At 66.4% G+C, this 108,876-nt stretch carries 94 protein-coding genes and 4 pseudogenes; 43 read left to right on the top strand and 55 right to left on the bottom strand.

The window, feature by feature from the left end; genetic code table 11:
* Positions 1–577: 577 nt before the first annotated feature.
* Complete coding sequence (locus ABZ444_RS28920; RefSeq protein WP_358003290.1) at positions 578–1,009, bottom strand: hypothetical protein; 432 nt, start codon at positions 1,007–1,009, stop codon at positions 578–580.
* A complete protein-coding gene (locus ABZ444_RS28915; protein ID WP_358003287.1) occupies positions 1,006–1,836 on the bottom strand; it encodes an IS5 family transposase in 831 nt (276 codons plus the stop codon). Before ABZ444_RS28915 ends, ABZ444_RS28920 begins: the two co-directional genes overlap by 4 nt.
* Before the next feature lie 425 nt (positions 1,837–2,261).
* Between ABZ444_RS28915 and ABZ444_RS28910 the strand changes: the two genes are divergently transcribed.
* A complete protein-coding gene (locus ABZ444_RS28910) occupies positions 2,262–2,798 on the top strand; it encodes an AAA family ATPase (protein WP_357988889.1) in 537 nt (178 codons plus the stop codon).
* Between the two features lie 186 nt (positions 2,799–2,984).
* Here ABZ444_RS28910 and ABZ444_RS28905 read toward each other — a convergent pair.
* The 3 genes from ABZ444_RS28905 to ABZ444_RS28895 all read right to left on the bottom strand — a co-directional run bounded on the left by ABZ444_RS28905 (position 2,985) and on the right by ABZ444_RS28895 (position 5,591).
* Positions 2,985–3,871, bottom strand: a protein-coding gene (locus ABZ444_RS28905) for an IS5 family transposase (RefSeq protein ID WP_358003299.1) whose coding sequence is annotated in 2 segments (ribosomal slippage) — positions 2,985–3,193 and positions 3,193–3,871 — 888 coding nt in all. Because the reading frame shifts where the segments join, the coding sequence is not laid out codon by codon here.
* Positions 3,872–3,971: 100 nt separating this feature from the next.
* A complete protein-coding gene (locus ABZ444_RS28900; protein ID WP_357988886.1) occupies positions 3,972–4,355 on the bottom strand; it encodes a CBS domain-containing protein in 384 nt (127 codons plus the stop codon).
* A gap of 804 nt (positions 4,356–5,159) precedes the next feature.
* Positions 5,160–5,591, bottom strand: a complete 432-nt coding sequence (locus tag ABZ444_RS28895; RefSeq protein ID WP_358003285.1) for a hypothetical protein — start codon at positions 5,589–5,591, stop codon at positions 5,160–5,162.
* A 909-nt stretch (positions 5,592–6,500) separates the two neighbouring features.
* Here ABZ444_RS28895 and ABZ444_RS28890 point away from each other — a divergent pair.
* From ABZ444_RS28890 to ABZ444_RS28870, 5 genes are all read left to right on the top strand, one after another.
* Positions 6,501–7,046, top strand: coding sequence for an EF-hand domain-containing protein (locus ABZ444_RS28890; protein WP_358003282.1), 546 nt, complete (start codon positions 6,501–6,503; stop codon positions 7,044–7,046).
* 39 nt (positions 7,047–7,085) lie between these two features.
* The gene (locus ABZ444_RS28885) at positions 7,086–7,988 is read left to right on the top strand and encodes a UbiA family prenyltransferase (RefSeq protein ID WP_358003279.1); all 903 of its coding nucleotides are present in this window, start codon (positions 7,086–7,088) and stop codon (positions 7,986–7,988) included.
* A 72-nt stretch (positions 7,989–8,060) separates the two neighbouring features.
* Complete coding sequence (locus ABZ444_RS28880) at positions 8,061–8,930, top strand: SDR family oxidoreductase (RefSeq protein ID WP_358003276.1); 870 nt, start codon at positions 8,061–8,063, stop codon at positions 8,928–8,930.
* 31 nt (positions 8,931–8,961) lie between these two features.
* A complete protein-coding gene (locus ABZ444_RS28875; protein ID WP_358003273.1) occupies positions 8,962–10,335 on the top strand; it encodes an NAD(P)-binding protein in 1,374 nt (457 codons plus the stop codon).
* A complete protein-coding gene (locus tag ABZ444_RS28870) occupies positions 10,332–11,288 on the top strand; it encodes a spirocyclase AveC family protein (protein ID WP_358003270.1) in 957 nt (318 codons plus the stop codon). The genes ABZ444_RS28875 and ABZ444_RS28870 overlap by 4 nt, the downstream gene beginning before the upstream one ends.
* On the opposite strand, the gene ABZ444_RS28865 is transcribed toward ABZ444_RS28870, so the two are convergent.
* Positions 11,258–11,950, bottom strand: a complete 693-nt coding sequence (locus ABZ444_RS28865) for a transposase (RefSeq protein WP_358003267.1) — start codon at positions 11,948–11,950, stop codon at positions 11,258–11,260. The genes ABZ444_RS28870 and ABZ444_RS28865 overlap by 31 nt on opposite strands.
* Positions 11,951–12,119: 169 nt before the next feature.
* Between ABZ444_RS28865 and ABZ444_RS28860 the strand changes: the two are divergent.
* From ABZ444_RS28860 to ABZ444_RS28850, 3 genes and pseudogenes are all read left to right on the top strand, one after another.
* A pseudogene (locus ABZ444_RS28860) lies at positions 12,120–13,346 on the top strand (IS3 family transposase).
* Between the two features lie 40 nt (positions 13,347–13,386).
* Positions 13,387–13,728 carry a hypothetical protein gene (locus ABZ444_RS28855; protein WP_358003265.1) on the top strand — a complete coding sequence of 114 codons (342 nt, stop codon included), beginning with the start codon at positions 13,387–13,389 and terminating at the stop codon, positions 13,726–13,728.
* A 197-nt stretch (positions 13,729–13,925) separates the two neighbouring features.
* Entirely contained in the window at positions 13,926–14,057 is a 132-nt protein-coding gene (locus ABZ444_RS28850) for a hypothetical protein (protein WP_358003262.1), read from the top strand.
* Positions 14,058–14,154: 97 nt separating this feature from the next.
* Here ABZ444_RS28850 and ABZ444_RS28845 read toward each other — a convergent pair whose 3' ends face one another.
* Positions 14,155–14,976: a hypothetical protein gene (locus tag ABZ444_RS28845; RefSeq protein WP_358003259.1), complete on the bottom strand. Its 822-nt coding sequence runs from the start codon at positions 14,974–14,976 to the stop codon at positions 14,155–14,157.
* A 7-nt stretch (positions 14,977–14,983) separates the two neighbouring features.
* Here ABZ444_RS28845 and ABZ444_RS28840 point away from each other — a divergent pair, with 7 nt between their 5' ends.
* Positions 14,984–15,595, top strand: a complete 612-nt coding sequence (locus tag ABZ444_RS28840) for a hypothetical protein (protein ID WP_358003256.1) — start codon at positions 14,984–14,986, stop codon at positions 15,593–15,595.
* Between the two features lie 102 nt (positions 15,596–15,697).
* On the opposite strand, the gene ABZ444_RS28835 is transcribed toward ABZ444_RS28840, so the two are convergent.
* The 3 genes from ABZ444_RS28835 to ABZ444_RS28825 are packed head-to-tail and all read right to left on the bottom strand — an operon-like array spanning position 15,698 to position 17,599.
* On the bottom strand, positions 15,698–16,117 hold the full coding sequence (locus ABZ444_RS28835; RefSeq protein WP_358003253.1) for a DUF6527 family protein: 420 nt from the start codon (positions 16,115–16,117) through the stop codon (positions 15,698–15,700).
* Positions 16,114–17,340: a ThiF family adenylyltransferase gene (locus tag ABZ444_RS28830; RefSeq protein WP_358003250.1), complete on the bottom strand. Its 1,227-nt coding sequence runs from the start codon at positions 17,338–17,340 to the stop codon at positions 16,114–16,116. The genes ABZ444_RS28835 and ABZ444_RS28830 overlap by 4 nt, the downstream gene beginning before the upstream one ends.
* Positions 17,315–17,599, bottom strand: a complete 285-nt coding sequence (locus ABZ444_RS28825; RefSeq protein ID WP_358003247.1) for a multiubiquitin domain-containing protein — start codon at positions 17,597–17,599, stop codon at positions 17,315–17,317. Before ABZ444_RS28825 ends, ABZ444_RS28830 begins: the two co-directional genes overlap by 26 nt.
* A 613-nt stretch (positions 17,600–18,212) precedes the next feature.
* Here ABZ444_RS28825 and ABZ444_RS28820 point away from each other — a divergent pair.
* From ABZ444_RS28820 to ABZ444_RS28800, 5 genes are all read left to right on the top strand, one after another.
* A complete protein-coding gene (locus tag ABZ444_RS28820; RefSeq protein WP_358003244.1) occupies positions 18,213–19,349 on the top strand; it encodes a helix-turn-helix domain-containing protein in 1,137 nt (378 codons plus the stop codon).
* Positions 19,350–19,611: 262 nt separating this feature from the next.
* The gene (locus ABZ444_RS28815) at positions 19,612–20,655 is read left to right on the top strand and encodes a transposase (RefSeq protein WP_358003241.1); all 1,044 of its coding nucleotides are present in this window, start codon (positions 19,612–19,614) and stop codon (positions 20,653–20,655) included.
* Positions 20,656–20,848: 193 nt separating this feature from the next.
* A complete protein-coding gene (locus ABZ444_RS28810) occupies positions 20,849–22,342 on the top strand; it encodes a pyridoxal-dependent decarboxylase (RefSeq protein WP_358003238.1) in 1,494 nt (497 codons plus the stop codon).
* A 40-nt stretch (positions 22,343–22,382) separates the two neighbouring features.
* Positions 22,383–23,468 carry a M24 family metallopeptidase gene (locus tag ABZ444_RS28805; RefSeq protein WP_358003296.1) on the top strand — a complete coding sequence of 362 codons (1,086 nt, stop codon included), beginning with the start codon at positions 22,383–22,385 and terminating at the stop codon, positions 23,466–23,468.
* A gap of 3 nt (positions 23,469–23,471) precedes the next feature.
* Entirely contained in the window at positions 23,472–24,353 is an 882-nt protein-coding gene (locus ABZ444_RS28800; protein ID WP_358003235.1) for an EamA family transporter, read from the top strand.
* Here ABZ444_RS28800 and ABZ444_RS28795 read toward each other — a convergent pair.
* The 11 genes from ABZ444_RS28795 to ABZ444_RS28745 form a co-directional block, all read right to left on the bottom strand.
* Entirely contained in the window at positions 24,346–24,873 is a 528-nt protein-coding gene (locus tag ABZ444_RS28795; protein ID WP_357986349.1) for a hypothetical protein, read from the bottom strand. The genes ABZ444_RS28800 and ABZ444_RS28795 overlap by 8 nt on opposite strands.
* A 94-nt stretch (positions 24,874–24,967) precedes the next feature.
* Complete coding sequence (locus ABZ444_RS28790) at positions 24,968–25,534, bottom strand: hypothetical protein (RefSeq protein WP_357986346.1); 567 nt, start codon at positions 25,532–25,534, stop codon at positions 24,968–24,970.
* Positions 25,535–25,804: 270 nt separating this feature from the next.
* Complete coding sequence (locus ABZ444_RS28785) at positions 25,805–26,305, bottom strand: hypothetical protein (protein WP_357986343.1); 501 nt, start codon at positions 26,303–26,305, stop codon at positions 25,805–25,807.
* Positions 26,306–26,607: 302 nt separating this feature from the next.
* Entirely contained in the window at positions 26,608–27,144 is a 537-nt protein-coding gene (locus ABZ444_RS28780) for a hypothetical protein (protein WP_357986340.1), read from the bottom strand.
* Positions 27,145–27,303: 159 nt separating this feature from the next.
* A complete protein-coding gene (locus tag ABZ444_RS28775) occupies positions 27,304–27,720 on the bottom strand; it encodes a nuclear transport factor 2 family protein (RefSeq protein WP_357986337.1) in 417 nt (138 codons plus the stop codon).
* 84 nt (positions 27,721–27,804) lie between these two features.
* The gene (locus tag ABZ444_RS28770; protein WP_357986334.1) at positions 27,805–28,473 is read right to left on the bottom strand and encodes a hypothetical protein; all 669 of its coding nucleotides are present in this window, start codon (positions 28,471–28,473) and stop codon (positions 27,805–27,807) included.
* Positions 28,474–28,602: 129 nt separating this feature from the next.
* Positions 28,603–29,355, bottom strand: a complete 753-nt coding sequence (locus tag ABZ444_RS28765) for an alpha/beta fold hydrolase (RefSeq protein WP_358003232.1) — start codon at positions 29,353–29,355, stop codon at positions 28,603–28,605.
* The gene (locus tag ABZ444_RS28760; RefSeq protein ID WP_358003229.1) at positions 29,355–32,456 is read right to left on the bottom strand and encodes an amino acid adenylation domain-containing protein; all 3,102 of its coding nucleotides are present in this window, start codon (positions 32,454–32,456) and stop codon (positions 29,355–29,357) included. The genes ABZ444_RS28765 and ABZ444_RS28760 overlap by 1 nt, the downstream gene beginning before the upstream one ends.
* A 31-nt stretch (positions 32,457–32,487) precedes the next feature.
* Positions 32,488–33,795 (bottom strand): aspartate aminotransferase family protein, encoded by a 1,308-nt coding sequence (locus ABZ444_RS28755; RefSeq protein WP_357986325.1) that lies wholly within the window; start codon positions 33,793–33,795, stop codon positions 32,488–32,490.
* Position 33,796: 1 nt separating this feature from the next.
* Positions 33,797–34,384, bottom strand: coding sequence for a hypothetical protein (locus ABZ444_RS28750; protein ID WP_357986322.1), 588 nt, complete (start codon positions 34,382–34,384; stop codon positions 33,797–33,799).
* Positions 34,381–35,139: a BTAD domain-containing putative transcriptional regulator gene (locus tag ABZ444_RS28745; RefSeq protein WP_357986319.1), complete on the bottom strand. Its 759-nt coding sequence runs from the start codon at positions 35,137–35,139 to the stop codon at positions 34,381–34,383. The genes ABZ444_RS28750 and ABZ444_RS28745 overlap by 4 nt, the downstream gene beginning before the upstream one ends.
* Before the next feature lie 1,483 nt (positions 35,140–36,622).
* Between ABZ444_RS28745 and ABZ444_RS28740 the strand changes: the two genes are divergently transcribed.
* The 3 genes from ABZ444_RS28740 (at position 36,623) to ABZ444_RS28730 (ending at position 38,704) form a co-directional block, all read left to right on the top strand.
* Positions 36,623–37,150: a hypothetical protein gene (locus ABZ444_RS28740; RefSeq protein WP_358003227.1), complete on the top strand. Its 528-nt coding sequence runs from the start codon at positions 36,623–36,625 to the stop codon at positions 37,148–37,150.
* A 126-nt stretch (positions 37,151–37,276) separates the two neighbouring features.
* Complete coding sequence (gene hxlB / locus ABZ444_RS28735; RefSeq protein WP_357986313.1) at positions 37,277–37,852, top strand: 6-phospho-3-hexuloisomerase; 576 nt, start codon at positions 37,277–37,279, stop codon at positions 37,850–37,852.
* Between the two features lie 57 nt (positions 37,853–37,909).
* Positions 37,910–38,704, top strand: a complete 795-nt coding sequence (locus ABZ444_RS28730; protein WP_357986310.1) for a triose-phosphate isomerase family protein — start codon at positions 37,910–37,912, stop codon at positions 38,702–38,704.
* A 365-nt stretch (positions 38,705–39,069) separates the two neighbouring features.
* Here ABZ444_RS28730 and ABZ444_RS28725 read toward each other — a convergent pair whose 3' ends face one another.
* Genes ABZ444_RS28725 through ABZ444_RS28695 form a run of 7 tightly spaced genes read right to left on the bottom strand, consistent with a single transcriptional unit; the run spans position 39,070 to position 48,304 of the window.
* Positions 39,070–39,969: an alpha/beta hydrolase fold domain-containing protein gene (locus ABZ444_RS28725; protein ID WP_357986307.1), complete on the bottom strand. Its 900-nt coding sequence runs from the start codon at positions 39,967–39,969 to the stop codon at positions 39,070–39,072.
* Entirely contained in the window at positions 39,966–41,294 is a 1,329-nt protein-coding gene (locus tag ABZ444_RS28720) for a wax ester/triacylglycerol synthase domain-containing protein (protein ID WP_357986304.1), read from the bottom strand. The genes ABZ444_RS28725 and ABZ444_RS28720 overlap by 4 nt, the downstream gene beginning before the upstream one ends.
* Before the next feature lie 22 nt (positions 41,295–41,316).
* Positions 41,317–43,683, bottom strand: a complete 2,367-nt coding sequence (locus ABZ444_RS28715; RefSeq protein ID WP_358003224.1) for an SDR family NAD(P)-dependent oxidoreductase — start codon at positions 43,681–43,683, stop codon at positions 41,317–41,319.
* A complete protein-coding gene (locus ABZ444_RS28710; protein WP_358003221.1) occupies positions 43,677–45,983 on the bottom strand; it encodes a beta-ketoacyl synthase N-terminal-like domain-containing protein in 2,307 nt (768 codons plus the stop codon). Before ABZ444_RS28710 ends, ABZ444_RS28715 begins: the two co-directional genes overlap by 7 nt.
* Positions 45,980–46,225 carry an acyl carrier protein gene (locus tag ABZ444_RS28705; protein ID WP_357986296.1) on the bottom strand — a complete coding sequence of 82 codons (246 nt, stop codon included), beginning with the start codon at positions 46,223–46,225 and terminating at the stop codon, positions 45,980–45,982. The genes ABZ444_RS28710 and ABZ444_RS28705 overlap by 4 nt, the downstream gene beginning before the upstream one ends.
* 10 nt (positions 46,226–46,235) lie before the next feature.
* A complete protein-coding gene (locus ABZ444_RS28700) occupies positions 46,236–47,195 on the bottom strand; it encodes an acyltransferase domain-containing protein (protein WP_358003218.1) in 960 nt (319 codons plus the stop codon).
* Complete coding sequence (locus ABZ444_RS28695) at positions 47,192–48,304, bottom strand: NAD(P)-dependent alcohol dehydrogenase (protein ID WP_358003215.1); 1,113 nt, start codon at positions 48,302–48,304, stop codon at positions 47,192–47,194. Before ABZ444_RS28695 ends, ABZ444_RS28700 begins: the two co-directional genes overlap by 4 nt.
* 227 nt (positions 48,305–48,531) lie before the next feature.
* On the opposite strand from ABZ444_RS28695, the gene ABZ444_RS28690 reads away from it, so the two are divergent.
* Positions 48,532–50,133 carry a GMC family oxidoreductase N-terminal domain-containing protein gene (locus tag ABZ444_RS28690; protein ID WP_358003212.1) on the top strand — a complete coding sequence of 534 codons (1,602 nt, stop codon included), beginning with the start codon at positions 48,532–48,534 and terminating at the stop codon, positions 50,131–50,133.
* 17 nt (positions 50,134–50,150) lie between these two features.
* On the opposite strand, the gene ABZ444_RS28685 is transcribed toward ABZ444_RS28690, so the two are convergent.
* The 5 genes from ABZ444_RS28685 to ABZ444_RS28665 all read right to left on the bottom strand — a co-directional run bounded on the left by ABZ444_RS28685 (position 50,151) and on the right by ABZ444_RS28665 (position 56,603).
* Positions 50,151–51,626 carry an AarF/UbiB family protein gene (locus ABZ444_RS28685; RefSeq protein ID WP_358003209.1) on the bottom strand — a complete coding sequence of 492 codons (1,476 nt, stop codon included), beginning with the start codon at positions 51,624–51,626 and terminating at the stop codon, positions 50,151–50,153.
* A 607-nt stretch (positions 51,627–52,233) separates the two neighbouring features.
* Positions 52,234–52,401, bottom strand: coding sequence for a hypothetical protein (locus ABZ444_RS28680; protein ID WP_358003206.1), 168 nt, complete (start codon positions 52,399–52,401; stop codon positions 52,234–52,236).
* 418 nt (positions 52,402–52,819) lie between these two features.
* Positions 52,820–53,605, bottom strand: coding sequence for a hypothetical protein (locus ABZ444_RS28675; RefSeq protein ID WP_357986279.1), 786 nt, complete (start codon positions 53,603–53,605; stop codon positions 52,820–52,822).
* A gap of 747 nt (positions 53,606–54,352) precedes the next feature.
* Entirely contained in the window at positions 54,353–54,946 is a 594-nt protein-coding gene (locus ABZ444_RS28670; protein WP_358003203.1) for a DUF2637 domain-containing protein, read from the bottom strand.
* 619 nt (positions 54,947–55,565) lie between these two features.
* Positions 55,566–56,603, bottom strand: a complete 1,038-nt coding sequence (locus ABZ444_RS28665) for a site-specific DNA-methyltransferase (RefSeq protein WP_358003200.1) — start codon at positions 56,601–56,603, stop codon at positions 55,566–55,568.
* Positions 56,604–57,004: 401 nt separating this feature from the next.
* Between ABZ444_RS28665 and ABZ444_RS28660 the strand changes: the two genes are divergently transcribed.
* Genes ABZ444_RS28660 through ABZ444_RS28630 form a run of 7 tightly spaced genes read left to right on the top strand, consistent with a single transcriptional unit; the run spans position 57,005 to position 66,943 of the window.
* The gene (locus ABZ444_RS28660; RefSeq protein WP_358003197.1) at positions 57,005–58,117 is read left to right on the top strand and encodes a pilin; all 1,113 of its coding nucleotides are present in this window, start codon (positions 57,005–57,007) and stop codon (positions 58,115–58,117) included.
* A gap of 4 nt (positions 58,118–58,121) precedes the next feature.
* Positions 58,122–59,720 (top strand): conjugal transfer protein TrbL family protein, encoded by a 1,599-nt coding sequence (locus ABZ444_RS28655; protein WP_358003195.1) that lies wholly within the window; start codon positions 58,122–58,124, stop codon positions 59,718–59,720.
* Positions 59,717–60,658 carry a PrgI family protein gene (locus tag ABZ444_RS28650; protein ID WP_358003192.1) on the top strand — a complete coding sequence of 314 codons (942 nt, stop codon included), beginning with the start codon at positions 59,717–59,719 and terminating at the stop codon, positions 60,656–60,658. The genes ABZ444_RS28655 and ABZ444_RS28650 overlap by 4 nt, the downstream gene beginning before the upstream one ends.
* Positions 60,655–62,406, top strand: coding sequence for an ATP-binding protein (locus tag ABZ444_RS28645; protein WP_358003189.1), 1,752 nt, complete (start codon positions 60,655–60,657; stop codon positions 62,404–62,406). The genes ABZ444_RS28650 and ABZ444_RS28645 overlap by 4 nt, the downstream gene beginning before the upstream one ends.
* Positions 62,403–64,754 (top strand): ATP-binding protein, encoded by a 2,352-nt coding sequence (locus ABZ444_RS28640; protein WP_358003186.1) that lies wholly within the window; start codon positions 62,403–62,405, stop codon positions 64,752–64,754. The genes ABZ444_RS28645 and ABZ444_RS28640 overlap by 4 nt, the downstream gene beginning before the upstream one ends.
* Positions 64,755–64,766: 12 nt before the next feature.
* Complete coding sequence (locus ABZ444_RS28635; RefSeq protein ID WP_358003183.1) at positions 64,767–65,657, top strand: replication-relaxation family protein; 891 nt, start codon at positions 64,767–64,769, stop codon at positions 65,655–65,657.
* On the top strand, positions 65,654–66,943 hold the full coding sequence (locus ABZ444_RS28630; protein ID WP_358003180.1) for a C40 family peptidase: 1,290 nt from the start codon (positions 65,654–65,656) through the stop codon (positions 66,941–66,943). The genes ABZ444_RS28635 and ABZ444_RS28630 overlap by 4 nt, the downstream gene beginning before the upstream one ends.
* A gap of 78 nt (positions 66,944–67,021) precedes the next feature.
* Here ABZ444_RS28630 and ABZ444_RS28625 read toward each other — a convergent pair whose 3' ends face one another.
* The 6 genes from ABZ444_RS28625 to ABZ444_RS28600 form a co-directional block, all read right to left on the bottom strand.
* The gene (locus ABZ444_RS28625; RefSeq protein WP_358003177.1) at positions 67,022–67,522 is read right to left on the bottom strand and encodes a hypothetical protein; all 501 of its coding nucleotides are present in this window, start codon (positions 67,520–67,522) and stop codon (positions 67,022–67,024) included.
* An 85-nt stretch (positions 67,523–67,607) separates the two neighbouring features.
* Positions 67,608–68,645 (bottom strand): DUF932 domain-containing protein, encoded by a 1,038-nt coding sequence (locus ABZ444_RS28620; RefSeq protein ID WP_358003174.1) that lies wholly within the window; start codon positions 68,643–68,645, stop codon positions 67,608–67,610.
* A 63-nt stretch (positions 68,646–68,708) separates the two neighbouring features.
* Positions 68,709–69,788 carry a DUF4192 domain-containing protein gene (locus tag ABZ444_RS28615; RefSeq protein WP_358003171.1) on the bottom strand — a complete coding sequence of 360 codons (1,080 nt, stop codon included), beginning with the start codon at positions 69,786–69,788 and terminating at the stop codon, positions 68,709–68,711.
* 203 nt (positions 69,789–69,991) lie between these two features.
* On the bottom strand, positions 69,992–70,447 hold the full coding sequence (locus ABZ444_RS28610) for a hypothetical protein (RefSeq protein ID WP_358003168.1): 456 nt from the start codon (positions 70,445–70,447) through the stop codon (positions 69,992–69,994).
* A gap of 399 nt (positions 70,448–70,846) precedes the next feature.
* Positions 70,847–71,188: a hypothetical protein gene (locus tag ABZ444_RS28605; RefSeq protein ID WP_357986236.1), complete on the bottom strand. Its 342-nt coding sequence runs from the start codon at positions 71,186–71,188 to the stop codon at positions 70,847–70,849.
* Positions 71,189–71,531: 343 nt separating this feature from the next.
* Positions 71,532–72,353, bottom strand: a complete 822-nt coding sequence (locus ABZ444_RS28600; protein WP_358003165.1) for a hypothetical protein — start codon at positions 72,351–72,353, stop codon at positions 71,532–71,534.
* Between the two features lie 684 nt (positions 72,354–73,037).
* Here ABZ444_RS28600 and ABZ444_RS28595 point away from each other — a divergent pair.
* Together ABZ444_RS28595 and ABZ444_RS28590 are read left to right on the top strand one after the other, a co-directional pair.
* Complete coding sequence (locus ABZ444_RS28595; protein ID WP_358003162.1) at positions 73,038–74,096, top strand: cobalamin-independent methionine synthase II family protein; 1,059 nt, start codon at positions 73,038–73,040, stop codon at positions 74,094–74,096.
* Between the two features lie 138 nt (positions 74,097–74,234).
* Complete coding sequence (locus tag ABZ444_RS28590; protein WP_357986226.1) at positions 74,235–74,417, top strand: hypothetical protein; 183 nt, start codon at positions 74,235–74,237, stop codon at positions 74,415–74,417.
* Between the two features lie 209 nt (positions 74,418–74,626).
* Here ABZ444_RS28590 and ABZ444_RS28585 read toward each other — a convergent pair whose 3' ends face one another.
* Positions 74,627–75,442 carry a class I SAM-dependent methyltransferase gene (locus ABZ444_RS28585; protein ID WP_358003159.1) on the bottom strand — a complete coding sequence of 272 codons (816 nt, stop codon included), beginning with the start codon at positions 75,440–75,442 and terminating at the stop codon, positions 74,627–74,629.
* A gap of 351 nt (positions 75,443–75,793) precedes the next feature.
* Between ABZ444_RS28585 and ABZ444_RS28580 the strand changes: the two genes are divergently transcribed.
* From ABZ444_RS28580 to ABZ444_RS28550, 7 genes and pseudogenes are all read left to right on the top strand, one after another.
* Positions 75,794–77,110, top strand: a complete 1,317-nt coding sequence (locus ABZ444_RS28580; RefSeq protein ID WP_358003156.1) for a hypothetical protein — start codon at positions 75,794–75,796, stop codon at positions 77,108–77,110.
* A pseudogene (locus ABZ444_RS28575) lies at positions 77,107–77,628 on the top strand (metallophosphoesterase); the annotation flags it as partial. The gene ABZ444_RS28580 and the pseudogene ABZ444_RS28575, both read left to right, overlap by 4 nt.
* Before the next feature lie 97 nt (positions 77,629–77,725).
* Positions 77,726–78,322 (top strand): hypothetical protein, encoded by a 597-nt coding sequence (locus tag ABZ444_RS28570; protein WP_358003302.1) that lies wholly within the window; start codon positions 77,726–77,728, stop codon positions 78,320–78,322.
* Positions 78,319–78,852, top strand: a complete 534-nt coding sequence (gene dcd, locus ABZ444_RS28565; RefSeq protein WP_358003153.1) for a dCTP deaminase — start codon at positions 78,319–78,321, stop codon at positions 78,850–78,852. The genes ABZ444_RS28570 and dcd overlap by 4 nt, the downstream gene beginning before the upstream one ends.
* Positions 78,849–79,391 carry a hypothetical protein gene (locus ABZ444_RS28560; RefSeq protein ID WP_358003150.1) on the top strand — a complete coding sequence of 181 codons (543 nt, stop codon included), beginning with the start codon at positions 78,849–78,851 and terminating at the stop codon, positions 79,389–79,391. Before dcd ends, ABZ444_RS28560 begins: the two co-directional genes overlap by 4 nt.
* A complete protein-coding gene (locus ABZ444_RS28555; protein ID WP_358003147.1) occupies positions 79,388–80,467 on the top strand; it encodes a glycosyltransferase family 4 protein in 1,080 nt (359 codons plus the stop codon). The genes ABZ444_RS28560 and ABZ444_RS28555 overlap by 4 nt, the downstream gene beginning before the upstream one ends.
* Positions 80,468–80,549: 82 nt before the next feature.
* Positions 80,550–81,584, top strand: a complete 1,035-nt coding sequence (locus ABZ444_RS28550; RefSeq protein ID WP_358003144.1) for a serine hydrolase domain-containing protein — start codon at positions 80,550–80,552, stop codon at positions 81,582–81,584.
* 6 nt (positions 81,585–81,590) lie between these two features.
* Here ABZ444_RS28550 and ABZ444_RS28545 read toward each other — a convergent pair whose 3' ends face one another.
* The 12 genes from ABZ444_RS28545 to ABZ444_RS28490 all read right to left on the bottom strand — a co-directional run bounded on the left by ABZ444_RS28545 (position 81,591) and on the right by ABZ444_RS28490 (position 92,054).
* A complete protein-coding gene (locus tag ABZ444_RS28545) occupies positions 81,591–84,029 on the bottom strand; it encodes a LysM peptidoglycan-binding domain-containing protein (protein WP_358003141.1) in 2,439 nt (812 codons plus the stop codon).
* Positions 84,026–84,457 (bottom strand): pilus assembly protein TadG-related protein, encoded by a 432-nt coding sequence (locus ABZ444_RS28540; RefSeq protein WP_358003138.1) that lies wholly within the window; start codon positions 84,455–84,457, stop codon positions 84,026–84,028. The genes ABZ444_RS28545 and ABZ444_RS28540 overlap by 4 nt, the downstream gene beginning before the upstream one ends.
* Before the next feature lie 3 nt (positions 84,458–84,460).
* On the bottom strand, positions 84,461–84,880 hold the full coding sequence (locus tag ABZ444_RS28535; protein WP_358003135.1) for a TadE/TadG family type IV pilus assembly protein: 420 nt from the start codon (positions 84,878–84,880) through the stop codon (positions 84,461–84,463).
* Entirely contained in the window at positions 84,877–85,242 is a 366-nt protein-coding gene (locus tag ABZ444_RS28530; RefSeq protein WP_358003132.1) for a TadE family protein, read from the bottom strand. Before ABZ444_RS28530 ends, ABZ444_RS28535 begins: the two co-directional genes overlap by 4 nt.
* Before the next feature lie 35 nt (positions 85,243–85,277).
* On the bottom strand, positions 85,278–85,490 hold the full coding sequence (locus tag ABZ444_RS28525; RefSeq protein ID WP_358003130.1) for a hypothetical protein: 213 nt from the start codon (positions 85,488–85,490) through the stop codon (positions 85,278–85,280).
* Positions 85,491–85,502: 12 nt separating this feature from the next.
* Positions 85,503–86,342, bottom strand: a complete 840-nt coding sequence (locus ABZ444_RS28520) for a hypothetical protein (RefSeq protein ID WP_358003127.1) — start codon at positions 86,340–86,342, stop codon at positions 85,503–85,505.
* Positions 86,339–87,202 carry a type II secretion system F family protein gene (locus ABZ444_RS28515; protein WP_358003124.1) on the bottom strand — a complete coding sequence of 288 codons (864 nt, stop codon included), beginning with the start codon at positions 87,200–87,202 and terminating at the stop codon, positions 86,339–86,341. The genes ABZ444_RS28520 and ABZ444_RS28515 overlap by 4 nt, the downstream gene beginning before the upstream one ends.
* On the bottom strand, positions 87,199–88,569 hold the full coding sequence (locus ABZ444_RS28510; RefSeq protein ID WP_358003121.1) for an ATPase, T2SS/T4P/T4SS family: 1,371 nt from the start codon (positions 88,567–88,569) through the stop codon (positions 87,199–87,201). The genes ABZ444_RS28515 and ABZ444_RS28510 overlap by 4 nt, the downstream gene beginning before the upstream one ends.
* Positions 88,566–89,324 carry a hypothetical protein gene (locus ABZ444_RS28505; protein ID WP_357968459.1) on the bottom strand — a complete coding sequence of 253 codons (759 nt, stop codon included), beginning with the start codon at positions 89,322–89,324 and terminating at the stop codon, positions 88,566–88,568. The genes ABZ444_RS28510 and ABZ444_RS28505 overlap by 4 nt, the downstream gene beginning before the upstream one ends.
* Entirely contained in the window at positions 89,324–90,010 is a 687-nt protein-coding gene (locus ABZ444_RS28500) for an SAF domain-containing protein (RefSeq protein ID WP_357968456.1), read from the bottom strand. The genes ABZ444_RS28505 and ABZ444_RS28500 overlap by 1 nt, the downstream gene beginning before the upstream one ends.
* On the bottom strand, positions 90,011–90,487 hold the full coding sequence (locus ABZ444_RS28495) for a hypothetical protein (RefSeq protein WP_357968453.1): 477 nt from the start codon (positions 90,485–90,487) through the stop codon (positions 90,011–90,013). It abuts the gene before it with no gap.
* A gap of 1,105 nt (positions 90,488–91,592) precedes the next feature.
* On the bottom strand, positions 91,593–92,054 hold the full coding sequence (locus tag ABZ444_RS28490; RefSeq protein WP_358003118.1) for a hypothetical protein: 462 nt from the start codon (positions 92,052–92,054) through the stop codon (positions 91,593–91,595).
* 13 nt (positions 92,055–92,067) lie between these two features.
* On the opposite strand from ABZ444_RS28490, the gene ABZ444_RS28485 reads away from it, so the two are divergent.
* From ABZ444_RS28485 to ABZ444_RS28455, 7 genes and pseudogenes are all read left to right on the top strand, one after another.
* Positions 92,068–92,277: a hypothetical protein gene (locus tag ABZ444_RS28485; protein WP_357968447.1), complete on the top strand. Its 210-nt coding sequence runs from the start codon at positions 92,068–92,070 to the stop codon at positions 92,275–92,277.
* Between the two features lie 1,184 nt (positions 92,278–93,461).
* Positions 93,462–94,691 (top strand): hypothetical protein, encoded by a 1,230-nt coding sequence (locus ABZ444_RS28480; RefSeq protein WP_358003115.1) that lies wholly within the window; start codon positions 93,462–93,464, stop codon positions 94,689–94,691.
* Positions 94,660–95,196: an NUDIX hydrolase gene (locus tag ABZ444_RS28475; protein WP_358003112.1), complete on the top strand. Its 537-nt coding sequence runs from the start codon at positions 94,660–94,662 to the stop codon at positions 95,194–95,196. The genes ABZ444_RS28480 and ABZ444_RS28475 overlap by 32 nt, the downstream gene beginning before the upstream one ends.
* 692 nt (positions 95,197–95,888) lie before the next feature.
* Positions 95,889–96,146: a helix-turn-helix domain-containing protein gene (locus ABZ444_RS28470; protein WP_358003109.1), complete on the top strand. Its 258-nt coding sequence runs from the start codon at positions 95,889–95,891 to the stop codon at positions 96,144–96,146.
* Entirely contained in the window at positions 96,146–97,354 is a 1,209-nt protein-coding gene (locus ABZ444_RS28465) for a site-specific integrase (RefSeq protein WP_358003106.1), read from the top strand. Before ABZ444_RS28470 ends, ABZ444_RS28465 begins: the two co-directional genes overlap by 1 nt.
* Before the next feature lie 745 nt (positions 97,355–98,099).
* Positions 98,100–98,396, top strand: a pseudogene (locus ABZ444_RS28460) (transposase); the annotation flags it as partial.
* A 17-nt stretch (positions 98,397–98,413) separates the two neighbouring features.
* The gene (locus ABZ444_RS28455) at positions 98,414–99,286 is read left to right on the top strand and encodes an IS3 family transposase (RefSeq protein ID WP_358003103.1); all 873 of its coding nucleotides are present in this window, start codon (positions 98,414–98,416) and stop codon (positions 99,284–99,286) included.
* A 68-nt stretch (positions 99,287–99,354) separates the two neighbouring features.
* Here ABZ444_RS28455 and ABZ444_RS28450 read toward each other — a convergent pair whose 3' ends face one another.
* Positions 99,355–99,636, bottom strand: coding sequence for a helix-turn-helix transcriptional regulator (locus ABZ444_RS28450; RefSeq protein ID WP_358003100.1), 282 nt, complete (start codon positions 99,634–99,636; stop codon positions 99,355–99,357).
* Between the two features lie 201 nt (positions 99,637–99,837).
* Here ABZ444_RS28450 and ABZ444_RS28445 point away from each other — a divergent pair.
* Positions 99,838–100,762: pseudogene (locus ABZ444_RS28445) on the top strand (IS1380 family transposase); the annotation flags it as partial.
* A 289-nt stretch (positions 100,763–101,051) separates the two neighbouring features.
* On the opposite strand, the gene ABZ444_RS28440 reads toward ABZ444_RS28445, so the two are convergent.
* Both ABZ444_RS28440 and ABZ444_RS28435 read right to left on the bottom strand, forming a co-directional pair.
* Positions 101,052–107,849, bottom strand: coding sequence for a LamG-like jellyroll fold domain-containing protein (locus tag ABZ444_RS28440; RefSeq protein ID WP_358003293.1), 6,798 nt, complete (start codon positions 107,847–107,849; stop codon positions 101,052–101,054).
* Positions 107,850–108,515: 666 nt separating this feature from the next.
* Positions 108,516–108,785: a GntR family transcriptional regulator gene (locus tag ABZ444_RS28435; protein WP_358003097.1), complete on the bottom strand. Its 270-nt coding sequence runs from the start codon at positions 108,783–108,785 to the stop codon at positions 108,516–108,518.
* Positions 108,786–108,876: the final 91 nt, after the last annotated feature.

Raw genomic sequence — 108,876 nt, 5'->3', positions numbered from 1 at the left:
CGCAACACCAAGCTCTACTGGTCCAGCTTCGACGGCACCAGCTGGAGCACCGACACCGCCTTCAGCCCCGCTGCAACCTCCGTCGAACGCCCTGCCGTCGCGGCGTACGACGGCAAACTCCACGTCGTCCACCGCGGCGGCGGCCTGCTGTAACCATCACCGCCGCAGCCCCGCCGAGCGCGCGGCCCCGCCCCTTGGGCGCCGCCTGGGGGCCCTTGTCCGGCCACATGGCGGCGCATTGGCCGGACAAAGGCTTTCCCCCCACCCTCTACCGCTCAATTCTGTACTCAGTCTCGAAGGCCCTCCTGGCCGGGGAACCCGCCAGCAGCGCATCGGGCAGGCCGTCGCCGCGTTGCGGGGCTGAACGCCGGGTCCAAGGGAGCCAGCACCACCTCCCGCCTGGCCCACCGGCGCGGTGACAACCCGGCCTGTCGGTAAGGTCGGGCCCACCAGCCGCCATCTGTGACGTTCCCGCACGACCATCTGTCCGCGCTTCTGAGAGTGCGTTACGCGAGCTGATGTCCCTTTCGTCGTTGCGGTTGGATGAGGCCTGCTGGTCGGCGAGTCACCGTTCGGCCTACGGGAGTGGCTGGGTGAACAAGTCGGGCTCGGTTTCGACGAGGATGCCGCGGCTGGCCAGGCGTTTGAGCTTGGCTCGAACGTTCTGGATACCGTTCGAGATCAGGGGCAGATCCAGGTCACGAGCACGCAGACAGCCGCCGGTCTCGCCGAAGACGGTGAGGATCTGCCGGTAGGCGGGATGATCGAAGCCTGTGGGCGGCGCGTCCTGATCGACCGGGGTGGGATCTTCTTCGGCGAGGGAGATGAGGGTCTTGCGGCTGATCCGCAGGTGCTCGACCGTTTGGGTGAGTTCGCCCAGACGCGCGGTCAGAGTGTCGATCTCGGCCTGGGTCTGCTCGATCTGGCAGGTCAAAGCCTGCTCGCGGGCATCCAGTCGGTCCAGGAGCCAGGTTCCGGGATCGGGCGGGTGGGTGTCGGGCCTGGTCATGTCCACCGCCTGGACGGGGCTGCGCGGGTCAGGCGTCGGGACATCACGTCCGTCATCGCCCAGTACACCCGTGATTCGGAACTGGAGGGAAGGTGCTCATAGTCGCGGACCAGACGCCGATGGAACATCAAGATTCCGTACGTCTGCTCGACGACCCATCGCCTCTGCTGGGGGACGAACCCTTTGTCGGTGGGGTTGCGTTCGACGATGTCCACGTCGATCCCCAGACCGGCGCCATGGGCGACGACCGCGGTCTTGAATCCCTGATCGACCAGCGCCTTGGTCACGGTGCTCTCGGTGGCGGCGGCGACCCGGTCGAGCAGGGCGATCCCGGCGGCTTTCTCGTGGGCTGAGGCCGCGAGCACGACCACGGCGATGACCAGTCCCAACACGTCGACGGCCAGGCCCCGTTTGCGGCCCGGCACCTTCTTGGCCACGTCCTTTCCGGTCGTTTCCGCGGGGACTCCTGCCGCGACGTGGACGCTCTGGGTGTCCAGCACGACCAGGCTCGGGTCGGCTAATCGCTTCTTCTGCTCGCGCAGATGCCAGCGCAGCAGGTCGTGGATGGTCTTGTCGGTGCCGTCGTCGCGCCATTTGGCGAAGTAGTAGTACGTCGCGCCCTTGGGCGGCAGATCGTGGGAGAGATAGTCCCATTGGACGCTAGTTCGTCCCTGGTAGCGGATCGCGTTGACGATCTCACGCAGCTCGTAGTTGCCCTGGTGGCCGCTGACCGATGGGTGCGCGGCCTTCCAGGCCGTGAGCACGGGTTCGATCAACGCCCACTGCGCGTCGGTTAAGTCGCTCGGGTACGGCTTGCGCTCATTCATCGCGCCATCCCAGCACATCGGGATCCGCCGATCGGCGGTAACGCTACAAATCCATACGATCACACTGCGACATCATGGACAGAGGCTCGCATAACATACTCTGAGAGAGATCGGCATCCGCGGCGGCCGCCCGCGGCGCCGCTATACGACAGCAACTCCTGGAGATGCCTGCCCCGGTTGTCGCTGACGCTCTCGGCTACCACGACAAAACCACCGCTCGACTCCTCAACGAGGCCGGCGGCGCATGGAGCCGCTACGCCGCCGGGGAGCACGGACGGTCACCGTCGAGCTCCGCACTGCCGACAACTCGCGACAGGGGATGAAAGCGTCTGCTGGTCGCGCGGATCCTCTCACTCACGCATTCAGCATCGCAGCCGTCCTTTAAGCAGGTGGCAGTCAACGTCCAGCTGGCTACCATCGGCTGCATGGGAGATCACCTCAAGGGCATGCACACACCCTTGTACCTGCTCGCGGGTGCGCCCGGAGCGGGCAAGACGACACTGCTACCGCACCTCCTCCAGGCGGCGGACGGGTTGGTCGTCATGGACATGGACGAGTTGCTCGAGGACGGCGAGCTGATCGGCGTGCCGATTGCTGAGCCAGAGGCGGCGCCGATCTGGCCGGCCTACGACCGGATGTGGCGACGCATCGTGACCATGGTGCGCCGGGCGGGCCATCCCGTACTGCTGATGTGTCCGATCCCCGACGCCAGCGAGGTGCCCGCGTTCGTGCGATGGGACGGGCCGGTCCACTGGGCCCTGCTGGACTGCCCCGATGACGAGCGGGAACGTCGACTGCGGGAGCGCAACGCACCGCGGGATTGGATCGACGACGCGCTAGCAGACGCGGCGCAGGGCCGAGAACTGATCACGACCGTGTTCCAAGCCGTCGGCGCAGATCATGCCGGCCTGGCGACACAGGTGCTCGCGTGGGCCCACGACCTCGCTATCAGGTCCAATTAGACCGCGTATCGCAACAGCCTGCGGCTCTGAGCACTTCGGCTGCGCACGAAGCCGGTCTGCCGCTGGAAATCACCGTCAGTCACTACCGTGCCCTCAGCATCGAGAACCCGCGACGGTTGAATACGCGACGTCACCAGTATGGTACCCCTTCTCCAGCCGCGGCGAGCCCGGCCGCCAGGCCGTGTCTCAAAGGATCGTGAGCCAGTCGTTGATCGCAGCAATGTGGACGGCGGCCTCGTAACGAACGGCGAGTTTGTCGTACCGGGTGGCGATGCTGCGGTGGCGTTTGAGCCGGTTGATGCCGCACTCGACGGCTGAGCGGGCGCGGTAGTCAGCCGCGTCGAAGGACGGCGGGCGGCCACCGCGGCTGCCGCGCCGCTGTCGGGCGGCGATGCGTCGGCCGGCTCGGGGATGGTGCACCGGATCTTGCCAGAGCGTAGGTGCTGCCGGACTGCGCGGGAGGAATACGCCTTGTCGGCGCGGACGATCTCGGGTCGGGTGCGCGGGCGGCCGGGCCCGAGCCGGGGCACCTTGATCGCGGCCATGACTGTGGGGAACTGTGGCGCGTCGCCGCGCTGCCCAGCTGTCACCACCAGGGCGAGAAGGCGCTGGCCCTGCTCGCAGGCCAGGTGCAGTTTGGTCGACAGGCCGCCCCGGGAGCGCCCGAGGGCGTGATCGGCGGGCTCAGACTGCAGTCCGCCGGGCGGCTCAGCCTGCTGGTGGCCGTACGGGGCTGCGCCGGCCGCATGCTGATGGGCCCGGCAGACGGTGGAATCCACCCCGACCTGCCAGCCGATCAAGCCCGCCGCATCGGCCAGAGCCTGCAGGTGGGTGAGGATCTGCTGCCAGACGCCGGCACGCTGCCAGCGGCGGAACAGGCTGTAGACCGCCTGCCAGGAGCCGTAGTACTCCGGCACGTCCCGCCACGGCGCGCCCACTCGTACCCGCCAGCGGATGCCGTGGATCAGTTGGCGCTTGCTCCACCGCGACGGTCGACCTGGCTTCTTGCCGGCAGGCAGCAGCGGTTCCAGCCGCGCCCACTGCGCATCGGTGAGGTCGAACCGCCGCGTCACCGCTAAGGTGTCCACGAGGTCTCCGGAGTTCAGGTTCTTCTTGGTCGTTGAACCCTTTACCGGAGACCTCTCTGCATGTCCCGCTTCGACACGCCGTTGATCAAGACTTCGAAACAGGCCCTAGCTCGCTGACTCTGTCCTCGGGCAGCTTCGCCGCGAGATCGGCCTGACTGATGACGCCGACCAGTTCCTCGTTCTCCGACACCGGTAGACGACGGATCTTGTGCTCGACCATCTGATGCAGGACCTCCTCGACGCCCGCGTTCGCGTCGATGAACCACACATGCTCTGCTTCGACAAGCTCACCCGCAGCAATCGTGGCCGGGTTCTTCCCCTTCACGACGCATTTCACGACGATGTCCCGGTCGGTGATGATCCCTTTGAGCTGCCCCTCATTGCCGCAGACGGGCATTGCACCGACGTTCAGCTCCGCCATCCGGCGCGGCGGCGCTTCGACTGCAATCTCGACAACGGTGTATGCCATGTCTCGCTCCCTCTTGTGAGTCACTGGGCGAGCTGCTCAAGGCGGGGCGTAACGCGGCCACACCGTGACCTGACGTCTCGAGATTCGCTCGTCAGCTCCGATGGTGGAGGGGCCCGCCACCGCGGGCGCGTACCGCCTTTTCCAGGTAGCTCCGGCTCCTCCTCAGCCGATACCCCCCACGCCCCCCGGAAGGACCCGGCCTGGCAGGCCGGGCAGAACCTGTGGAGACGTCATTCAGGTTCCACCAGCAACTCCAGCCGTTCGGCTTGCCGGCGCGCCTCCATCTGCTCCAGCGTGATCGCCGTCTTCCCCGCGAAGGCACCACCCCCGTTCGTCGGCCCCGCTGAACGGCCAGCGGCCGATTCATGTCCAAGGCGAGCACACCGCGAGGTGTCCGCCCGCGCCGAGTAGGACCATCAGCTCAGAACGTCCCTCAGGTGCCACGGCAACGTGTTCAGCGCGGGAGTGTTCTGCATGTCTTCCCGGCCATCATCGGACTCTTGTGTGAACGTGCCCACGATCCCTCAGGCCGTCCCCCGGAGTTCCTGTGCGCCAGGCCCCTTCCGTCAATTCGGTAGCCGGCACCCGCCCCCGCAGCGTTGGGAAGCAGCGACCACGAGGGCAGTCACCACCGCCGACAGCGCTTCGCGTAGGTGAGTCTCGGCAGAGGGCGGGCGGTCACCCCGCAGAGGCGGACAGCCACGTCTCCCGTTGGTGGAACTCCTCGTACAGGCGGGCATTGTCCCCGCGAGGCCCACCGTGGGGGCGAACGCAGCCACCACGGCCTTGTCTTTCTCGTCGAACTCATCGCCGCCGCGTTTCCTGGTCAGGCGAGGTGACCGAACACCTCGTCGCGCACTCATGCGCGACGCTGAGATAACGATCTGCGGGAAATGAGGCGCCGTTGCCAGCGCGCCTCCGGTGAGGCCGTGAATGTGGGTCCTGATCGGCGCACGCTTGCATCATCCGGCCGCTGAGGTCGCTCTGGTCGTCGGTGAGCCGGAGCGGCGGCAGCACCAACAGGACCGCCTGGCGGCGGGCCTTGGCCGCCTTTCTCCACTCGATATCGACACCGCCGGTAGTGGCGTCGGCGCGCCACCACGCTGCCGCCCCGCGGCGGGTGAGCTCGGCGACGCGACCACGCTCCATCCGCACCTGCCACCCCGTGATCTCGTCAATCCCGCCGCGACGCTTCCGGCGAGCCTGTCCTGCAGAACGCCGGATCATGAACATCACCACCGAATGTTGCAGAAAGTAGCCTTTCGGCTACCGAACGTTTAGTCTGGGTAGAACATCTCCAGAAGGGCTGACATGCGTTCCATACGCGTTCTACGCGCCGTGACTGCCGCCTCAACCCTGGCCTACACCACACTGGCCGGACCAGCACACGCCAAAGTCGAACCTCCCAGCGCAACGGACGAGACCGCAAACTCCACTGAATGCAACTACGGAATGATCGGCTGGATCGTCGACGGGTTCCTCGGAGGCGGCGACTCCTGCGGCCAGGCGGCCCCGCCTCCTCCCTGGGCGTACAGTCCCATGAGTTCGCCCCCCATGGTTACCCGAATGACCAGCTGAGCCCTGCGCCAAACTCAAAGATTCAGATCAAGATCATTAGTGTGCTTATCATGATCGGAAGCCGCCTGCAGAGGATGCCAGAACTCCCTGCGCGTGATGCCTGGAGGGACGCGAAGGACTCTCAGCAAGATCGGAGCAGAATTCGGCGCCGAGTGTCGGTTCGGCGAAGACACCGTCCCGGCGAGGTCGCACTTCGAAGTTCGGCGACTTGCGGCAACATCCCCCAAGGGCGCGATCACGGATTGGCAACTCCGTGCGTAGCGGCGAGAGCGTGCTCCACGCTGGGGTACCAGCGCAGGCGTCGCCAGGCGTTGTGAGTTCCGACAGGCGAGCGGGTGCGGCGCGCACGGCGGCCAGACACGGGCCGGTGCCGCGCTGTTCAGCGAAGGCTTGCGCGCAGAGCAGGGCGACGCAGCGCCGCACCGTCTTCTCCGCGCCACCGTCCTTGACATGCCGTTACCGGAGAACATGCCTGCAGCTCCATGATTGGTTTCGCAAGCACCAAATTACGGTAAGTCGTTTAACGATTACATATCGTGGCCTTGGGTGTTTGAAAGGAGCCTCCTGATGTCTGAAGTACTGGCTCGCAAGCTGAAGCGGGCCTTCGATCATCTCGATGCGAATGGCGATGGCCTCGTCGCACGGTCGGATCTCGACGCGCTGGGCACTCGGCTGCTGGAGGAGTTGGGTGAAGCGCCGTCGTCGGCGAAGGCACAGCGATTCGCAGAGCGGATGGAAGTGTTCTGGCAGGAGCTGGCGGCCGGCTTCGATGCCGACAGGGACGGCCAGATCACGATGGAGGAGTTCCGGGTGGGCATGACGGCCGCGTTCGTCACCCGTTCCGACGGCTATGCGCGCATATTCCGCCCGGCGATCGAAGCGCTGATCGCGATGATGGACGTCGACGGCGACGGTGTGCTCAGTTCGGCGGAGTTCGCGCGGTTGCAGCGGGCGTTCGGAACGTCGGAGCACGACATCGCACTCGCATTCGAGCAGCTGGATACCGACCAGGACGGCCGGCTGTCCGCCGCAGAACTGGACGCCGCGATAGAAGACTTCTATACCGGCAGCGACGCCGGCGGACGGGGTGCCTGGCTGTTCGGCCCTATGTAGGCATGCTCCGGTGCGCCGTACGAGCTGAGAGGGAGCGGCATGGCGGAGACACCTGCGCTGCAGCAGTGGGGGGCGTCGGGGTTGTCACCGCGCCGGTGGGCCAGGCGAGAGGTGGTGCTGGCATGGCGGTGCAACGTCACCGATCTGACGGCCGCGGTGATCCCAGGAGTGCTGGCGTCCGCCGCCGCGTGGCGCGCGCACGCACTGCCCCTGGCGGAGCTGCCGTGGGTGCTGGCCAAGGCCTTGGTCTACTTCTGGCTGTTTTTGTGCGTTCACACGCTGTCCAACCAGGCCAGCGGGGTTGCCGAAGATCAGGTCAACAAGCCCTGGAGGCCGATTCCCGCCGGGTTGATGACCGCGCGCGGGGCCTGGGTGCGCTGGAGGGTGGCGGTCGCGGCGTTCCTGCTCGCCGGGGCGTTGATGGGAATCCTGGCCTGGACGGTGCTGTGGCTCGCAATGGTAGGCCTGCGAACCTACCGAGGGCTGATGCGCCATTGGTACGTGAAGAATCCGGCCATCGTGGTCGGGGCGTGGGCGTTGCTGGCAGCCGGGTGGCAGATCGCCGGGCCCCTCACCTCGCGCGCCTGGCCGTGGGTCGCTGCAGGCACGGCGTACTGGCTGGTGGGGTTCGTGGAGGACCTGCGAGACGTGTCCGGCGACCGGCGTTGCGGGCGGCGGACACTGCCGATGGCGGTGGGGCAGTGGCCGGTGCGGCTGGTGGCCGCCTGCGCGTTGACGGCCCTGCCGGTGGTGGCCGCGTGGCTGACCTGCGATGTCACCGCGGCCGGATGGTGGACGTGGGCGGTAGTCCTGGCCGGGGGCTGCTGGTGGGTCGCCCTGCGGCTGACGGTCCTGCGCACGGCACGGCAGGACGCCGCCACCTATCAGCTGTACTGCCTGACCTGGTGCTGGTTGGTCAGCGGACCGCTGGTTCTGGGATGACCCGTCCCCCGTGGGGGCGGCTGCGAGGAAGGCCCGCACATGTCTGGTGCGTCTCGTCATGGTCCGGTACTGGTGACCGGGGCGTCCGGCGGCATCGGCCGGGCGACCGCCCTGCTGCTGGCCCGGCGGGGACTCACGGTGTATGCGGCCATGCGACAACCCGCGACCGATGAGCTGCTGCGACAAGCGGGCTGCCATGTGCTGCGCCTTGATGTCACCGACCCCGAATCGGCCACCGCCGCCGTCGGACAGGTCCACGCCGAGCACGGGACGATCGATGTCCTGGTCAACAACGCCGGACACAGCCAGGTAGGCCCGGTGGAGGAGGCCACGGACGAGCGGCTGGCCGCCCAGTTCGCCACCAACCTCACCGGAGCCGTCCGGCTCACCCGGCTGGTCCTGCCGCAGATGCGACAAGCGGGCCGGGGCCGTATCGTCATGGTCGGCTCGGTCTTCGGCCGCCTCACCCTGCCCATGTTCGGGCTGTACTCGGCCTCCAAGCACGCCCTCGAAGGGCTCACCGACGCGTTGCGCATGGAGGTGGTGCCGTGGGGTGTGGAAGTGGCGCTGGTGCAGCCGGCCTTCGTCCGCACCGGGCTGATCCGGACGCTGCTGGAGCAACTTGCCCACGAGCGCGCCGCGCGGCCCAGCGGGCCGTACGCCGCCGACCTGGCGCGCCTGCACGACAACATCGAGGCGATCGCCGGGCAGTTCGGCATGCCCTGCTCAGCGGCCGGGCCTGCACCACCGCTCATGGCGGCCATCGCCGCGCTGGCCGTTCCTCCCGAACGCGTCGCCGACGTCATCGCCCGGGCCGCCACCGCCGCCCGTCCGCGAGCCCGCTACCGCGTGGCCGGCGCGGCACGGATGATGCTGGCAGCCAGGGCGCTGGCCGGCGACCGCTCGTGGGACCGTCTGGCGCGTGCTGTCTTCCTTCGCTGAACCGCACGCTGTCGCCCGCTGGAGGCAAACCATGGCAACAACACCGCGAGCCGCGCGCGGCCACCGTGCCTGCGCGATCGTGGTCGGAGCGGGCATGGCGGGACTGCTGGCGGCCCGCGTCCTTACCGAAACCTTCGACCAGGTGCACCTCCTCGACGCCGACCGGCTGCCCAGCGGCGACGATCACCGCCGGGGCGTCCCCCAAAGCCGCCACCCGCACGCCCTGCTTCAGCGCGGTGCCGACGTACTGGAGCACCTGTTCCCCGGGCTGCGGGACGAGCTCACCACGGCAGGCGCCCCGGTCTACGACCACGGCAGCACCTTCCTGATGTGGTTCGCCGGCGCCTGGGCACCGCGGATCGACTCAGGACTGCAGATCCAGGCGTTCAGCAGGCCACTGCTGGAGTGCCGCATCCGCAGCAGAACCCTGTCCCTGCCCGGTGTGATACTTCACCCGGACACCATCGTCGAAGGGCTGCGCACCGACCGACCCGGCCGCCGGGTCACCGGCGTGGACATCCGGCGCCCCGGCCACCAACCGACCAGTCTGGAAGCCGACATGGTCGTCGTCGCGGGAGGGCGGACCGCGCGGCTGGCCTCCTGGCTGACGGCCATCGGACGGGCCGAACCCGATATCCGCGTGGTGGACGCCCGCACCGTCTACGCCTCACGCGAGTACACCGGCCTGCCCGGAGAATGGAACGGACTGGCGGAGATGGCGCTCGCCCCGGACACCACCCGCGGCGGGGCCGTCACCCGCATCGAGAACGGACGCGCCATCGCCGCCCTGCACGGCACCGCCGGTGACCGCCCGCCCACCGACGAGGCGGGCTTCCTGGCCTTCGCCCGCAGTCTCGGCAACCCCCTCCTGGGCGAGCTGCTGGCCGCCGCCCGGCCAGTCTCGCCCGTCTACCGGTGCACCGACATGGCCAACCGGCGCATCGACTACCACCGCATCCCCGATTGGCCGGAAGGCCTGCTGGCCATCGGCGACACCGTCTGCTCGTTCAACCCCGTCTACGCCCAAGGCATGACCCTGGCCGCCCTGCAAGCCCTGGAACTGCGCGCCTTCCTCCACCCCGATCGCCCGGCACCCGCGGCGCGCGTGTTCCAGCGACGGGTCCGTCGACTGCTCACCACCCCCTGGACGTTGTCCACGTGCGAAGACCTGGCTTGGTCAGGCACGGGCGGCATCGCCGATCGCACCCTGCACCGCTATCTCCGGCAGGTGCTGGCACGCATCCCCGACGACCCCGGCCTGTACCGCAGGTTCCTGCGCACCTTGCACATGGTCGCCTCACCCGCCGGCCTGCTGCGCCCCGTCCCGTTGGCCCGGAGCCTCATCGCCCCGCTCGCGCCTATGACCCACGCGTCCCTCCCTGCCCGGACGAAAGGCCCGCGATGACCCGCGCGACCGTCTCCCCAGCTCCGCTGCCGCCAGCAACCCCCAAGGCCGCCGGACGTGCGCTGTGGGCGGGCATCGGTACCCTCTGCCTGGCCGCCCAGAGCTGGGTTGCCGCCGTCTGGATCACCCGCGGCGGCCTGCACGCCGTCCCATCCAGCGGCTTGGACCTCAGTGACGCTCCACGCGTGATCGGGTGGGCGATGCAAGCGGCCATGGCGGTGCTGGTGCTGCTGGTCGTCCTGCACGCCATACGGGACTGCGTACGCGCCCGCACCGTCACCGTCGCAGCCGCTCTGGCCGCCGGATACCTGCTCGCGGCCTGGACCGATGTGCTGGTCAACTATGCCCGCCCCGCATTCGTCTACAACCGCTCACTGATCAACGTGGCCACCTGGGGACCCGCGATCCCCGGCTGGCACAGCCCGCAACCGCAGTGGCAAGCCGAACCGATCCTGGTGGTGGGGTTCGGCTTCCTGGCCGCTGCGGTCCTGGCCCACGCAACCGCCGCCGTGGCGGCCATCACGCTGCAGCGATTCCGGCTGCGAGGGCCGGTCCCCACCTACCTGACCTGTGCCCTGGCCGGGGCGCTCATCGATACCGCCGTGGAGATGCTCTGGATCCGCTCCGGTGCTTTCGCCTACCCCTACGCCATCCGCGAGGTATCACTGTTCGCCGGCCACTGGTACCAATTCCCGCTCACCCACCCGCTATTGATCGGCACAACCTTCATCGGCCCGGCGGCGCTGCTGCTGTGCCGCCACCGTCAAGGTCACCTCACCATCCTCAGCCCTCACCCCGTACGGCACGGCATGGTGACCCTGCTGGCCGGCGTCGGCATCGTCACCGCCATGATCCTGGCCTTCTCCGCCGCCACGGTCGCCCTGTCGCTCCACGGCGGCCCTCCGCCACCCGACCTTCCTTCCTACCTGCGCCTGCCGACCGGCGGCGCCTGATAGGTGAATGCCCTACGGCACCTTCGGCGGGTGGTGCATGCGCCGGCACGTAGCCGCCCATCGCGCGCGCCACCGCTGACCGACCGCCCGGTGCAGGCAGGGCCGAACAGGTCTTGCTGGACGGAAACCATCGCTCGAGGACCGCCAGGGTGGATCCGTACCAGGAAGTCTTGTAGGTGAGCTGCCGCCGCAGTTCGGCGGGGCTGGTGTCGAGAATGGCGCGGTTGAGCCCGGCCTTTTGCCACACGTTGCGTCCGGGTGATTCTACGGTGCCGTGCCGAGCGGGTCATTCCGGCCACGTGGAGGTCCTCGACCGCCACCGTGCCGAATCCGGTGGCCAGCCGCTTGGTGACTTGGTGCAGGGCAACGGCGCGGCGCACGGCGAGTTGCTCGTGCAGGCGCGACAGGCGCTTCTTGGCCTTCTCCCGCCGCGCCGATCCCTTCTGCGTGCGCGACAACGCCCGCTGAGCCCGACGCAGCCGGTTTTGAGCGGCTGCCAGGTGCCGAGGGTTGTTCACGAGCTGGGCCGAGCCGTGTCCCAGGTCTGCTGGCTGGGACAGCGCCACCAGGTGGGTGACGCCCAGGTCCAGGCCGAGCACACCGGCCGCCACCTGGCGACGGGTTGGCTTTGGGCGCAGGTCCGCGCTGCCCAAGGCTGTCATGGGCGGACCGAGGGCTGCCGACGGTGCTGCGTGCCCATCGATTGGTAACACCAGGTAGGCTGCTGCGCTGGCACCGGCGTCTGGTCATGCGTCACTGGACGGGCCTTCCCCCTTGAACGTGGACACCTTGGAGACTGGATCTTGAGGTCCGGGGGAAGAGATGTCCCTGATGGTGATGAAGAACTACCCGCCCGAGTTCAAGGCCGACGCGGTGGCGCTGGTGCTGTCCAGGCCAGACCGGACGATCACGTCGATCGCGAGGGATCTGGGGGTCAGCCGCGAGACGCTGCGGGTGTGGGTACGAGCCGCGCAGGCTCGTGGGGAAGGCGTGCAGCGCGCGGCCGGCGGGGTCAGGACCGGCAAGGGCACGCCGGCCGGGCCCCTACCCTCGGACGACGTGCTTGAAGAGGAGAACAAGCAGCTCAAGGCGCGGATCCGGGAGCTGGAGCAAGAGCGGGACATTCTGCGCAAGGCGGCCAAGCTTTTCGCGAACGAGACAAACTGGTGAACCGCTTCCAGTTTGTTGAGGATCACAAGGCGCTCTACGGGGTGAAGCGGTTGTGTCGGGTACTGCAGGTGTCACGCTCGGGCTTCTACCGATGGTTGAAGGGCGCCGCGACGCGGCTGACCCGCCGCCAGGCCGACGAGCAACTGGCCGAGCGAGTACGACGCATTCATGTCGAGCATGACGGCACCTACGGCTCCCCCCGGATGACGGCCGAACTGCGCGCGGCCGGAATCGTGGTCAACCACAAGCGGGTGGAACGGGTGATGCGCGAGCACGGAATCACCGGGCTGCACCTGCGGAAGAAGGTCCGCACCACCCTCGGCGAACCGGACGCGGCACCCGTGCCGGACCTGATCCAGCGTGACTTCACCGCCGAGCAGCCGAACACCCGCTACGTCGGCGACATCACCTATCTGCCCGTCAGCGGTGGCCGGTTCCTCTACCTGGCCACGGTCGTGGATCTGTATTCGCGTCGGCTGGTGGGCTGGTCGATCGCCGATCACATGCGCACTGAGCTCGTTGTCGACGCGCTGCAGGCCGCGGCGCACACCCGCGGCGGCCGTCTGAACGGCGCGGTGTTTCACACCGACAACGGGGGCGCAGTACTGCTCTGGGGAGTTCGCGCGGGCCTGCCGCCGGCTCGGCGTCACCCGCTCGCGCGGCGCGGTGGGCACCAGCGCCGACAACGCGGCGGCCGAGTCCTTCAACGCGAGCCTGAAACGCGAGACGCTGCAGGGCGCGCGCCACTGGCCCGACGCCCGCACCGCCCGCCTGGCCGTGTTCGGCTGGATCACCCGCTACAACACGATCCGGCGGCACTCCCGCCTCGGCCAGCTCAGCCCGATCGACTACGAGAAGACGCCAGATAGCCTGAAGTCTGCCGCCTGAAATCGGTGTCCACGTTCATGGGGGAAGCCCCGACGTCCCGATGGAGAAGGTCCAGGCGCTCCTGGGGCACGCCTCCCCCGTCACCACCCAGCGCTACGACCGCGGCGAGGCGCAGTTGGACGAGCACGCCGTCCATCGGCTCGCCGAACTGCTCACCCGGCAACCTCCTCCCGGCCCTGGCCAGACCGCCGTCGACCTCACCCCAGATCCCGCCAAGGCACAGCCGCACGATCCACGCAGCCCCGGCTCCGGGGCGGACCATGTGCAACACGAGCCACCCCTGCTCGCGCCCACCGGTGGGCCACCACCTGCGGGCGCGGCTCCCACGCCCCCGTTCACCGACGCCGTGGCGGCAGCTGCTGCACAATCGCCTGAGTCATGACGGATTGGACGTCCCCCGTGCCCTACACCGGGAATCTCGGACGTGACCGCTGGTCGCGTGCCCAGCCGAGCGTGCCCGAAGGCTTCTGTCCCGAGTGCCTGCAGCCCCTCACCTTCTAAAGCCTGACCGTGTCCGCACCGGATGGCCAGGCGGGGCGGGTCGCGATTCCCGAGTGCATGCCCTGCGATGTGGAATGGATGCCTCGCCACCTGTTCGAGCCGGGTGTTCAGGAATGGGTGCGCTTCCAGCGGATGGACATCGTCCTGGACACGGTGCGCTGGGCGGCCGCCACGACGAAGACGTGCGCCTGGCCGCCGTCGATCAGCTGAGGACACCACCGACGAAGGGGCGGACCTGAGCAAGGTGCAGACCGAGGTCAGAAGTCACGCACAGCTCAGACCCGGTCACGGTGGCATCGGCCATGCATCACCGAGGAACGAGGTCCAGTACGGCGAGGCAAAGGGGGCCCTCATGGTTGGTGAACGGGTGATGCACGACGGTGTCGGGTGACGCGGATGCCAGGACGTCCATGGCCATTGCCGCGTCCTGGCCAGGCAGGGCACCCGCTTGGCGCAGCACGACGGCGAAGAGATACGTGCGTTGTAGCGGCTGCAGGTCAGGACATGCCTCGATGATGGAATCCCATGGGCTGGCGAAGATGGGGCTGTCCTCACGGATGCGCATCGGTTCGCGCAGAGCAGCCTTGAGCGCTTCGACGGCGTCGGCGTCCGTGCGCAGTCGGCGCAGGAGCGGCTTCGTGAACAGGGGCAGAGTCCAGTCGGGCATACCCATGCGGACGCGGGTGTGGGCCACGATGGCGGGCAGGTCCTGCGGATCAGCTGTGCCGAATGCGATGGCCAGTATCTCCCCCCAATCGCGGCGCTCACGAGTCGCGGGGCCGGCACGAAACCAGGCCTCGAGGTCTCGAAGGGCGGCGATGGACACGTAGTCGCCCGGAAACAGCTCGGCATAGGTGGGCAGTTTCTTACTGACGTAGATGCTGCCAGGGCTGCGCTCAACCTCATCTGCGATAAGGATGGCCTTGAACACCTCGTCGGAGACATTCCAGGCATCTCGGTCCAGCAACGCGTCGAAAACGTGATCTTGCCAGCCGGGTGCCGTTGCGCCAAGGGTAGCCACGAGCGCACGGAGCGTTCCTTCATCGCCGCGGTTCTCATCCTTGGCCCACAGCAGGAAGTTATGATCTTGGCGGAGCGCGCCATCGGTGTCGGCCTCTGCACGAAGCATCTCCGCGATGGCGGGGGTAACGGGAGGCGACGGTGGCAAACGCCGCCATGACATGGCGGCGTTGCTCACCGGCGGTTCGGTTCTCCCGGTTAGATGTGCTGTTCAGGCGCTCGAAGAGACCGTCGCCGAAGTGGCGATGCAGCTGCTCCCAGTTCTCGGCAATCAGGTCGACCAGAATGGGGTCCACCTCATCGTTGTAAAGGACATGGAGTTGGACGCCGGGCGCCTGCCCGGCGTGGCCGATGCTCTCCAGGATGCCGTCACTGAGCGTGGGATCACCGAGCAAGAGCATGCCGATCCAGGCCAGTTGCCGACGTTCGGCGAGGGAAGGACCATAAGCGCACAGATCCTGCCGAATACGCGCGCGGAGCCATTCCATTTCGGCGGTCAGCGTGCCGGAGCCAGCCACGTCGTCGTTCACTTGCTGGTGCCGCTGGATCGCCTGAAGGAGACCGATGAGGGCGGTGCGGCGAACCTCGATGTCGGGCTCGTCGCTCCACCCCGCCATTACGTCCATGAGATCGCTCACGGCGATCGAGCTGCCTGCCAGTTCGAAAGCCAGGACCTCACGCAGCTCCGGTTCGATGTGCTTGAGCAAGTCGAGGGTTTTTATCAATGATGCGCTGGTGGCCCTACGAGCTCGCCAAGCGGTGCCCTCTCCGCCTGTCACCCCCGCTACAGGCCTGCGCTACACAGTCGCGTCCGCCGGTGAGGCCGGATCTCACCTGCGTATCTTGCGGAGCAGCCGCTCCCATCTGCTCTCGCGGGCTGCAGACGCCGGACCGGACTCTGATGCCTGAAGACGTTGGCGGGTGAGGCGTTCGCTGCTCTCGCGTCCGGCTCGGATTTCCTCATCTGTCATCTGGGGGGCCTGGTGAACACGGCCGTTCCGGATCCAGTAGTGGGAGGAGCAGGGGAAGCTCCAATTGCCGATGGAGGGAGACAGGGAGACGCTCTGTCCGTCGTAGGTGATCTTCCAGTCGGTGGGGCTCAGCGGGGTGACTGTTCGGTGTCCGCACCCGCAGGCGCACAGGTGGATGGCGATGTCATAGGAGAGGCTGACATAGAGAACACCTGATACCACCCGCTCGGGGATGTGCTCGACGAACAGGTGGTCCAGGCGGCTGGTCCAGGGGCTCACGCGGCAGGCTCATCGTGGACGAGGTGGATACCTGGAGCATCAGCGGGATGGTCGGCGTTGATGAGCGTGCTGCCGTCGATCTGGAGGATCGAGGAGTGCTCGTCGTCGAGGTCGTGGTAGAAGCCGTAGAGCTTCTTCCATTTCATGACCGCGAACGCCGCGTTGATCATGTTGAGTTCGGAAATTTGGATGTTACTGCCGTAGACCTCGTCATCAGTGTCGATGAGCGAGATCCGCTGCCGGACGTGCTCCCTTTGCCGCGTGGTGCTTGTGGTGACTCGGAGCTGTCCGGTGAGGCTACCGTTGCTCTCCTTCACGCCCATGCCGACGTCGATGAAGGAGATGCCGAGGTGTTCGAGCCGCTCGATCAGCAGCCGTTTGGGCGTGCCCTTGTCGATCGAGATGAACACGAAGTCCATCTCGTCCAGGACGCCGATCGTGTCCGCGTCGATGTGCGTGCTGTGAGCCACGATGCCGCGGTGCATGTTGCCGTAGAGGTCGGCTAGGTAGTCGACCTTGAACGGAGCCTCGCACAGCGTTTCCAGGGAAGGTGCCCCGGGCGCGCGGAAGGCGTTGTGGGTCTGGAGGACGTCGCCATCGAAGAGGTGGACTTCCTTGACGGGGGTCTTGGCGACCGCGTCCAGGATGTATGACCCGGTACCGCCCACCCCGACGATCGCGATCTTCAGGCCGGTCAGCTTCCTGGAGACTGCGGTGATCCCGGCCCGGGCCGAGGCCGTGTCGGGATAGTTGAACACCGAGTCGACCTCACCGACGAGCCCGTCCTGCTCTGGAAACGGGGTTGCGGTCGCGTTCCTGTCCAGCATCTGCGCGGGCGTCGCCAGAATCGCCGCGTACGCCGTCATCTTGGCGTGGTAGTCGGCGTAGCTTCCGGTCCGAGGCTTGCTGGAGAAGACGAACCCGGTCATCAGGCCGGGGACAGGCTCGTCGGAGATCCGCGAGTTGATGATCTTCTCCAGCGGGTTGCCGTCCACGTCACACGGCTCCTCGCCGGCGAACCGGACGGTGTGGTCGGACGGCGGGGCGGTGATATCGCCGTTCAGATCGAGGGACGACACCAACGTGCCGTACCGGACCTGCCGGTCACGCCCCACGTAGGGGACGTGACGCAGCAGGAGCAGGCCATGGACGATCTCCACGGCGTACCCGTCGCGGCAGAGCCGCGCGAGGTCCTCGCTAGGACTTGTCAGTCGCGGTGACAACGAACACCGTCCCGTCCTGGATCTTCACGGATTCCCCGGGGACCAAGAGCCCCTGGGACGGGTGCTGGTCGGCGTTCCGGAACGTCACCGTGACAGCGACGTGCGGTCCCGAGGGCACCGCGTCGCCGGCCAGAGCGACGATCTCCTGGAACGAAAGCTTGCGGTCGTGCACGGCCTTCGGCTCGCCGTTCACGATGATGTGGTACTGCCGGGCCCGCGCACTGACGGCGCCCTCCAGTTCGAACTCCTCGGTGGTCATGAGACCCCCCTTTCCCGTCCCTCCGGGACGGCTGTTGACCGCCTGATCACCAGGCGTCTCCGGCACTAGCTCTGTCTCCCTCCCAGACAAAGCCCTGACCTGCTGCTAAACATTCACGTTTACCTGTTAGGTGCACGCGTTTAACCGATCATGTGCTCAAGGTAGCATAGACCTAATGGGTAAACGCAACTGGTTGGAGTGTCCGGCGGGATGCGGGTGTACTTCGCGAGCTCCGAGCTGGCGCTCAGCTGCAACGACGACGCCGAGCGGCTTCGTACATTCGGGCCACAGCTGGCGCCGATCCTCCTGCGGCGTCTGTGCGAGATCGCGTCCGCCGGGCACCTTGCGGCGCTGCGCTTGATGCCTGCCGCGCGCCTGCGCGACGACCCCGGGGACGAGCGCGGAGGACTGCTCATCACGCTGCGTCGTGGAGCCGACCTTCGCGTTAGGCCGGGGGAAGACCCTGCGCCCACCCTGCTTGACGGTCGCTTGGACGAATCCCGTGTCAAAGAGTTGTTGGTAACGGAGGTAGCCGTCGCATGATGAGATCGTCTGTGAAGGTCCACCACGCCGAGTGCGCCGCCTACCGTGCCATCCGAAGGGAGAGTGTGCGATGAGCTCGCGTGTCGGCAAATTCGAGTTCGCTCCGCAGAGCGCCCTCCCTCCAGGGGAGACCTTGAAGGAGACCATCGAGCATCTCGGGATCAGCCAGGCCGACCTCGCGCGCCGGACCGGCCTCAGCACGAAGCATCTGAACCAGATCGCTCAGGGCATGGCGGTCCTCACCCCCGAGACCGCGCTCCTGCTAGAGCGAGCCACCCGCATCCCCGCGGAGACATGGAACAACCTTGAGGCCCGATGGCGTAGCCACCAGCAGCGGCTCCAGGAGAACGAGGAACTCGCCGGCCAACTGTCCTGGCTTGACAACTTCTCGTTGGGCGAGCTGGTCGCTCGCCGAATCCTGCCCACAAAGGCGAAATCCGTCGACAACCTCCGAACCCTGCTCACCTTTCTCGGCGTCGCCAATCCCACCGCGGGACGCGACGTCTGGGACACCTACCGGGTGGCCTTCCGCCGGTCGACGACCAAGAATGCCGACGAGTTCGCCACCGCAGTGTGGCTCCGCCTGTGCGAGTTGCGGGCTCGCCAGATCCCCTGTGAGCGCTACGACAAGGAGATCCTTCTCAGCCTTGTCCCGCAGATGCGCGCATTGACCCTGCGTGAGCCGGCGCACTGGTTCACTGATCTGCCCTCACTGTGCGCCCAGGCCGGTGTCGCTGTCGTCTTCGAGTCCGCCATGCGCAACACGCATTTGTCGGGTGCGACCAGATGGCTGGGCCCCGACAAGGTCATGGTCGCGCTCAGTGACCGGTTCAAGAGGATCGACCAGTTCTGGTTCGCGTTCTTCCACGAACTCGGTCATGTCCTTCACCATGGCAAGCGCCTGACCTTCCTCGATGAGAATCCCACCGGAGGGCAGGGGGCCACCACCGAGGAAGACGAGGCCAACAAGTACGCCGCGGATGTCCTCATCCCGCCAAACCTGGCGGAGGACTATCGGGCCCTGAAGGCTAGACCGAAACCTTTCACGAGAATCACCAGTTTCGCCGAGCGTGCCGGGATACCGCCCGGGATCGTCGTCGGCAGACTGCAGCACGAACGAAGCATCAAGTGGAGCGAGGGCAACGCCCTCGTGACGTCCGTTGACTTCGCCGAACACCTCGCTAGCAGGCCTCCCATCCTTGACTGACCTCACCTTGCCGTGGAGGACACCTCTTGCCGTGATCCAGGCAAGAGGTGTCCTCGCCCGCAGTTCCAACCGCTGGGTGAGATACCAACGCGCAGCCTCTACCGGAGGACGGAAAAATGCGGGCTGGGAATGCCCTGAAGATCTTGGTGGTCTGGCCAGGTGGGATTTCAGGATTCAGACTCGGGTCATGATGGGTCGTCGGCGGGTTCCGGTCGGGCCTGAGGTGTGGGTCGTGTGCCGGGAGATGATCCCGGCCGGGAGCGTGTTCGCGTTCCTGGCCGAACACCGGGGGAGACTGTTCCCGCCGGAGACGTTCGCGGATATGTACGCGCCGGTCAACGGACGTCCGTCGGTGCCGCCGGGGCTGCTGGCCACGGTCGTGGTGCTGCAGGCACTGCATGGGCTGTCGGATGAGGAGTCAGTCGCGGCGCTGCGCTTCGATCTGCGGTGGAAGGCCGATTGCGGGCTCGAGCTGTATGACCAGGGGGTCGAGCCGTCGTTGCTGAACTACTTCCGGCGTCGGCTAGCCCACTCGGTGGACCCGGACCGGATCTTTGCGGCCATGCGCACCGTGGTGGAGCAGACCGGGGTGCTGACCGGCCGGGCCCGGCGGGCGCTGGATTCGGCGGTGCTGCTGGATGCGGTCGCCACCCAGGACACCATCACCCAGCTGATCGCCGCGATCCGCCGGGCGGCCCGCCAGGTGCCGGGCGCGAGCGCGCTGGTGGCGGCGCACTGCCACGCTCATGACCACACCGCCCCGGGAAAGCCGAAGATCGCCTGGGACGACGAGGAAACCAGGAACGCCCTGGTGAGCGGGCTGGTCACCGACGCTCTCACCCTGCCCGATCAGCTCAGTGGCCAGGATCTGGACGAGACAGCCGAGCAGGCGGTCGGCCTGCCGGCCCCCATCGCCGGCCAGGACGTCGAACCAACTGACGACTCCGACGGCACCGACGGACGATGGCGGATCGCCCGCCGAACCACACCCGATCGGATCATCTCCACCGTCGATCCCGAGGCCCGCCACATCCACACAAGACCCAGCAGCAGCGTGACGACGGCTACAAGGCCCACCTGGCCATCGAGCCGGAGACCGGCCTGCTCACCGCCGTCGCCCTGCGGCCCCGGCGCCTCTCACCACGAGGCCGTCATCGCCCCCGGCCTCCTCGCTCACGAGCGCGGCCGGTTGCACGTCCTGACTGATGCCGCCTACGCGCAAGCGGAGTTACGCGCCGCCCTCACCGAGGCCGGGCACCGGCTGCTGATCAAACCGCCCGCACTCAGGCCCGCCGTGATCGGCTGAGTCTGCGGCCTCACCCCCCGCTTGTCGGCCCTGACGAGGTCGCGTCAGCACCTTCGGTTCCGTGTTTCCGAATGTCACCTTCAAGGGGACAAGCATGTGGCTGTTCGGGACGGCTGGCCCATCCAAATGATTCGTGTCTTCCGGCGGCGGGAGGAGAGAGGACGCTTCTGCTGCCGTGCCGTAAGGAGAGGCCATGGAGCGTCCGCCATTCACGATGTTCGCGGGAAGTGACGAGGGATTGGCTGCGCTCGACGAGCTGGTCGGGCGGTCGCTGGCGGCGGTCCGGGCCGGGTTGGCGGAGCGGTCCGGCCCCTTACCCACCGGTGGCCCGCTCCGCGTGGCGGCCGATCCCGAGGTTCTGGACGAGGCCGCGTTCCCCGAGGAGGGCGTCGGCGATGTGGCGGCGCTGGAGCCGCTGGCGCGGGCCTTCGCCTGGGGCAGCGTCGACCTCACTCACCCGGCGACCGCAGCGTTCCTGCAGTGCCCCGCCTTGGCTGTGGCGGCGGCCGCCGATTTGGTCGTGAGTGCGTTGAACCAGTCGGTGGACGTCTGGGACAGCGGACCATTCGCGATGGAGCTGGAACAGCGGGTGCTTCGGGCGTTGTGCGACCTGGTCGGACTGCCTGAGGGGTCGGCAGGCGTGATGACACCGGGCGGTTCGATCTCGAATCTGCTGGCGGTCGTGCTGGCCCGGGATGTGGCGGGGTCGCGGCTGAGCGGCCGGGATCTCTCCCACGGAGGACCACGGGAGTCGACGGGACGGCTCCGGGTGGTGTGCTCGCGCGACTCGCATGTGAGCGTGGGACGAGCGGTCGCGGCCGCCGGGCTGGGCGAGGACGGCGCGGTGGTGGCGGAGCCGGATGCCCTGGGTGTGATGGACGTGGCGTCCGTGAAGCGGGCACTCGCCGCGATTCCCGTTGGCGACCTGCCCTGCATGCTGATCGCCAATGCCGGAACGACCGATCTGGGAGCGATCGACCGGCTGGAGGAGCTGTCTGAGCTGGCCGCGCGCCAAGGAATGTGGTTTCACGTGGATGCCGCCTATGGTGGCGGGATGCTCGTGTCGAGCCGGCTGCGAGGTCGGTTCGCGGGCATAGAACGGGCTGACTCGGTGACGATAGACCTGCACAAGATGGCCTGGCACCCGGCGTCGGCGAGTGTGCTGCTGGTACGTAGGGAGGCAGACTTTGCGCCGCTGCACCGGGAGGCTCCGTACCTGAATCCCGCCGACGACGAGTCGGCGGGGCTCCCCAACCGATTGGGCCGGACCCTTGAGACGACCCGGCGAGCCGACGTGCTGAAAGTGGCCGCCGTGTTCCGCGCGGTGGGTCGGCGAGGGTTGGCCGATCTGGTGGACCGCTGCCACGACCTGGCAAGGTACACCGAGAGCTTGATCATCGCACGGACGCGCCTGGAGCTCGCCGCACCGGTCTCCCTCACCCGCGTGGTCTTCCGCTACCTTCCCGGGCGGCCTGAGCAGGCCGACGAGGTGAACGCGGCGCTGCGCCGCCGCCTGCTGAACGAGGGCCGAGCCGTACTTGGCCGTACCAGGCGCGGGGAGCGGATCTTCCTCAAATTCACCATGATCAACCCATTGGCCACCGAGCGTGACATCGATGAGCTGATCGCCGTGGTCGAAGAGGCCGGGAAGGAGGAGGAGCGCCGTGTTCTCCTGGCCTCCCGTTGACATGGCCGCGCTAAGAGAACGTCGCATGGCCCGGGTGGCCATGCTGATGGCGGAGCTCGGCGTCGACCACCTGGTCCTGGGCGGCGCCGATCACATCCGGTATGCCACGGACTTCCGTACCCAGCTCGTGAGCGAAGCCTACGACTGGTACGCGGCAGTCGTGGACGCCTCCGGAGAGGCGGATCTGTTCGTGCCGTACGTGGACGAGCAGGTAGCCCGGCCAGGCGATGTTCCGGAGTGCGTACGGGCTCTGCACCCGTTGCCGTCATGGGCCCCCGCCGCCTGCCATCCCCGCCGCTGGTCGGAGGCGATCGGGAACGAGCTGCGGCGGCGCGGAGCCCGGCTCATCGGCTACGAGGGGGTGGATCCGGCGTTGCTGGGCGGGGCGGGGTCGAACACTCGGCCGGTCGCACGCGAGCTGTTCATCCTGCGGGAGATCAAGGATGCTGACGAGATCTGTCTGCTGGAGGCGGCGAGCAGGGCCAATGAGGCGGCCATCCGGGCGGTGATCGAGGAGGCCCGGCCGGGGATGACCGACCACGAGCTGCTCGCCCGCGCCGCCGCAGGCCAGCACACGGCCGGAGCGGAGTTCCTCACCCATGCGGTGTGCAACGTGCGGAAGGTGTCAGGGAGCTGGTTCGCAGACGGCTCCGCCCTCGCCCCGGGGCAGCCCTACTTCCTCGACATCGGCTGCTACGGGCGCGGAGGTTATGCCTCCGATCTTGCCCGCACAGGCTTCCTCGGCGAGGTGCCGGACGAGGTAAGGCGCGCCTACGACCGATTGCTCGTCGCGCACATGGCCGGGCAGGAGGCGGTGCGCCCCGGGGTGCGCTGCACCACAGTGCATGCGGCGATCAACGACTGCCTCGCTCGTCAAGGCATGCCAGGTACGCCGTACTCGACCGGGCACGGGGTGGGATTGCGCGCGTGCGAACTGCCGACCATCCACCGCGCCGACAGGATGGACGAGGACCGGGTGCTGCGGGCGGGACAGGTCATAGCCCTTGAACCCGAGACGACGGTCGAAGTGGGCGAGCACCTGTTCGTGCTGAAGGTGGAGGACGATTTCGTTGTCGAGGACGGCGGGCTGCGGCCGCTCGCCGCGACGGCATCGGCGCTCAGCTGAGCCATGAACGCGCTGCTCGCTCTGGCCGCCGCCCTCTCCTACGGGGTATCGGACTTCTTGGGTGGGCTGGCCGGCCGGCGTCTGGCTGTGGCCACGACATTGCTCATCGCCCAGGTGACCGCGGGCCTGTTGCTGGTGGTCACCCTCGGGCTCGTCCCTGGCCGGCCGCTCGCCGCCGACCTGGCCTGGGGCGCGGTCGCGGGCCTGCTCGCCGCGACGGGCGGAGCGCTGCTGTACGGCGGACTGGCCCGCGGGCCGATGTCCGTGGTGGCCCCCCTCAGCGCGGTCTGCGTGGCAGGGGTCCCACTGGCCGCGGGACTGGCCCTTGGCGAACGCCCCGGAGCTGAGGGCATGGCCGGAGCCGCGCTGGGATTGGCCGGTGTGGTGCTGGTATCCCGGCCCCCTCCTTCACGGGACGCGGCACGACGGGGCCGGCTCGGGGTGACGGTAGCCATGGCGTTTGGGGCGGGCCTGTCGTTCGGTGCGTTCTTCGTCGTGCTTCCCCACACCCGGCCCCAGGCAGGGTTGGTTCCGCTGCTCGTCTGCTACACGGTCTCCGCGCTGGCATTCGCGGCGGTGCGGCTGCGGCCTTGGCTCGCGCGCGAGCTGCGAGAGCAGCTGGCGGCGGCCGGGTTCGCGGTGGCAGCCGGAGCGCTGGAGGCGCTGGCGCACTGCTGCTACCTGTTCGCGACCCGCGGCGGGCTGCTCAGCATCGCGGCCGTGCTGACCGCCCTGTACCCGGCGGCCACCGTGCTGCTGGCACGCTTCGTCTTGGCCGAACGGTTCAGCCGCATGCAGCGGATCGGGCTGCCAGTGGTCGCTGTGGCGCTGTGCCTACTGGGCTGGGCCAGTCCGGCCGACGGCTGGCCGTCGTCGGTCAGGTGACGTGGATCGTCAGCGGCGGCACGGAGTACACGTTGGGCAGCCCCAGAAGGGGAGCGTCCGTGACGACGACCGGTGTGAAGGTCAGGTCAGTGCCTGGAGTGGTCGTCTGAGGCACCGTCACCGACCAGGCCACCGTACGGGTTTCTGCAGCCGGGATCGTGACGAACGTTACTCCGCCCTCGACGCCCTCTGCTGCGCATATGTTCGGCAGGCCGCTGTCGGGCCCCCCGCAGATGGGGCTGATGAAGCCGGCGAGCAGCGGCAGGGCGAGGTAGTCGAAGTCCGCCGCCGTGGCGGTGGTGCCGAGCTTGTTGGTATAACGCACGGTCAAGGTGACCACCTCCCCCGGCTCCACGTGCGCGTCGCTCGCGCTGAACCGGAATACTCCGGCGGGGTCCTGCACCGATGGGCCGGTCATGGCTGAGGCCGGGGCGGCGGCGAGTGCGGCCGGAGCACTGAGGAACAGCACGCCGGCGGCGGCCAGCAGAGCCAGCATGAGCCGGCGAAGCGAACAGATCACGACGAGACTCCTTGATCGATCGGAGGTTGAGCAGAAGGCGTCGGCCGGGCCCTCACGCCCGGAGAAGCGCGAAGGCCGGTCGGAGGAATCAGTTTCAGAGGGGCAGGATGGCGAAGGTGACGTTGCCGGAGGCCTTGGTGACTCCCGGTGGGGCGAGGCAGTCCAGAACGTCGGGCGTGGCGATGACGGTGGTCTGGACGACCTTGTGCCCGACATAGCGACCGCTCAGGACGCTGCCGGTGCCGGTGATGGTGACGGTGCCGCCAGCGATGACGCGGACCTCGCTGACGGCCAACGTGCTGGTCTGGCCGTTGTTCCAGGTGATGGTCTGCAAAGCGTTGCCGAAAAGCTGGTTGAGCAGGCAGCTGTTGGTGACGGTGGCGTGCAGTTCGGTGTAGCCGTCGAAGACCTCGGGGTCGCCCAGGCAGGTCGCGTACCCGATCGACGCGGTGAACTGCACGGTTTGCGGGGTCAGGAGCAGGCCGGGGTCGTACTGCTGGTCGACGTTGCCGGTGCACACCATCAGCGGGTCAGCGGCATGCGCCGGCTGGGGCGTGAGCACGGGGACGAGCAGGGCGGCCAGCATCAGCACCAGAGTGGCGACGAGGCGGAAGAGGCGGCCATCGGCTTGGGCTGTGGGACGGAGGGCTGGATTGAGCATGAAGGTTCGCCTTCCTGCGTCGTAGGTGTGGAATCGGCGATGGTTGTGGGGGTCGCCGGAGGCTTGGTCGGTGCGGGGCGGCCGGCGCCTGCCTCGCACCCCCCGGAGGGCGAGCGCAGGATCAGGAAGGGGGACGCGACGCCTCGGTCGCACTTGGGACCCGGCGGGCAGTGGAGTCGTCCATGTGATCTTCGACGGCAGAGCGCTTGCTCAGCTCCGGTCACGGAGACGGCCGGCGTCCTGCGGGTTGTCTCCGTGACCGGATGCGGCTCAGTAGGCGACTCCCATACTGGCGAAAGTGTTGCTGTAGTCGCAGGTGTTGGCAGTGGGACAGGTCCGGGTGGCGGTGCCGGCTCCACCTGTGAGAGTGGCGCCGGAGATGGCCGTCATGGTCGCGACCATGACGTTGGGAAGCGGGCCGAGGTAGGAGAGGGTGCCGTCGTAGACGACGGTCCGGACCAGGTCGTCATGGGCATCGACGAAGTCGACGGTGTAGGTGGGGATGTTCACCACGACGTTCGCGGCGCTGCCGGTGACGCTGCCTGACGTGGGCCGGACCTCGCCGCGCACGATGCTCGGGTCGGTGACGGACACGCAGACGTTCCAGGTGCCGTCGCCGACGGCGTGTCCCGAGGCGAAGTTGACGTCGATGTCGTGATGGACGCTCTCGCAGACCACCGCGAACGTGTCCTGGGCGGAGGCGGGTGGGGAAGCAGCCAGGAGGGACGCTGCGCCGAGCGCGGAGATGGCGAACAGCCTACGAATATGCATGGGGGCCCTTTCGAGGGTGCGTGCAGCGTTTGACGAAAAGGAACAGTGATGGCCGGCGAGGTCTCGTCCGAGAGCGCGACGCCCGGCATGTCCTCACTGGGTATCGGTGCCGGTGATGGGGGCAGGACGGCGTGGCGGCCACTACGCCGCATGGATTCGGCGTTGCTCAGAGCAGACGGCACGGTGGCTGCCAGAGCCAGGCCGACTACGAGCCCGGTGAGGAGTCGGCGGATCGCGGACAGGGGCCAGCCACCTCTTCTGTCAGCCGATGTGGCTGGATACCCGAGATTTCGGCGAACGCCCTAGATGGACGTGATCTCTAACGTGACGGTGGAGTAGATGCTGGAGACGGTGCCGAGGCCGGCGGTACACAGCAGTACATCGGCCGAGGGGCCGGTCACGGTTTGCAGGACGCTGTCGCCGGCGAACAGTCCAGAGGTGACCGTGCCGGTGATGGTCACGACCAGGGCCGCGCCCACGATGGTGGTCGTTCTGTTGCCGGACACGGCACTGGTCTGGCCGGTGTTCCAGGTGATGGTGAATGTTGTCGTGCCCGCGCCGAGCAGGTCCAGGCAGGACCGGACGGAGGTGTTCTGGGCTCCGCGCGAGCCGGCGGTGAGGCCGGACACGCTGGTCGACAGACATGGCCCGTATTGCGTCGAGGCGGTCAGGGTGCTCGACTGGGCGGTCGGAGTCAGTGGTGGATCGTAGATGGCGGTGTCACTGCTGGGCGGAGAACAGGTGACGTCCAGGACACCGGCTGAGGCGGCCCCGGGGAGCAGCATGATCCCCGATGCGACCGAGAGCAGAATGGCGAGAATATGCACCAGTCGATACATCGAACGGCGCTCCGTTCGTTCGGGCAGATGAGTCGTCCGCCGAATCGCCAACCGGTCGGCCGCCGGCGTTGTGCCGCTGGTGCCCGAGCCATGGCTTTCAGCCGGGGCGGACGTGCGGGCTGTGACCGCTTATAGCGGAACAGGAGCCCGAAGGTCGGCTTAGTTGTGCCGTTCCAGACGTAAAATGTCGTAGACCGGCTTGCTGTCGACATAGGCGCGCACCTCGACGATGGTGTCCCCGTCGAATCTGCATACCCACACGTAGATCTGATCGTATGGCTTTCCGTCCAGCGCGACCGTTCTGCTGGTCATCTCGCCGATCGCGATGTCACCGTCGATGTGCACCCCCTCGATATTCATCTGAATACCGTTTTCGGTGAGCGGCGTCAGCCGCTCGTACGTCGCCCGGCGGAAGTCCGCCTTGCTGTGGTATTCGCCGGCCAGCGGATGGTTGCCGAGCAACAGCCACCGCACGTCGTCGGCGACCTGGTCGAAGAATCTGCTCGACGTGTCGGGGCTCTCGAGGTTCCTGAACAGTTCGTTGCGCTTGTCGCGTAGTTCGTCGGGCCGTTGCATGTTGTCTCCTGAGGTCGGCCCCCGGCCCGGCATGCCACCGACGCGTCACGTGGGTCGCATGCCGGGTTCGCCGGGAGGGGTGCTCTAGAACTTGGCCAGGCTGGGCCACTGGTCGAAGCCGCCGGGGCCCAGGACGACGGTGTCGGTGTGGGGTTCACCGCCGGTGACGGAGATGCGCACCCACTGGTTCCCTGAGAACACCCAGAACTGGCTGTGCTCATTGGGGACCGGGATGACCGCGTCGACATGGTCGAAGCCCTGCAGGCTGGGCCATTCGTCGAAGCCGCCCGGACCGCGCACGACCTCGTCGCCGTGCGGCTGGCCGTCCTTCAGGGCGATCCGCACCCAGTGGTTCCCGGAGAACAGCCAGAACTGGCCGTACTGGTCGGGGACGGGAATCGCGGCGTCGATCTTCTCGAAGCCCTGCAGGCTGGGCCACTGGTCGAAGCCGCCGGGGCCCAGGACGACGGTGTCGGTGTGGGGTTCACCGCCGGTGACGGAGATGCGCACCCACTGGTTCCCTGAGAACACCCAGAACTGGCTGTGCTCATTGGGGACCGGGATGACCGCGTCGACATGGTCGAAGCCCTGCAGGCTGGGCCATTCGTCGAAGCCGCCCGGACCGCGCACGACCTCGTCGCCGTGCGGCTGGCCGTCCTTCAGGGCGATCCGCACCCAGTGGTTCCCGGAGAACACCCAGAACTGGCCGTACTGATCGGGGACGGGAATCGCGGCGTCGATTTTGTTGGCCATTTCTTCCCCTTCTCTTCTCGATCGCCCGCCGATTTATGCGGGTTACCCTCATCGTATCCGGAGAATCCCATCGACCAATGCCTGCCGACCTTTTTTGATTTGCTATTTTGCCGAAATGTCAGCGGAAAATCAGCGGAGTCCGCGGAGAACGATTCCCAGAGCGTCATGTGGCGCCGTGAAGCAGTAGAAATGGTCTCCCGGAAGGATGGCGACCTCGAAATCCCCGGCAGTATGCCGTTTCCATTCCGGCGCCCACCTGCTGTCCATGTCCGGGTCGGCCGCACCATGCATCGCGGTGACCGGAGCGGTCAATCGGGCCATGGTCGGGTCGCGGTAGGAGCAGAGCATCGCCAGGTCGGCGTCGAGTGTCTCCGTGGCGAGATCCGCGAACTGTTCGCGTTCGTCCTCCTCTGGTCCCCCGGGCAGCCAGCGGACCCGGGTGTCCGAGCGTTCTGCCGTGGTCACGGCGGCTATCCGGGCCGGCGGTGGGCTGCTGGAGACGAAGAGGTGCTGGGGAGCCGCGTGGCCGAGGCGCCGCAGCGCGTGGCACGTCTCGTACGCCAGTATCGCGCCCATGCTGTGCCCGAACAGTCTGTATGGCTGGTCGGTCACCCATTGCAAGGCGAAGGCGATGTGCTGGGCCATGGTCAGCACATCTTCGGCCGGTGGTTCGCCGAGGCGGTCTTCCCTGCCCGGATAGGCCACGCCCCAGAGTTCGCATCCAGAGGGGAGATGCGGCAGCCAGTTGCGAAAGGCGCTGGCACCGGCACCGGCGTGCGGAAGGCAGAGCAGTCTGGTCGAGATCGCGCCGCGACCGCCCAGCCTTCTCAGCCACTGCCCTGCGGGACCTCGCCCGTTCGGGCTGATCGGCGACTCGGTCACTACCGCTCTCCGAGGTACGACCCGCTCCGGGTCACCAGCTCGGCCATACCCGCCACCGTGGCTGCCTGCAGCAGGGCACGGAAGGGGATCTCGCGCCCGAAGCGGACACCGACGGCCGTCGAGAGACGCATCGCTCGCAGGCTGTCGCCGCCCAGGTCGAAGAAGCGGTCATGGCGTGAGGTCACCGGGCGGCCAAGGATGCGCGACCACTCCTCGGCCAACGTTTCTTCCGTACGGCCCTGGGGTGGTTCCGCGGGCGCGGTCGGCGCCTCTGGCGCCCCCCAGGCCGCCAGCGCCTGACGATCCACCTTGCCATTGCTGCCGAGCGGGAATTCGGGCAGCACCAGGTAGTGCGCCGGCCACGCGTACTGGGGCAGGCGGCTCTCGGTGTGCCGCTTGATCTCTGCGATGTCCATGGTCTCGCCTGCCGGCAGCAGGTAGGCGATCAGACGTCGGCTTCCACCCAGACCGGCGGCCACTGCAACGGCACGCGCGATGGCTGGGTGCGCTGCCAGAACTGCTTCGATCTCACCGAGCTCGATGCGGAAGCCATTGATCTTCACCTGGTGGTCGGCGCGTCCTTGGAACTCCAGGAGGCCGTCAGGCCAGTACCGGCCCAGGTCTCCCGTCCGATACCAGGGTTGCCCGCCATGCTCGACGAAACGCTCCGCCGTACGGGAGGGATCATTTCGGTAGCCGCGAGCGACCCCTGCCCCGCCGATCCACATCTCCCCCGTGACCCACTCGGGCCGGTCCCGGCCCTGCTCGTCAACTACGCGATATCGCTGGTTGCCCAACGGGCGGCCGTAGGGAATGGACGGCCATTGGGGATCGACGCGATCCACCTGGAAGTAGTTCGAGTAGATCGCTCCTTCGGTGGCGCCACCGCAGCCGACGAACACGCAGCCGGGGACAAGCGCGTGCAGTCGGCCAGGAAGGTCCATGCTGATCCAGTCGCCGCCGGTGAGCACCAATCGCAGGCTGCTGGGTGCCTGCCCCGTTTCTTCCGCGGTCGTGATGAGCATGTCCAGCAGTACCGGCACCGAGTCCCACACGGTGACGGAGTGGTCGCGGAGCAGTCTCACCCACGCCTGCGGCTCGCGTGCCGATTCGGCGCCGGGGATCACCACGGCGCCACCGGCCATGAGCGGACCGAAGATCTCGTACACGGACAGATCGAAGTCCAGTGCGGAGATGGCGATTCCGCGGTCGGAAGCGTCGACAGACCACCGGTCGTTGATGTCCTCCACCGTGTTGACCGCCGACCGGTGTGAGATTTCTACGCCTTTCGGCGAACCTGTCGAGCCTGAGGTGAAAATGATGTAGGCCAACGAGGAGGCCGGGACGGCGACGGGACGGACCAGCGGCTGGGCGGCGGCGGCCTGTTCCAGCGCCACCTGCCCCGGTGCGGTACGGTCGCCGATCGTCAGGCGCACGCCGGCGGTGCGCCGGATGGCCTCGTGGCGTCGGCTGGGCTGATCCGGACCGATCGGGACGTAACATGCACCCGCCGCCAGGATTCCGAGTACGGCGGCGATCTGGTCGATGACGTCCGCAAGGGAGACAGCGACCGGCTCGCCCGCGCGGACGCCCCTCGAACGTAGCAGGCCGGCCACTCGAAGCGCACGATCGGCCAGGGTGCCCCGGGAGACGATGGACCGCTCACCGATCAGCGCCGGCTCGTCCGGATCTGACGCGGCCAGCGCGAAGAAGCGCTCGTGCAGAAGCCACCCGCTCTCCGCTCGCCGGGTGTCGTTGACCAGGGCCCTGGTACGCCGCTGCGCCGCAGGCAGGTGGACCGGAGGCTTGTCGTCCCAGTTCGACGTGGCGAAGGCGGCCAGGACGTCGCCGCAGTACTCGGTCATCCCGTCGAGCATGCCGGGCGGGAAGATCTCCTCGGCCGCGTCCCAGGACAGCCGCACCCCGCCGTCCTCCTGTTGGGCCAGGCAGTCGAGCCACACCTGCGATGTCTGGGTGATCATGCAAGAGAGTCGCCCGAAGCAGCGTTGGGCCCGGTCGGGGATCAGGTCGACGTCGAGCAGGTCGGTGAAGACCACTCCGACTGGCGACACCGTTTCGTGCCGCTCACGCCATAGACGCCGCAGGGCCGCGGGAGCCGGTGCAAGGCGTGGCGACATCGCCGCGAGACGGCCCTGGTGTGTGATCTGCGCCAGTTGGCGGAGACTGACAGCGCTGTTCGGGGCGATGCTGAGCAAGTTCAGGCGGGTGAAGTCCCCCACGATGCGTTGAGCGTCGGGATGCGTCGCCGAGCGATCGAACGACGGCAGATTGAGCAGGAAATCCGGGCTTTGGCTCCACCGCCCCAGGGTGTGGGCGTAGGCAGCTAGCAGCACGGACCCCCCGCTCAGGCCCTCCGCGCGCGCCTTCCGCGTGATCTGCTCCCACAGCGCGGGAGAAAGCGTCATGTCCCGACGGGTGAAGCGGGCTCCGGAAACGCTCAGGGGAGCCTTGAGCAAGGCAAATTGGGGCGGCTGCAGGCTGCGCCCCTTGGTCAGACGCTCCCACCCGCGAATATCCGGTTCGGCAGGCTCAGGGTTCGCTTCCCGGTAGGCGGTGAAGTCGTAGTGCAGCGGAGGGAGGGTCCCGTCCGCGAGGTAGAGGTCGGTGAGATCGGCCAGCAGGATGCCGAGGCTCGGCGGGTCCGCGGCGAGCAGGTCCACATCCAGATGCAGTCGTGTGGCGCCGCCCGGCAGGAGCGACAGCCGTATGTCCATGACCTGGCCGCGATCCACCTCCAAAATCTGGGACGTCATGTGATCACGGACGTCGTCCGGGCGTGCCGTGCGTGCTGTCGTCAGCCGCCCGACCGGCCCTTCCAGCGGCGTGCCGTGATCGGCCTCGTGGGAGAAGGCCGTGCGGAGCAGGGGATGCCGAGCCTGCAGGCGGATCAGAGCGGCGTCCAACCGCTCCGGTTCCACCCCGTGCCCGTCGAACTCGACGTACATGTGGCAGCCCACACCGCCGGCGGGCTCATCCACGCGGCGGCCCAGCAGGTAGGACTGCTGGACTGATGTCAGTGGAAAGGGCTTCGTGGAGACGAACCGATCGCTGGGCGGGGTGACGCTGTGGCTGCGTGACATGGGATGTCCTCCTCTCTGGTCTGCTTCTACGTCAGCCCTGACGTGCTCGGCGCGTGGCCTCCGCGATGATGGCGATGCCTTCTCGCGCCTCCTGCTCGTCGAGGGTCAACGGAGGCATGATCCGGACACAGTTGTGGAACGTTCCGCCAGATCCCACCAGGAGCCCTCGTTCCCGGCAGTGCTCCTGAATGTCCGTCGCCATCTCAGGAGCCGGGCGCGTCGTCCCTGGATGGGTGTATTCGACGGCCTGCAACAGCCCCATCCCGCGGACCTCGCATACCCAGGGCTCGTCCTTGAGCTCCTGGCGCAGCCCCTCCAGCAGAAGGGCACCGGTTCTCCCCGCGCGGGCCGGCAGGTCGTGCGCGTCGATGTAGTCGAGTGTGGCGTGGGCCGCGGCGGTGGACAGGGGGTTGCCACCGAAGGAAGAGATCGACTGTGCGTCGTATGCCGACATGATGTCCTTGCGGGCGACCACACCGCCCATCGTCAGGCCGTTTCCGACGCCTTTGGCGAAGGTCAATATGTCGGGTTCGATCCCGTACCACTGATATCCCCAATAGCGGCCGGTCCGTCCCCATCCGGTCTGGACCTCGTCGGAGATCATCAGGATGTCGTTTTGCTTGCATACCTCCTGGTAAGCGGCTAGTTGGCCGGGTGCGGGGGGAATCGCACCGGCGATACCTTGGACCGGTTCGACGATCATGGCGGCCGTGCCCTGCGGCGTGGCGGTGTTGATCAGCTCCTCAAGGTCCTCGACGCATGCGCGCACATACTGCGAGTCGTCGAACGCTTCCATGCCTCCGTGTTTACGCTCGCCGCTACGCGCGAAGGCGACTCGAAGGGGAGACAGCCCTTGCGATTGCCAAGACCGATCGCCGGTGGACGACAATCCACCGAACGTACGTCCGTGGTAGGCGTACCGGAGCGCGATGATCTGCTGGCTCTGCCGGTAGTGCGTGGCGAGAAGCAGCGCGGTCTCCACCGCCTCACTACCGGAGCAGGTGAAGAAGACCATGGCGTCAGGGATGCCGGACAGAGCCGCGATCCGCTCGGCGACTTCTATCTGAGCACGGATCAGATAGAAGGTGGAGGTGTGCACGACCCCGGTGCGCAGCTGTGTTTCCAGGGCTTCGCGGAGCTCGGGGACGTTGTACCCGAGGATATTGGTGGAAATGCCCGAGTAGAAGTCGAGGTAGTCGTTCCCGTCCGAGTCGGTGACCCGACGCCCTCTGCCCTCGACGATCTCCAGAGGGTTCTGGTAAAAGAGCGGAACCCAGGGCGGCAGCACCGCGCGGTGGCGTCTGAGCAGGTTCTCGTTGCTGGGGCTGTGCGATTCCATGCTACGGAGTCCTTTCGCGTGCGCGGTCCTGACGCCGCAGCGCATCACGGAGCAGGTCGAAATTGCTGCGAGCGGCTTCCAGGTTGTTGCTTGCTGTGGTGATCGTCCTGTCCAGCAGTTCGGGCGTGCGATCGGCGTGATTGATGACGTTGAGCAGGTTTGCGGCCACGAGCATGGCCGGTCCGGCGACCTCGACGAACATCCGGTCGTGAACGGCAAGCGCCTCCGGCAGCTCGAGGGCGGTGCGGTTGAGCCGGTCATTGAGCATGACCGCCCACCATCGCGCGGCAGCCTGCCCGTCGTGTCCGGCCAGCTCGAGCAGCATGGCCAGATAACCCGTCCCCACGTCGCGCAGCCGGCTGAGTCGTAAGTCCTGGCAGGCGGCCTCGACGGCCGCCAGCAGTGCGCCGAGCAGGTATGCATCCGTGGGGATGCCGTCTCCTCTCTCGCACACACTTGCGTGGCCCAGTTCTGCCAGTGCGGAGGAGGCCTGTTCCGTCGTGATCAACAGCCCTTGGTCGTGCTCTCCCATCGGGACCTCGCCCTTCTGTCGGTGGGTAACGAAGCCGCCTCTGAACGAGGCGCTCAAGCCTGGGAACGGTTGAGAATGTGGAGCATCTGCCTTTCGAGCGCGGGCGACGGCGACAGACCGGCTTCTCTGGCGAGAGCCACTCGGGCAAGGTGGTAGATGCCCAGCGCGTCCGCCGGGCGGCCCGCCCGGCAGAGGGCGGACATGAGCTGGGAGTAGAGCCGTTCCTCCAGCGGATTCCGCAGCACCAGTGCCTCGAGCTGAGGAATGATCTCGATGTGACGGCCCATGTCGAGACTGATCTCAACAAAGCTGGCAGTCATCAGCATCCGTTGACGCTCCAACCGCTGAGCGGCCTGATCTCTCATCGGAGCGGACGGCACGTTCTGCAGCGCCGGGCCGCGCCACAGTTCGAGCGCCTGGCGGAGCAGTGCCATCGCATCCTTCGGACTGGTGGACAGCAGAGCACTGGCCTTCGCACAAAGTTCATCAAACCGAACGGAGTCGATATGGTCGCCCGAGACCAGCAACGCGTATCCCGGAAACCGAGTCTGCAGTTCTATCGGCACTCCGGAGTCGGCACACCACCGCTTCACGGTGTGCCGCAGTCGAGATACATGCGCGTGCAGGGCGTTCTCCGCATGATCCGGTGGATCACCCCGCCAAAGCTCGACGATGAGATCATCCACGGACACCACCTCACCGTGTTTGAGGAGCAGAACGACAAGCAGACTGCGCCTCTTCCGGCCGGTGATCTCAAATCGATCGCCGTTCAGGCTGACTTCCACGAGCCCCAGCAAGTCAAACGAGATCATTTCGGCCCTCATCTCAAATGATTCATTTCGCCAAAGCGGGGAGAGAAGATAAAAGATCATTCGGCGGAGTCGCGCCGGGAGCGCGCTTCACAATACTCTGCAAACTCTTCTGATCAATGGCCCTTGTCTTTGAGCGTCGCAACCGTCTCCGACTTCTTCGGAGCTCCCGGCCTACCCACTGTCGATGACATGGAGGTGACACAGCGCTGACGCGACTCTGACATCGCCGACCGCATGGTTTGCCGCCCTACGGCCGCCCTCGAGCCCGCGCGCGCCGCGTTCCCCCTCCTAACAGCAAGCGCCCGAGAGAAGCCCGGTAACAGCGCTGATCGATTTGCGAGTATTGAGTTGAGTGAGCCCTTCTAGCCACGGGCCTGGCCCCCAAAAGATTCGAGGGCACAGTGCCGGAGAACGTTGTTCGGCGCGAAGGTGAGGGTAGGGCGGAGAGCCCGTACAACATGCGTATCGTGCTCATCATCTGCCCCTCTGTTGTGCTCACTGCCCCGGACCAGTGAGCACAACAGCCTCACCAAGGCCGAGCGCACCACTCCGTCCGTCCAGTGCCGGCTCCAGCCGAGTTTCGCGCGGGGAAAGGGTTTGCTCAGCGATTCGCCGAACGAACAGGGCTCTTAGGTCAGAATGTTCCGCCGGTACGCGCAGCCCCTTTCGGACCCGACATCGATCGTTCACACTCGTGCCGGTCTACCCACGCGCTGGAAGAATGGCGATCCTTCTTCCTCGGTCTGATGTCAGCCGGCATGCGCGGCCGCCACTCGAAGCACCGACCACGCCAGGTGGCTGGTCGTGGTTGCTCAGGGCCGATCGAAAGGCGAGAAGTCTCTTCAGAGTGAGGACGCACTTATCTTTTGGCGGCATTTTTGTCGCACGGGAGCATATGGCCCCGCCATGATCCAAGTGGCAGCGTGGGCTGCCCCTGGCGAGGGCCGCCTCCGGTGGAAGGGATCATATCCTTCCCCTCTTTATGGAGCATCCCATTGCGGGTACCCATTCATGCGCCATCGCTCACTGCACCCTTTCATCAGGGCAGCGGTCAGCACCCTACCCTTTATTACCGCCGCCTCGACCGACAGCTGCGCGGGCCCTCTCCAGCACATGCAGCAGCACGCACGCGCAAGATGTGTTCGCTGTGATTTGTGAGACCGTCCACCACGACATCCAGGTCAACTTCACCGCCGGGACTTCCCCGTTTACGCCGTCGGCTTCCTTGACCCCAGCGACGACCTGGTCCGCACCGTGACCTTCAGCGGGAGCCTCACCTACGTCGATCCGCTTCCCGGCGGGATGGTCGAGACGGTATCCGCTGTCTCCGGCACCAGCACCGTTGGAGCCGGCACTGCCACTCGTATCTGTCCTCCCGGCACCTTCTGCGACTACAGCGAGCAACACCGTCGCCTCCGTGGGGGTCGCCTACTGATCAGCCTCGCCCGGCCCGATCCTCCCTCACTCCTGTAAGGAGCCCTCGATGAAACGATTCCTGACCCGGTTGGTCCCCGTAGCTCTGCTGTCGGTGGTCCTGTTCCCGCTGCCCGCACAGGCCGCCGGCAGCGACGGAATCCTGACCTGTCCGCTGGGCACCATCACCAGCACCTACGACCCTCCGCTCAGTCCGGTCACCCAGCAGGTCGCGCTCGACATCAACGGCACGGTCACCGGATGCCTGCCCAACACCCAGAACATCACCGGAGGACAGTTCCACGCCGACTCCACCGGGAACATCAACTGCCTGACCGGCGGCCCCAGCATGGGGGTGTTCTCCTTCACCTGGAACACCGGCGAGGTCACCAAGGCGAGCTACCCCGAAATCACCATCAGCCCGCGCCCGGTCGGGGTGACCGTCATCCTGCTGACAGGTGAGGTGATCAGCGGCCCCTATGCAGGAGGCACCATGGTCCTGCAGACCACCGTGCTCGACTTCGACGTGACGGCGTGCCTGCGTGGCGACGTCGACGCCCTCGGAGGGGCCATCGAGGTGGTCTTCACCGACCTGTGATACCGAGATCAGGTCGGCCATACGCGGGCCTGATCTCATGTACGCAGTAGCGTCGGGGCCTTCTCGCCTCGCTCGCCGGCCTCAACTGCCGGCCTGACGGACCGACCTGATTGGACTAGCAACGCCATGGGTCATCATGAAAGCACCGCGCTGGTCTTCGGCCAGAGCCTGCACCGAGTGCTCAAAGAGATCGAAACGGCGCTCAGCCGGGCCGACCGTACCGTCGCAGCCGACTTCATCAATGAATTACGCGAGGCGAAAGCGGTCTACACCACCGGTGCCGGCCGGTCGGGACTGGCGGTCGCATCCTTCGCCATGCGACTGGTGCACCTGGGACTGACCGCCCATGTCGCCGGTGATGCGACGACTCCGAGCATCGGCCCAGGTGACCTCCTGGTCGCGTGCAGCGGTTCGGGGGAGAAACCGACGGTGCTGGTCCTGGCCGAGACCGCCAAACAGACCGGGGCGAGGGTGGTCGCGGTGACCGCAGCCGAACACTCCTCGCTGGCCTGGCTGGCGGATCTCGTCGTCACCCTGCCTGAGGGGCGTGGCGGCTATGACTCCTGCGACAGCGAGCAATTCATGGGCACGCTCTTCGAGCAGGCGGCGTATCTGTTCTTCGACAGCGTGGTGCTGACCATGCAGAAGCTTGCTGACATCGAGACCGACGAGATGCGCGACAGACACACGAATCTCGAATGACGGCCGGCCCTCCGCTCGAACCCGATGGCCGGTCATGACCAACCTTGTGGAGGAGCGATGCCCGACAACGCCGAGACATCCGACGGTAAGCCGTCCAGCATGGTGCCACGGCCCCTACCGGACTTTCTCACCGTGACGAACACGAAAATGCGGCTGGGCATGCATGGTCTGCGAAGCTGGATCAGCTCTCTGCTGCAGGAGTCGGACCGGCTCGCTGCGGTGGGATTGTTCGTGTTGGGGCCCTATCCGGCACTGGGGCAGATCGGTCGGCTTCTGGCGGGCAGCGGGCTGGCTTACGGCGCCCAGAACCTGTGGCCTGACGTACCGGAATGCACCGGAGAGGTGAGCGCGGGGCTGCTGGCCGAACTGGGCTGTGCCTACGTCATGGTGGGGCACGCCGACCGGCGGCGCGTCTTCGGCGAGGACGATGCTCTGATCGCCGCGAAGGCCGAATCCGCCGCACGGGCGGGGCTGGTGCCGGTTCTCTGCGTGGGGGAGAGCCGGCCCTGCAGCCGCCCTGAAGTGACACATGTGGTGATCGCCCAGATCGAGCCGGTCCTACGGCAGCTACCCCCCGACGCCGCGCTGGCGGTGATGTACGAGCCGGCATGGACGATCGGCGGCGACAGGGCCGCGGACCCCGCCGACGTGGCAGCCGTGTTCGACGCAGTGACCCAGCAGACCGCGCACCGCGCCGGGCCGACCCGCCTGTTGTACGGTGGCGCCGTGATGCCAGGAGTAATCACCCGACTGGCCTCCACCGTACGTCTGGACGGAATCGGTCTCGGGCGCGCCGCCTACGACACCGACATGCGCCGACGCATCCTGAACGAAGTCCTCGAACAGCGCTGAACCCTACTTCGACGCCTGGATGCCGACCGCGCCTCTTGACGGGCAGGTCACCAGCATGCGGGTTGCAGTGCTTCGCGCCTCGTTCGGTCGTGATCTGACCAGAGTTGGCGGCGGGAAAGCCCAGCGAAATGAGCTCCAACTGACGCAGCTGTGCATGGCTTCCCCTACTTGGCCACAAATCCGTTCGCTGCGGCCGTGCGGGCGCCAGCCGCCGTCGGGAATGTGGCCGAGTCGTCGACGTCCGCGTGGATCGTGTCGCCGGGTGCGGCACCATGGCAGCGGGTGCTGGGCCGGGTGGCACGGCTGGGGACGTCGTGGCGGCGCAGGATGCGGGGTGACGGTCACGTCTCGCTGTGTCGGGCACTTCAGCCGGCTGCATCAGGATGGGCCCTTCTCGTGGCCAGAGCTGTCCCCATGACATCGGCCAGTTCATGAATCGCTGCTCGGCCCTCGGGGACGAGGGAGGCGAACAGGTAGAAGTCATGCCACATGCCGCGGGTGAATCGATAAGTGACCGGCACCCCCTCAGTTCTGGCCCGTTCGGCAAGGGCCCGCGCTTGGTCTCGGAGAATTTCCCGCTCTCCGCAATAGATGATCAATGTGGGCAGCCCTGCCAGCGGACGCAGGGCAGGAGAAACCTGCTCGGGTGATGCTCCTGCTCGGTACAGGGCGGCCGAGAGCCGCAGGGCGCGTTGGGAGATCACCGGGTCAACAGCCGAGTGCCGGACGGCCGTCGCTGTCCAGGGCGACAGCAGCACGACGGCCGCCGGCCTTGCGTGCAGATCACGTGCTCTCATCGCCGCTTCCAGGGCGAGTGCCGCTCCGGAGGAGTCGCCGGCGATGACGAGGCTGTCAGGCGACTTCCCACAGGCGAGCAGCGCGCAATAGGCATCGCTCGCGTCCTCGGCAGGAACGGGATAGGGGTGTTCGGGGGCGCGCCGGTAATGCGGGAGAAAGACGGCTACATCGGCGGCCAGGGCCAGATGGGCGGCCAGAGACAGTGCCAGGCGGGGGGTTCCGGCCACGAATCCACCGCCGTGCAGGAAGAGGACCGTACCTGTGGGTTCGGCGGGTGGCGTCACCTCGAGCGCATCCAGATGCCCGAGTGTGGTGCGTCTGACGTGCACGGCGGCGGGGACGGGGATGGCCCACGCCATCATTGCGACCCACGCGCGCTGAAGCCTCAGCGGAAGAGGCGAGCTCATCACGGACTTCAGGGCGAGGCGTACCAGCCGCTCCATCAGCCAAGCGGGCAGCGAGATCACGAGATCGTGACCGCCAGGCTCTCAGCCACACACTGACCCAACAGATCTGAGTCACGGATCACGTTCGGGTCGATGTTGACAGTCAGGTGACAGGAGTGGCGATACGACAGCAAGGTGACGGTCAGCGCGGAGCCGAGTGTGGGAGCGATGGCGTAGATCTGGGTGGCCTGAGCCCGTCCGATGCTCAGAGGTGCGTCCGGGCCGGCCATGTTACTGACGACGAAGTCGTGGGAGGCGCACAGGCGCAGGAAGGCGGTTTCGAACACGGCCTGCGGGATCAACGGTGACAGGGTGGCGATGGCGCCCATCCAGTCGATGGAGTCACGATGGTAGGCCGTCTTGACGGCGTTGCGGACCATGGCGATGCGATCGGTGATTTCAGGCACGTTACCGGGGACGGCGAAGCGGACGATGAACCAGTGGTTGCCCGCCAGCGCGGGATCGTGTCCGCCGCCTGTCGGCGGACGTCCGTATGGGGAGAAGACCCGCATGTGCCTTCGTGCCGTCCGATGATGCTGGTTGTAGCGCCGGCAGCCCTCCATGACGGCGGCGACCAGCGCGTCGTGAACGGTGCCACCGCCGGCGAGGGCCAGTTGCTTGAAGGGGGCAAGCGGTACGACTGTGGTGTAGAAGCGCCTGGCGAAGTGGCCGTCGGCGGGGGGTACTGGATGGGGCAGGTTGAGCATGTCGCGCCCGGCCTGCGCGAGGAACCATCCGGCCTTGCCGCCGCGCCTGGCCAGGTCCCACCACGAACGTTTCTCTCGCTGTGGCGGGGCGGGCGGGAGCATCGGGTCGATGACGGACCAGTCCGCACCGGCGTGGGTGGCGTCGTTGGCGGCGTGGCGCAAGAACAACTCGCGCAGACGGATGCCGTCGGCCATACTGTGGGAGATTTTTAGCAGATAGGCCGAGCGGCCGCCGTCCAGTCCTTCGATCAGGTAGCCGTCCCAGGGGGATCTACCGTGTTTGAAGGGCACCTCGGCCAGGGTCTCCGCGGTGTCCAGCAGGTCTCGTTGCAAGCCTTTCCCCTTCACCGGCACCCGCTTGAGGTGATGGGACAGTTCGAAGTCGGGGTCTGGCGTCCAGTGGGACCGGCGAAGGAGCCCACGGTGGTTGACGACCTTGGCACGCATGCGTGGCATGAGTGCGATCAGCCCTTCATGCCAGGTGATGAGTTCCTGCCAGTCCAGGGGGCCGTCGAATTCCATGATGGCCAGGATGACCGGCCTGGCCCGATGGCCGGTTTCCAGGCGCCAGACCATCTGGTCCTTTGGGCTCATTTCGTCGGCGTCGTCACGAATGCTGTGACGGTTGGCGGTGAACATCTGTCGTCTCCTGTCGGCCGTGCTAGGGAGCCAGTTCCAACCCATCGATCCGGATGATTACCTCGCCTTGCGGTGTCGTGGCGATGGCCTGAATGCCGCCATGGGTGGCGGCCACCGGAACTCCGGCGGGATGACGGCTGAGCACCTGCAGGTCGTTGAGCTGAGCGGTTGGCTCGATGCGGAGGATGCGATGGGGGGTGGGCCGGCGGCTGGAGCCCGGTGTCGTGCCGGCCGCCTGCAGGACCGCGTCGAGCAGGAGCCAGGGCAGCCGCATGAGCGAGAAGTGTTGCTGTTGCCTCTCGGGCAGTTCCGCCCGCCAGGTGGCTCGCACGCCGTCGGCGGCGTACCGGACGTCGCGCAGGCCGTCGAACGGCCTCGCGAACTCGGTGTCCGCTGATGTCGGATCCCCGTGGCCGCTGATGCTGTCCAGCGCTTCGATGGCAGTGGTGAGGACGGGCACGGCAGAGTCGGCGGCATGCGGCACCCACGGCAGGTCAGTGACGATGTCGGCCTGGAAGTGCAGGCTCGATCGCAGGGCGGGCGCGGGTCTGGAGCGGATTTCTGCGCGTACGACGCCGTCTGCATAGGAGGCAAGGAGATGGTACTCGCTCCGCTCGGGCGCCAGGGCAATGGGGGCGCGGAACCATGCGTCGCGAACGACCAGGAGTGGTGCTCCTCCGGTGAGCCAGGATGCCGCCTGGGCCGCCAGTTCGATGGCCAGCGCCCCGGGCAGAATGCAACGGCCGCGGCGCCGGTGGCCGCGCAGATAGTCGTGGCCGCGCAGATCCAGCTTCCACGACACCAAGGTTCCGTTTCCTTCGACGGGCATGGTGAGGTAGGCGTTGCCGTCGGCGGGCAGCCGGGGAAACTGCGTGCGGATCGTGTGGTGTTCGGCCAGGCCCAGGTGCACGATCACCGCGTGCTGCGGGCCCCGATCTGCGCGGAGTTCGTCGCCGAACAGCCGCTGCCCTTCCAGATCGGACAGGAGACTGAGCCGTCCGGTAGAACGGGTGTATTCGGTGAAACCTGAACGAGGCCCGAGCCCGGACTCGCCCCACATGGTCCAGCAGATGGCAAGCTCACGACATCCGAAGTGGGTACTTTCATAGCGGGCGGCCAGGTTCAGCAGGTCGTTGGCGGGGCCATAGTCGCTCTCACCGGTCAGGCCGATGGCTCCGGCGATGGAACTGAAGCTGCACCACAGCTCGGGAGGCGGCGAACAGAAGGCCGATTTCAAGTGGCGATATCCGTCGATCTTCACGCCGCGCACGCGGCGGAAGACGTCAAGGGATTTGCCGGCGAGCGCGCGGGCGCCGCCGATGCCGGCGGCGTTGACCAGCAGGTCCACGCGTGAATGCGCCCCATACACCTGTGCGGCGGCTGCGTCCACGGCCGCCGGGTCGGTGACGTCACAGGTGAGATAGTGCACGTTCGCAGCGCCGCAGCGCGCTCTCATCGCCTTCAACATCCGCCGCATCTCGGCGATGCGGCGCAGCCGCTCGTACTCCTTGCCGTGCTCGGCGGGGTGAGAGCCAGGTGAACGGCGCAGGCTCTCGCGTATGTAGCTGGCGCGGTCGACACCTTCCGGAAGTGTCGTCGAGCGGGTGAGGTCGGTCGCGGGAGTGCTGCCCAGCAGCCACAGGGTCGGCCGGGCAGTGCCGAGCAGGCCCAGCAGCGCGGTCGCGGTGATACCTCGCGCACCACCTGCGGCCACCACGACGCTGTCGTCAGTGAGGACCGGTGCGCCGCTCGCCGCGGTGAGCGGCGCAGGAACAAGCCGTTCCTCCCACCGCCGACCGTGCCGATAATGGGCGACGGGCAGTCCCCGCTGATACGTGGACTCCACCTCGAGCTGGCCGAACGCCTGATCCATCGGCGCGTCGGTGACGACAGCGTACGTCTCGTGGCCGGTCAGCTCCCAGGTGGCGCACTTGACGAACCCCGTCAGCAGAGCCGAGTGCGGGTGTGGCACGCCGCGGAGCAGCGGATCCAGAACCAAGACAGCCAGCGATCTGCCGGCCGGTGCGGTGATGGTGGCCATCCGGCGCGCGGCCAAGAACAGCAGTTCCTGCAAGGTGAGCAGCCGCTCAGGGACCGATCGCGGCCAAGGGGCGTCGTGCAGCGACGTGATCGCACACACCCGTGCAAGGGCGTTCTCGGGTATGCCGACGAAGGTGTCCTCGGTCGCGTGCGTGATGATCTGACCTGTCCGAGCGCTGCGGTCAGTGCACACGACCGTCGTCTGAGTCGCCTCCGGCATGGCGGAGATCTGCTCGGCGAGACAGGGCGTGTCGGTGAGGACCAGCGTGCCCGGAGGCAGGGCAGGGATGGGGGGCCGGATGGGCATGCCCGGCCGCGGATGAAACACCGCCAGGTGGCGCTCTAGCATGGCCTTCCTTGTCCGCTCGTCTGCGGGACGATGGTGATCGCCGGGCTGTACGGGCCGGTGATGGTGCGGGCCGTGCCGGCCTCGGCGGCGCGCAGCACGTCGACAATCGCGTCGGCGGCGAGATAGGTGGGCCGCTGCGGCGCACAGGCCGGTGCCGCCCAGGCGGTAGGGGGGGAGGTGGCGCGTAGCAGCGCGGAAACCGGCCAGCGGCGTTGTCGGGCGAGCTGCAGCCGGGTGAGAACCAGCAGGAACGCGCCCTCCGCGATCTGACCAGGGTCCACGTTGTGATGGCGGGCATGCTGCTCGGCGGGGCCGGTGTTGAGGCCGATCACAAGGGCCAGATCAACCTCGGCGCGCCGCAGGTAGGCGATCGCGACGTGCAGGGCGCTGAGTCCGGAGGAGAGACCGGAGTCCACCATCATGGTGGGCCCGTGCAAATTGTTCCGGTTGGCGATCCAGCCCAATGCCACGCAGGGCATCCGGCCAGGAAGGGTGTAGGCGCCGATGGGCGGGGTCGTGTCGCGATGCCGGGCGAAGAAGGCGGCGCCGGCCGGATCCTCGTCGGTCCCGGCCAGGGCGTGCTCGATGCGGTCGGCAAAGCAGCGCAACGCCGAGTCGCAGGCGAGATGGGTGGGGCCATAGTGTGCGCCGAAGACGGCGGTGCGTTCCTCGAGCCCCTTCCAGAATCGGCCATGCCGATCGGCAAGGTCAGCGGTCACTGACAGCGCCATGAGTTGGCTCCGGTCGAGTTGCGAGGCGATGCCGGGGGCCACTCGAATGCGCTCGAAGGGCGGCACCATATAGCTTTCACCGAAGTGCGGCTCGGCGCTCAGCGGCGAGCCGGCGGCGAGATTGCGCCGCACCTCCTCCCAATCGGGGCCGCCCGGCAGATGAGCGCTCCACCCGATGAGGCCCACCTCATCGGTGAGCGCGGGCGGGCTTGAGACAAGTCCTCGGCTGGGCCGCTCGGGATGTTGCAGAAGCAGATACCCGTTGATGCCGCCCAGGCCGCAGGCGAAGACGCCGACCACCGGGCGAGGCTCGGGCAAGGCCGTGTCTCTCCGTGGGATCCTGGCGGGTGAATTCGCATCGGCCGCCCGCGGCGCGGTGAAGCGGTGCTGCACGGGGACGGTTCCGTGCGCCAAGCCGGACAGCGCCTGGATGACCGAGACGACGCCGCAGGCCATCCCGGTGTGGCCGACGATGGACTTGTTCGAGGTCACCCATGTCCCGCCGGGATATGCACTGGCGATCGAATGCAGTTCGATCTGGTCGCCGGTGATGGTCGCGGTGCCGTGCGCGATGGTCCACGCGACCTGCTCGGCGGGCAGATCGTTGACCAGATGTGCTCGCCGTATCGCCCTGACCTGGCCTTGCGAATGCGGCGCGAAGATCGCCTTCCCCTGCCCGTCGCTGGCACCGCCGAAGCCCACCAGAAGTCCGAGTACGTCATCGCCGTCGCGCCGCGCGTCGTCCAGGCGTTTGAGCGCCACCATCGCCGCGCCATCGGAGAACATCGTGCCGTCGGCGTCCGCGTCGAAGGCCCGCACGTCGCCGGAGCGCGACAGTGCTCCCACCTTGGCGAAGTAGACTTGGCGCAGCGGGCCGTGGCTGCTCACGCCGCCGCAGAACACGACCTTGGCCTCACCGTCGAGCAACCGCTTGACCCCCAGGTCGACGGCGTAGAGCGCGGCAGGGCAGATGTTGTCCACCACAAGGACTTGGGCGTGGCCGGGCAGCAGGCCATCCACGGCGCGCAGTACCTGAGCATGAGGCAAGAAATCGGCGTGGGGCCGTTGCGCGCACGAATCAGTCTCGGCCAGGACGCGCCGCAGACGGTGGCGGTGCTGTTCAGGATCGCCGTCCAGAAGACGGGCCACACCGTCGGCCGCGAGGTCCGCGGCCAGGGCGATGTCGAGTTCGTAGCTCGCCTCGGTGCTGGCCGCCACGATCACTGCGCACGGCGCTTCTGCTGGGACGGCCACGGTGTCGAGAGTCTGGAGCAGGCTGTGCCGTAACCATGCCACCTGCAGATCGCTGCGTGAGCGTGCCCAGACGGATTCCAGACGCGGATGCGGACTCCAGTCGATGATCTCACCATACATACGGCCATAGGTACGGTCTTCGGCAGCGGGATCGGCGGAGTAGAAGTCACGCGCGTTGAAGCGGCGTGGCTCGCGGAAGACCGGCACGGGCTGCCGGGTGAGGTTCCAGAATTCCTCTGGACTGCTCGCGCCGGGCACGACCAGGCCCGCCCCGACCACTGCTACCAGCGCCGCCGTTCCTCCTTCGCTGTTCACGTAGCGTTGAGAAGTTGATCGGCGATCGCCTCCACCGTCAGGGGAGTCGGCTGGTCGTGATCCTTCGGAGTGAAGTGGAAACGGTCCATGACGCGGGCCATGACGAGCCGGTGCTGGAGTGAGTCCAGGCCGAGTTCGGCCTCCAGGTCGATGTCGCTGGTGACGATCTCTGCGGGATATTCCAGCACTTGGGCGTACATTGTCCTGAGCTGCGCGATCAGTTCTTGACGAGTGGGACTCATCTCTTACCTCCTATGGGCGGCCGGGCATGCCGAGAGTGGCGCGGATGTGGGCCGGAGTCGTTCGCGTCCTGAACGGCGCGATGGCCTGGGCGCTGGGCACAGCCGCCTCCACCAGGTCGCACAGTGTGCGCTTCAGGCCGCACTCCACGAAGGTCCGCACGCCGCTCGCGTGTAGTTCTCTGACGGCGCTCAGAAAGTCGACCGGCAAAATCATCTGCAGGGCCAGAGACAGGGCGAGGTCGTCACAGCCGAGGTAATAGCGACCCAGGACCGGCGAGTAGACCAGGCAGCTCAGCGGTTTCGGCTTGATGCTCCCCAGGCTTTGCAGATAGTCCTGGTAGGCCCGGGCGAGCAGGGGATGGTGTTGCGGGTAGGCGCCGGTACGCAGCCGCTTGGCGGGGCCGACCTGGCCATCGCTGTCGCGCAGCAGCCGGTCGATCTCTTCTGCCGGTCCGGACAGCACCACTTGTTCCGGACCGTTGATCGCCGCGATCACTGTCTGCCCGTAGGCCGCCACCTGTTGGCGGGCTTGCCGGGGAGTAAGGGACAGCGCCAGCATCGCGCCCGCAGGGATGGCATGACGGCGAAGGGTAGCGCCGCGCTCGCACAGCAGCGTGGCGCCGTCGGTGACCGACAGCCCGCCGGCGGCGACGAGCGCCGCGTACTCGCCGAGGCTATGGCCGAACAGCACGTCAGCGGCGAGGCTGCCACTCTGCGCAAGCAGGCGATGGCAGATGACCTCGGCGGCGAACACCGCCAGCACCATCAGGTCCTCGCCGGGTGGTTGTCCGCCTGCGGCGGGCGCGTGAAGGAGTGCGGGAGTCATCGAGGGCAGGCCGTATACCCGTGACGCGGAGTCAACCTGCGCCGCAACCTCTTCGACGATCCGGCGCCCCTGCGGGCATGCCGAGAACGCGGCGGGGAAATAGGAGCCGAGGCCGGGGAACATCAAGGCCGTGCGTCCCATCATCGCTCTCCGAAAAGCAGGATCGGCTTGAGGCTGACGCCCTGTTCGCAGTCCGCGGCTGCCCGGTTGATCTCGTCGAACGGATAAGCGGTGATCATTTTGTCGAACGGCAGGCGCCCTTGGGCGTGCAACTGGGCCAGAAGCGGGATGAAGACCTGGGGAACACTGTCGCCCTCGACGATGCCGCGGATCTGACGGCCGAACATCAGACCGGACATCTCCAACGCCACCTCGGTGCCGGGAGCGGCGCCCCCCAGCAGGCCACACGCACCGTGAGAAGTGAGCGAGTCGACCGCCATGCGCAACACGGACGGCACCCCGGCGGCCTCGATGCTGTAGTCGACGCCCTGGTTCGCCGTCAGCGCCCGCACTTCCTTGACGGGATCGGTCTTGGACAGGTCGATGGTGTGGGTGGCTCCAAGTTCTTCGGCCAGTCGTAGCCGGGCGGGGTTACGTCCGACCGCGACGATGGGCGCGCATCCCGCGATCACCGCCGCCATCACCGCACTGCAGCCGACCGCGCCCGCCCCGAACACGGCGATGCTGCTGCCGGGCTCACAGCGCAAGCTGTTGAGCACGCTGCCGGCTCCGGTCTGCACGCCGCACCCCAAAGGCCCGAGCAGATCGAGGGGAAGCCCCTGGGGAACCTTGCTGACGCAGCGCAGCGACGCCAGGGAGTAGGTGGCGAAGGAGGACTGGCCGAAGAAGCCGTGCACGGGCGCCCCGGCGAGCCGGATCGCGGTCGTGCCGTCCCGTCTGGTGCCACTGAAGTTGCGCGGTACGAAGTTCGCGCAATAGGCCGGACCGCCCTGCAGGCAGGGCCGGCAGGTTCCGCAGGAATCGAAGCTGAGGACGACATGGTCGCCTACGCTGAGCGCCGTGTCGCCAGCCGGACCGGCTCCGATCGCCTCCACTACGCCGGCGCCTTCGTGTCCGAGCACGACGGGCAGAGGCACCGGATACCACTGATCGCGGACGATGAGGTCGCTGCGACAGATCCCCGAACTCACCAGTCGGACGAGAACCTCTCCGGCGGACGGTTCTGCCAATTCGACCTGCCGTAATTCAAACGGTGCTCCGGCCGCCTTGGTCACGGCCGCGGTCATCAACATCGAGCTGCTTTCCCTCACTTGTGCTGCACGCTCAGTCATCAGGTCGAGGCATAAAACTGCCGCGGCTGCCATGGCGAGCAAATCACTCTTCAGGCAATCATGCATTTACTCATGTGTCAATGATGCGTGAATTTGCATGTTGACGCACTGCATGCGCCCCACAATTACCATCGAGCAAGCTCTGCATCTTTTACGAACAGACGTTACAGTGCGAAAAGAAATATTGTGTGTATGATGACCTGAGATTATGGAGGTGTATTTTGACAACCGACCCGTCCCCAGCGGAGTATGTCGTGGTCGGAGGAGGATCAGCAGGCAGCGTCCTGGTTCGCAGGCTGCTGGACGCGGGGCACTCGGTCCACCTTCTGGAAGCGGGCGGCCCAGACACGGGTCCCCTTACCGGCCCACTCATCCGCGATCCTCGCGGCTGGCCCCTGCTGTTGCTGAGCCGTCATACCGCAAACCTGGCGACCATCCCGCAGCGAGAGGCGTATCGACGCCGACTGCGCTGGACGCGCGGTACCGTGCTGGGCGGCGGCAGCGCGGTCAACGCCGCGGTCTACGTGCGCGGCCACGCTCACGACTTCGACGCCTGGGCGCAGGCAGGCTGCCATGGGTGGAGCTGGCAGGACGTACTGCCGCTGTTCAAGCGCTCAGAAGACTATGCGCTCGGTCCTGCGCTTCACCACGGCAGCGGCGGCCCGCTGCCCGTCGAGCCCATCACCGACCCCAACCCGCTCTCCCTGGCCTTTCTTCAAGCGGCCCAGGAATACGGCCATCCGCTCACTCATGATTTCAACGGCGAGAACATGACCGGCGTCGGCTGCAATCACCTCAACACCCGCGACGGGCGACGCGTCTCCGCCTGGAACGGCTTCGCCGGTCCGCTTCTGAATCACCGGTTGCTTACTGTCACCACCGGCGTCCTGGCGCACCGCATCCTGTTCAACGCCGGTCGCGCGGTGGGAGTGCAGTACTCGCAGCGCCACCAGTCAAAGCTGGGTCGCATCGTGACGGGCAGTGCACGGACTCACGTCGCCAGAGCGCACACCGAAGTGATCGTGTGCGCGGGCGTCATCGGTTCGCCTGCGTTGTTGCTGCGCAGTGGCATAGGGCCGGCCGAACACCTACGGGCGCTGGACCTGCCCGTCATCACCGACCTGCCGGGGGTCGGCCAAAACCTGCATGACCATCTGCTGGTTCCCGTGGTCTACAGGTCGGCCCGCTGGCTGCCCTGGCGTACGCGCAATTTCGCTGAGGCCCAGCTGTTTGCCCACAGTGGTCGGCATCCGGGGCCGGCTCCGGATCTCATGCCGGTCCTGATGCACCTGGTCTACCCGCCCAGACTGCTACCGCCACCCGGCCGCGGCTACACCATCGCAGCCGGGCTGGTACGACCGTTGTCGCGCGGAACGTTGCGGCTCGCCAGCGCCGACCCAGATGTTGCCGTGCGGGCCGACCCTCAGGTCCTTACCGAGCCCGCTGATCTGGAGGTGCTGGTGCAGGCCGTGCGGATGTGCCGCGACATCGGCGATCTGGCACCGCTGCGTGGCTGGCGCGGCGCCGAAGTGCTGCCGGGCCCCAGCGTGAAGGATGACTCGGATCTGCGGGCGTTCGTCCGGCGGACGGTCAGCACCTATCACCATCAGGCGGGAACCTGTCGAATGGGAACGGATCCGCGAGCCGTCGTGGCTCCTGACCTGCGCATCCACGGCATGGACGGCCTCCGGGTGGCCGACGCCTCCATCATGCCCCGCGTTCCGTCAGCCAATATCAACGCTGCTACGATCATGATCGGGGAGAAGGCGGCTGACCTGGTGCTCTCCTGATCGGCGCAGATGGCCGGTCAGCGCTTGCGCAGCAGATGGACGGCCAGTGCCCCGGCCAGCAGGGACGCTGAGCCGATGCCGAGCTTCTTGAGCAGGCTCCCCCCCACGTCGGGCTGCAACCCCTTGCGGACCTGCACGGACAATTCCTGATCGGCCAGGTCGTGCACGATACTGCGGATGCTGTCGTAGCCGGTTGCGGCGGTCAGCATGAGGTCGGTGAACAATTTGGCGGTCTGCGCTGGAGAGAAGAGCTCGGCCGCGAGCTCGAACAGGATGCCGGGCAGTTCCTCCTGGAACACCTCAACTACCATCAGCTCCGGAGCCAGGTAGCGGACCGCCCCCTCCAGATTGGCAAAGGACTTGGCCAGGATCGAGACCATGGGACTGGTGGCGATCCCCCGCTTGGCCGACTGCCTCAGCACGGTGCCGAGGGTGACGCCGAAGTTCAGCTCTTCAAGCGAGGCCGCATGCACCTTGGGCACGATAATGGCCATGTCCGAGGCGAACGCCCGCAACTGCGTCCACTGAGTCAGGTACCCCATCTCGGTCCACGCTCTCGCAGCTGTGGGAGCATCGTTGAGCACCAGACCGAGCAGGACCCGGACCATCGAGTGGCTGAGATGGCGGTCAATGTTACCCACCATTCCCCAGTCGATGATCGATGCCTTCTCCCCCGGCGCGACGAAGATGTTGCCTGGATGTGGATCGGCATGGAACGTGCGATGGATGAAGTAGCTATGAAACATCAGGGCGAGCAGATCCCGGCCTATCTCCAGGCGTTCGTCCAGCAGGAAGTCCGGCCGCTTGGCGTCCCTGATCGAATAACCGGGTGCGAGACTCTGAATCAGCACCCGCGGTGTCGCGTGCAGCACCTCAGGAACGCTCAGCGTCTCGAACTGCTCGACTATCGGCCGTGCCCGATCCATGTTGCCGGCCTCCAGGCGGAAGTCGAGTTCCGGCCGCATGGCATCGAAGATCACGCCAAGCATCGCGTCGAGGTCCAGGACGCTGGTGAACTTCGGCGCACAACGCCCGATCAGCCGCGTCGCCCGGCGCAAGATGGCCATGTCCGCGCGGACGATGGGCTCGATGTCCGGCCGCTGCACCTTGATCACCGCTGGCCGCCGGCCCCGCAAGCTGACTCGGTAGACCTGGGCGAGGGAAGCCGCTCCCAGCGGCCTAGCAGTCTCGATTTCCTGAAAATTCCGCCGCCAGTTCAGACCGAGTTCCTCCTCCAGGACGGGTTCGAAGACGGTGAACGGGGCCGGTGTCACCTGATCGTGCAGCTTGCCCAGTTCCTGCCGAACGGGCTCAGACACGAGGTCTGGGCGCGTTGACAGGATTTGGCCGACCTTGGTGTAGAACGGTCCCAGTTCTTCGAACGCCTTCCTGATCGCCTGGGGACGCCACTGCTCGAACTCCCAGGCTGAACCTCTCTCGCTCCTGAGCACCTTGCCTCGCTGTTTGAGCTCCTCGGCCATCAGCCCGGCCATGACGCTCACGACTTTGTGTAACCGGCCTCCGCTCACCAAAGTCGACCCTGTCCGGAGCTCTTGCGGGACGTCACCGCGGGCGCCTACTCCGGGGCGTCCTGTTGAGAAGCGGAGATGTCATCCAGCCTGCGCGACAGGCGGCTCAGTTCGTCGCGAAGCTCGCCGAGTCTCCGCCTCAACTCGTCGTCGAGTTCATAACGACGGTGATCATCCTCCTCAAAGCGGTATGCCCGGCGGCTCTGACGTGGACGGCTAGCCCGCTCGTCCAGCGCCCGGCGTGCCGACCTTCGCACCCCCCTTTCGAAGTCGTATCCACGATCGAGAACGTCGTCGAGAAAGTCTCTCGTCTCGTCGATGACGTTTCCTAGATAGCGGCTCACACTCGGGCGAGATCGAGTTGTGTCTGGCTCTCGATAATCGACGTAGCGTCTGCTCGTTCTGGACACCCGCACATCCTCCTTAAGGTCAGGACTCTCGGCATGGTATCGCCAGCTTTGCGCTTCTTCTATCAACAGAATGGCTAGAGTAGTGTGGATTTCACGAGAGGCTTATAAGTGTCTTTCGAATCCGATGAACGGGTTTCCGTCAGTCGGGCAGGGCGAAGATCTCAGCGACCGACGCGGCCAGCAGCGCCCGGCGTCGCTCGGTGGCCACGGCCGGGCCGCTCGCGCCATTCGTAGTAACCCGAGCGGGACACGCCCAGCCAAGCACGCATCCAGGCAATTGCGTGATGCGCCTTCTCCACGTCGACGAGCTCGCACTTGGCGAGCGTCATCGGGTCTCCGATACGGAGAAGGCGCCCGCATTTTCAGGGAGATCAACGTCTCGCGGAGCTCAGCGTTCTCCCGCTCTACACCGGGGAATCCACTCCGCCGCAGTCCTGATGAACTCGATAGGGAGCAGCATCGACACAGTCGCCCCGGCGCACGAAGCAGATCCGGGTGGTCGCCCATGACCATGTTGAGAATTCCACAGGCATCGCGGTCATCGTAGTGCCCCGGCTTGCCAAGCAGGTTGACCAGGTAGCGGTGTTCCCAGGGAAAAGCACACCGACGACGAGGCCGACGCCCAGGAGTTCGTCGATGGTCAGCCTTTGGGACGTGACGGTTCACTCGACGCGCCCGAGTCTCGGTCCAGGTTTGACCGACGATCACCGTCGGAGATTCGCTGCCGCATGGATGGCTGACTCGGATTCACGCATCAGCAGTTGCTGACAGCATGAGCGGAGAGTCGAGCTGATAACGGCGGCCGGCTTCCGCGAGAAGCGCCGCCAGCCATCCGAGGCTGTCCAGCGACCACTCGACCAGGGTGCCGTCGACGGTCACCCGGTGCAGGGCCGGGCCGAACCACAACTCATCGGTAATGGCAGGGCACAGCAGGACAGGGTCATCGTCGGTGAGGAAGAAGTCGTCAAAGACGTCTTGCTTCAGCTCTCGCAGCCAGTCGATCATGTCCGGTGCCACAGATCGAATCGACGCATTCTGTCCGCCGTCCAGCGTCACCCGTACGCGCGTTCTCTCCCGTGATCGAAGGTCGGCGAACCAGCCGATCTCCTGCAGAAGTCGCACCACGGCGCCGGTGCGCCGGGCCTCGACTCCAGGCGAGACCAGGCTTTGCACCGGCAGCAGAACCTGAAGGGCCTTCAGATGCAGCACGCCCACGTGAGCGGCGACACTCTGTGCACAGGCCAGGAACGGCTGGACAGGCAGCGGTCGATCGACCCCGGTCGGCGTGGGCAGCGACACCTGGAACCAGGCAGCACGGGAGTGTCGAAGACCGGCCGAAGAGTCGAACCCGGCGTCGTTCATCCCCCACAGGCCGCAGTCGTCTCCGGTGGGCTCGGTGAGCCATCCCATCGCCGACGATCGAGCGGCGAACAGACTGTAGGCGTCGGGAGCCGGAGTCGACTCTCGCCATGAGTAAGGCGTCAGTTCGCCATGCAAGGCTGCGAACATCGTACTGTCGACTGCAACGCTCACGGTCACCTCTCGTCCTACTGCCTGCAGCGGATGTTCCGCCCGCCCGTGGTGAGCGTGTTCGGCGGGTCGAGCACGCTGACGACGTCCACGTCGATGACGCTACGCCACTCCGTCACAGTGCTGCTGTGACATGTTGCTCGACCGGTGGCGCGGTGGCCAGCACCACCGCCGGATCGGACCGTGGCTTTGCCTGCCGTACCGGCATCGCGCCACTCACCGTCAATGCGCTGCTGCAACTGCACTGTGACGACCGCCGTCGTCGCGTTGCAGTTGATGTTGACCCACCATCCGTGTCCGGACGCTTCCCAGACAGAAGACGAGAGATGGACGTAATCGCCTCTGGTCTCAAAACCGCATATGCCTGCTCGGGCCGGAGTGAAGGTCTCATATCGGTTGCTGAGTCCGGGGGCTGCCGCAGCAACAGCCGGAGCGGGCATAAGGGGCGCGGAGGCGACGACAAGCACAGCGGAGAGCAGAACTACGGATCCGGGGGAAGGAGCCACGAAAAGCCTCCTGATGGCGGGAAATCAGGAACCTTGCTGAATGCAATCACACTATCACGCAGAGTACATGGATCGATGAGTGCAACGGCTGACGGTTTCTCCATGTCGCGTGACGTCCAACCGTCACCGGCAGCGAACGCCCCCTCAGCCACGCCGCGAGGGAGCAGCACCTAGCGAAACCGATCAGCAATGAAGGACCGATCCAAGCCGAAATGCCTGATGCCCGCACGTCCGACGCATCAGCTCATCCCAATTCCCCCGTCGCGCCTGCCCTCTTGACCAGTCGCCCCCATCGTGACGAGCGCTCGAACTGCCGGGCAATCACCGCCCCAGTTGGAAGTTGTCCTTGTTCATGCGCAATCGTCGTGGCCCATGCCCAAGCCCTGCGCTGGAGCGCTCGCTCCCCTTCCGAAGAGGTCGATGTGAAAGACTCCCTCATCGGCCCTTCCGACCGCGATGTCTCATGGCGGAGGGTGCCACGCCCTGATTCGGCACGGTCAGCAGATTGCCGGACCTGGCACATCAGCATCTCGTACGCGCCAATGAGCGCCAGGCTGGGCCAACCGGCGATCAGCCGAGCAATCATCGTCGGTTCCGCCACCGCAACGTTCGCCCCGATGCTCGCCAAGCTACTTATGATCAGCAGAGCCCAGGGAAGAAGGTCACCGCGAAGCCCCTGTCTGCTGGCTCGCAGGAGCGACATCGAAGCCGCCACGATCGTGCCGTCCACCGCCAGCGGAATGAGCGCAGCGGCGAGCTCGTCCTCGCCGTGGGCCAGAGCCAGCTCACGCATGTGCCGGTACGACACGACGGCAGCGATCGCGGCCAGTACGAACACAGCTCCTGTGGTCGTACGTCGAATCCACCGGTCTGACGACGGCTTCTCCACGACTGGCAGTCGCGTCATCGAGGCGGGGTGCCCCTCGGAACCCGGCGGATTCTGGACGGGAGCAACGGACTCGACAACTGCCCCGCTCACTTCTGGTCACCCGCCTGCGGCGATCGGCCCTTGCAGTACGACCACACCGCAAGCGACCGGACCCTCTTGACCGTCGCCTGAGAACACCATGTCCATCTCGGCATGAACCGCACGACAGGCAACGCGCCCACTGCCAGAGCGTCGCCAGAGACAGATGGTCGGCGCGGCACGAATTGGGCATCGTATTGCCGGTTCTCAGTGCAGGCGCGGCCGAACCAGGCCACCGGGAGAAGAATCTCGGTGGCCTGGCCCGCCTCGTCCCCCTTGGCGTGATGCCAAGAGGGACTCACGGCTGGTGTTGCTCGAACGGGCAACGCAGAACCTCCCAGACGGCTTCAGGCTGCCGCGCCTCAATCTCGTCGCCTTCCGCTCTATCGATCGGGTGGCGTCGACGGGCAAGGCCAAGCGCCTGCTTCGCGGTCGACCAGGCCCTGCAGACTACGCCGCCGAAGCTCGTTTGGGAGGCCCTGAGCAGGCCCTATGTAACCTTCCAGTCACTCTCGGAACTCATCGAAGTCGAGTCGGCGACGGCGGCAAGGATGCGAGCGCGGGCGAGCTCGCAGAACGGTTCGCTGAGTTCGATCCCGATGAACGATCTGTTGAGTTGCCGTGCGGCAAGTGCCGTGGTTGCCGCTCCGGCGAACGGGTCGCAGACCGTGCCGTGGGGCCGGCAGCCGGCGGCAACGGCCCGTAGTGGGATGTCGATGGGGAATGCCGCGAAGTGTGCTGCCTTGAGGGGACGGGTGGAGATGGACCAGACGTCTCCGGGATTTCGGCCCTGTGGGTGCGCGGCGGTATGCCGTTGCCCCGTCGCTGACATGGAGGTGCCGTGGCGCTTGCCGCAGAAGCTGCCTTGGTCATCGCGGTATTTGCCGTCATCAGGCCAGGGTGTCGCGATGCTGTTGGGCTCGTTGCCGCCCTGGTGCGCGCGGCGAGACAGAGAGCGGTCGCCTGCACAGGGCTCCCGGATGGCATCCAGGTCGAACCAGTAGCGGCGTTGTTTCACGAGCAGGAAGAGCATCTCGTATCGGGTGGAGACGCGATCGAGCACGGACTGCGGCATCGCGTTCGGCTTGTGCCAGACGATGGCGTTCCGCAGGATCCAGCCGTCCTCCTGCAACGCGAAGGCGACGCGCCACGGCATGCCGAGCAGGTTCTTGGGCGGCACGGACTGCCGGGAGCGCGGGCGGACCATGGGTTGGAGTTGGTTGTAGCCGGCACCTCGGGCCCAGCCGTCCGAGTTCGAGGCGTAACAGTCGCCGATGTTGAGCCAGAGCGTCCCGTCATCGGCCAGCACTCTGCGCGCCTCACGGAAGGTTGTCCTGAGGGTCTCGACGTAGGCGGCCGGACTGTCCTCTTGGCCGTACTGCCCGTCCACGCCGTAGTCGCGAAGGCCGTAGTACGGAGGGCTGGTGACCAGGCAGTCCACCGACGCGCCCGGGAGCTCGGCGAGCATCTCCCCCGCATCGGCGAGGTAGAGGGTGGTAGGACCGTCGGTCCAGTAGGGCTGCCTCATCGCGCCACCCCCTGGGCGGCGTAGCCGAGGAGCAGCCGCAGGACCGGAGTTAGAGACGACCTCGCTTCCTTTCGGCCATCCGAAACGGATGAACCCGAGATCTTGGACGTCGATGATGCAGCGTGCGTGCGCGTAGTCATCGCTTGTTGGGGCGGGCCTCAGATCCGCACGCCCATGTCTGGCGGGGAACCGCTGTAGGGCGCCCTCACAGGCCAACAAGAACCTTCGGCGAGCCTCTGGCGCAGCTCTGACATGCCATCAGCGGCATACGTTGACATCTGGCGGTGCCAGGGGCCGATTGTCGGCGCACGGCCACTGGCAAAGGTCCGCCAGAGGGATGCCAGAAGTAGCTCCTAAACCGGGTTGCGAGACCGAAATTCCTCTCGCAGTGGAGCAGCCCGATGAGTACCGACCTTCGCGAGACGCCCTTCAGGAACCGCTCACCCCTCGATGTCGCCGAGCACGTCTTCCAACTCCTGGCGTGCGCTCCCGGCGGCTTGGCCCTCGACGGCAGGGACCTCCCCCACGGCCTGCCCCGACGTCCCGTCCTGCTGACGGAGCTGCGCGACCTGCTGAGCGCACCTACCCTGCCCGACTCGACGAAGGATGGCGCCTGGCGCGAGCTCGTGATCCGGGCACGCGGTGAAGGCCGGCAATGGTTGGTCGCAACGGCAGGGATGGCCGAGCCGGCCCTACGGCAGATCTGCGGCCGACTCGGCCTCTATCTCGCACGTGGGGAACGGGACGACGTCGAGGCCGCTGTGCTGGCCGCCTTCATCAGCGCCGTCAAGAAGACCGACCTCGCCCCGTGCAACGTCCTGCAGCGGCTCTGCGCCCTAGCTCGCGACGCCGGTGAGCGGGCCCGGCAGAAGGCTGAGGCCGAAGCGGCCCACCACCCTGACCTGCCCGGGCCAGCATCCGGATCAGACCAGGCACAGCAACGGCGTCACGACTCGATCCTTGCTGACGCCGTTCTTGCCGGCGACCTCGATCCAGCTCTGGCCCGAGCCGTCACCTCCGCCATCCGCAGACGGGCGGAGAACACCCCCAAGACTTCCGCGCGGGGCCGGATCACCTCAGATCCGAAGCCCGGCATCATCAAGCAGAAGGGAGGCTGGGGCACCCCCACCGGCTCCGCGCGGAACCCCTCATCACCACGACCCCGGCGCTATTTCCTCCGCGCCATCGTGATGGCGGCAACGGTTGCCGTCGTTCTCGCCGCCGCGGCACAGGCGGCGGCAGCCGAGCCCACGCTTCATCTATACGCCGCAGCAGTGCCGAAGGATCTCAACACGGTCTTCGACAATCTCCGGAACTGGCTCATCGGGCTGCTTGCCGGACTGGCCACGCTCATGCTCACCATCGGCGGTCTGCGTTACCTGGTGGCAGGCGGGGATCCCGGCGAAGTCCAGAAGGCCAAGGCGGCACTCAAGGCCGCCGCGTTCGGCTATGGCCTCGCCATCCTGGCGCCACTGTTCGTCAGCGTGCTCAAGCGAATCGTGGGCGGCGGGTGACCCCATGACATCGTCTGCCATCGCAGTGGCAACCGCTCGCGTCCTGTTGGTTACCGTCGCTGCCGCCTCTCTGATCGGGCTCTCGGCCGGCATCGCGTGGGCGGAACCCACGCCCCCGCCCATTCCCGGGTTTCCGTCCTTCCCATCCCCGGTCAGCTTCGGCATCGGCGACTGGATCATCAAGCAGATAAACGGCTGGTTCGCCGCTCTCGCCGCGTCGGCCATCAAGCCCCTGCTCCAAATGCTCGGAGAGACGTTGCTGGCCACACCCCAGGTGTCCAGCTCCGACCGGATCTTCGACGTGTGGCAGGCGACCGTCGTCATCGCGAACTCCGCCTTCGCCCTTCTGGCCACGATCGGCGCCATCATCGCGATGGGGCATCAGACCGTCCAGACCCGCTACACGGTCAAAGAGGTGCTGCCCAGGCTGGCGATGGCCATCCTGGTGACCAACGCCAGCTTCCTGATCTGCGGCAAGCTCGTCGAGACCGCGAACGCTCTCTCCACAGCCCTCCTCGGGCAGGACTTCGACACCAAGCGGGCGGCGGAGCAGATCCAGATGCTCCTCCTGATCCCGTCGAGCACCACGCAGATCTTCTACATCCTGCTCATCCTCGTCGCGATCATCTTGCTGGTCCTGCTGTTGATCAGCTTCGTCACGCGCACAGCACTGGTCCTGCTCCTGGTGGTTGCCGCGCCTCTGGCCCTGGCCTGCCACGCGCTGCCGCACACGGAAGGCGTGGCGAGGTTCTGGTGGCGGGCGATCACCGGCCTCCTCGTCATTCAGGTCGCCCAGTCGCTCACGCTGCTCATGGCCGTCCGCATCTTCTTCAACCAGGACGGCAGGCGGCTCCTGGGGCTGACCGCCACCGGGCAGCTGGTCAACCTCGTCCTGGTTCTCTGCCTGTTGATCATCTTGGTGCGGATCCCCGGTTGGATCTCACGGCGGATCTTTAGCAAGGCTGGCAGCCGGTCGGCGGTCGTGAGCATCGTCAAGTACGCCCTGCTGTCCAAACTCACCTCGCCCGTCCTCAAGGCTGTCCACCTTCGCGGCGGCAGAAGCGGAGGCAGCGTCGACAAGAGGGCCAAGCTGGCTGTCGCTGGAAAGGTCATCGGCAGCGCGATCGGGGGTCCTGCCGGAACTGCCGCGGCAACAACGCTCACTGCCGTTTCCGCCGCCCGAAGCGGCCAGGGCCCGGCGAAGCATGCTCCGACCTGGGCACGACGCCCGGTTCGAGCAGCGGACTGGGAACCGGCGCCGATCAAGCACGCACCGACCGGGCCGGCCATCCAGGGCCGATACAAGCCCGCTCCGGTCGTCAAGCCGCCTGTGTCCCCGACCACCCCGGTCTACGGATATCCGCGAGAGGTCTACTACTCCAACGGCCCCGCCGGCCTCGCTCAGCTGCAAACACTCAGAGACAGAGCGGTCTCCAACCCCCGACGCGCTGTCGAACCGCCAAAGACTCAACGTCCGGTCCGGCCGATCGTGCCTCCCAACGCCCCGATCCCGGGACAGGTGGAGTGGCCGGAGAACCGGGGCCGTACCCCTGACCGATCCGGCCGTCGCTCACGCACACCGCGGAAGGGTGGCGGCAAGTGAGCTGGGACGACTCCATCGCACGGATCCCGGCCGACGTCGAGCAACCGGACAAGATCATCGCGTCGCTCACCGCCCGGCAGGTGGCCATCCTCGTCGGCACCGGGGGCGCACTGTACGCGGCGTACGTGACCGTCGGCGATCACGTGCCCCTCGTGGCCTGCGCAGCAGTCGCTCTTCCGGTGGCGATCGCCGCGATTCTCCTGGCGATCGGCCAGCACGACGGCATCTCCCTGGACCGCTACGTACTGGCCGCCCTCCAGCATCAGCGGTCCCCCAAGCATCTGATCTCCACATACGAGGACATCCCCATGCCACCTACCTGGATCGCGGCGAGCACTCCGCGTCCGCCCGCGCCGCTCAAACTCCCCGCCCGAGGTGTCACCGGAAACGGCCTGATCGACCTCGGCCCCGATGGCGTCGCCGCGATCGCCGAGGTCTCCACCGTCAGCTTCGCCCTCCGGACCCCCGACGAGCAGGATGCCCTGGTCGCCGTCTTCGGCCGCTGGCTCAACTCCCTGTCCGGCCCCGCTCAGATCCTCGTCCGTGCAGAACGCGTCGACCTGAACAACACCATCGCGACGCTGCGCGACAACGCCCGTCGGCTACCGCACCCCGCGCTCGCCTCCGCCGCCTTGGAGCATGCCGCGTTCCTCGGTGACCTGTCCGCGCGCCATGACCTGCTCCGGCGCCAGGTCCTGCTGGTCGTCCGAGAGCCCGTGGCAGGTGCGAAGGGACGCGACGCGGCCGCCGCGCGAGCGCTGCGCCGGCTGGACGAAGCGTTCAGAGTGCTCAGCTCGTGCGGGCTCACCGCCCGCCTTCTGGACGCCCGCGCCGTCACCGCGCTGCTGGCCTCCTGCTTCGACCCCTCCGCGCCTCCATTCCCCGACGACGACATCGCCCTTCCCGGCGAGGTCATCACGACGGGAGGCACCTGGTGAGACCCCGTCGTACCGCTCCCCCGCCCACCGGCTTCGGCCCACAGGCGGTGAACGTCGATGCCCGGCACGTACAGGTCGGAGACGGCGTGTGCGCCACTCTGGCGATCACCGGCTACCCCCGGGAAGTGGCCCCCGGCTGGCTGGAACCGCTGCTCACCTACCCCGGCCGACTGGATGTCTCCTTGCACATCGAGCCCGTGCCGTCGCTCGTGGCCGCCGACCGGCTGCGTAAACAACTGGCCCGCCTGGAGTCCGGCCTGCGCTCCGATCACGAGCACGGCCGGCTGCTGGACCCCGGCGCCGAGGCAGCCGCCGAAGACGCTCAGGACCTCGCCTCCCGGATCGCCCGCGGCCAGGCCAAGCTGTTCCGCGCCTCCATCTATCTCACCGTCCACGCCACCTCCGCCGCTGAACTGGACGACGCCTGCGCCCAAGTACGCGCCCTGGCCGCATCCCTGCTCCTGGACGCCCGCCAAGTGACCTACCGCCAGCTGCAGGGCTGGGTCTCCTCCCTCCCGTTCGCCTACGACAACCTCGGCATGCGGCGTACGTTCGACACGCCCGCGCTGGCCGCGGCGTTCCCGTTCACCAGCCCTGACCTGACCACCGAACTGGGCGACACCGCCGTTCTGTACGGCGCCAACCTCGCCAGCGCCTCCCTGGTCGCCTGGGACAGGTTCGCCCAGGACAACCACAACTCCGTCACCTTGGCACGCTCAGGCAGCGGCAAGAGTTACCTGACCAAGTTGGAGGCCCTGCGTTCCCTGTACGCGGGCATCGAGGTGGCGGTCATCGACCCCGAGGCCGAATACGCCCGCCTCGCCCACGCGGTCGGCGGCGCCTATGTCCATCTCGGCGCTCCCAAGGTTCGCCTCAACCCGCTCGACCTGCCTCCGAAGAACCAGCGAGGCGAGGACCCGCTCACCCGGCGGGCAATGTTCCTGCACACGCTGATCGCGGTCATGCTCGGCGAACCACTCGGCAACACCGGCAAGGCGGCACTCGACCGCGCCATTCTCGCCGCGTACCGGCAAGCGGGCATCACCCACGCGCCACAGACGTGGAGCCGGCGGCCACCTCTCCTGAAGGATCTGGCGGCGATCCTCGAAGAGGATCCCGACCCGAAGGCCAAGGAGCTCGCGGCCGGCCTGGCCCCCTTCGTCTCCGGCAGCCACCGGCAGTTGTTCGACGGCCACACGACCACCCGCCCCGATTCGCATCTGATCGTCTTCTCCCTGCGCGATCTACCCGAGGAGCTCAAGGCGGTCGGGACCCTCCTGACCTTGGACGCGATCTGGCGTCGCGTCTCCGACCCCTACGACCGGCGCCCTCGCCTGGTCGTGGTCGACGAGGCCTGGCTGCTGATGAAGATCCCCGAGGGCGCGCAGTTCCTGCTCCGTATGGCCAAGTCCGCACGCAAGCACTGGGCCGGCCTGTCCGTGGTGACCCAGGACGCGGCCGACCTGCTCGGGTCCGAGCTCGGCCAGGCCATCGTCGCCAACTCCACCACCCAGATCCTGCTGCGACAGGCACCACAGGCCATCGACACCGTCAGCGAGGCGTTCCGGCTCTCCGACGGCGAGCGGCAACTGCTCCTCTCGGCGGAAAGGGGCACCGGCCTCCTCACAGCCAGCGCGAGCGGCCAGCGCTGCCCGCTCCAGGTGATCGCCAGCGCCCGTGAGCACGAGCTCGTGACCTCCTCGCCCCAGGAACTGGCCGACCTCGAATACGAGGAGGCGGACCTGTGATCTACGACCTCCTCACCGATCCCGACGCGTTCCTGGATCAGGTACTCGGATGGCTGACCGCCCATGCCTGGCAGCTCGGCTCAGCGTTGATTTGTGCCGAGGTGCTGGCCGTCCTGCTGCGTACCTGTGTCGTACGGCTGCGTCACCGCGGTCTCGTCCGCGGCGCCAGGCGCGTGGAGATCCTGGCTCCACCCATGGCCAGCATGCCGGGCGCCGAAGCGCTTTGGGGCAATCTCGTCGGACTGCTCAGGCCGGCCTGGAAGCGGGTCGTGTTCGGACAGCCGCACCTCGCCTTCGAGTACGTCTTCGGGTCAGGGGGCGTACAGATCAACCTCTGGGTGCCAGGCTCAGTCCCTCAGAACCTGGTCGAGCACGCGATCGAGGCTGCGTGGCCGTCCTCCCGCACGGTCATTCACCAGGCGGATCCGCCTGTTCCCCTCAGCGGCTATGCCACCGGCGGGCAACTGGTCCTGGCCCGCGGTGAGCGACTGCCGATCCGGCACGATCACCGTACTGATCCGCTGCGTGCCCTCATCGGTGCGGCGGTCGGCATGCCTGGATGGCAGCACGCGTGCGTGCAGGTCCTCGCCCGACCGGCAACCGGGAGCCGGCTCACCAGCAGGGGCAACGCGGCAGCCTGGCTGCTGCGGTGTCTCCTCGACCTCCTCGTCCCAGGACCACGCCACCTGACCCGACCGCACACCGACCGCGCTGAACGGCTGGAGGAGCTCAACGAAGCGCGGGCGGTCAGGGACAAGGCTCACCACTCGCGCTACGAAGTCGCGATCCGCTACGCCGTACAAGCCGACGAGCCGGCTCCCGCCGAAGCTGCGCGCAAGGTCCGTCAGAACGCCATCCGAGGGCGTGCCCACGCTCTGGCCTCGGTGTTCGCCCTCTTCAGCGGCCACAACCGGTTGGAGCGACGTCGACTGCTCCGGCCGGTGAGCCGCCTGGCCTCCCGCCGGATGAACCGGGGGTACCTGCTTTCGGTGCCTGAGCTGTCCGCGATCGCCCATCTCCCCTTGGACGTCGCGGTACCAGGACTGCAACGAGCAGGAGCCAACTCCGTCCCGCCATCGCCGAAGGTCTCCCACGGCGGGACGCAGGCCAAGGCGCTCGGCGTCTCCGACGCGGGTCATCAGCGGTCAGTAGCGCTGCGGGTCGCCGACTCCTTCCATCACGTGCACGTGATGGGCCCCAACGGGACCGGCAAGTCCACCCTGCTCGCTCAGATGATCCTCTCCGACATCGAGGCCGGTCGCGGCGTGGTGGTCATCGAAGCGAAGGGCGACCTCGTACGCGACCTGCTCGGGCTGATGCCCGAGAACAGGGCTGAGGACGTAGTGCTGATTGATCCCGACGACCGGCACCCGAGGCCGTCCCTCAACGTCCTTCGCGGATCTGACCTCGCCACGGGCGTGGACAACCTGGTCGGCATCTTCCACCAGATCTACGCCGACTACTGGGGGCCGCGCACCGATGACATCCTGCGCGGTTGCGCGCTCACCCTGGCCCGGAACGACGGCACCTTGGCCGACATCCCGACCCTGCTGACCGACGAGTCCTTCCGCCGACGGCAGGTCGCCACCATTGGCGATCCGCTGCTGCGTGGATTCTGGAGCTGGTACGCCTCCCTGTCAGAGTCGGCTCAGGCCACCGTCACCGCGCCGATCATGAACAAGCTTCGGGCGTTCCTGCTGCGACCGTTCATCCGGGACGTGCTCGGCTCCACGAGCTCCACGTTCGACTTGGGCGAAGTGCTCGACGGCAAGATCCTTCTGGCCCGGCTGCCGAAGGGCGTGCTCGGTGACGACTCCGCCCGGCTGCTCGGCTCGATGGTGCTCGCCCAGGTCTGGCAGGCCGCCTCCCGACGCGCAAAGACGGGCCACGCGCGGCCCGCCTCCGCCTTGTACGTGGACGAATGCCACAACTTCCTGACTTTGCCGCACGCCCTGGCCGACATGCTCGCCGAAGCCCGCGCGTACCGCGTCTCCCTCACCCTCGCCCATCAGCACCTGGCCCAGCTCCCCCGCCAGCTGCGCCAGGCGATCTCCTCCGACGCCCGCAACAAGATCTACTTCTCGCTCTCGCCTGACGACGCCCGCGAGGTCGAACACCACTTCACGCCCTTCCTGACCGCGCACGACCTGGCCAACTTCGACGCCTTCCAGGCCGCCGCCCGCCTGGTCGTCCGTTCGGCGGAGGCTCCTCCGTTCACGCTGCGCACCAGACCGCTTCCCGAACCCTCCAGCGACGTCGCCCAGCACATCCGGAGCGCCGCCGCGCAAGCCCACGGCCGCACGGCAGCCGCGGCCGCTCCCAAGCCGGATGCCCGGCGCACCTTCTGAAAGGAGACCATCGTGTCCATCCGCTACACCCCGAGGATGCTCGGCGAACTGGCCGTCCGCCTCACCCAGCGAGACCGCACCCTGGTCCGCCTGATCCGCGACTTCCGCGTCCTGACCTCACCCCAGGTCAGCGAGATGTTCTTCGACACCGACGACGCCGCCCGGCGCCGACTACTGGCGCTGACCCGGATGGGCGTCCTGGAACGCTTCCGCCCCAACCTCCCGCCTGCCATGGGAACCGCGCCCTACCACTACGTCATCGGCGAGACCGCCGCCGCGGTGCTCGCCTCCGAGGAAGGCGTCGACCTGGCCGACTTCGGCTATCGCCGTGACCGAGTCCTCAGCATCGTCTACAGCCAGAAGCTCCCCCACACCGTAGGGACCAACGGAATCGCCGCCAGCCTGTACGGGGTCGCCCGGCGCCATCCGGTAACCGAGCTGACCACATGGTGGCCCGAACAGCGCTGCGCCAAGGAGTGGGGCTCCATGGCCCGTCCAGACGCCTACTGCCGATGGACCGAGGGACCCCACAGCATCGAGTTCTTCCTCGAGTACGACACCGGCACCGAACCCCTGGATCGGGTGGTTCACAAGCTCGACGGCTACGCCCGGCTGACCGAGTCCAGCCGCATCGTCACCCCCGTCCTGTTCTGGGTGCAGGGCGAGCGCCGGGAAGCCAACCTCCGCAAGAAGCTCAAGCGCCACCCCGGCAACATGTTCGTCCCTATCGCCACCGGCCACGCCGACACCGTCAACGGCACCGTGGACGACGGACCGGCCGGCGCCCGATGGCTGCCGACGGATCTGGAACGTCCGCGCTGCCGTCTGGCCGAACTAGCCAAGCACTGGCCTGGGCTCGGTCCCCAGATCGCTCCTGAGCCGGTCGAGGAGGAGGCCGAATGATCCTCGAACTCGGTCTGGCCAAGGTCATCGCCGCCGGAGGCGGCCTTGTCTCCAGCATCGCCCTCATCGCCGGAATTGCTGGCGGAGGTCACTACGCCGCGGCCAAGGCCGAACCTGGCCGGCTCAAGTCCGCGGTTTGCGCGTACACCGACAAGAAGTCTTCACATTCCCTCAAGACGAGCCGCCTTTCCGCCCGGCTCGGCCTGACTCCAGCGCAGGTGCGGAACGCACGAACCATCATCGAGACAGCCGAGAAGCTGGAGTTGCCACCCCGCGCCGCCGTCATCGGCCTCGCCACCGCCTGGCAGGAATCCGGCTTGAGCAGCGCAGCCGTGGGTGATCACGGTCAGGCATTCGGCATCTTCCAGCAGCATCCGCAGTACGGCTGGGGCACGCGAGCCCAGGTCTCCACCGCCACCTATGCCAGCAAGGCGTTCTTCGCCCGACTCGCCCATATCGAGAGCTGGACCAGAAAGCCGCTCACCGTCGTTGCCCAAGCCATCCAGCGGTCAGCATCTCCGAACGCCTACGCCAAGCATGAGACGCGCGCCAAACGCCTCTTCGCGGCGTTGACCAGGTCAGGCGCTCCGAAGAAGCCCACCGACACAGTGCGATTGTCCCCGGAGGACTTCCGGGCAGTCCGCAACAGCCTGGAGATGGCCACCGCTCTAGGAGTGAGCCGCGCCACGGTCGTCGCCGACATCCAAGAAGCCCTCAACGCCGGCAAGCTACCTAGCGTGCCCCGGACAGGAAAGACTTCGGACCTGGCCGAGAAGGTCTTCACAACGGTCGCCGAGAAGCTGTGCCAGGAACTCACTCAGAGGATCGACGAGTCGCTGGATCCAGCGGCTCTCGCTGCGCTCCAGACCTCGGGCAGAGGCTCCGTCGCACTTGCCGCCGCCTTCAAGATGATCGGAGTTCCCTACTCGTGGGGCGGAGGCGGCCCGGACGGACCGAGCTACGGGACCGCGCAAGGCGCAGGAATCAACGGCTTCGACTGCTCTGGCCTGTCCGAATACGCCTGGGCCAAGGCAGGCGTGAGGATCGGCAGCGACACGTCCGCGCAATGGCGGGCGGGCGTCCGAGTACGGCGCTCACAGCTCAAGCCCGGCGATCTCATCTTCTTCGCCACCAACCCCAAGGATCCCTCGACCATTCATCACGTCGTCATGAACATCGACGGAAGGCGCTACATCCACGCACCGAGCACGGGCAGCCGTGTCCGGGTCGACACCTGGACCTCGTACCGAGAGGCCGAATACGCGGGAGCCGTACGGCCCGGATGACCTCGGCGTAAGCTTGAGACGACCGCTCTCACCTTTTGACCGATCGGTATGAGCAGGTCAACAGGGAGGATCACGCGCCTAGCGCGGGTCCTCCCTGTCCTCGTCCGGGAAGCAACCCTGCAACAGCACGTAGCCGGGCATGTGCTCAGCCGGACGTACCCCGATCGTGAACATCTCCGGATCATCGAACACCGGCTCGCCGCTGGGCCGGCGGGTGTACGGAACCCGCCCGTAGTCCACCCCGTCGCCCTGGTCGAAGCTCATCCAGGTGATCGCTTCCTGCTCCCCTTCGCGAAGGGGATGGCTGGACATCGCACGGCTGTAGACCTTGTCCGGCGTGATCAGCCACACCTGGGGAACGGCGAAGATCCATCGGGTGGCCCCGACCTCCCGCACCCTGTCAGCGGCACGCGTTTCGAACGCTGCGGCAGCCTGCTCGTCACGAAGGTAGTCGTAATCGCTGAGCACGAGCAGCCGCTTCGCCTGCAGGGCGACGATCGCGGGGCGTTCGCGAGCGGCGATGTTCTTTTCGAGGCGCTCGACCACGTCGAAGAGCAATGCGGCCGTCTCGTCGTTCATGGCGCCCTCCGAACTTCGCGATCCCCCGATCCTGCCATGAGGGATGGAGTGTGGGTCGCCGTTCAGACGGCCCACACCGCACGCGTCAGGCGGCCTTACGAAGGACGGATCGGTCAAGCACTCTCTCCAGCGTCCGGAGCGTGCTCAGGTCGAGCTCATCCACACCGCCTGTCACCATGCGAAGCATGTTGCGTTCGGCCCGTACGGCTCCTCGCACGACCTGCTCGTGATGGGCGAAGGTGTTGACGGCCTGGATGACACCGAAGGCGGTTCCCTTCCACGGCGTGACGCGATCGTCGTGGTTCCAGAGGCGGTTCAGGCCGGCCCGCTTGGTCTCCGCGAGGGTGCGCTTGCGGCCACGTTCGCGCGGGATCGGCGTCTGAACGTCGAGGAAGGCGTTCCACTGCGCGCCGGACACGTCGACCTGGCACAGCCGCTTGACCTCCTCGGCGAAGTCGTCGGCGACGCGATGGATGATGCCCAGAGCGTCTCGGACTGCGGCGATCCGGTGCAGAGAGTTGCGAGAGTGCTTGACCTTGATCCGCTTCGCGGAGCCTTCGGCCAGCGACGCGGAGAGGGTGTTGTCGCATCGGATCAGCTGGGCGCCGGTCTGGTAGGTCGACGCCAGTGAGCCGTCGAGAGAGGTGGCCGCGGACAGGAAGGGACGGTAGGTGATCCCCTCGGGAGTCGTGCAGGACTCGGGCACCTCGACCTGGACCCACGCGACCGCGCCGTTCTTGAGCAGCCCCGCGGAGCCGATGAACAGTTCGTCGTCCAGGATCGTTTCGAGGTTCTCCAGCAGCCAGCGCTTGTATTCGTGGACTCGGAACTTCTGGCTGAACACGCCGAGGACGGTTCCCGTGTCAGGACGAATGATCGTCTTCCGGGTGGGGTCGGTGATCCGAGTGACCCCGTCGTCGGTCAGGTAGCTGGTCTCTACCGTCCCCTCGATCGGCGTCCAGGCGAACAGGCGCCGCTTGACGTCGTCGACGGGGATCGGCCCGCTGTAGTGGTTCGGCTCGTCGCCCTGCTCGCTGGCCCGATAGTGCCAAGCGCTCCCACGCTTGGCGGTGAAGCCGATCAGCGTGTTCTGGTTGAGCCATCGCAGTGATTCCCTGGACATGTGCCCTCCTGACAGGCGAACGGCGCCGGGCAGGGTGCCCGGCGCCGGGGATCGGCAGTGTGGTCAGGTCGTGGTGGGGTGGGGAGGAAGGATCGGCCGTGCTCCCAGTGGTTGCTTGGCCGCGAGCTCCGCGATCACGTGTGCCTGGGCGGCCCAGTCCACCTCTGCGAGCTGCGCGGGAGGTATACCGACGTCCAGCCCGAAGCTGATCAGGCGGGCGAACCGGTACTCAGGATCGACTGCCAGCGCCCGTTCGACAGCGACGCGGGCCAGGGCTCCGTCGCCTGCGCCGAGGGCGATGAAAGCCAGGTTGGTCGCAGGGGCTGGGACATATGCGGGCTCGACTCGGCGGACCACCTCGGTCCACAGCTGCCGGCACACCGCGTATCCCCGCCGGGCGATCTCCGTCATCGCGACGTCGCGGATCTGGATACCGGTCAGCAGCACGCCGAGCCAGGCGACGTCATCGGCTGGGAGTTCGCGGTTGGCCTCGACATGAGCGAAGCAGACTTCGACGTGACGAAGTCCCTCCGCGAACCAGTACGTATCCTTCTGCGTCCGCAGCAGGCCGTGCGCACGAGCGCGAGCCAGTGCCGTGGCCTGCCGCATCTCTTCGCGATCAGCCCCACTCACGGGGGCGAGGGAAGCGATCAGAGCGTTGCGGCTGGGCAGCGCGACGGCACCCTTGGCCACCGCTTCCGCGGCGACTTGGTGGCTTGTGAGGTCGTACGGTGAGCCCTCGACCGGACAGCAGCCCAGGTCGGAGCACGTGTAAGACCAGTATCGCCCCCCATCGCAGCGGAGGGCCTCGACGATCTTGACGTCCGTCTCACGAAGTGCCTCGCGGACAGCGTCCATGGTGGGGGTCACCTGCCCGCCGCTCCCGTAGCCGATCAGAACCGCCGACGGGACGCGCTCTCGGGTGAGGACAGCACGACAGTTGGCTGCGATCTGATCTACGCCCTCGGCGCCTTCCGGCAGGTCGTAGCGGATCACGCTGGATACCGATCCGGCGTGACCGATGCTCATGGCCACCAGGCTCAGCACTGGATGGAAGCCGAGCAGGTAAGGCAGGGCAGCGAGCAGGTCGGACGGCGCGGTCAGGACGATCGCCTTACCATCGGGACCGGTGGGGATGTTCATGTCTTCCGCCTCCAGGAATGACGAAGCCCCGGCTCGGTCAGCCGGGGCAGGGGATGTCAGGGCTTGGTTTCGCCTTCAGCAACACTCGGGATGCGCAGCGAGGCCGCAGAGAGGGGTTCCGCGATGCCTTCCGAGGCGGGCTGCTGAACCAGAACCGCCGCGTCCAGCGCCCGCCTGTCTGGTCGTGATCACATCTCGCCGAATCAGATGGATGCACAACCAGGGGAGGCGTGATCTCCTCCGCAGTAGGCGCAGAGGTCGTCCATGGCATAGCCGGACAGCGCCTCGGCGAATTGATCGCGCCACTTCAGTTGCGCCCGCGTGTAGTGGCTGAAGTATTCCTCGTCCGTGTCGCCCTCACCAAGGGTGAGGAACGCCAGCACAGTCCGACCTGTGGCGATCAGCGACTCGGTGCTCAAGGTGCCACCGATCGGTGAGCTGATATCGGTAGACGTGAAGATCGTCCGTCCGTAGCGGGACAGCCGGTAGAGCCAGCTGAGCCGCCCGTCGGTGCTGCGGCCGCACGGCCACAGCTCCAGCAGGTGCTCACCGTCGATGGGCCAGCCGGGGAGCAGCCGCGGCGTGATCCTCCATCTCGGCGGCAGAGTGACGCCGTCAAGCACGGCCATATGGGTGACCTCCTCGTGGTCGGCGCTCATGTGATGACGACTGAGATTCCTGGTCATCGGGGACGGCGTCGGCCAGCCGGGTGCCGTACTGGAGCGCGTCCGTGAGGCACTTGTGGAACAGCACCCCCGGAAAGCGCTGACGGATCTGGTCCAGGTCCGTCACGGTGCCGCTCCAGTCCCCTGGCAGACCGGGCTGAGGCGGGATGAACAGATGCTGGAAGGCGCAGTCCGATGCGTGTGCCTCAGGCGCGAGATCCGGGCACAGCACCAAGATCAGTAGAGGTTCTGAGGGCGTTACGTCCAACGGCGGTTCCTCCTTCGGATGTGTTGTCTCGTCCGGACGGCCTTGCGGGGCCGCCCGGACGAGGAGCGAGGACGGGAGAGGCGCTGGAGCCGGAATCCGCGCCGCACCCGGCGCTCACCTGCTGGTCATTCCAGGCGGACGGCCTGGACGCTGGCTTGGTAGAACTGACCGGCGACCTGCACCTTGCCAGCGGCCCGATAGCCCCTCCATCCACGGACGGACTCGCGCTGAACAAGGCGAGAGGCCACGAGGCCGGCCAGCCCAGCGACCATGTCCTCTCTCGTGGCCATGACCTTCGATGCCGGGTTGCTCCGGGAACGGACCAGCACGGCTTGGGCTTGTGCCCGGTACCGGATCTCCTCGGCGACGACCTCGCCTGCGACGTAGAAGCCTCTGGAGCCAGTGGAGAACTCCGTTGCCTCCAGTTCGGCATTGATCAGGATCACCAGGGCAAGGCTGATTTTCATGTAATCCCCTGCACTGCCATGGTTCGGACCTTGTGCCAGAACCACATTCGTGAGGCGACGCCAAAGGCCATACAGGGAACATCAGCGCAAGCGCCCAATGCGACTACCGCAGTCGCTCGGCTCTCACTTAAATACGGTGGCGGACAAGCTCCAAGCGTCCGCGAACCTTCTCGACTTTCCGGTCCAAGACGTTTGCTCGGACCCTCGTGAGGCGTGAGAGCGAATTCGCTCTCACTTAAATACGGCAGCCGAACCGCCCCAGGCGTCCGCCGAACTCGATATTTCTTCCGCGAATACGAAAAGCCCTGGAGATGGAACCTCCAGGGCTTTGTGTGCGGGCGCTTCAGTCGCTCAGGACTGAATCCTCACCGGCATGAACCAGATTGCCCCTTGCGTCGTCCAGGCGCTCCGAGAGCTCGCGCAGCTCTGACCGCGCCGCGTCCCGAACACGGATGACAGCACGGCGTGAGCCGTAGACACCGCCTTCTCGCTCCTGCGCGACGGTCGCGAGGATGCCTGCGCGCCCGAGGTCGTCCGCCTGTTCGGCCTTCGAGATGATCTCTCGGAGAACGGGGAACTCCTGTCCGTCGCCGAATGCCTGCCGGAAGATCTCCGCGCTGTGCTGAGCCGTGGAGAAGGAGACGGCCGCGTATGTCGCGTTCTCCACATGCGGGAGTCCTCGCATGAGCTGCGCTCCTGGAGTGCTATCCACTTCGGTCGGAGGCACGTCCACCCGATAGCCGTTGCGCGCCGCGGCGTCGCGAACGGCCCAGCGCTGGAGCGTTGTCCGGGTGATGACCATCTCCGTTCCGTCACGCCGTACGTAGGTCCATGCCTGGATCTCCCGCGTCGAACCGCTCCCGGTGGTGGGCTGACACTTGCTCAGCACATCCCGGAGTCGCTGGGCGAACAGGAGAACCGCGTCCTGATTGACGTCGTCAGAGACGTCGTCGGTGCCGTAGGGGGCGTGACCAGCCTTCACGATCGTGGCGCTACCATCCATGCGCTTGCGGGACCGCGTGGCGTCGACCGTACGGCAGTAGCCGCGAGCCAGCTTACGAATTTCCGCCCAGTCCTCCGGCGTGACGCGCGCCATGTCTTCGGGGGTGAGACTCCCGCCGGGAAGTGTCGTCGGTACGTGCTTTCCGAAAGCGCCCTTGGCCATGACCACTCCGATCTCTTTGCGTCTCCGCGCTATCGCGAAGACCTCACCTTTTGACCACTTCAATTCAATCTCAAAATACAGATCAAATCAATCGGCTTACCAGATTATTTACCTAGTTTCCGCAGGTCAGCCGGCCAGTCGAATGAAATTAGGCGTGATATGCCTAGTGACCAAGTCGAAGAAATACATGAATTCGAATGCCTCACATTTGCGTGAATCGCAATTCTGTCTGTCGGATTTTCTCGCCGCTTCGATCGCTCCTTCGTTAGCGGTGACTGCACCACGAGTCGGAGCGCACCACAGGTCTCGGACCAGCACGTGACCTCGCGATATACCCTGCCTACTTCCCACCACTTAATCTGGAGGGGTATTCGCGCAACAATTCGAAGCCCTATCGGAACGCCAAGCAGCGCAAGGAGATCGTCGGCCTGGTACGCGATGAGAGACAGTCTTGCGATGGCACACGCTGTGCCCGCCTGCCTCTACATGTGGCATGAGCTGCTTGGAGGTGACCTGCGCCAATCGCGCCGAGGAGTGCCCCGAGCCTGAGCTGCTGCGCCCGGCCGCCGACATTCTCAGCGCCAACGGCTGCCCGTCGGTTCCTCAACCCGTGGTCCGCGAAGCGGGCGACCACACGCACGGGAAGCGATTGATCAGATACGCCTCGTTATCTACGCTGTCATCATGACACTCCCCACCGAGCCGATCGGCAGCATCCCCCGCCCGCCTGCCCTGCTGGCCATCGCAGCCTCCGAACCGGCCGAGGGAGCGTCCGCGCTGGCCGAGGCGCAGGAACAGGCCGTCCGCGACACCGTCCACCGTCTCCAAGAGCTGGGTTCGCCGGTGGTCACCGACGGCGAGCAGGCCAAGCCCAGCTTCGCCACCTACCCGATCGCCGGGCTCGCCGGGCTCGTCCCGGACGGCGTGGTGATCCCCTTCGTCGACGGGCACCAGCGGCAGTTGCCCCGGCTGACGGCCGGACCGTTCCGCTACCAGGTCCACGCCGAGCACTACCTGCGCGCCGCCCAGCGCCACGCGAGCGTGCCGGTCAAGCAGGCCGTCATCGCGCCGTCGGCGCTGAGCCTGCTCTACCCGGCCGAGGGCATCGACGGCTACCCGCGCGAGGCGTTCCTGGCCGACCTGGCCGACCAGGCCGAGGCCGACATCCGCGGCTGCCTGGAGGCCGGGGCGCACGTGGTGCAACTCGACTTCACCGAAGGCCGGCTCTCGCTCAAGCTCGACCCGAGCGGCGGGGTGCTGGACGACTTCGTCGCGTTCAACAACAGCGTTCTCGAGCGCTTCACCGACGCAGAACGCGCGCGCATCGGGGTGCACACCTGCCCCGGCGGCGACCAGGACTCCACCCACAGCCTCGACGTCGACTATGCGGCCCTGCTGCCCAAGCTGTTCCGGCTCAAGGCGGGCAACTTCTACCTCCAACTGGCCAGCGAAGCCGACCCGGGCAAGGTCTTGACGGTCGCCGCCGAACACCTACCCGCCGACGCGCGCGTCTTCGTCGGCGTGATCGACCCGGTGGACCCGCGTGTCGAGACCGCCGAGGAGGTCCGCGACCGCGTCCTGACCGCCGCCCGCCACCTGCCCGCCGACCGGCTGGGCACCTGTGACGACTGCGGGTTCGCGCCCTTCGCCGACGACACCTCCACCTCACGGGAGACGGCGTTCGCCAAGATCCGGGCCCGGCTGGAGGGCACAGAGCTGGCCTCGGCCGAGCTCGGCATCTGATCGTTCCGCCTGCCCGTCCGTGAGAACGTTGCCCAAGGCCGAGCAGGTTACCCGCAAGGAGTTGGGCGGGGTACGGCGCACGGACCGCAGCATTACCCGCCTACTAAGTGCTGAACCGCGCCGACCGCCATCCAGGCTGTGACCAGCCTGCCCGCTCCCGCGGACGCTGACGTCGACCGGCCAGTCGACTCGGTCGACGTCGTCACCGACGTCAGCGCCCGCTTCGCCACGCACCTGAAGGTGCTCGCCCACCAACTCGGCGAGAGCGTCCTGACCAGCGCCGAGCCCGAGCGCCTGGCCGCCGCGCTGGCCGGCGTGTAGTGGATGGTGGCCAGGGTGAGCGCGGCCGCCGGTCGCGTCACGAATGGCCGGTCAGGCGGCGATCTTCCTCATTCGTGGCCGGATTGTAAGACCCGCCGACCTGCGCTTTGAGGGCCGCCCCGGAAGCTGCAACTCGTCAAGGGGGGCCGCTACTCAGGATAAAAGAGGCTCACCGCTGGAACATTCGCAGGTCGCGGTCACCCCTGCCCTCAGACACCCTCGCCTTCCGAGGATGCCGGGCAGTACTGCCAGACGGATTCCAGCCACGGCGGGGCCACGCCCGTGAAGTGCGCCCAACTGCCCGGTTCCGCCCCCGGGTAGTCACCTCGGACCTCAGAAAGGAGCCGCAGCATGAAGCCTTCCCGGATCAGGCTGTTGACGATCCGGCTCAGTGTCTGCCTGTACTCCAGGGGTTCGCGAATGCGGCGGCCGGCCGGCTTGCGGTCGTAGACCCAGTCCTGGTCGGGATAGCAGGTCGCGGCCTCGTCCGTGTAGGGATGCTTCAGCGTGTAGCCCTCCCCGTTCCACGAGTGGTGAGTGAGCCCGGAGAAGAACGGGTTGGCGCACATCAGGCAGTAGTAGCCGCCTTCGTCGACGACTCTCGCGACCTCACGGAAAACGATCCGGGAGTCTGGGACGAAGGTCAGCGAGTACGAATGCCAGACCAGATCGAACGAGGAGTCGTCAAGGGCCGACAGGTCCCGCATGTCTCCCTGGATCGTGCGGATGCCGACGCTGTAGTGCTCAGCGGCCAAGCGGTCCCACTCCAGCTGCCCGGACGAGATGTCGAGAACCGTCACGTCGGCTCCGAGCAGAGCGAAGGCCGCAGACTGCTGCCCGCCCCCTCCCGCCAGGCAGAGCACCTTCCGGCCCGCCAGGTCGCCGGGGATGCCCAGCCTCTCCAGGCCCAGATAGGCCTGAGCCTTCTCCGCGTCCAGGTCGAGCATAGGACGGGTGAACAACGCCTCCGCCCCCACAAGGGCTTCCCAGCGTTCCTCGTTGTAGTGGTAGACCTCGTCCTGCATGGCGGACACCCTAGCTGTCGTCCAACGGCCGGGACGAACCATGTTCGGTCGGGCCTTGCTCCTCCATCAGTCCACCCGCCAGAACTGCCACTTCAGGATGGAATGCCTCGCTGTAGCACTCGTACTAGGCACGGTCATGAAGAGCGGTAAGGCTGAAGGCTCCGCTTGCGGCAAGTCGCTCTCATCGACGAGATCACCAGTCGACTCGGATGCGCCGATGCCTTCCGACGTCCTTGTGTGTCCCTCCATGTCATCCTGACAGCGTTCAGTCGCAGGCCATCTACTGACAGCAGTCAAGTCCGCCGACGTACCAGCTCGATCGGTACGGCTGCTTTCAGAAAGGGATCCCAGATGACCAAGTCCTCGGCTCTGTCAGTCGCTGAAGCGGTATCCATCCGCCGTGGGGAGCCGTTGGTCGGCTCCATTCGAGTCGATGGCTCGAAGAACGCAGCCCTTCCCCTGATCGGGGCGGCCGCAGCGCTGGGACGACTCGTGCATCTGAGCAACGTGCCGCAGTGCCAGGACGTGGAGACCATGCTCGGTCTCCTCCAGAAGTGCGGCTACAGCGTCGCCCGATCGGTCACCAATCCCGAGGAGGTGGTGATTCAGCCCATCTCGTTCAATGGACAACCGCAAGAACTCGCCGACGCCGCCCGCATCCGCGCCTCCTACTACCTGGTACCTGCACTCCTCGCCTCCTGCGGACAAGCACGCCTGCCATGGCCCGGCGGCTGTGCCATCGGAGAGCGGGGCATGGATCTGCACTTCCGGATCTACGAGGCCTTCGCGGATCGAGTGCTCCTGCACAGCGAGGGCTATCAGGTTCAGAGGGCAGCGACCAGAACGCTCTCGATGGAGATCTCACTGCCGTTCCGGTCCCGTGGCGCCACCGTGGCGGCCATGCTCCGAGCGGTCGTCGACCGCTGCCGGCTGACCCTCTTCCAGCCGAACCTGTCACCTGAGGTGGTGGAGATCATGGCGTTCCTCAGAGAAGCTGGCTGGGACGTGTGCGGGGACGAGGTCGCGGTGAATCTCGTGCCACCGTCCGACGATGTCTGGGCTCCGCTCCTCTGGGAGGTGCCCGGGGACAAGGTCGAGGCGGTCACGCTGGCCTGCGCGGTCGCGGTGAGCCGGGGATGTGCGGTGATCAAGGGAGTCCGGGCGGTGGACGTCCTGCCGGCCATCGAGGCGTTCGACTGGCTCGGCATCCCCGCCCATGCCGGTGCGAACACGCTGACGGTGCAGGCAATCGACACTCAACTGAGCGGACAGCCGCTGCGCGCGGTCGCGTCCCTAGCGCCGGACGGGCTGGACGCCGACTTCGAGCCGCCGCTGATGGCCGTGGCCCTGGGGGCGCCGGGAGTGCACCTGTTCGCCGATGCCATCAACCCCGGGCGGCACGGCAACCTGATCCCGCAACTTGCCCGGCTCGGTGCCGTCATCGAGCAGTTGTCGGCGACCCAGTGCCGGTTCTCCGGTCCCCAGAGGCTCGTCGGTGCCCAGGTGACGGCCAACGACATCCGCAGCGGGTCCACCCTCATCATCGCCGCCTTGACCGCCACGGGGGTAACCACCGTAAGGGGCATGGCCCAACTACGTCGTGGGCATGCCGATCTGCCGAGCAAGCTGCGGCTGCTCGGCGCGGACATCACCGAGGAAGCGGCATGACCGATCACCGCGTGCTGGAGAGCATCGTGGCCACCACCGATGTTCACTCCAGCTTCGACCGGTCGCTGCCCATGCTTACGCACCTGCACGCGGTACGTGATCGGGCGCTGATCGTCGATTGCGGCGATTTCTTCGAGGGCAGCGGCTACTACCGGCTCGGCGGCGGATACATCGAGCGGCAGGCTCTGGTGTTGCTCTACGACGTCATCGCTCCCGGCAATCACGGTTGGCGACACCACCTCGAACCCGACATCCGCTCACTCACTGTGTGTGCCAACACGATCGACGCCGGCACGGGAGAACCGTTGTTCCGACCGGTCCACATCGTGCAGATCAATGGCCGGCGGGTGGGCGTGACCGCCGTATTCGGCGAACAGGCATTCCTCACCATCCCCTTCGGAGACCGCAACGATCACGCCGTCCTTCCTCCTGTCCCTGCCCTCGAAGCGCTCTGGCACCGGTACGCCGAGGACGTCGGCGACTGGATCCTGCTCAGCCACTCCGGCTTCCAGAGCGACCTTGCCCTGGCCGCCGCCTGCCCGTTCATCTCAGTGATCTTTTCCGGTCACTGCCACAGCGAGCAGTACGGGCCGGTGCGCGTAGGGGGACACGATCGTGGTCAAGGGCTACGAGCTGAGCGCGGGTTACGCGGAAGCCGCCCCCGACGGCCAGCACTGGGCAGCTCGAGCTCAGGTCTTCTCGGAACCCACTGGCGTGGCCGATCCCGTGGCTCGTCTGGCTGCGCAGATCCAGGCCCTGTCAGCCCGCCTGGCCATACCACGCGGCACTCTTGCCATGCCCTTCCGCGATACGCCCCTCGACCGCCGCGAGCTCCTGACGCAGATCGCGCGACAGCTCCGCTCGCACCTTCAGGTGGAGGCCGTCGTCCTCAACGAAACCTGCCTCCGTCCGACTCCTCTCGGCAGCGTTCTCCTTGAAGGAGACCTCCTGACCATCGAGCCGCACGGCAACGAGCTCGTCTACGCCACGTTGCCGAAGACCCGCACCTGGGATGCGCTTCTCGGCGAGCTCGCCCTCCCGCTCGGACCACTTGTAGTCGCTCGTGATCCGCGCATCAGGCAACCACGGCAGACCATCACCACCCAGTACCTGGCCGACACCTTCCTCGGCGGGCACTGGAGGGGGCCGAAGCTGCCACTCGATCAAGCCGTACAGGCCGTTCTGACGGGTCAAGGAGGCGACGCCCGGTGATTCTCACAGGGCCTGAGATCAGTGCCGCGGCCGACGATGGCCGCATCAGAATCCACCCGTTCAGCCCCGAGCAGGTCAACCCCAACAGCTACAACATCCGGCTCGGACCCACCTTGCTGACCTACACCGCGCCCGTGATCGATGCCTACGAGCTCAACCCCACGCAAGCTGTCACGATCGGCAGCGAAGGCCACGTTCTGCTCCCAGGGGAGCTCTACCTCGGTCATACCGTTGAAGAGGTCGGCTCCGACACCTTCGTGCCACTGCTGTTCGGCCGATCGTCAGTCGAGCGGCTCGGCCTGTTCGTCGAGATCGCTGCGCCGATCGGTGATCTCGGCTTCCACGGCCAGTGGACCCTGATGCTCTCCCCTGTACGCCCGCTGAGGGTCTACCCCGGCATGAAGATCGGACAAATCATGTTCTTCGTGTCCGCCGGCGCCGTCGCCCTGTATCGCGGCAAGTATCAAGACTCCCTTGGCCCACAACCGTCCCAGCATTGGCGCGACCGGCTGAAGGCAGGTGCGTCATGATCTTGACCGGAGCTGCCATCGGCGCCGCGATCGATCGGGGCCACATCACCATCGAGCCCTACGATCCTCGGCGGCTGTCTCCCAATGCCTACGACTGGCGCCTGGGCGATCGCATCAGGATCTGCGATGGGGCCTTGGACGTCGCCCGCCCGGCCGACTTCGAGGGACTCGCCATCCCCGAATCCGGCACGGCACTTTCGCCAGGCCTGCTCTACCTCGGCGTAACCTGCGAGCGGACCTGGTCAGAGCGCTACGCCCAGCTTCTCAACGGCAATCGCACCATCGGGGCCCTGGGCATCTGGGTCCATGTCTCCGCTCCGCTTGGCCACACTGGGCACGCCATCCCCTGGACCTTGGAGATCAGAGTCGCACGTCCCGTCCGGGTCTATCCCGGCATGACCTTCGGCAAGCTCGTGTTCCTCCACATCTTTGGAACTTCATCGAGCTACCAGGAGCACGGCAGCAAGTACACCGCCAGCACCGGCATCGACGTCTCCCGTCTCTACCTGGAGATCCGCTCGGGCGGAGGCCACCCATGAACCCCGTCGTCACCGCTCTGGACCTCCCTCTGGGAAGCGCCGGCGGCAGCGTTGAGCTGCTCCACGATCTATACGGAGGTGCAGAGCCGTTGATCTCCGCACGCGTGTTCATGCTCGACAACGGCAGTCCGCCCGCGCCGCCCTTCGAAGCCCTGAGGGTCGAGGGCAAGTGCCTGACTGGGCCGCGTTTCTGGACCTACGTCCATGCCCTCAGCACCGCAATGGCCAACGTCCTCATGCCTGACGACGGAGCTGTCACACATCTGCAGCACCTGACCTTCGGCGCCACACCTGCGCTGCTTCGTGCGCTCCCCCGGCGTCCGACTATCGCCCTTGTCCACGGCACAGACCTGCTCTGCGCCACCTCCAACGCGACGCAGCGCCAAGTCCTGCGCCAGAGCGCCCACTGGGCGACCGCGATCGTGGTGCCGACGCCCGCGATGGCTGACGCCCTGCGTGGCATGGCCGACGTGGACGTCGCCAAGGTGGAACACATCCCGTGGGGCATCCCTGACGACCTTCTGCAACAGCCGCCGAGACCGTGCAGATCGAGTGATGAACCCTTCCGCCTGCTCTACGCGGGACGGCTCACAGCCGAAAAGGGTGTTGCAGCCCTGGCGGCGGCATGCGCGGACATCAGTGACATGACCTTGAGCATCGCGGCCCCAGTCCGCGAGTACGCTCGCTTCGCTGAACACCTTCGTCGAACCGGTTGTGATCATCACTACCTAGGCTGGCTCGATCGTCCTCAGCTGTGGGCCGCCTTCAGCGATCACGACGCACTCGCCGTGCCGTCCACCACCTTGGAAGCCTTCGGCCTGGTCGCCGTCGAAGCCCAAGCGTGCGGTCTGCCCGTCCTCTACCAGCCTGTCCCCGGGCTCACCGACGTCCTGGGCGGCACGGCGCTTCGGACTGACTTCACCAATCCAGCGGCGCTAGCCTCCACGCTGAAAACCTTGAAACGCGATCGAGGCACGCGAGCCGAGCTGAGCACCGCAGGCCTCGCCAACGCACGCCGCTTCCCCATCAGCAGCACCGCCCAGGCACTCTCCAGACTGGGCGACCAGATCACCTGACGGCTCGTCCATGCGGCTGGCCGCCCATCGCCAGAGTCCGTTACTACCCTGGCAACCGCAGCAACCCACCGAGAGGGAGATCATGACGCCCGATCCCGACCACATCGAGAGTCTCCTCCGACAGGGCGTCCACCAGGAGGTCTATCCCGGCGCGGTCTGGGCCGTCGGCGACGCCGACGGCACTCAACTCACCGGTGCCTGCGGTCTGCTCGATCCCCGCGACCTGGACCAGCCCATGACCCAGGACACCGTCTTCGATGCCGCCAGCCTCACCAAAATCGTCGCCGTCTGGTCGATCATCGGCATGCTTTGGGAACAGGAACGCCTCAGCCTGGACGACCCGCTCTCGCTTCACATGCCGGAGCTGGACGGCTTCGAGCTCGGCCCGGTCACCATACGCCAACTCCTCACCCACACCGCGGGCCTGCCACTGCGGGCCAACCTCAAGAACCTCTACGGCAGCGATCCGCGCCAGATCCGGGACGGCGTCCTCCGGGAAGCCCTGCACCGCCCACCGGGCCAGGCCGTCGAGTACACCGACCGGGCCGCCCTCATCCTCGGGTTCCTCGGCGAACACCTCGCCGGCGCTCCGCTGGACCGACTCGCTCAGGCGCACGTCTGGCGCCCCATGGGGATGACCACCACCACTTTCGGCCCCCTTCCACCCACGCTCATCGGGCGCTGCGCCCCCACTGAATACGACGAGGAGACCGGCCGACACCTCAAGGGCACAGCCCATGACTTCTCGGCTCGGCTGCTCGGCGGGGTGTGCGGAATCGCCGGCGTCTTCTCCACCTTGCCTGATCTGGCGCAGTACCTGCGGCATCTACTCGCTCCCAGCCCCGGGCGGGGGTTCGGCGCCGCCTGGATCCAGGAGTCCCTCCGAGTGCAAACGGGAGATCTACAGCCTGCGCGAGGCCTGTTCTGGCACCCGGCCGCCGGAACCGATCCCGCTGACGGCATCTTCGTCCACTACGGCTTCACGGGGACCGGGATGTGGATCTCACCCAAGCAAGATCGATGGGCAGCGCTGCTGACCAACAAGCTCTACTACGGTCGCGACCGCCAGCCGCTGACCGAGATCCGTAACGCCTTCCGAGCCCTGGCGTTCGCGTAGGTGGCGTCACCTGTGGAGCACCTCGCTCAAGCGTTTCTCCGTCCGATAGTCCCCTGGCACGCCAAGGCTGCGCTGGTGCTGACGTAGCAGCTCGGCGGTCCGCGAGGCATCGTCGCGCCGGTCGAGCCGCAGCTGCAACCGGATGATACGGAAGTACGTCTCTTCTGTATCGGGGTCCAGCTGGCGGGCACGCTCCAGCGCGGCCAACGCGCCCTCGGCGTCCACGTCAGTGAGGTGTTCCGCCAGTTGCGCAAGAACGTCGGCCTGGGAGCGGGTCAACGGATACCGCTGGTCCTCGATCCACTCCGCGGTGAGCCCTTCCGCCAGCTCGCCGGTGCACAGCTCGGCCGCCTTCGTGAGGGCAACGAGACGGTCGGCCGGCTCGACGGCCGACCTGATCCGCTCCAGCGCCTTTTCGTAGTCCCAGAGGTCAACGCTGATGAGGTCGCGATCGATGCGGTAGACCGCGGAGTCCTTCGTGGTCGAGGCACTGATGAACGGTGCCCGCTTCGCTTCGACGCTCTTGTGCCCTGTCGCAGCCACAAGTGCGCCTCGGAGATGTCGGAGAGCGTTGTGGATGTCCTTGCCGAGATCGTCGGGCCAGAGCGCGGTGGCCAGCTGATCACGGGTCACACCGTTCGGATGCAGGGCGAGATAGGTCAACGTGCTCAGCTGCAGCCAACTCAGCGTCAGTGCTTCTGACCGGCCACGAACGTGTACAGCAGGATGACCGAGAACCGTCAGGCGAACAGGCGTTGAAGCCGGCCAATCACATGGTTCTTCGCCTGTCGCAGGCGCAGGCGCAGGACTGTCCTCCTTGTCCGGAATAAGCTGGCGTAGATGAGCCGCAGCCTCGTCCTTGTTGATGTGGAACATGAGCGCGTCCATCAACGAGTCGTTGCCACCCCCCTCGACGCGATGTGTCTCGCCGATGTCGCAAGTGATGCCCTCTGGCCAGGACCCCAAAAACAAGCCGCCCACCCCTGCACGCCGGCCGGCTGTGAGAGGCGCCGTGGCGTGCTCGTAGACCTCGTCATCGAGTTCGGCGATGAGCAGGGTGGCAGGCAGGGCTTCGCCTGGATCGTTTCGGCGTACTTCGCCGATGTCCGTCGACTCGCGTTCGAGCACCATCCGCATGCGCATGAAGTACATCTCCTCGAACTGCCGCAAGGCGTCCTCATGCGAGGCGGCAAGCAGGAGCCCCGGCAGCGCGGCGCCGATCTGCTCGACCTCCTTTCCAGACAGACCGAACAGCTTCTCCACCAGGGCCGAGCAGATGATGATCTGAACGCGGTAGTTGCTCGACTGACGAAGCAGGTCGACGATCAGATAACGAACGACGTCATCTGCTCCAGCACCGGTGAGACCAAACCCAGGTCCTTCAAGGGCGACCCGTAGCGGCGAGCCGTCCCCTCTCTGTCCCAGATGGATCTGGTCGGGGACATCGATCGAGTGCTCCTGCTGGATCAGCTCCCCATCGGCGGGTATCGGCTCGGCGCGTTGGGCGAACGCTCGACGGTGGGCACGGTGTAGCTCCAGGACAGGGGCTGGCGGCTCGGGCTCAGGACTGATAACCACAGGTTCGTCGGAGGTTGGGGGAACTCGCCGGCGGCGTCGATGGAGACGACCAGCGATATAGGCGGTGCTGATCCCAGCGGCGTACGACAGAGCCACCAACGAGCCCGACGAGAGCTGAACGACATCATCGCTTTCACGCTGCTGGAATGGCGTGATCGACGGTTTGGCCAAAGTCGGTTCTGCCGCCGGCGGCTGCTGCCTTGGGGGCACTGCACGGGAGATCTCTGAGCGCTTGAGCGGAATGCGAAGCTTCCAACCAGGATGGATCACACCTGGATTCGTGAAGGTCCGGCCATGTGGTTGCCGTGATCCGGCGTTGGCCTTCCAGATCTTCGGCCAACGGCGTGGGCTGCCCAGTTCCTCGTCGGCGATGCCCCAGAGGGAGTCCCCCTCCTTCACCCGGTAGATCCGCTCCCTTGGAGGCGACTCCACATCTGGCGTGACGGCTTGCCCCAGTGGATGCGCGGTCGCCACGGCGATCACGTCTGGCGGAGCTGCGGCACTGCTGACCCCTGGAGTGAGGACTGCCAGTGTCGCCGAGGCAACCAAGTACGCGACAACGCGTTGCATCCCTTGAAGACCAGCGAGCCGAGGTACGGCACGTCGGCCTCGCAGTTTGGCGATGACCTCGACGAGGACGCTCACCGTGAAGGCCGCCCATGCTCCCCATGCGACAACTTCCAGGCCGGCCACGAAGAGCGTTCCGTCGGCAGGCGCGCTCAACACTTCAGCGACTTCGCGCAAGCTCGGCAGATGATCGGGAACGGGGGATCCCACGATCTTGCAGAACAAGACGGGGAAACCGACGACACCTGAAAGCAGTACAACGAAGGCGGCCACAGCACGCAGCAGGCGAAGCATCGTCATCGGCCAGGCCCTTCTACGCCTGCGACCAGGTTCGCATCGGCATGCGCCGTCATGGATACGGTGGTCATGCCTATCAGGGCAAGCAGCCAGGTCGCCTTGGTGACCGTGACAGTGACCCGAACAGAGGTGGGCCCAGAGATGACGACGTCACCCTGATGGCCGGTGCGAGACAGATGCTCTCGCGCCGCACGAAGAGCGGCACCGCGGTCGACAACCAGCTTCTCACCGCGATAGGCCGCGGCACGATCGATCTGTCCTGCCCCCGCTCGGGCGGCTTCCTCAGCGATGCCAACCGCCTCCCATCCGGCCCTCAACTTGTTTCCCAGATCGACGACCAGGCCGACGAACAGCATCAGGACCATGACGAGAATCAGGGCGTACGGCGTGATCGAGCCGCGCTCACTGTCCGGCGACGTCCACCGTCGCATGGCTCACCTTCCCCTTGTTCTGTAGGGATCCAGCGGGCTGAGGGAGGTGGCGTGCCGCTCGATGCTGCCGGGCAGCCCGGGGAAGGCCACGTCCGCCAAGGGCACGGAACAGGAGACCGATGCGGACACGTCAGCCGGAGTGCCCACCGGGCGGCTGAAGCCTGCAGTGTTCACCGTCACCGCGACCGCCTTGCAGTGCACGTCATGACCAGCCAGCGATTCTTTGGCACTGGCCTTTGCCTCACGGGCAGCGGCGGCGGGTGTTCGAGCGATTGACGCTTGGCGCGCGGCATCCCGAGCAGCGGCTTCCACCGCGGCGCCGGCGACGGTGATGCGGCCGACGGCCACGCCGACCAAGATGATCAGCATGATGACCGTGATGGCAAGAATGGCTTCGACGGTGACGCTGCCTTGCTCCTTCATGGTGTGCCTTCTGCCGGGCTGAAGCGTTCGACGGCTCCGGCCGCCTGCTCGGAGATGTCGATCGCCGGTAGAAACGGCACCAGGGACAGCGATCTGCCCGTCACAGTGACTCGAACCGTGTTGGAGTCACCCGTGCTCGCGGCGCTGATCGAGGTCAGGAGGCCGCTGGCGGTTCGTTCCGCGTACTGCCTGGCCACGCCGGCTCCGGAGGTGTGGGCAGCACCGTAGGCGCGGGCGGCCCGTACTCCTTGCTGGGCGGCGGCGAGCGCAACCGATTGGGCGAAGAACAGCAGGCATATCTGCATGCAGGCCATGACGGCGAGCATGAGGATGGGCAGGGCGATCACCGCCTCGGCGGTCACGCTGCCCCGATCAGCGCGGGACATCGGCTACCTGTCTAGAAGTCGATCGAGTTCGCCTTGTCGATGATCTTGGCGGTGACGATGCCCATGACGGTGACCGCGACCAGCACCAACGCCGCAATAATGATCATCGCCTCCGCGGACATCGCGCCCTTCTCAGGTTCTCGGCGGGCACGCTGGAGACGGTCCTTGAGGAGGCTCGCCAGCGCGGTCCAGTACGCGGCCTGCGGCGGTAGGAGCTTGGGCATGGTCGCTCCCTTTCAGCTCATGATGCGGTAGATGGCGGGGAAACAGACGAGCACTAGGAAGCCGAAGACGGAAACGCCGATCGCGATCGGCATCTCGCTCGTGCGGCTGTTGGCTGCGGCTCGGGCGTCGGCCAAGGCGGCCGTACGCATGGATTGGGCCTTGGCCAGGAGGGTGGTCAGGACGCGGGTGCCTTCGGATCCGGCGTCCTCCGCGATGTCGGCGAGTTCGGTGAGTTGCGCGATGCCGACGCGGTCTCCGAGCGCTCCGAGTCCTCTCCAGGGTTGCTCGCCTGCGCGTTTGGCGTGCTGGATGACTTGGGCGATCTGGCCGAACACCCATCCGCTGCAGATGTCCACAGGTGCCTGAAGCGCCTGAGGAGGACCAGAGCCTGCGGCCCGCTCCAAGGCGACCATGTCGAGATACGTCGCGAGGGCGGCCCGAAATTCCTGGCGGCGTTCGCGGGCCTGGCGGCGCGTGCTGATGTCTGGGATGAGCACGAACAACAAGGCGAGCACCACGGCGGCACCTACGGGAACGGACCAGGGCAGCGGAACGCCGGCGAGCGTGCACATCAGATTGAGCGGCACCGGGAAGAGCAGACCAACCAGCAGGAAGACGACGCGTTGGGCGGTGAAGCGCTCCACGCTGATGCCCAAGAGCGCCAAGTCGTCGCGCGGGATCGGCAGCCGGGACAGGCGCGTCCTGATCCATTCTGCCCGCGCCGGGGCGGGCTGCCCGGCGAGCCGGGCGAGCGCGGCATCCAGTCTCGGAGGGCCGGGGAACAGCTCATTCAAGACGATCAGCAGCCCGAGGGCGAACAGTGCTCCGCCTGCCATGGCCAGTAGGTTCATCGCTTCGCTCCGGGACCGTTCAAGAACCGGTAGCCGGGAGCGGCGTGACCGAGCCGATGCAGCCATGCCAGTGTCACGGCGTAGAACAGCACCACGACGGCCAGCACCAGCTGGCCGAGCGGAGTACCGAACGGCGCGACGTAGCTCTTCTGGGCAACTGCGAGCGCGCCGAACCCAGCGAGGATGGCGATGATCCAGCGCGCTGTCGTGCGGTGCTCGGCCCGGGCCGCCTCCACCTCCCGACGATCGGAGACGTCCTTGGCCACCAGCTCGGCCAGTTGCTGGAGCACGGCGCTGGCCCCCTTGCCGCGGCGACGGGCGGCCAGGATGAGGGCGGCGGCGATCCTGTCGCCGACGGCGTCGTCCACCTCGTCTGCGAACAATCGCAACGCGTCCTCGGTCGACATGCGGGTGACGCGGAGCCTGCGCGCCAGCGCGGTCACCGGCGCGGCGATGGCAGGCGGGACGTTCCGGGTCGCGCTGTGTTCCAGCGCCTGTTCCAGAGCCCGACCGGCGATGAGCAGGTCAGCCAGCCTGCGGGTCCACTGCTCCAATGCCTCCAGCTTGCGGATTCGGTCCGTAGCGGCCCGCCCGGTCATAACCTTGGGAAGTACGAACACCGCAGCGGCGGTAGCGACGGCGGCCACTGGCCAGCCGGTCAACCCCCAGACCACAGCGGCTGCCGCCAATGACACGGCGACCATCCGGTGATGTTCGTGGACCGCTTTACGGACCGCGATCCAGCGCGACGGGGGCCGGGCGGGCAGATCGGTGGCCGACGTACGCAGAGCCATGACTGTCCAGATGACGCCGCCAAGGATCATGGCACTGCCGAGTCCCGCCAGCAGGGCGCCGTTCATCGGATCTCCCATCGAGCAGCCATGGGATCGAGATGTGCGGGGTCGAAACCCACGGCTTTAAGCCTGGGCAGGCACTGCGGCGTGATGTCGGGCACGGCCCGGCCACCAGGTCCGGTGGGCCTGTAGAGGTGGTTGCGGCTCGGCATCTCGCTGTCGGCCGGCGGCAGCACCTCCAGGACCTCGGACACGAACCGTGTGTTGGTCACCGGGTCAAGACGCAGGTGCACGACCAGGTCGATGGTCTCGCCGGTGTTGAGGTGGATGACGGCGGGCGGTGTCTGAGCTCCGACACCGCGGGTCCACAGCATGACGATCCTGTTGAAGATCTCCTCGGTGCCGTCGGCATGGATGGTGCACATCGAGCCGGGATGTCCCGTGTTCATGGCCTCGAACATCGGAACGATCTCATCCGCCCGTACCTCACCGACGATGATCCGCTTGATGTTCTTACGCAGAGAGTGCGGAATCAGATCGTTCAGCCCGATGCCGCCGGCGCCTTCTGAATTGGGTTGCCGCGCCTGGAAGGCGATCACGTTCTGGTGGCGGTCCGTGAGGCGATCCAGGAACAGCTCGTAGTCCGACTCCAACGTCGCCAGCCGCTCCACCGGATCGATCACAGAGGCGAGCGCACGCAGCAACGTCGTCTTGCCCGCCGCGGTGCCACCGGTGATGACGATGTTCAGCCGCGCCAGTACGGCGGCTCGAAGGAACGCATACAGGCTGCGGCTGATCGTGCCGAGCTTGAGAAGGTCATCCAGGGTGACGTCCACCAGGCGGTGGCAGCGGATGCTGGCGCAGGGGCGGCGGGTGATCGCCATGGTGGCGCTGAGCCGTACGCCGACGCCGTCATCGCCTTCCGCCGGTCGCAGCGCCACGTTGAGCAGCGGGCTGGCCGCGGAGAACTCGCGTGGGTTGTAGCTCTTGTGCAGCGCCCACATCTGGATCATCTTGACGAGGTCGTCGTCGCTGGCGGCGACTGCCGGCCCGCGCTCACATCGTCCGTCTCCAAAGGTGATCCACACCTGATCGCAGCCGTTGAGATCGATGCTCTCCACCCGCGGGTCCTTCAGATACGGAGTGAGCGCCCCCAGCTCGAACCGCTCATCGATCACCGCTTCCACCAGCTGACGCTGCATGGCGAAGCTCACTGGTTTTCCGGAGCCGACCTGGCCCTGGGCCCAACGCTGGACGTGCGTCTGGATGATCCGCCGGGCGTCGTCGCGATCCTCGCTGTCCCTCAGATCGTCGGCGACCGCGACCGATACGGCCAAGACCGCCTCTCGGAACGCCCCATCGTCGGACACCACCTCGGCCTGCGGAAGGACGATCGGATCCATCGTGGTCCGCGGCGGCCAGGAGTCGCTCATGGCGCCGTCACCTTCTTCTCCAGATGCGACCTCATCGCCGACCCCAACCGTGAAGCACCGCGCAACAAGCCGGACCTATGAAAGGACTTCCTGGCCGGCACGCCATCCGACAACACCATGGCCGCCCTCCAGTCGTCAGGGATCTGCGCGAGCACAGGCAGGTCGAAGAGCGCCTTGCTGACTTCCTGAGAGGTGTACGGCCCACCGCCGACGGTGCACAGCCCGACCGAGACATCCGTTCCTACCCGGCGCCCCAGCGCGTCGAGCCGCGGGCGGGCCTGCACCACATGCCGCAGTGTCGGCCGCACCAGCATCACCGCCACATCACAGGCCGCGATCAGGCTCATCGGCGTGTCGGACCGGCCGATCTGACCCACGTCGACGACCACATCGACCTTCTCCTGAGCGGCCATGAGGACTCCAGCAACGGTCTCCCAGGCACCTTCCAACTGCACGAGGTGGCGGGGATCACGCAGTCCGGGAAGCAGTAACCACTTCCTCGCGTCCTGATCAAGTGCGATGACGTGCTTCCACACGATGGCCGGGTCCGAGTGGTGAGCGGCGGCCAAGGCCAGCTCCAGCAGCCCGTACTCGTGCCCGTCCATGCTTCCGGCCAGGAAACCCTGCAAAACGCTGCCGCCCTGAGGGTCACACTCGGCCAGCAGCGCCCGCCCCTCCCAGACGTACGTCGTAGCCAGTGCCGTGGTGGTGACCCCGGGAGACCCGCCCGGACTCATCAGCGCGAACATCGCCATCAAGGCCTCCTCGGCGTCAAGGCCATGGCGATGTTCCCGTCTGATGCCAGCGCGGCGAGTCTGGGGCCCTCATGACTGGGCACAAGTACGTCCACCACCATCAGCCCGTCGTTGTCCGGCCCCTTGACCTGATCCACCACAGCCTCGACCCCTCCGGACGATGCCTTGACGTCATCAGGGACGGTCTGAGCATCCGAGGCGGGCACGACCAGAAGTCGATCACCGGGTTGTAGCCCTCTGGCTGGGAGCCGACTGGGCTTGACGGCGATCGGAATGAGCTGCTGATCAGCCAGGGGTGTGACCTGATCAGTCACCATCCGGGACTGGACGAGCACGCCCTTCATCAGGTCGACGGCCGCCCGCTTGCCGATCACCCGCTGTAGCTCATGACTGCCGACAGCGGCGACGGCCTGGTCGGCGCCCATCATGGCAGTCGAGATGTTCTGCGCGGTGAAGGGCTGCCCGAGCGCCACATCCTGGGTGACCACCAGCACCGGCTCACGATCGTTCAACCGCATGACCGTCTGGACGGTGAGGAATGCGCCGCCAGCGACCACCAGCGTCCCGAACACCAGCGAGCTACGCCGGCGCTGACGCGGCTGCGAGAGGAGCTTGGGAGCACGTGTCGGAGGCGGCTCACCTACGGACAGCTGTCCCGATGCATCGGAAGTCGTCTCGCGAGCCATTCAGGAACCCCTTCCAACCAGCGCCGGCGCCTCGCCGATGCGCAGCGGGAACGTCGTCGAGGTAGTGATGGGTGCCACCGGCCCGCCGGAGCCACCCGATCCAGCCCATCGAGCCGTCCAGACCACCGAGACCTTCACCTGGTACTGCGCCCCTGGTAACCCGGCGCTCGACTGCGTGAACACGTAGGTGCATCCAAGGTTCTGATCGTCGGGAGATTTCGCGTGGTCATAGGGCGCTCCCGGGCCCGAGCATGTGAGGACCTTCTGTCCCGCGCCGGGCTGAACGGTCAGCTTCGAGGGAGTGGCGGTCACCTCGGCCCATACGGGTCCTGCCGTGACCTTCTTGCTGATCGCATGCCACTGAGCGGGCTGCACCCAGAAGAACTGCCGCAGCCCTACGTAGCCGTTCTTTCCCCGGGGTGGCGCGGTGACGATCCCCGGCTGCGGCGGAGTGAGGAGACGTCGCGCCTCCTTCATGAGGTCTTCTGGCGAGACCCCAGGACCTGGCTGATCAGGAGCGACGGCGTTGAAGATGTTCCGTTTACTGTCAGGACCGCGCTCACACTCGATGTAGCTGATCGAGCCCCCGTCGATGCTATGGCAGCCGCTGAAGGTGCCACCCGACGCTCTCCGGGCCCCTTGAGCGGTGCTACCAGGGCTCACCTGCCGCCCGTGTGAGCTGTACGTGACCCAGTTCCCGCCCAACCGGACGGCTCCGTTGTCGTCATGCGGCGGCCCATGCAATGCCGTAGCCAGGATCGCGCTCACCGCGACGGCGAGGTGCATGTCGTTCCCTTCATACTCAGGGCCGTCAGCCGCCACCGCCCGTCATGGGAACGTTCCATAACTGCCGTAACCGTCGTGGTGGTTTTGGCGTCCGCAGTCTCCGGAAGAAGCCGGTGAGTGCGGCGATCCGCCATGGCCGCACCCGACATATCCAGGCAGTCTGTGACCTCGGCGTATGCGCCACTCACCCGTACTTCCTTGATTCGAGGCACGGCCTGACCAAACGGCTCGCGCCCCTGGGCGACCATGTGTCGGACGCCGTCGACCAGATGGTCGAGATAGCCGCCCCTCGCGTACGGCTGCAGCAACTCGCGCGCTCTCTCAGGGGACGACCTCCCCGCCTCGGCGAGGACGGACCAGTATGCCGAGTACGTCTGCACGATCAGGTCGTGCGGACGGGTAGCCTGCTCTGTCGCCACAGCGGTCGGCGTCGTGGGCATCGATCTGCGTGGAGGCGGAGCCGAGGAAGGCGTCGCTTGGCATGCCCCTACGACCAACGGAACGAGCAAAAGAGTTGCGGCACGGGCGCGAGACCCCACGAGTATCGCCATTTCGACTCCAAGTGATTACATGATCCCAAACGGTGGCATATGGTTCGATAAATGCATCAATAAGACCGAGAACAGCGCGTCCTGAAAAGCGTTGCGCGAGGTGCCACCTAGACCGAACGGGCACTCACCGACCCGACGGCACGACGAAATGCGCGACACCAACTCGCCGGCCCCCAATGGCGCGAGCCGCCTTGATGGCGTCAAGGGAAGCGCCGCGAGGGAGCCACCCCGCCCCCTCGCGCCTTCTATCTCACATCGTCAGGCCTTGGCTTCGCCCAAACCGGCGTCCCGCATCTCTCCCAGACCGCATGCCGCTTGGCGTCGAGATGTCCCCAGCAGAGCTTGAAAACCCACACATCACCAAGGACCGAACTGTCGGTCTCGCAGCCCCCCTGAGGGGCACGCACCTCGAACGGCCTTCGCGCGTCGATCTTGTTGTCGTTCATCCAGACCGCCTTGTAGACGCGGTCGTCGACCCTTCCGTCGCAGACCTTGACCGCGGATCGATCCGGTAGCACGATCACCCTGCCGTCGCCGTAGCTGGCCTGCCAGCCCTCAGTTGTGCCTGCGTGTGCCGTCGCTCCCGGCATCAGAGCACCCACCAGGATGCCTGCCGCCGTCCACACTCGTACTGCCACCCGTTCTCCCATCTCCCGGTTTCCGTTGACCAGAGAAGATAACTTTAAGTAATTGGTCAACTTCGTCAAGTGAGGGTTCGGTATGAAGCGCTCCTGGATGACCTCTATGAAGGCATTTCTGATCAGGCGAATTCAGGATGCTCGCATCGCTTCGAGCCGGGGGGCGTCAGCGGTGGAATGGGTGATCATCACCGCAATCATCGCAGGGGTGGCGCTTGGGCTGGCGGCCGTGATCAAGACTGCGGTGGAGAGCCGCCAGGCCGACATCGTGACCGAGCTCAACGCCAAGTAGACGCTCGCATCAGTCCATCACTTCCTGGGGCGCAGAGGCGGCACGGCTGAGAGTCGCCTCCTCGCCTCAGAGCGAACAGATGCGTCTGTTCGACGCCACGGCGTGTCCCCGCTGCGGAGTCTCCTGCGTCCCAGGCAGCCCATGGCCTGGGAACGGCGAACACGACCAGACTCGTAGCGATCTCACACAGCCAACGCCTGATCTCTTACACAGATGCACGTGTATAGCTCACCCGGTGAAGTCAGCGCGACGCATTCTCCACCGACGCCAGGCCGGACCAACGGCGCTCACGTCGTGCCAATCGCCGCCGTAACCACTCGGGGTCTCCTTCCTGTCCGCACCTGTCCGGCCTTGTCATCCTGCCTTTCCCCAGTGCACTTGCTCTGCTTGTCGGAATGACACACCCGTCCTCTCATCACTGCCTGTCCGCAGCCCCTGTGCAGCCGATTCGACTCTTCGCATGTGCCCAACACCGGGCCTGGAGCGATCACCAGCGCGCGCCGGACCCTGTTCTTGTTCCAGAACGAGTCCGCCAGGACGGGCCATGACCAGCGCCCATCAGAAGATCGGTATGAGGGTGACCGTCGTGGACGTCCTGCACAGCCATAGCAGGGCGCGGGCGTACCGAGATCAGCTTCTCGGCCGTCAGGGCGTCATCGTGGCCGTCTTGAGAGAGGGACTGCTTGCCCTCGTGAAGCTGGACAGCCATGCGGAAAACTGTCCGGAGGGTGTGCGCCGTTGGGCTCTGTGTTGGGACGACCTGGCCTTGGAAGAAGGCGAGGACCATGTCGAAGACGTGCTCGAAGCGGACTACAGGGCGGGATTCACCTGGAGCGGGCGCCACGCTGTCCAGCATGCCGCGCTTCCTGATACGGGGATCAGCTTGTGCGGACAACCCGTACGCCCGTTGCCGATCTGCGGGTGGTCCCTGACCTTCTCTCCCAGGTCATCCCATGCCTGTCCCCTCTGCGCGGACTTGACAGAAGTATCGCGCCCGAGACGCTTCTCGAGAGCTGCCCCCTCTGCAGAGGGTTGTCCAACCACCACCGAGTCCCGGCAACCCGTTCCTCATGTCCCACACAAACCGGACAACAACTGCAGCGAGGACTGCAACCTTGCCGCTGAACAGCGAAGATGAGACGCCCAGGGCCCACGCGAAGCACCGGGCGGACAAGGAGGCGGACATGGCCGACCACCCATTGTTCTGGCCGATCCGAATTCGGGCGGAACGTAAAGCCCGCAAATGGGACACCCATGCCATGGCCAGACAACTCCGAGAGGCGGCCGGCGAAGACCGACATGATCTGCCCGAGCACGGAGATCTCGTTCGTTCCATCCGCCGGTGGGAATCCGGCTCCATCGCCCTGATGAGTGAGCGCTATCGCCTGCTGTACTGCGCCGCATTCCAGTTGGACGAGGCGACTCTCTTCGCCGCGACCGCCGAACCCACCGCGCCGTGTCTGTCTCTGGAGGCCGACAACGACCTCGGAAAGATGCGCTCTCTTCGGCAAGCTGACCGGCAGGTAGGCGGAGGCCATCTCTATGCCAGCGTTCTCGGCTACCTCCAAGCTGACATCGCGCCGCGTCTCTTCGGCGGATCCGACGGACCGCAGGCGTTCGTCGCCGCGGCGGCATTCACCGAGATGGCTGGCTGGATGGCTCACGACGCGGGCAAGGACAATATCGCCGACCGGCACTTCTGCCGCGCACTCGACTTCGCCAAGACCAGTGGGGATCTGCAACTCGAAGCCCACATCATGGGCAGCATGAGCCACCTCGCGCGGCATCGCGGACAGGCTGAGGAAGCGATCCGGCTCGCCCAGCTGGGAACCGCGAGGCTGGGCAGCCGTACGACAGCCCCGAGGATGCAGGCGCGTCTGCTCTCCATGGCCGCGCGCGCCCATGCGCTCATAGGCGAGTCCAATGCCTGCGCTCGGCTCCTGATCCAGGCCGAGGACGCACTGACTCATGAGCAAGCGACTAGTCACTCCCCCTGGGCGGGACCGTTCGACGAGGGCACTCTGGCACTGGACACGGCACGCGCGATGCTGAGCTTGGGCCAACTGGGCGAAGCACAACGGCAGGGAAGCCGAGCGCTGGAGCTTCGAGCGCGAGACCGAACACGCAGCCGAGCTCTCACCCAACTTCTCCTGGCTCAGGTGATGCTCGCACAAGACCATGTCGACGAAGCGTGTGCACGGGCAAAGGAGGCGGTGGAGGACACTCGGTCATTGAGCTCGTTCGTCATCGCTCAGCAACTGGCCGATCTGCGTGGGCAGTTGCAAGTCCATAAGAAGCACGCCTCAGTGCCGTACACACTCCGAATGCTCGATGGCGCCCTTCGCGAGCGTTACTGGTTGTATCAGTGGGGAGACTCTCATCGTGAACCCGGACGCACCGTTGTACGAGCGTGATCCCCAAGCATGGAACGCCTACCTTGCTGAAGGCAACGCACGCCAGGCGCGCAAGAGAGTTGGAGCGGATGTACTGATTCGCGACGCGCTCGGACGAATTCTTCTTGTGAATCCGTCTTATAAGCCTGATTGGGATCTACCTGGTGGCATGGCAGAAGCCAACGAGCCCCCCGCTGCCGCAGCGCAACGTGAGATCAAAGAGGAACTGGGCTTGGATTTGGAGATCGGCCGACTCCTCGTAGTGGATTGGGTACCTCCACATGGACCTTGGGATGACTCCCTCATGTTCATCTTCGACGGAGGGGTATTGCCAAGCGGTCGGGTCGGCGCCCTCCGCATCGTTGACTCCGAGCTGTCTGAATTTCGGTTCACCACGGCAGCCGAGGCAGCCGAGCTACTGCGCCCATACGTTTGGAACCGAGCACGTTCCGCCATCGCCGCGATCTCCGGCGAGCAAGCCGTTTATTGCGAGGAAGGAGAAGGACGTTCCCGGTCAGGAAATTGAGCAGGATCCACCTTCTGTACGCACAACCCGCTCGCGCCAATACGGGTTTCAGAGAACGCGCTGTAAGCGGAGATTGTTCTGAGCCATTGTCCTGCCCCCTCGCTCTGCCCGGTCGGTAGGTGCGCGCACGTGGGACGCGACCGCGTCGATCGCAAGCATGATGGTCAGGATCCGCCGCCGCGGCAGCCCGTCGGCCTCACTCCCCCGACTTGGAGCAGGCACGACGACACGATGCCCTTGGCCGCGAGAACGACGCGACCGTCGACGCGCCGCCGCAGGCGCTGAGCACGGAGACGGTAACTGCGACCGCCGGGGGTCTGCTCGCCCGTGACGAGCAGTGACATGCTCGTTAGATCCTCGGGTGTCACCAGCGGCCCACGGCGACGGTCCCGACCCGGATCAAGCTGTCGTGGACGACCCCGGGGGCATCTTCCAGATGCTGGTGCACCGACCAGCCGCGCATCCGGGCGTTGAGCACGCTCACACCCTGCTGGGAAGTCCCCTCGGACTCGGGCCAAGGCTGGCCGCGACCTAACCGACTAGTCACAAAGGGCCTGCTCAGGGCCTCCCGAATCAAGTTCAGGCCCCTAACCTGAAGATCCCCCGCACGCCGTCGGACAACGGATGAGACGGCCACACGACGGGGCGCGCGAAACACCTCGCGCCATCGTTCCCCGAGGAGCAAAGGACCTGTGCCATCGAACGCTGACCTGATCGCAGCACCCGCCGAAGATCCGCACGACAACGACGCGCCACGCACCTGGCGCACGACCGAGGAAGTCGCAGCCATTCTCACCGTCGACCCGTCAACCCTCCGCCGCTGGCGCACGGCGAAGCCGCCTCAGGGACCTCCCTTCGTCCGGCTCACAACGCGCCTGACCCTCTACAACATGCACGACCTGCAGCAGTGGCTCGCTGACCACCGCATCGACCCTGGCGAGGTGGCCTGATGGCGTCCCGGCCTGAGCTGCCACCGGTCGGCATCACCCTCACCTCCGATGTGGAGGTGCGCGCGGGCAGCAACTCTTTCCGCGCTCGCGTGCGATGGTTCGATCCCGTCACCGGCAGTCGGCGTTCCAAGTCCGTAGCCCTTCCCACACAGGATGCGGCCGCGAACTGGATCGCGGAGATGGAGAGCGCCGCACGGGGCGGCATCGACCCGGGCATGGCGACCATGCCTCTCGCCGAGTACGGCGAACGCGTCATGCATCTGGCCGTACGCGGCCTGGAGCCGAAGACGCTGGCTCCCTACATGGCCGGATGGCGCAAGCGGGTGGTGCCCACCCTGGGGCACCTTCCCGTACGCATGATCACGAACGGGGCGGTCGACCGCGGCGTGCATGGCTGGATCGCCGACGAGTGCAGCCGCTCCACGGTCAAGAACAGCCTGGCCATCCTCGTACGCGTCATGGAGCAAGCCGTGCGGGACGGCATCATCGACCGCAACCCCGCCCGTGTGTCCGGCTGGCAACGCGAGTACAAGAGGGCCGAAGACGAACTGGACGACCCGCGCACGCTGGCGCTGCCGAACTGGGCGGCGCTGGAGCGGCTCTCCCACGCGCTCGTAGCACGTTCGGCCGACCACTTCCTGGGCTGGGGACAGGTCGTCGTCTTCGCCGCCTGCACGGCCGCACGCATCGGTGAGGTCTCGGGAGTACGTGCGGGAGACATCGACACCCGCACGTGGACCTGGACGGTCCGCAGGCAGACCACGCCGAGCCCTGGTGGGCTGGCGGACAAGGGGACGAAGGGCAAGCGGGCCCGGCGAGTGCCGCTCATCGCCGAGGTCCGCGATCTGGTGCTCACGCGGTTGCAAGTCACCGGGAACGATCCAATGGCCCGCTTGTTCACGGGCCCCAGGGGCGGTCGCATCACGACAGCCGTGCTGCGTGATGCCACGCACTGGGACGAGGTGGTGGCCGCGCTCGGTTATGAGCACCTGCGCCGTCATGATCTTCGCCACACCGGCCTGACGTGGATGGCCGATGCGGAAGTGCCCGTGCACGTCCTTCGTAAGATCGCCGGTCACGGGTCCCTGACGACCACGCAGCGCTATCTCCACCCGGACGGCGCTTCCATCGCCGCCGCCGGTAACGCCCTCAGCGCCCACCTCTCAGGGGGCTGGTCCCAAACTGGTCCCAAACTGAGAGCGGTCTAGATCATCGATCAAGGTCGAGTGATCAACAGAAAAGGCCAGCCTACCTGGGCTTTCACCCAGTGTGGCTGGCCTTTTTCAACCGTCGGGACGACAGGATTTGAACCTGCGACCCCTTGACCCCCAGGCAAGGGAACGGGGTCCGGCAGGGTCTGAGGGAGTCGGACGGGGAGCCCCCTGCCTGCCCGAACGTCTCAAGCCGTCAGATGCCGTCGTCGCAGGTCTGACTGCGTTGGCTCCCCCATCTGGCTCCTCAGAGAAGGGGAAGGCCGAACGGCTGCTGAGGACCACCGTCACATCGCCCGTTTGAGGCAGGGGGGTCACCGACGTGACAACTGGTGAGGTCTGGACGCTCGGCACTTACCGGCTGCCATCGCGGGACGTCAGCCTCTCGGCGCCTGGCGTCCTGGCCGAGCGCTGGAGCGGCTTCCTTACCGACCAAATGATCCGCCGCGGGAGTGCACAAAGGCGCCAGTCCGTGGAGCAGGATATCCGGGGATTAGGAAAGCTCAATGGAAAGACAATCCTCAGCCCTTCCAACCCCCGAGATTGCTTACAGCGCCACTCAATCTCCTTGCGAGACTAGTTCGTTGAGCAGCGCAGGCAGCCGCTGGCCCACTTCGCGGAACTTGTACTGGCTGCGGTCGAGGCGGGTTATCTCGGCTACGAGGTCGGGCAGGGAGCGCGCCTGGTCTGGGCTTGATCCGGTTTGACGGACATCTGAGATCAGGGGTTCGTCCCCGGAAGGATGTCCATGATGGAGAGCATGGGGAAGAAGAAGCCACGTCCTCGCCGCTCGTTCACGCCGGAGTTCAAGGCCGAGATCGTCGAGCTGTGTCAGCGGGGGGACCGATCGATCCGTGAGGTGACTCAGGACTTCGACCTGACCGAGACCGCGGTGCGCCAATGGGTGCGCCAGGCCGAGGTCGATGCCGGGCAGCGGGGCGGGCTGACCAGCAGCGAGCGGGAGGAGCTGGCGGCGCTGCGGCGGGAGAACCGACGGCTGCGCGAGGACGTTGACGTCCTGAAGCGGGCGACGGCTTTCTTCGCCAAGGAGACCCGGTGAGCGTGCACCCGTTCATCGAGGCGGAGAAGCAGGGCGGTCACAGCGTCAAGCGGGCGTGTGAGCTGCTGGGAGTCTCCCGTGCCGCCTTCTACGAACGCCGCAACGCCGCTCCCGGCCCGCGCGCAGCGCGCGATGCCGAGCTGGCCGGGCAGATCGCCCAGGTGCACGCCCGCTCCGGGGGCAGCTACGGTGCGCCGCGGGTGCACGCACAGTTGCAGCAGGACGGCCAGCGGTGCGGCCGGCGGCGGGTGGCCCGGCTGATGCGCGTACTCGGCCTGGCCGGGCGGTATCGGCGACGCCGTCAGGTCACCACCCTCCCCGACCCGCACGCGAGCCTGCGGCCGGACCTGATCGAGCGCGACTTCACGCCGGACGCGGCGGCCATCGATACGCGCTGGTGCGGCGATATCACCTACGTGCCGACCAAGGAGGGTTGGCTGTATCTGGCCACCGTCATCGACATCGCCTCCCGTCGAGTGGTCGGCTGGGCGACGGCCGATCACCTTCGCACCGGCCTGGTCGCTGAGGCCCTGCAGCAGGCCTGCGCCCGCCGCCGCCCGACCGGGCCGGTGATCTTCCACTCGGACCGCGGCTGTCAATACACCAGCGCCGCCTACGCGCGTCTGGCCGAGCGGCTCGGCGTACAACTGTCGGTCGGGCGCACCGGTCAATGCTGGGACAACGCGCTGGCCGAATCGTTCTTCGCCACCCTCAAGGGCGAGCTCCTCGACCTTCGCTCCTGGTCCACCCGCGCCGCCGCCCGCAGCGCCATCTTCGAGTTCATCGAGGGCTGGTACAACCTGCACCGCCTACACAGCAGCCTGGGCTACCGTAGCCCCGCCGGCTACGAGGCCGCCGCAGTGGCCTGACCACCACAACGATGGTGTCCGCCGAAGCGGAGCAAGCTCAGTCGCCACGGGCGCGGTGAGCGTGTTGCTCAGCAGTGCTGCTGCCCGGATGTCGGGGATGTGGGAGTGGGGGGCTGACTATATTTCGTCCTGTGTGAGATGTGGCCCGCCGACCAGTTCGGTTTCTGAGACGCGAAGCGCGGATGCGAGGCTGCGATGTGGGAACGTCGGTCGAGCGTGCGTTCGCCGCGCTCGGCGTATGAGAGGTGGCTCTTGCTGACTCCGGATAGGCCGGCGAGTTCGACCAGGGTGAGGCCGCGCCATTTACGGAGGATCCGTAGGCGGGCTCCGATGGTGGTCTGCTCGTACATCCGGCACCTCCTTGTAGCAAGCCCTTTCAGGCTACGGCCGGCTCGTCCGCGGGTGCTACAAAAGGCAGGAAGTCGACGTGCTGAGCTTCCAGACAGGGGTCGCCACAAACAGAGAAGAGCATGAGCCCGTGCGCGGCAGAGGCGGCAGCCATATACGACCGGCCGAGCCGCGCCGTCGAGGTATGCGTCGGGTGCCTCTTCCTCGACGCCACCATTGTGATCTCTCACTCCGACAAGCAGCACGCGGCACCGACCTGGAAGAAAAGCTTCGGCGTCCATCCGATGACCGCCTTCGCCCACGATCACGGCGGCGGCGGCGAACCGCTGACCCTGCTGCTGAGGCCCGGCAACGCCCGCTCCAACACCGCCGCCGACCACATCGAGACCACCCGGCTCGCCCTGGCCCAGCTCCCCAAGCATCTGCGGCGCAACGTCCTCATCCGCACCGACTTCGGTGGCGGCACCCTTGAGCTCCTGAACTGGCTCACCCGCCCCGGACGCTGGCTGAAGTACTCCATCGGCTTCACCATCACCGGCGACATCGCCGCTGCCATCCTCAAACTGCCCGACACCGCCTGGAGCCCCGGCTACAACGCCGACCGGCAACCACGGCCCGGCGCCTGGGTTGCCGAACTCACCGGCTTGCTCGACCTGTCCGGCTGGCCCAGGGGCATGCGCGTCATCGTCCGCAAAGAACGCCCGCACCCCGGCGCTCAACTGAGCTTCACCGACGGACACCGCTTCACTTGCTTCGTCACCGGTACCCCAGGCCGCCAATTAGCCGATCTGGAACTACGTCACCGCCGCCGCTCCCGCGCCGAAGACCGCATCCGCGCCGCCCAGGACACCGGCCTACCAATCTGCCCCTGCACGACTTCACCCAGAACCAGATCTGGCTTGAGAACGTCGCCCTCGCCTGCGAACTGCTCGCATGGATGCAGATGCTCGCCCTGCACGGCACCGAAGCCCGCCGCTACGAGCCCAAACGCCTGCGGATCCGCCTGCTCGCCGTCGTCGGCCGCCTGGTGCACGGAGGCCGCCGCCTGCGTCTCCGCATCCCCACGCGATGCCCTGGGCCGGTCAGATCCTTACTGCCCTGGCACGCCTGCACGCCCTGCCGGCACCAACCAGACCAGCACCAACCCGTCCCACGACCAGGAAACCCTGCGGGCCCGTGGAACTCCGCCCACCCGGCGCGACAGCCGGGCCGACGCTGGCCACAGCACGCAATTCAACCCTCAGCCAAACCGCTCAGCCGACTACACCTTGATCACGAAAGATCGAGGCTAACTCTCGGTCACCATCGAAGGAGAGAAGGGGCCGCTTACTTGCCACACTCTAAGGCTGGGCCAATTGAGCTGGCCTAGCCTTAGAGTGTGACTCCAGCCGGAACTATTGGGCTATATGCAAAGCCTCTAGGCTGAGCGAGCCGTAGCAGTCCAGTGATAGGAGCCGTCGTAATGTATCCAGATATCTAGTTTGGCACTAAAGGGTAGGCCGACGTCAAATGCCCCATACGTTAAGTTGACCGTTGTGGAGATCATATATCCTGATTTATTATGCCCTGGAATATAAGTGTAATAATGAGCGGAGGTCGATTTTGCGGTAATGACAGCCACTCCCGCAATCTTGACTACAGTGCTATGCCATACACTGGTCACCTCTTTGGTCGTCGGATTGAAGAAGTATCTGAATTTCATCTCGAGGGTGAACCATCCCCCGTAGTCCCAGGTCACGGTGATAATCCCTCCACCCTTTTTGAGCTTTCCACTCCCCTTCTTTGTGATAACCGCATTCCCGTCAGGGTCTATCTTGTTTATGGGGTCCCCGGCGCCGTACTCATAGGAGTTCGCACTTCCCCCCTTGATGGGGTCAACTTGCAAGAACCGTCCGCTCAGCGGGTTGTACAGACGGACGCCCATGAGCAGGACGCCAGCGAGAGGATCAGTGGTGCGCTGGTAGGAGGCACCTAGCCACCCATAACGCTGAGCGCTGGGCAAGCTGCGGGAAATACCGTACTCGCTCTGCTCGGCATAGGCGTCCACGCCGGCAACCGCCGAGACGCCGGCAGTTGCTACGACGTCGCCGTGCAGGTTGGCCAGTTGCAGGTGTACATCCCCACTGGACGATTGAATGGCGGAAAGATCGCCGGTGAGCCCCTTGATGTTGCGGGTCCATCCACCGTTGGCCTCGGCCGTCCAGATGGGTTTGTCGCTGTTGTCGCCGTAGTGGTCGATAGATGAGCCGGGAGCAGTACCGCCGGTTTGGTTAGTGCTTCGGATCCTGTTGGCCGGGTCAAGGGTGAAAGTCCTGGTGACCGTGCCGGAGGTCACAGATGCGACTAGGTTGTTGACGTAGTAGCCGATGGCCAAGTCCGAAGCGCCGAGTGCGGTGTCGGTTGCAGGCACGGTGGTGGTGCGGCCGAAGGCGTCGTAGGCGTAGTCGGTGTTGGTCAGCCGGTCAGCTTGGTCGTAGGTGTAGGAGCGGCCGGTTGGCGTGCCAGAAGTGGAGCAGGTGCCGTCACTAACGGGGGCATAGCTGTCCAGCCGCTTGCGGTTGGTGTTGAGAGTGAACCCATAGACACGAGTCGTGCACTGGCCGCCGTAACTGTCGGCTACCTTGGTCAGACGTCCTGCTCCGTCATAGCCGTAGTCCTGGTGGCTGCCGCCGGGCCCGTTAGCCTGGGCCACGTTTCCCGAGGCGTTAGGCGTGTTGCCGAAGGCCAGCCACGTGGTCCCCGCCTTGGCGTACAGGAGACTCGTGGCGGTGCCCACGCTGTCGTAGTGCCACGTGGCGTTCAGCCCGCCCGGATAGGTCTGGGAGACCAATTCGGCGTCCGCGTCATAGGCGCCGACGAACGCGCCGACGCCCGCAAGATCAACCTTCGTGCGCAGGCCCCTCCGCTCCACCTTGCCTGAGGCGTCAAGTCCGTCGTACGTGAAGGTGGCAGTGCCCTTGCCGTCGATGAACGTTGCGACGTGACCGTCGATGTCATAGGTCGTCGTCGAGGTGTTGGCGTCTGCGTCGGTGTAGGAGGATACCCTGCCGAAGGCGTCGTATCCGATGGAGAGTGAGGCTGTGCCCGCTGTTCTGCTCGTCGCCAGCCCGGTTGCAGAGTCGTAGCCCGTGCTTACGGCGGGGAGAGCAGCGCCAGCATCGGCTTGCGGAGTTGCGGTGGTGCTCAATTCGATGTTGCGCCCGGCAGCGTCATTGCGCGCCGTTGTGGTGCGCACACTGGTACCGGCGGTTTCGCTTGACGTCGTGGGCTGGCCGTACTGGTCATAGCCGCTGACCTGAGTCACTGGAAGCGGTTTGCCGCTGGTGGGCTGTGCCTTCGGGCCGGTGGTGCACAGTAGGCCTGCCCAGGCGGGCTTGCGGCATTGCTCAGGACTGGACCCGTTAGCGGTGTAGTACGCATAGGTCGTGGTGCCAGCGTCAGTGCCGTTGCTTTCCGGCATTCGGGATTCGATCTGGCGTCCGGCCGTGTCGTAGCGGACCTTTTTTACCAGGTTGGTGGCACCGGGCATCACGGTGGTCGAACTGGTGGGCTGGCGCAGATCCCAGCCGGAGGCGTCCCCGGATGTGATCGGGTCATAGCCCATCTTGATCGTCCGGATGTCGGCCGTACCTGGGGTGGCGCCGTCCAGCACGAGTGGTTCGACCTTGGTCGTGGTGGCCAGATGGTAGGCGACCGCTTGGGAAGGCTTGCCCTCGTCGTAGCTGGTGGTGGTGAGTTTGCGTGCCGAGGTCAGGCTGCCGTCGGCCAGTTGGACCTGGCGTGCCGGTTCGGTTGCGGTCAGCGGGTCGCTGTCGCTGTTGTAGGTGCGGATGGTGGCCAGCAGGCTGGCTCGCTCTGCGCTGTCGGCGCGGCCTGCCACATACGGGTCGGTGTCGGCGGTCGGGGTGAGCGCCTGGGCACGATTGCCGGGAGACAGCTCCCAGATGGTGTTGCCCTTGTCGTCGTAGCGGGTGGTCGAGATCTGCCAGGCGCCAGCACCGTAGGAGGCGTTGTTGACGGCTCGGCCATTGACATCAGTGTAGATCAGGCCGGCATACTCCCAGTCCGCCGCGACAGGCTTGTAGGAGCCGTCCGATCCACGAGTGGGCACGTGCGAAGGCGGGAAGAGAGCAGCTCCCATGACAGGCAGGTCAGATGTCTGGCCCCACTGGGTGGTCTGAGCCGTGGTCAGATCGATGGGTGCACTGGCGCCGCCAACAGGCACGTCGTATGCGATTGTCCAGGTGGGGTCGACATCGCCACCCTCACGCTGAACGTGCGCCAGCCGCCCCTTGCTGTCATACTCCATCCGCCACGGAGCCAGTCCAGGCGGGGCGACCTCCGAGATGCGGCCCTCGCCGTTGTAGTAGTAGACCGTGGCCAGGTTGGTGCGTGGGTCTGTTACCTGCCGTAGGTGTCCTGTCGAGTCGTATCGGTAGGCCGCGAGCAGGGTCGTCTTCATCGCGTTCGATTCTGGGTCGAACGCTGTGAACGACACCGCCTTGGCCTGGTCCTTGACGTCACCCCAGCCCGAAGGCACGCCAGTCGCGGTGGTGGCGGACGCATAGGAGATCTCCAACGCGCGGCATCCAGCAACGAGCGTGGTTCCGCATGTCACCCCGTCGGGGGTTGGAGCGAGAATGCGCGTGATTCGACCTTGCCCGTCTCGGTAGTAGGTGACAGCCGACTCCGCAGCCGCCGTCTCAGTGCGCGCCACCACCCACTTGCTGTTGACCTTGGTGTAGGTCGTCTTACTACCGGTGGCGTCAGTGTGCACGAGCTGCTCGGCAGTAGCGCTGAGGGTTGATCCATCGGCGGCATCTCCCACGCCGGTGAAGCTGGTGCCGTTCTTGATGTACGACAGCGTCGAGCCGTCGGCTCCCACGATTTGCAGGGATCCCGACTCGCCGGCGCTCGTCGGTGCGAACTCTGCGATGTCAGAGGGCGCAGAAGGGAAACTAGCGCGCCAACCCGGTCCGAAGACCTTGTTCTCGGCGAGCTTCTCGTCTTCGCGATCCGCCGCCGGGTTGAGACTGGCATGTGTCCTGCGCACGGCGATTCCGAAAAGGCCGGCGTCGGTGCTGTCTTGAGCGTAGTCGCCGCTTTGAAGAGAGACTTGACCAGGACCAACGTCGGCGCTGGCGTAGGAGCCACCGAAGGCTGACTGGTCGAGACTTACCTTGATCGGCTTGGTGCACGCTTCGGCAGTGGTCCCACCCGACAGGCATGCCCGCAGTTCGACGGTTCCATCAGGGATCACGGCTGTCTTGAGGGTCGTGGCCATGTCCCATGACAACTCAGGAAAGTCACCCCTTCCGGTGTCGGCCGTTGAGCTCACAAGAGCCTGAATCTCGGTTACGGTGAGAGCTCTGTCGAAGACGCGTACGTCGTCGGCGGTTCCCTTGAGATAGCTGTTGTAGGCGCCGTTGACCTTCGTCCGGCCGATCTGGACGTTTCCGGCTGCATCCCACGTGCTGGTGAAAGCCGCTTCAGCGTTGAGCAGGCCGTCCACGTACAGACGAATCTTGCCGACGGCCGTGTCATAGACGCCTGCCAGGTGCGTCCAGCGGCCAGCAATAGCGGCCTGACTGGACACGGCCCGAACCGGGGTGGCGTTTGTGGTGTCTGATTGGTAGGCGACCAGCCGCCACTTACCGTCGCTGGTTGAGTAGCCAAGTTTGAAGGCGCTGTTGACGGCGCCATCCTGGCTGACGATCGTGGCTTCCTGCGTGGTGGAGTCAAGGAACCCCCACGCTGCCACGGTGTAGCTGGCGTTGGTGTGGACTGCCGCACCGTTGGTCGCCGCGTAGCCGTTGGCGCCATCGAGCTTGAGGCCGCCCTTGATCTTCCCCGCTCCCCAGGCTGCTGCTCCAGTGAGCGTGGCCGGATGATTGTTGCCAGAGGAGTCGGCGGCAACGATGCCGGTTCCCTCGTCCAGCGCCCAATGACCCTTCTGGCCAGGCGGTGCCGGCGGGGTGGTGGTTTGCCGGACCTGGGGCCAGGAGCTAAGAGGTTGTCCTGTCCCTGGTACCGTCACATCCGCTGTAGGCACAGCCGTGTAGGAGCTGCCAGAGCCCGCCTTCCGATATTCGTAGCGGATGCCCGTTCTGTCAGAGGGGCCGGTTCCGACAAGGGAAACCTGCCGTTGCGTGCGGGAGTTGTCCTTGGGGCTGACGAACGCACCCGGACCGAATCCGAAGCTGCGTGTCACCATCGCCGAGGTGTTGTGGGCTCTGTCGCGGACCTTCACATACAGGGTGTGCCAGCCTTCGGAATCAGGGGCCGCAAACGTGGCGCTCTTGTTTGCACCCGTACCGAAGTACTCAAGATTGTTGGGGTTAGGGTCATCCCATCCCCACACGAAGGCGTAGGCGTCACTACTTGAGGTCGAGACGATGCAACTGGTGGGGTCGACGTACCCGCCCCACGATCCTTCCGAGGGACAGAATTCGTCGCCAGGCAAGAACGTGGGAGGTGAGGGTGGGCTTGCATCTACGGTGAATGACTGCCAAGCCGACCACGCTGAATAATCCACCCCGTCGTATGCACGTGCGCGCCAGCGCACTTGAGCACCGTCAGCGAGTGTGTTCGCCGGGACGGCGACTGTGGCTTCGGTGCCCGACTGGGCACCGTCCACGCTGCCCGACCACACAGCGCCGCTGCTGCCGGAGGTGGGATCCTTCTCCACGACGAACTCAGTCCGGAGCATCCCCCCGCCTGGGGCGTTCACTGCGGCGCGCAGTGTGGGCGTGGTGGTGCTGGTGTAGGTCTTTCCCTCTGTGGCAGCGACAGGTGCCGCCCGGATGGCACCGACGGACGGGGTGCTTCCCATGGTCACGATCAGCTTCGGGGCAGTCGCGGTGCCCTCGCTGGAGTCACGGAAAGATCGCTCGTAGCTCGGCTCAGCTACTCCTTCTTTCGCCAAACGCAGCATGACCCCGTAGCGTTGCGCTCCTGCTGCCCACGCCTTGGCGATGTCGGTGATGTCCCACGTCCACCAGCCAAAAGGAGGGGTACTACCACTGGAGCAAGGGGCCGGCTCTTGCCCGGACGCCTGCCCGTTGGCTGTGGTGGTTGGTCCGGGCCAAATTGCACCGGTTCCTGTCGTGGCGCTCGTGACCTGCTGCGCCATGACCGTTTGGCCGGCGGCGCAGCCAAACGTCTCGTAATTATCGTGGTACAGCTCCATGCGCGCGTTGGTCACCGGCTGACCGACCAGGGAGGCGGTGTTGAAGTTGATGAGGGCCCGTTGCATCACCTCTGGGCTGACCATGGGATTGCGGCCGACCCACAAGCCGCCATGGCCTGTGTTGGGTTCCTGAACGGTCCATTCCCCCAGAGCGCCGAGAGTTACCGTGGGATCAACCGTCACGGGATAGCGAGTTTCCGCGGCAGCGAGAAAGCCCGGGTTCGGCTTGAGAAGCAGGAACTGCTGTCCGCCCTCTGACATCACTTCTGTATCGAGAGTTGCCTTCGACGGTGTCGTGCTGGCCTCGCCCGCGGATTGCAGGCGAGCGGATGGACCAGAAGAGCTCTCGTACACGGCAGGCGCCGGTGCTGAGGCGATGGTCTTGCCCTTGGCATCCCTCAAGTAAAGAGCACCCTGCTCATTTTTGGTTAGTGTGAGTCCCTTGGTGTGGGCGGAGATCTTGTACTCGACAGGGCCAGCTGGCCGCTCACGTAGAACGACGTCGTGCCGAAAGCCGGCAGGTAGAGCGGTCAACACCAGGTCGGCTCCCGGCCCCGCGGCATCGACATAGGTGGCCCTGTTGCCCTCTACTTTCGGAGCAGGCAACGGGGTCGGCCAGGTAAGAGCGTAGGACTGCTTCTCGGAACGCTCCAGGACGGCGAATGGCTTGCCGCCGCCGGTAGAGAACTCCACGTTGGCGAGGCTGGCCTTCGGCCGTAAAACGCCGTTGTCGGCGACGAGATTTGTGTCGATCGGCGCCCAGGTGTCACCCTGCTTGACGCGGGTGGGGCCGCTGGAGGCTTCAAGCGTGGTGGTGCCGTCAGGGTTGATGTAGGTGAGGGTGGTCTCGGTGGTCTCGCCGGTGACGAGAACTCGGCTGCCTTGCAGGCGTGCAGTCAAGGCGGCCGAGACACGGTCGGGTCGTTCAGCCACGGGTTTCGGCTTGGCCGGTGGACTCGGCGTCTGCGCTGGAGATAACAAGGTGACAGCTTCGGCCACGTTAGTGGCGGATAAGAGCAGCGCCATCACCAAGCCACCAGTGAGGGCTACTCGGTAGCCTGCCCGCCCGTTTTTGGGCATGGCAAGGCTTGCCTTGCGAGGGGGGTGCACCCGACCTCCAGAGCGTAAAGATCGAATAAGGCATTCGGATGGTAGATCAGTAACGAAAGGGACGATAGATGCAAATCTGTCGCGAATACCTCACGGTGAGCGACATGTCGCATCTATGGATACACGGGCGATTCAGCAGATGAACCAGGTCAGGGCCGCGTCGACCAGTTTCACCACTCTCGGATCCCCGGGAAGGCCACCACCCGCGTCGCAACTCCGCGTCCACGCGCCTCGGCGACCAACCGATGGGAGCCCTCCGACTTGCCCATCATGGCGCAACCAAAATTTCCCAGCCTCTGACCGATGACCGCATCGCAGATGAGGAAGTCCTCCTCACTACCGGCCCCGCGTAACCGAACGATCGCCACCAGCGCCTGGGCAGCATCCAACGTCGGCAAGTCCGTCGCGAACCGCCGAATCAGCGGGTCACACACACTGTCGGCATACCAGCCCGCATTATCATCACCTCACTCGCGACCCCGAACCTCCCCGTCATCTAGACCATGATCGCGCGCAGGCGGACCCTGTCAGACCAACTGCCACTACGTCTCGCTAACAGGTTGAACGTTGCCTAAGGCGACACTATGAACGGCCGCGCTCCCCCGCCTGACCCGCACGAGGGATTACGAAGCTCCCCATGCCCGGCTCGGTTCTGATGAGCCCATCGCTACGCAAGGCGCGGTGAACCTTTTGGCCGGTTGCTGTGGCAATGCCGTAGATCTGCTGCAGTCTCAAGACAGAGGGCACCTGGTCGCCAGGAGCAAGCTCACCGCTTTCAATCTTGCCCTTGATGTCCTCGTAGACCTGCACCCAACGAGGGATGCCGGCCTTCCACTCCAGTTCTAGATCCAACGCCGTTCAGTTAGCGTCCGGGCGGTGGTGTCAAGGGCTGGCCGGGATCATGTTGATGCTGATGGCAGCCTTGTAGGTGGTCCGGTCGATT

The sequence above is a fragment of the Nonomuraea sp. NPDC005730 genome (genome assembly GCF_040630865.1).
Lineage (GTDB): Bacteria > Actinomycetota > Actinomycetes > Streptosporangiales > Streptosporangiaceae > Nonomuraea.
This window is presented reverse-complemented; position numbering and strand designations above follow the sequence as displayed.

Excerpts from the sequence above, each read along its gene's own strand:
- ABZ444_RS28610 (WP_358003168.1), bottom strand. The coding sequence starts at position 70,447 with ATGAGCGCCGACCACGAGGAGGTCACCCATATGGCCGTGCTTGACGGC.
- ABZ444_RS28810 (WP_358003238.1), top strand. The coding sequence starts at position 20,849 with ATGGAGCGTCCGCCATTCACGATGTTCGCGGGAAGTGACGAGGGATTG.
- ABZ444_RS28515 (WP_358003124.1), bottom strand. The coding sequence starts at position 87,202 with ATGAACGGCGCCCTGCTGGCGGGACTCGGCAGTGCCATGATCCTTGGC.
- ABZ444_RS28440 (WP_358003293.1), bottom strand. The coding sequence starts at position 107,849 with ATGGCGCTGCTCTTATCCGCCACTAACGTGGCCGAAGCTGTCACCTTG.
- ABZ444_RS28910 (WP_357988889.1), top strand. The coding sequence starts at position 2,262 with ATGGGAGATCACCTCAAGGGCATGCACACACCCTTGTACCTGCTCGCG.
- ABZ444_RS28805 (WP_358003296.1), top strand. The coding sequence starts at position 22,383 with ATGCTGATGGCGGAGCTCGGCGTCGACCACCTGGTCCTGGGCGGCGCC.
- ABZ444_RS28510 (WP_358003121.1), bottom strand. The coding sequence starts at position 88,569 with ATGAGCGACTCCTGGCCGCCGCGGACCACGATGGATCCGATCGTCCTT.
- ABZ444_RS28885 (WP_358003279.1), top strand. The coding sequence starts at position 7,086 with ATGGCGGAGACACCTGCGCTGCAGCAGTGGGGGGCGTCGGGGTTGTCA.
- ABZ444_RS28850 (WP_358003262.1), top strand. The coding sequence starts at position 13,926 with ATGCCTCGCCACCTGTTCGAGCCGGGTGTTCAGGAATGGGTGCGCTTC.
- ABZ444_RS28505 (WP_357968459.1), bottom strand. The coding sequence starts at position 89,324 with ATGGCGATGTTCGCGCTGATGAGTCCGGGCGGGTCTCCCGGGGTCACC.
- ABZ444_RS28790 (WP_357986346.1), bottom strand. The coding sequence starts at position 25,534 with ATGCTCAATCCAGCCCTCCGTCCCACAGCCCAAGCCGATGGCCGCCTC.
- ABZ444_RS28920 (WP_358003290.1), bottom strand. The coding sequence starts at position 1,009 with ATGACCAGGCCCGACACCCACCCGCCCGATCCCGGAACCTGGCTCCTG.
- ABZ444_RS28785 (WP_357986343.1), bottom strand. The coding sequence starts at position 26,305 with ATGCATATTCGTAGGCTGTTCGCCATCTCCGCGCTCGGCGCAGCGTCC.
- ABZ444_RS28660 (WP_358003197.1), top strand. The coding sequence starts at position 57,005 with ATGAGTACCGACCTTCGCGAGACGCCCTTCAGGAACCGCTCACCCCTC.
- ABZ444_RS28560 (WP_358003150.1), top strand. The coding sequence starts at position 78,849 with ATGATCTTGACCGGAGCTGCCATCGGCGCCGCGATCGATCGGGGCCAC.
- ABZ444_RS28870 (WP_358003270.1), top strand. The coding sequence starts at position 10,332 with ATGACCCGCGCGACCGTCTCCCCAGCTCCGCTGCCGCCAGCAACCCCC.
- ABZ444_RS28685 (WP_358003209.1), bottom strand. The coding sequence starts at position 51,626 with ATGGCCGGGCTGATGGCCGAGGAGCTCAAACAGCGAGGCAAGGTGCTC.
- ABZ444_RS28800 (WP_358003235.1), top strand. The coding sequence starts at position 23,472 with ATGAACGCGCTGCTCGCTCTGGCCGCCGCCCTCTCCTACGGGGTATCG.
- ABZ444_RS28625 (WP_358003177.1), bottom strand. The coding sequence starts at position 67,522 with ATGAACGACGAGACGGCCGCATTGCTCTTCGACGTGGTCGAGCGCCTC.
- ABZ444_RS28840 (WP_358003256.1), top strand. The coding sequence starts at position 14,984 with ATGGCGGGGGTAACGGGAGGCGACGGTGGCAAACGCCGCCATGACATG.
- ABZ444_RS28760 (WP_358003229.1), bottom strand. The coding sequence starts at position 32,456 with ATGTCACGCAGCCACAGCGTCACCCCGCCCAGCGATCGGTTCGTCTCC.
- ABZ444_RS28540 (WP_358003138.1), bottom strand. The coding sequence starts at position 84,457 with ATGCGACGGTGGACGTCGCCGGACAGTGAGCGCGGCTCGATCACGCCG.
- ABZ444_RS28450 (WP_358003100.1), bottom strand. The coding sequence starts at position 99,636 with ATGTACGAGCAGACCACCATCGGAGCCCGCCTACGGATCCTCCGTAAA.
- ABZ444_RS28720 (WP_357986304.1), bottom strand. The coding sequence starts at position 41,294 with ATGTTCACCGCCAACCGTCACAGCATTCGTGACGACGCCGACGAAATG.
- ABZ444_RS28555 (WP_358003147.1), top strand. The coding sequence starts at position 79,388 with ATGAACCCCGTCGTCACCGCTCTGGACCTCCCTCTGGGAAGCGCCGGC.
- ABZ444_RS28730 (WP_357986310.1), top strand. The coding sequence starts at position 37,910 with ATGCCCGACAACGCCGAGACATCCGACGGTAAGCCGTCCAGCATGGTG.
- ABZ444_RS28770 (WP_357986334.1), bottom strand. The coding sequence starts at position 28,473 with ATGGCCAACAAAATCGACGCCGCGATTCCCGTCCCCGATCAGTACGGC.
- ABZ444_RS28845 (WP_358003259.1), bottom strand. The coding sequence starts at position 14,976 with ATGCTTCGTGCAGAGGCCGACACCGATGGCGCGCTCCGCCAAGATCAT.
- ABZ444_RS28620 (WP_358003174.1), bottom strand. The coding sequence starts at position 68,645 with ATGTCCAGGGAATCACTGCGATGGCTCAACCAGAACACGCTGATCGGC.
- ABZ444_RS28480 (WP_358003115.1), top strand. The coding sequence starts at position 93,462 with ATGGCCGACCACCCATTGTTCTGGCCGATCCGAATTCGGGCGGAACGT.
- ABZ444_RS28705 (WP_357986296.1), bottom strand. The coding sequence starts at position 46,225 with ATGAGTCCCACTCGTCAAGAACTGATCGCGCAGCTCAGGACAATGTAC.
- ABZ444_RS28855 (WP_358003265.1), top strand. The coding sequence starts at position 13,387 with ATGGAGAAGGTCCAGGCGCTCCTGGGGCACGCCTCCCCCGTCACCACC.
- ABZ444_RS28695 (WP_358003215.1), bottom strand. The coding sequence starts at position 48,304 with ATGTTGATGACCGCGGCCGTGACCAAGGCGGCCGGAGCACCGTTTGAA.
- ABZ444_RS28890 (WP_358003282.1), top strand. The coding sequence starts at position 6,501 with ATGTCTGAAGTACTGGCTCGCAAGCTGAAGCGGGCCTTCGATCATCTC.
- ABZ444_RS28600 (WP_358003165.1), bottom strand. The coding sequence starts at position 72,353 with ATGGCCAAGGGCGCTTTCGGAAAGCACGTACCGACGACACTTCCCGGC.
- ABZ444_RS28715 (WP_358003224.1), bottom strand. The coding sequence starts at position 43,683 with ATGCTAGAGCGCCACCTGGCGGTGTTTCATCCGCGGCCGGGCATGCCC.
- ABZ444_RS28875 (WP_358003273.1), top strand. The coding sequence starts at position 8,962 with ATGGCAACAACACCGCGAGCCGCGCGCGGCCACCGTGCCTGCGCGATC.
- ABZ444_RS28700 (WP_358003218.1), bottom strand. The coding sequence starts at position 47,195 with ATGATGGGACGCACGGCCTTGATGTTCCCCGGCCTCGGCTCCTATTTC.
- ABZ444_RS28915 (WP_358003287.1), bottom strand. The coding sequence starts at position 1,836 with ATGAATGAGCGCAAGCCGTACCCGAGCGACTTAACCGACGCGCAGTGG.
- ABZ444_RS28485 (WP_357968447.1), top strand. The coding sequence starts at position 92,068 with ATGAAGCGCTCCTGGATGACCTCTATGAAGGCATTTCTGATCAGGCGA.
- ABZ444_RS28495 (WP_357968453.1), bottom strand. The coding sequence starts at position 90,487 with ATGAAGGAGGCGCGACGTCTCCTCACTCCGCCGCAGCCGGGGATCGTC.
- ABZ444_RS28605 (WP_357986236.1), bottom strand. The coding sequence starts at position 71,188 with ATGAAAATCAGCCTTGCCCTGGTGATCCTGATCAATGCCGAACTGGAG.
- ABZ444_RS28550 (WP_358003144.1), top strand. The coding sequence starts at position 80,550 with ATGACGCCCGATCCCGACCACATCGAGAGTCTCCTCCGACAGGGCGTC.
- ABZ444_RS28585 (WP_358003159.1), bottom strand. The coding sequence starts at position 75,442 with ATGCAGGACGAGGTCTACCACTACAACGAGGAACGCTGGGAAGCCCTT.
- ABZ444_RS28755 (WP_357986325.1), bottom strand. The coding sequence starts at position 33,795 with ATGGAATCGCACAGCCCCAGCAACGAGAACCTGCTCAGACGCCACCGC.
- ABZ444_RS28680 (WP_358003206.1), bottom strand. The coding sequence starts at position 52,401 with ATGACGCTCGCCAAGTGCGAGCTCGTCGACGTGGAGAAGGCGCATCAC.
- hxlB (WP_357986313.1), top strand. The coding sequence starts at position 37,277 with ATGGGTCATCATGAAAGCACCGCGCTGGTCTTCGGCCAGAGCCTGCAC.
- ABZ444_RS28535 (WP_358003135.1), bottom strand. The coding sequence starts at position 84,880 with ATGAAGGAGCAAGGCAGCGTCACCGTCGAAGCCATTCTTGCCATCACG.
- ABZ444_RS28900 (WP_357988886.1), bottom strand. The coding sequence starts at position 4,355 with ATGGCATACACCGTTGTCGAGATTGCAGTCGAAGCGCCGCCGCGCCGG.
- ABZ444_RS28825 (WP_358003247.1), bottom strand. The coding sequence starts at position 17,599 with ATGACCACCGAGGAGTTCGAACTGGAGGGCGCCGTCAGTGCGCGGGCC.
- ABZ444_RS28525 (WP_358003130.1), bottom strand. The coding sequence starts at position 85,490 with ATGCCCAAGCTCCTACCGCCGCAGGCCGCGTACTGGACCGCGCTGGCG.
- ABZ444_RS28740 (WP_358003227.1), top strand. The coding sequence starts at position 36,623 with ATGAAACGATTCCTGACCCGGTTGGTCCCCGTAGCTCTGCTGTCGGTG.
- ABZ444_RS28520 (WP_358003127.1), bottom strand. The coding sequence starts at position 86,342 with ATGAACCTACTGGCCATGGCAGGCGGAGCACTGTTCGCCCTCGGGCTG.
- ABZ444_RS28500 (WP_357968456.1), bottom strand. The coding sequence starts at position 90,010 with ATGGCTCGCGAGACGACTTCCGATGCATCGGGACAGCTGTCCGTAGGT.
- ABZ444_RS28630 (WP_358003180.1), top strand. The coding sequence starts at position 65,654 with ATGATCCTCGAACTCGGTCTGGCCAAGGTCATCGCCGCCGGAGGCGGC.
- ABZ444_RS28655 (WP_358003195.1), top strand. The coding sequence starts at position 58,122 with ATGACATCGTCTGCCATCGCAGTGGCAACCGCTCGCGTCCTGTTGGTT.
- ABZ444_RS28465 (WP_358003106.1), top strand. The coding sequence starts at position 96,146 with ATGGCGTCCCGGCCTGAGCTGCCACCGGTCGGCATCACCCTCACCTCC.
- ABZ444_RS28580 (WP_358003156.1), top strand. The coding sequence starts at position 75,794 with ATGACCAAGTCCTCGGCTCTGTCAGTCGCTGAAGCGGTATCCATCCGC.
- ABZ444_RS28665 (WP_358003200.1), bottom strand. The coding sequence starts at position 56,603 with ATGAGGCAGCCCTACTGGACCGACGGTCCTACCACCCTCTACCTCGCC.
- ABZ444_RS28545 (WP_358003141.1), bottom strand. The coding sequence starts at position 84,029 with ATGACGATGCTTCGCCTGCTGCGTGCTGTGGCCGCCTTCGTTGTACTG.
- ABZ444_RS28775 (WP_357986337.1), bottom strand. The coding sequence starts at position 27,720 with ATGCAACGGCCCGACGAACTACGCGACAAGCGCAACGAACTGTTCAGG.
- ABZ444_RS28745 (WP_357986319.1), bottom strand. The coding sequence starts at position 35,139 with ATGATCTCGTTTGACTTGCTGGGGCTCGTGGAAGTCAGCCTGAACGGC.
- ABZ444_RS28615 (WP_358003171.1), bottom strand. The coding sequence starts at position 69,788 with ATGAACATCCCCACCGGTCCCGATGGTAAGGCGATCGTCCTGACCGCG.
- ABZ444_RS28780 (WP_357986340.1), bottom strand. The coding sequence starts at position 27,144 with ATGTATCGACTGGTGCATATTCTCGCCATTCTGCTCTCGGTCGCATCG.
- ABZ444_RS28595 (WP_358003162.1), top strand. The coding sequence starts at position 73,038 with ATGACACTCCCCACCGAGCCGATCGGCAGCATCCCCCGCCCGCCTGCC.
- ABZ444_RS28865 (WP_358003267.1), bottom strand. The coding sequence starts at position 11,950 with ATGACAGCCTTGGGCAGCGCGGACCTGCGCCCAAAGCCAACCCGTCGC.
- ABZ444_RS28820 (WP_358003244.1), top strand. The coding sequence starts at position 18,213 with ATGAGCTCGCGTGTCGGCAAATTCGAGTTCGCTCCGCAGAGCGCCCTC.